The organism is Gordonia paraffinivorans, assembly GCF_900683595.1.
GTDB classification, from domain to species: Bacteria; Actinomycetota; Actinomycetes; order Mycobacteriales; family Mycobacteriaceae; genus Gordonia; species Gordonia paraffinivorans.
Genome location: NZ_CAACYD010000007.1, coordinates 749,266 through 864,000, shown reverse-complemented (window position 1 = coordinate 864,000; position 114,735 = coordinate 749,266). Strand labels below are relative to the sequence as shown.

Annotated in this window: 111 protein-coding genes, 4 tRNA genes and 1 riboswitch (2 of these 116 cut by a window edge); of the genes, 34 read left to right on the top strand and 81 right to left on the bottom strand. The window is 68.9% G+C overall.

Features of this window, described 5'->3' with window-relative positions; genetic code table 11:
* The 13 genes from E1P53_RS16965 to rplJ all read right to left on the bottom strand — a co-directional run.
* Positions 1-401, bottom strand: partial view of a hypothetical protein gene (locus tag E1P53_RS16965; protein WP_371831006.1) — the 5' portion only. The gene continues 247 nt to the left of window position 1, outside the view; the window shows 401 of its 648 coding nt (coding positions 1-401); its start codon is at positions 399-401; its stop codon lies off the left edge, out of view.
* A 90-nt stretch (positions 402-491) separates the two neighbouring features.
* Positions 492-1,733, bottom strand: a complete 1,242-nt coding sequence (locus tag E1P53_RS16960; protein WP_131734979.1) for an MCE family protein — start codon at positions 1,731-1,733, stop codon at positions 492-494.
* Positions 1,730-3,061, bottom strand: a complete 1,332-nt coding sequence (locus E1P53_RS16955; RefSeq protein ID WP_131734978.1) for an MCE family protein — start codon at positions 3,059-3,061, stop codon at positions 1,730-1,732. The genes E1P53_RS16960 and E1P53_RS16955 overlap by 4 nt, the downstream gene beginning before the upstream one ends.
* Positions 3,061-4,434 (bottom strand): MCE family protein, encoded by a 1,374-nt coding sequence (locus tag E1P53_RS16950; protein WP_131734977.1) that lies wholly within the window; start codon positions 4,432-4,434, stop codon positions 3,061-3,063. Before E1P53_RS16950 ends, E1P53_RS16955 begins: the two co-directional genes overlap by 1 nt.
* Complete coding sequence (locus tag E1P53_RS16945; RefSeq protein ID WP_109238327.1) at positions 4,434-5,522, bottom strand: MCE family protein; 1,089 nt, start codon at positions 5,520-5,522, stop codon at positions 4,434-4,436. Before E1P53_RS16945 ends, E1P53_RS16950 begins: the two co-directional genes overlap by 1 nt.
* 6 nt (positions 5,523-5,528) lie before the next feature.
* Complete coding sequence (locus E1P53_RS16940; protein WP_109238326.1) at positions 5,529-6,611, bottom strand: MCE family protein; 1,083 nt, start codon at positions 6,609-6,611, stop codon at positions 5,529-5,531.
* Positions 6,608-7,939 (bottom strand): MCE family protein, encoded by a 1,332-nt coding sequence (locus E1P53_RS16935; protein ID WP_131734976.1) that lies wholly within the window; start codon positions 7,937-7,939, stop codon positions 6,608-6,610. The genes E1P53_RS16940 and E1P53_RS16935 overlap by 4 nt, the downstream gene beginning before the upstream one ends.
* Positions 7,940-7,945: 6 nt before the next feature.
* Entirely contained in the window at positions 7,946-8,773 is an 828-nt protein-coding gene (locus tag E1P53_RS16930) for an MlaE family ABC transporter permease (protein ID WP_109238401.1), read from the bottom strand.
* A gap of 56 nt (positions 8,774-8,829) precedes the next feature.
* Complete coding sequence (locus E1P53_RS16925; RefSeq protein WP_040526872.1) at positions 8,830-9,636, bottom strand: MlaE family ABC transporter permease; 807 nt, start codon at positions 9,634-9,636, stop codon at positions 8,830-8,832.
* A complete protein-coding gene (locus E1P53_RS16920; RefSeq protein ID WP_131735367.1) occupies positions 9,633-10,850 on the bottom strand; it encodes an ABC transporter ATP-binding protein in 1,218 nt (405 codons plus the stop codon). The genes E1P53_RS16925 and E1P53_RS16920 overlap by 4 nt, the downstream gene beginning before the upstream one ends.
* Before the next feature lie 353 nt (positions 10,851-11,203).
* Positions 11,204-12,160, bottom strand: coding sequence for a hypothetical protein (locus tag E1P53_RS16915; RefSeq protein WP_006900767.1), 957 nt, complete (start codon positions 12,158-12,160; stop codon positions 11,204-11,206).
* Between the two features lie 239 nt (positions 12,161-12,399).
* A complete protein-coding gene (gene rplL, locus E1P53_RS16910) occupies positions 12,400-12,792 on the bottom strand; it encodes a 50S ribosomal protein L7/L12 (RefSeq protein WP_006900766.1) in 393 nt (130 codons plus the stop codon).
* A gap of 84 nt (positions 12,793-12,876) precedes the next feature.
* A complete protein-coding gene (gene rplJ, locus E1P53_RS16905; RefSeq protein WP_006900765.1) occupies positions 12,877-13,401 on the bottom strand; it encodes a 50S ribosomal protein L10 in 525 nt (174 codons plus the stop codon).
* A 281-nt stretch (positions 13,402-13,682) separates the two neighbouring features.
* On the opposite strand from rplJ, the gene E1P53_RS16900 reads away from it, so the two are divergent.
* The 3 genes from E1P53_RS16900 (at position 13,683) to E1P53_RS16890 (ending at position 18,564) form a co-directional block, all read left to right on the top strand.
* A complete protein-coding gene (locus tag E1P53_RS16900; protein WP_131734975.1) occupies positions 13,683-14,870 on the top strand; it encodes a glycoside hydrolase family 76 protein in 1,188 nt (395 codons plus the stop codon).
* A gap of 215 nt (positions 14,871-15,085) precedes the next feature.
* Positions 15,086-17,134: a CocE/NonD family hydrolase gene (locus E1P53_RS16895; protein ID WP_131734974.1), complete on the top strand. Its 2,049-nt coding sequence runs from the start codon at positions 15,086-15,088 to the stop codon at positions 17,132-17,134.
* Between the two features lie 161 nt (positions 17,135-17,295).
* Positions 17,296-18,564 carry an oxygenase MpaB family protein gene (locus E1P53_RS16890; protein WP_181954861.1) on the top strand — a complete coding sequence of 423 codons (1,269 nt, stop codon included), beginning with the start codon at positions 17,296-17,298 and terminating at the stop codon, positions 18,562-18,564.
* Positions 18,565-18,575: 11 nt separating this feature from the next.
* Here the strand turns inward: E1P53_RS16890 and E1P53_RS16885 are convergent, their stop codons facing one another.
* Positions 18,576-19,094, bottom strand: coding sequence for a TIGR04338 family metallohydrolase (locus E1P53_RS16885; protein WP_109238091.1), 519 nt, complete (start codon positions 19,092-19,094; stop codon positions 18,576-18,578).
* Positions 19,095-19,142: 48 nt separating this feature from the next.
* On the opposite strand from E1P53_RS16885, the gene E1P53_RS16880 reads away from it, so the two are divergent.
* Complete coding sequence (locus E1P53_RS16880) at positions 19,143-20,060, top strand: YhjD/YihY/BrkB family envelope integrity protein (protein ID WP_131734973.1); 918 nt, start codon at positions 19,143-19,145, stop codon at positions 20,058-20,060.
* 3 nt (positions 20,061-20,063) lie between these two features.
* Here the strand turns inward: E1P53_RS16880 and E1P53_RS16875 are convergent, their stop codons facing one another.
* From E1P53_RS16875 to E1P53_RS16865, 3 genes are all read right to left on the bottom strand, one after another.
* The gene (locus tag E1P53_RS16875) at positions 20,064-20,894 is read right to left on the bottom strand and encodes a DUF2786 domain-containing protein (RefSeq protein WP_131734972.1); all 831 of its coding nucleotides are present in this window, start codon (positions 20,892-20,894) and stop codon (positions 20,064-20,066) included.
* 304 nt (positions 20,895-21,198) lie between these two features.
* Entirely contained in the window at positions 21,199-21,471 is a 273-nt protein-coding gene (locus E1P53_RS16870) for an excalibur calcium-binding domain-containing protein (protein WP_131734971.1), read from the bottom strand.
* Positions 21,472-21,661: 190 nt separating this feature from the next.
* A complete protein-coding gene (locus E1P53_RS16865; protein ID WP_006900753.1) occupies positions 21,662-22,615 on the bottom strand; it encodes an L-lactate dehydrogenase in 954 nt (317 codons plus the stop codon).
* 124 nt (positions 22,616-22,739) lie between these two features.
* A riboswitch (cobalamin riboswitch) is annotated at positions 22,740-22,922 on the top strand.
* Between the two features lie 41 nt (positions 22,923-22,963).
* Here E1P53_RS16865 and E1P53_RS16860 point away from each other — a divergent pair.
* Genes E1P53_RS16860 through E1P53_RS16850 form a run of 3 tightly spaced genes read left to right on the top strand, consistent with a single transcriptional unit; the run spans position 22,964 to position 25,955 of the window.
* Positions 22,964-24,043, top strand: coding sequence for a FecCD family ABC transporter permease (locus E1P53_RS16860; protein ID WP_131734970.1), 1,080 nt, complete (start codon positions 22,964-22,966; stop codon positions 24,041-24,043).
* Complete coding sequence (locus E1P53_RS16855) at positions 24,043-24,888, top strand: ABC transporter ATP-binding protein (protein ID WP_131734969.1); 846 nt, start codon at positions 24,043-24,045, stop codon at positions 24,886-24,888. The genes E1P53_RS16860 and E1P53_RS16855 overlap by 1 nt, the downstream gene beginning before the upstream one ends.
* A complete protein-coding gene (locus E1P53_RS16850; RefSeq protein ID WP_131734968.1) occupies positions 24,885-25,955 on the top strand; it encodes an ABC transporter substrate-binding protein in 1,071 nt (356 codons plus the stop codon). The genes E1P53_RS16855 and E1P53_RS16850 overlap by 4 nt, the downstream gene beginning before the upstream one ends.
* A gap of 92 nt (positions 25,956-26,047) precedes the next feature.
* Here E1P53_RS16850 and E1P53_RS16845 read toward each other — a convergent pair whose 3' ends face one another.
* From E1P53_RS16845 to E1P53_RS16770, 16 genes are all read right to left on the bottom strand, one after another.
* Entirely contained in the window at positions 26,048-27,007 is a 960-nt protein-coding gene (locus E1P53_RS16845; RefSeq protein WP_131734967.1) for a 5-oxoprolinase subunit C family protein, read from the bottom strand.
* Positions 27,004-27,948 (bottom strand): carboxyltransferase domain-containing protein, encoded by a 945-nt coding sequence (locus E1P53_RS16840; protein WP_165484444.1) that lies wholly within the window; start codon positions 27,946-27,948, stop codon positions 27,004-27,006. Before E1P53_RS16840 ends, E1P53_RS16845 begins: the two co-directional genes overlap by 4 nt.
* Positions 27,949-28,181: 233 nt before the next feature.
* Entirely contained in the window at positions 28,182-29,513 is a 1,332-nt protein-coding gene (locus E1P53_RS16835) for a bifunctional adenosylcobinamide kinase/adenosylcobinamide-phosphate guanylyltransferase (protein WP_131734965.1), read from the bottom strand.
* A gap of 13 nt (positions 29,514-29,526) precedes the next feature.
* Positions 29,527-30,342: an ABC transporter ATP-binding protein gene (locus E1P53_RS16830; RefSeq protein WP_131734964.1), complete on the bottom strand. Its 816-nt coding sequence runs from the start codon at positions 30,340-30,342 to the stop codon at positions 29,527-29,529.
* Positions 30,339-31,340: a FecCD family ABC transporter permease gene (locus tag E1P53_RS16825; RefSeq protein ID WP_006900745.1), complete on the bottom strand. Its 1,002-nt coding sequence runs from the start codon at positions 31,338-31,340 to the stop codon at positions 30,339-30,341. Before E1P53_RS16825 ends, E1P53_RS16830 begins: the two co-directional genes overlap by 4 nt.
* Before the next feature lie 101 nt (positions 31,341-31,441).
* Complete coding sequence (locus E1P53_RS16820) at positions 31,442-32,362, bottom strand: ABC transporter substrate-binding protein (RefSeq protein WP_051997210.1); 921 nt, start codon at positions 32,360-32,362, stop codon at positions 31,442-31,444.
* A 108-nt stretch (positions 32,363-32,470) separates the two neighbouring features.
* Positions 32,471-33,190, bottom strand: coding sequence for a 50S ribosomal protein L1 (gene rplA, locus E1P53_RS16815; RefSeq protein ID WP_131734963.1), 720 nt, complete (start codon positions 33,188-33,190; stop codon positions 32,471-32,473).
* A 90-nt stretch (positions 33,191-33,280) separates the two neighbouring features.
* Complete coding sequence (rplK, locus tag E1P53_RS16810) at positions 33,281-33,712, bottom strand: 50S ribosomal protein L11 (RefSeq protein WP_006900742.1); 432 nt, start codon at positions 33,710-33,712, stop codon at positions 33,281-33,283.
* A gap of 83 nt (positions 33,713-33,795) precedes the next feature.
* Entirely contained in the window at positions 33,796-34,629 is an 834-nt protein-coding gene (gene nusG, locus E1P53_RS16805) for a transcription termination/antitermination protein NusG (protein ID WP_131734962.1), read from the bottom strand.
* A gap of 66 nt (positions 34,630-34,695) precedes the next feature.
* A complete protein-coding gene (gene secE, locus E1P53_RS16800) occupies positions 34,696-35,163 on the bottom strand; it encodes a preprotein translocase subunit SecE (RefSeq protein WP_006900740.1) in 468 nt (155 codons plus the stop codon).
* A 39-nt stretch (positions 35,164-35,202) separates the two neighbouring features.
* Positions 35,203-35,275: transfer RNA gene (locus tag E1P53_RS16795), tRNA-Trp, on the bottom strand.
* Between the two features lie 703 nt (positions 35,276-35,978).
* Positions 35,979-37,076, bottom strand: coding sequence for a fused (3R)-hydroxyacyl-ACP dehydratase subunits HadA/HadB (locus tag E1P53_RS16790; RefSeq protein WP_006900739.1), 1,098 nt, complete (start codon positions 37,074-37,076; stop codon positions 35,979-35,981).
* Between the two features lie 330 nt (positions 37,077-37,406).
* Positions 37,407-37,574 carry a 50S ribosomal protein L33 gene (gene rpmG, locus E1P53_RS16785; RefSeq protein ID WP_003929651.1) on the bottom strand — a complete coding sequence of 56 codons (168 nt, stop codon included), beginning with the start codon at positions 37,572-37,574 and terminating at the stop codon, positions 37,407-37,409.
* Between the two features lie 93 nt (positions 37,575-37,667).
* Positions 37,668-37,741: transfer RNA gene (locus tag E1P53_RS16780), tRNA-Met, on the bottom strand.
* Positions 37,742-37,761: 20 nt separating this feature from the next.
* Positions 37,762-37,834: transfer RNA gene (locus tag E1P53_RS16775), tRNA-Thr, on the bottom strand.
* Positions 37,835-37,952: 118 nt separating this feature from the next.
* Positions 37,953-38,033, bottom strand: a tRNA-Tyr gene (locus E1P53_RS16770).
* Between the two features lie 227 nt (positions 38,034-38,260).
* Here E1P53_RS16770 and E1P53_RS16765 point away from each other — a divergent pair.
* Together E1P53_RS16765 and htpX are read left to right on the top strand one after the other, a co-directional pair.
* The gene (locus E1P53_RS16765) at positions 38,261-38,752 is read left to right on the top strand and encodes a YajQ family cyclic di-GMP-binding protein (protein ID WP_006900738.1); all 492 of its coding nucleotides are present in this window, start codon (positions 38,261-38,263) and stop codon (positions 38,750-38,752) included.
* Between the two features lie 294 nt (positions 38,753-39,046).
* Positions 39,047-39,910 carry a zinc metalloprotease HtpX gene (htpX, locus tag E1P53_RS16760; RefSeq protein ID WP_006900737.1) on the top strand — a complete coding sequence of 288 codons (864 nt, stop codon included), beginning with the start codon at positions 39,047-39,049 and terminating at the stop codon, positions 39,908-39,910.
* Between the two features lie 15 nt (positions 39,911-39,925).
* On the opposite strand, the gene E1P53_RS16755 is transcribed toward htpX, so the two are convergent.
* Complete coding sequence (locus E1P53_RS16755; protein WP_006900736.1) at positions 39,926-40,942, bottom strand: polyprenyl synthetase family protein; 1,017 nt, start codon at positions 40,940-40,942, stop codon at positions 39,926-39,928.
* A 120-nt stretch (positions 40,943-41,062) separates the two neighbouring features.
* On the opposite strand from E1P53_RS16755, the gene E1P53_RS16750 reads away from it, so the two are divergent.
* Together E1P53_RS16750 and E1P53_RS16745 are read left to right on the top strand one after the other, a co-directional pair.
* A complete protein-coding gene (locus E1P53_RS16750) occupies positions 41,063-42,361 on the top strand; it encodes a geranylgeranyl reductase family protein (RefSeq protein WP_219930998.1) in 1,299 nt (432 codons plus the stop codon).
* Positions 42,362-42,524: 163 nt separating this feature from the next.
* On the top strand, positions 42,525-43,535 hold the full coding sequence (locus E1P53_RS16745; protein WP_131734961.1) for an oxygenase MpaB family protein: 1,011 nt from the start codon (positions 42,525-42,527) through the stop codon (positions 43,533-43,535).
* A 46-nt stretch (positions 43,536-43,581) separates the two neighbouring features.
* On the opposite strand, the gene E1P53_RS16740 is transcribed toward E1P53_RS16745, so the two are convergent.
* Positions 43,582-44,289, bottom strand: a complete 708-nt coding sequence (locus E1P53_RS16740; protein ID WP_109238108.1) for a demethylmenaquinone methyltransferase — start codon at positions 44,287-44,289, stop codon at positions 43,582-43,584.
* A 43-nt stretch (positions 44,290-44,332) separates the two neighbouring features.
* A complete protein-coding gene (locus E1P53_RS16735; protein WP_131734960.1) occupies positions 44,333-45,487 on the bottom strand; it encodes a glycosyltransferase family 4 protein in 1,155 nt (384 codons plus the stop codon).
* Between the two features lie 128 nt (positions 45,488-45,615).
* On the opposite strand from E1P53_RS16735, the gene E1P53_RS16730 reads away from it, so the two are divergent.
* Positions 45,616-46,236 carry a Type 1 glutamine amidotransferase-like domain-containing protein gene (locus tag E1P53_RS16730; protein WP_131734959.1) on the top strand — a complete coding sequence of 207 codons (621 nt, stop codon included), beginning with the start codon at positions 45,616-45,618 and terminating at the stop codon, positions 46,234-46,236.
* 1 nt (position 46,237) lies between these two features.
* On the opposite strand, the gene E1P53_RS16725 is transcribed toward E1P53_RS16730, so the two are convergent.
* Both E1P53_RS16725 and menD read right to left on the bottom strand, forming a co-directional pair.
* Positions 46,238-46,810, bottom strand: coding sequence for a DUF3592 domain-containing protein (locus E1P53_RS16725; RefSeq protein ID WP_006900730.1), 573 nt, complete (start codon positions 46,808-46,810; stop codon positions 46,238-46,240).
* A gap of 117 nt (positions 46,811-46,927) precedes the next feature.
* The gene (gene menD / locus E1P53_RS16720) at positions 46,928-48,604 is read right to left on the bottom strand and encodes a 2-succinyl-5-enolpyruvyl-6-hydroxy-3-cyclohexene-1-carboxylic-acid synthase (protein ID WP_006900729.1); all 1,677 of its coding nucleotides are present in this window, start codon (positions 48,602-48,604) and stop codon (positions 46,928-46,930) included.
* A 62-nt stretch (positions 48,605-48,666) separates the two neighbouring features.
* Here menD and E1P53_RS16715 point away from each other — a divergent pair, with 62 nt between their 5' ends.
* The 4 genes from E1P53_RS16715 (at position 48,667) to E1P53_RS16700 (ending at position 52,444) form a co-directional block, all read left to right on the top strand.
* Positions 48,667-49,284 (top strand): class I SAM-dependent methyltransferase, encoded by a 618-nt coding sequence (locus tag E1P53_RS16715; protein WP_006900728.1) that lies wholly within the window; start codon positions 48,667-48,669, stop codon positions 49,282-49,284.
* A gap of 86 nt (positions 49,285-49,370) precedes the next feature.
* Positions 49,371-50,495 carry an AbrB family protein gene (locus E1P53_RS16710; RefSeq protein ID WP_006900727.1) on the top strand — a complete coding sequence of 375 codons (1,125 nt, stop codon included), beginning with the start codon at positions 49,371-49,373 and terminating at the stop codon, positions 50,493-50,495.
* A 44-nt stretch (positions 50,496-50,539) separates the two neighbouring features.
* Positions 50,540-51,832: a saccharopine dehydrogenase family protein gene (locus tag E1P53_RS16705; RefSeq protein WP_131734958.1), complete on the top strand. Its 1,293-nt coding sequence runs from the start codon at positions 50,540-50,542 to the stop codon at positions 51,830-51,832.
* 159 nt (positions 51,833-51,991) lie between these two features.
* On the top strand, positions 51,992-52,444 hold the full coding sequence (locus E1P53_RS16700) for an Hsp20/alpha crystallin family protein (protein WP_006900725.1): 453 nt from the start codon (positions 51,992-51,994) through the stop codon (positions 52,442-52,444).
* A gap of 135 nt (positions 52,445-52,579) precedes the next feature.
* Here the strand turns inward: E1P53_RS16700 and E1P53_RS16695 are convergent, their stop codons facing one another.
* On the bottom strand, positions 52,580-53,230 hold the full coding sequence (locus E1P53_RS16695) for a PaaI family thioesterase (RefSeq protein ID WP_006900724.1): 651 nt from the start codon (positions 53,228-53,230) through the stop codon (positions 52,580-52,582).
* Between the two features lie 151 nt (positions 53,231-53,381).
* Between E1P53_RS16695 and E1P53_RS16690 the strand changes: the two genes are divergently transcribed.
* Positions 53,382-54,353: a 1,4-dihydroxy-2-naphthoyl-CoA synthase gene (locus tag E1P53_RS16690; protein WP_131734957.1), complete on the top strand. Its 972-nt coding sequence runs from the start codon at positions 53,382-53,384 to the stop codon at positions 54,351-54,353.
* A gap of 196 nt (positions 54,354-54,549) precedes the next feature.
* Here E1P53_RS16690 and E1P53_RS16685 read toward each other — a convergent pair whose 3' ends face one another.
* Positions 54,550-55,614, bottom strand: a complete 1,065-nt coding sequence (locus E1P53_RS16685) for an LLM class F420-dependent oxidoreductase (RefSeq protein WP_131734956.1) — start codon at positions 55,612-55,614, stop codon at positions 54,550-54,552.
* A 232-nt stretch (positions 55,615-55,846) separates the two neighbouring features.
* Between E1P53_RS16685 and E1P53_RS16680 the strand changes: the two genes are divergently transcribed.
* From E1P53_RS16680 to E1P53_RS16655, 6 genes are all read left to right on the top strand, one after another.
* A complete protein-coding gene (locus tag E1P53_RS16680) occupies positions 55,847-57,124 on the top strand; it encodes an inorganic phosphate transporter (protein ID WP_109238116.1) in 1,278 nt (425 codons plus the stop codon).
* A gap of 30 nt (positions 57,125-57,154) precedes the next feature.
* A complete protein-coding gene (locus tag E1P53_RS16675; RefSeq protein ID WP_006900834.1) occupies positions 57,155-57,439 on the top strand; it encodes a hypothetical protein in 285 nt (94 codons plus the stop codon).
* A 60-nt stretch (positions 57,440-57,499) separates the two neighbouring features.
* On the top strand, positions 57,500-57,805 hold the full coding sequence (locus tag E1P53_RS16670) for a DUF3349 domain-containing protein (RefSeq protein ID WP_040526921.1): 306 nt from the start codon (positions 57,500-57,502) through the stop codon (positions 57,803-57,805).
* Positions 57,806-57,914: 109 nt separating this feature from the next.
* On the top strand, positions 57,915-58,238 hold the full coding sequence (locus tag E1P53_RS16665) for a DUF3349 domain-containing protein (protein ID WP_006900832.1): 324 nt from the start codon (positions 57,915-57,917) through the stop codon (positions 58,236-58,238).
* Positions 58,235-59,392 carry an o-succinylbenzoate--CoA ligase gene (gene menE, locus E1P53_RS16660; RefSeq protein ID WP_181954874.1) on the top strand — a complete coding sequence of 386 codons (1,158 nt, stop codon included), beginning with the start codon at positions 58,235-58,237 and terminating at the stop codon, positions 59,390-59,392. Before E1P53_RS16665 ends, menE begins: the two co-directional genes overlap by 4 nt.
* 382 nt (positions 59,393-59,774) lie before the next feature.
* Positions 59,775-60,653: a 1,4-dihydroxy-2-naphthoate polyprenyltransferase gene (locus tag E1P53_RS16655; protein ID WP_131734954.1), complete on the top strand. Its 879-nt coding sequence runs from the start codon at positions 59,775-59,777 to the stop codon at positions 60,651-60,653.
* Positions 60,654-60,774: 121 nt separating this feature from the next.
* On the opposite strand, the gene E1P53_RS16650 is transcribed toward E1P53_RS16655, so the two are convergent.
* The 6 genes from E1P53_RS16650 to E1P53_RS16625 form a co-directional block, all read right to left on the bottom strand.
* On the bottom strand, positions 60,775-61,632 hold the full coding sequence (locus tag E1P53_RS16650; protein ID WP_131734953.1) for a Clp protease N-terminal domain-containing protein: 858 nt from the start codon (positions 61,630-61,632) through the stop codon (positions 60,775-60,777).
* On the bottom strand, positions 61,625-61,909 hold the full coding sequence (locus tag E1P53_RS16645; protein WP_006900828.1) for a hypothetical protein: 285 nt from the start codon (positions 61,907-61,909) through the stop codon (positions 61,625-61,627). The genes E1P53_RS16650 and E1P53_RS16645 overlap by 8 nt, the downstream gene beginning before the upstream one ends.
* A gap of 170 nt (positions 61,910-62,079) precedes the next feature.
* Positions 62,080-64,629: an ABC transporter permease gene (locus tag E1P53_RS16640; protein ID WP_131734952.1), complete on the bottom strand. Its 2,550-nt coding sequence runs from the start codon at positions 64,627-64,629 to the stop codon at positions 62,080-62,082.
* Complete coding sequence (locus E1P53_RS16635) at positions 64,626-65,258, bottom strand: ABC transporter ATP-binding protein (protein WP_210756493.1); 633 nt, start codon at positions 65,256-65,258, stop codon at positions 64,626-64,628. The genes E1P53_RS16640 and E1P53_RS16635 overlap by 4 nt, the downstream gene beginning before the upstream one ends.
* A gap of 111 nt (positions 65,259-65,369) precedes the next feature.
* Complete coding sequence (gene cds1, locus E1P53_RS16630) at positions 65,370-66,491, bottom strand: L-cysteine desulfhydrase Cds1 (RefSeq protein WP_131734950.1); 1,122 nt, start codon at positions 66,489-66,491, stop codon at positions 65,370-65,372.
* A gap of 22 nt (positions 66,492-66,513) precedes the next feature.
* A complete protein-coding gene (locus tag E1P53_RS16625) occupies positions 66,514-66,858 on the bottom strand; it encodes a DUF4229 domain-containing protein (RefSeq protein ID WP_371831005.1) in 345 nt (114 codons plus the stop codon).
* A 193-nt stretch (positions 66,859-67,051) separates the two neighbouring features.
* Here E1P53_RS16625 and E1P53_RS16620 point away from each other — a divergent pair, with 193 nt between their 5' ends.
* The 3 genes from E1P53_RS16620 (at position 67,052) to E1P53_RS16610 (ending at position 68,366) form a co-directional block, all read left to right on the top strand.
* Complete coding sequence (locus tag E1P53_RS16620) at positions 67,052-67,273, top strand: BldC family transcriptional regulator (RefSeq protein ID WP_006900823.1); 222 nt, start codon at positions 67,052-67,054, stop codon at positions 67,271-67,273.
* Positions 67,274-67,487: 214 nt separating this feature from the next.
* A complete protein-coding gene (locus E1P53_RS16615; protein WP_109238122.1) occupies positions 67,488-67,706 on the top strand; it encodes a hypothetical protein in 219 nt (72 codons plus the stop codon).
* 162 nt (positions 67,707-67,868) lie between these two features.
* Positions 67,869-68,366 (top strand): helix-turn-helix domain-containing protein, encoded by a 498-nt coding sequence (locus E1P53_RS16610; RefSeq protein ID WP_109238123.1) that lies wholly within the window; start codon positions 67,869-67,871, stop codon positions 68,364-68,366.
* 53 nt (positions 68,367-68,419) lie between these two features.
* Here the strand turns inward: E1P53_RS16610 and ccsB are convergent, their stop codons facing one another.
* The 7 genes from ccsB to E1P53_RS16575 form a co-directional block, all read right to left on the bottom strand.
* Complete coding sequence (gene ccsB, locus E1P53_RS16605) at positions 68,420-69,445, bottom strand: c-type cytochrome biogenesis protein CcsB (RefSeq protein ID WP_109238292.1); 1,026 nt, start codon at positions 69,443-69,445, stop codon at positions 68,420-68,422.
* Between the two features lie 24 nt (positions 69,446-69,469).
* Positions 69,470-71,206 (bottom strand): cytochrome c biogenesis protein ResB, encoded by a 1,737-nt coding sequence (resB, locus tag E1P53_RS16600; RefSeq protein WP_131734949.1) that lies wholly within the window; start codon positions 71,204-71,206, stop codon positions 69,470-69,472.
* Positions 71,207-71,220: 14 nt separating this feature from the next.
* Positions 71,221-72,024: a cytochrome c biogenesis CcdA family protein gene (locus E1P53_RS16595; RefSeq protein ID WP_006900819.1), complete on the bottom strand. Its 804-nt coding sequence runs from the start codon at positions 72,022-72,024 to the stop codon at positions 71,221-71,223.
* Positions 72,024-72,620 carry a TlpA family protein disulfide reductase gene (locus E1P53_RS16590; protein WP_109238125.1) on the bottom strand — a complete coding sequence of 199 codons (597 nt, stop codon included), beginning with the start codon at positions 72,618-72,620 and terminating at the stop codon, positions 72,024-72,026. The genes E1P53_RS16595 and E1P53_RS16590 overlap by 1 nt, the downstream gene beginning before the upstream one ends.
* Before the next feature lie 21 nt (positions 72,621-72,641).
* Positions 72,642-73,268 carry a histidine phosphatase family protein gene (locus E1P53_RS16585; RefSeq protein ID WP_109238126.1) on the bottom strand — a complete coding sequence of 209 codons (627 nt, stop codon included), beginning with the start codon at positions 73,266-73,268 and terminating at the stop codon, positions 72,642-72,644.
* Positions 73,268-74,614, bottom strand: coding sequence for a glutamate-1-semialdehyde 2,1-aminomutase (hemL, locus tag E1P53_RS16580; protein ID WP_131734948.1), 1,347 nt, complete (start codon positions 74,612-74,614; stop codon positions 73,268-73,270). The genes E1P53_RS16585 and hemL overlap by 1 nt, the downstream gene beginning before the upstream one ends.
* Before the next feature lie 98 nt (positions 74,615-74,712).
* Positions 74,713-75,585 carry an SGNH/GDSL hydrolase family protein gene (locus E1P53_RS16575; protein ID WP_131734947.1) on the bottom strand — a complete coding sequence of 291 codons (873 nt, stop codon included), beginning with the start codon at positions 75,583-75,585 and terminating at the stop codon, positions 74,713-74,715.
* A gap of 169 nt (positions 75,586-75,754) precedes the next feature.
* Here E1P53_RS16575 and E1P53_RS16570 point away from each other — a divergent pair, with 169 nt between their 5' ends.
* Both E1P53_RS16570 and E1P53_RS16565 read left to right on the top strand, forming a co-directional pair.
* A complete protein-coding gene (locus E1P53_RS16570; RefSeq protein ID WP_131734946.1) occupies positions 75,755-77,239 on the top strand; it encodes an NAD-dependent succinate-semialdehyde dehydrogenase in 1,485 nt (494 codons plus the stop codon).
* Between the two features lie 124 nt (positions 77,240-77,363).
* Entirely contained in the window at positions 77,364-78,026 is a 663-nt protein-coding gene (locus E1P53_RS16565) for a YdcF family protein (protein WP_040526915.1), read from the top strand.
* Between the two features lie 100 nt (positions 78,027-78,126).
* Here E1P53_RS16565 and E1P53_RS20860 read toward each other — a convergent pair whose 3' ends face one another.
* Positions 78,127-78,330, bottom strand: a complete 204-nt coding sequence (locus E1P53_RS20860) for a hypothetical protein (RefSeq protein WP_244941215.1) — start codon at positions 78,328-78,330, stop codon at positions 78,127-78,129.
* Between the two features lie 59 nt (positions 78,331-78,389).
* Complete coding sequence (locus E1P53_RS20855; protein WP_244941214.1) at positions 78,390-78,770, bottom strand: SIR2 family NAD-dependent protein deacylase; 381 nt, start codon at positions 78,768-78,770, stop codon at positions 78,390-78,392.
* On the opposite strand from E1P53_RS20855, the gene E1P53_RS20850 reads away from it, so the two are divergent.
* Complete coding sequence (locus E1P53_RS20850) at positions 78,763-79,332, top strand: hypothetical protein (RefSeq protein WP_244941213.1); 570 nt, start codon at positions 78,763-78,765, stop codon at positions 79,330-79,332. The two genes, E1P53_RS20855 and E1P53_RS20850, sit on opposite strands and share 8 nt — an antisense overlap.
* A gap of 244 nt (positions 79,333-79,576) precedes the next feature.
* On the opposite strand, the gene E1P53_RS16555 is transcribed toward E1P53_RS20850, so the two are convergent.
* From E1P53_RS16555 to E1P53_RS16530, 6 genes are all read right to left on the bottom strand, one after another.
* Positions 79,577-81,706 (bottom strand): 3'-5' exonuclease, encoded by a 2,130-nt coding sequence (locus E1P53_RS16555; RefSeq protein WP_131734945.1) that lies wholly within the window; start codon positions 81,704-81,706, stop codon positions 79,577-79,579.
* Positions 81,703-82,536 carry a hypothetical protein gene (locus E1P53_RS16550; RefSeq protein WP_131734944.1) on the bottom strand — a complete coding sequence of 278 codons (834 nt, stop codon included), beginning with the start codon at positions 82,534-82,536 and terminating at the stop codon, positions 81,703-81,705. Before E1P53_RS16550 ends, E1P53_RS16555 begins: the two co-directional genes overlap by 4 nt.
* An 80-nt stretch (positions 82,537-82,616) precedes the next feature.
* The gene (locus tag E1P53_RS16545) at positions 82,617-84,872 is read right to left on the bottom strand and encodes a DEAD/DEAH box helicase (protein WP_220398986.1); all 2,256 of its coding nucleotides are present in this window, start codon (positions 84,870-84,872) and stop codon (positions 82,617-82,619) included.
* Positions 84,839-85,249: a hypothetical protein gene (locus E1P53_RS16540; protein ID WP_131734943.1), complete on the bottom strand. Its 411-nt coding sequence runs from the start codon at positions 85,247-85,249 to the stop codon at positions 84,839-84,841. Before E1P53_RS16540 ends, E1P53_RS16545 begins: the two co-directional genes overlap by 34 nt.
* Before the next feature lie 665 nt (positions 85,250-85,914).
* Entirely contained in the window at positions 85,915-87,078 is a 1,164-nt protein-coding gene (locus tag E1P53_RS16535) for an acyl-CoA dehydrogenase (RefSeq protein ID WP_006899080.1), read from the bottom strand.
* A gap of 160 nt (positions 87,079-87,238) precedes the next feature.
* On the bottom strand, positions 87,239-87,922 hold the full coding sequence (locus tag E1P53_RS16530) for a TetR family transcriptional regulator (protein ID WP_040526317.1): 684 nt from the start codon (positions 87,920-87,922) through the stop codon (positions 87,239-87,241).
* Between the two features lie 82 nt (positions 87,923-88,004).
* On the opposite strand from E1P53_RS16530, the gene E1P53_RS16525 reads away from it, so the two are divergent.
* A complete protein-coding gene (locus tag E1P53_RS16525; RefSeq protein WP_040526315.1) occupies positions 88,005-88,601 on the top strand; it encodes a hypothetical protein in 597 nt (198 codons plus the stop codon).
* Between the two features lie 294 nt (positions 88,602-88,895).
* Here E1P53_RS16525 and E1P53_RS16520 read toward each other — a convergent pair whose 3' ends face one another.
* Positions 88,896-90,575 carry an AMP-binding protein gene (locus E1P53_RS16520; protein ID WP_006899077.1) on the bottom strand — a complete coding sequence of 560 codons (1,680 nt, stop codon included), beginning with the start codon at positions 90,573-90,575 and terminating at the stop codon, positions 88,896-88,898.
* A gap of 210 nt (positions 90,576-90,785) precedes the next feature.
* On the opposite strand from E1P53_RS16520, the gene E1P53_RS16515 reads away from it, so the two are divergent.
* The 3 genes from E1P53_RS16515 (at position 90,786) to E1P53_RS16505 (ending at position 94,841) form a co-directional block, all read left to right on the top strand.
* The gene (locus E1P53_RS16515; RefSeq protein WP_131734942.1) at positions 90,786-92,873 is read left to right on the top strand and encodes an acyl-CoA dehydrogenase family protein; all 2,088 of its coding nucleotides are present in this window, start codon (positions 90,786-90,788) and stop codon (positions 92,871-92,873) included.
* 243 nt (positions 92,874-93,116) lie between these two features.
* Positions 93,117-94,031, top strand: coding sequence for a manganese catalase (locus E1P53_RS16510; RefSeq protein ID WP_006899075.1), 915 nt, complete (start codon positions 93,117-93,119; stop codon positions 94,029-94,031).
* Between the two features lie 120 nt (positions 94,032-94,151).
* Positions 94,152-94,841, top strand: coding sequence for a hypothetical protein (locus E1P53_RS16505; RefSeq protein WP_006899074.1), 690 nt, complete (start codon positions 94,152-94,154; stop codon positions 94,839-94,841).
* Here the strand turns inward: E1P53_RS16505 and mce1N are convergent.
* From mce1N to E1P53_RS16460, 9 genes are all read right to left on the bottom strand, one after another.
* Positions 94,823-95,413, bottom strand: a complete 591-nt coding sequence (gene mce1N, locus E1P53_RS16500; RefSeq protein WP_131734941.1) for a transport-regulating membrane protein Mce1N — start codon at positions 95,411-95,413, stop codon at positions 94,823-94,825. The genes E1P53_RS16505 and mce1N overlap by 19 nt on opposite strands.
* Entirely contained in the window at positions 95,410-95,856 is a 447-nt protein-coding gene (locus E1P53_RS16495) for a hypothetical protein (RefSeq protein ID WP_131734940.1), read from the bottom strand. The genes mce1N and E1P53_RS16495 overlap by 4 nt, the downstream gene beginning before the upstream one ends.
* Complete coding sequence (locus E1P53_RS16490) at positions 95,853-96,761, bottom strand: hypothetical protein (RefSeq protein WP_131734939.1); 909 nt, start codon at positions 96,759-96,761, stop codon at positions 95,853-95,855. Before E1P53_RS16490 ends, E1P53_RS16495 begins: the two co-directional genes overlap by 4 nt.
* A gap of 74 nt (positions 96,762-96,835) precedes the next feature.
* Entirely contained in the window at positions 96,836-97,813 is a 978-nt protein-coding gene (hemB, locus tag E1P53_RS16485) for a porphobilinogen synthase (RefSeq protein ID WP_131734938.1), read from the bottom strand.
* 14 nt (positions 97,814-97,827) lie between these two features.
* Complete coding sequence (locus E1P53_RS16480) at positions 97,828-99,483, bottom strand: bifunctional uroporphyrinogen-III C-methyltransferase/uroporphyrinogen-III synthase (RefSeq protein ID WP_131734937.1); 1,656 nt, start codon at positions 99,481-99,483, stop codon at positions 97,828-97,830.
* Positions 99,484-99,533: 50 nt separating this feature from the next.
* Positions 99,534-100,478, bottom strand: a complete 945-nt coding sequence (hemC, locus tag E1P53_RS16475) for a hydroxymethylbilane synthase (protein WP_006899068.1) — start codon at positions 100,476-100,478, stop codon at positions 99,534-99,536.
* Positions 100,475-101,848 carry a glutamyl-tRNA reductase gene (locus tag E1P53_RS16470; RefSeq protein ID WP_006899067.1) on the bottom strand — a complete coding sequence of 458 codons (1,374 nt, stop codon included), beginning with the start codon at positions 101,846-101,848 and terminating at the stop codon, positions 100,475-100,477. Before E1P53_RS16470 ends, hemC begins: the two co-directional genes overlap by 4 nt.
* Complete coding sequence (locus E1P53_RS16465; protein ID WP_040526330.1) at positions 101,845-102,678, bottom strand: redox-sensing transcriptional repressor Rex; 834 nt, start codon at positions 102,676-102,678, stop codon at positions 101,845-101,847. Before E1P53_RS16465 ends, E1P53_RS16470 begins: the two co-directional genes overlap by 4 nt.
* Positions 102,679-102,831: 153 nt before the next feature.
* Positions 102,832-103,086: a glutaredoxin family protein gene (locus E1P53_RS16460; RefSeq protein ID WP_006899065.1), complete on the bottom strand. Its 255-nt coding sequence runs from the start codon at positions 103,084-103,086 to the stop codon at positions 102,832-102,834.
* Positions 103,087-103,221: 135 nt separating this feature from the next.
* On the opposite strand from E1P53_RS16460, the gene E1P53_RS16455 reads away from it, so the two are divergent.
* Positions 103,222-104,322 (top strand): HAD family hydrolase, encoded by a 1,101-nt coding sequence (locus E1P53_RS16455; RefSeq protein WP_040526313.1) that lies wholly within the window; start codon positions 103,222-103,224, stop codon positions 104,320-104,322.
* A gap of 13 nt (positions 104,323-104,335) precedes the next feature.
* Here E1P53_RS16455 and E1P53_RS16450 read toward each other — a convergent pair whose 3' ends face one another.
* The 10 genes from E1P53_RS16450 to E1P53_RS16405 form a co-directional block, all read right to left on the bottom strand.
* Positions 104,336-105,499 carry a zinc-binding dehydrogenase gene (locus tag E1P53_RS16450; RefSeq protein ID WP_131734936.1) on the bottom strand — a complete coding sequence of 388 codons (1,164 nt, stop codon included), beginning with the start codon at positions 105,497-105,499 and terminating at the stop codon, positions 104,336-104,338.
* 49 nt (positions 105,500-105,548) lie between these two features.
* A complete protein-coding gene (locus E1P53_RS16445; RefSeq protein ID WP_181954860.1) occupies positions 105,549-106,718 on the bottom strand; it encodes a lysophospholipid acyltransferase family protein in 1,170 nt (389 codons plus the stop codon).
* A gap of 320 nt (positions 106,719-107,038) precedes the next feature.
* Positions 107,039-108,091: an NAD-dependent epimerase/dehydratase family protein gene (locus E1P53_RS16440; RefSeq protein WP_131734934.1), complete on the bottom strand. Its 1,053-nt coding sequence runs from the start codon at positions 108,089-108,091 to the stop codon at positions 107,039-107,041.
* A 132-nt stretch (positions 108,092-108,223) separates the two neighbouring features.
* Entirely contained in the window at positions 108,224-108,325 is a 102-nt protein-coding gene (locus E1P53_RS16435; protein WP_003402602.1) for a 30S ribosomal protein bS22, read from the bottom strand.
* Positions 108,326-108,600: 275 nt separating this feature from the next.
* The gene (locus E1P53_RS16430; protein WP_040526309.1) at positions 108,601-108,834 is read right to left on the bottom strand and encodes a helix-turn-helix domain-containing protein; all 234 of its coding nucleotides are present in this window, start codon (positions 108,832-108,834) and stop codon (positions 108,601-108,603) included.
* A gap of 188 nt (positions 108,835-109,022) precedes the next feature.
* Positions 109,023-109,883, bottom strand: a complete 861-nt coding sequence (gene proC, locus E1P53_RS16425; RefSeq protein WP_006899060.1) for a pyrroline-5-carboxylate reductase — start codon at positions 109,881-109,883, stop codon at positions 109,023-109,025.
* Positions 109,884-109,889: 6 nt separating this feature from the next.
* Complete coding sequence (locus E1P53_RS16420; protein ID WP_006899059.1) at positions 109,890-110,774, bottom strand: thioesterase family protein; 885 nt, start codon at positions 110,772-110,774, stop codon at positions 109,890-109,892.
* A gap of 72 nt (positions 110,775-110,846) precedes the next feature.
* Positions 110,847-111,779, bottom strand: coding sequence for a sugar phosphate isomerase/epimerase family protein (locus tag E1P53_RS16415; protein ID WP_006899058.1), 933 nt, complete (start codon positions 111,777-111,779; stop codon positions 110,847-110,849).
* Between the two features lie 8 nt (positions 111,780-111,787).
* Complete coding sequence (locus tag E1P53_RS16410; protein ID WP_131734933.1) at positions 111,788-113,683, bottom strand: Rv0497 family membrane protein; 1,896 nt, start codon at positions 113,681-113,683, stop codon at positions 111,788-111,790.
* Positions 113,684-113,848: 165 nt separating this feature from the next.
* Positions 113,849-114,735: the 3' portion of a Ppx/GppA family phosphatase gene (locus E1P53_RS16405; protein WP_174320690.1), read on the bottom strand. 91 nt of this gene lie beyond the right edge of the window; the window shows 887 of its 978 coding nt (coding positions 92-978); the start codon falls outside the window, past its right edge; it ends in the stop codon at positions 113,849-113,851.

Below are 114,735 nucleotides of genomic sequence, written 5' to 3'. Positions count from 1 at the left end.
GTCAGCTTCGCCGACGACGGACCGGCCTCCTCGAGCATCTTCAGGACGCCGCCGTCCTTCCCGCCGAGCACCTCTTCTCTGGCCTTGCCGGTCAGCGAGGCGTCGGCCCGCTCCTTGAAGGTGTCGAGATCGGCCGGATCGATCGTGGTGATGTTCAGAACCGCCTGCTCGGCCGCCTGGGTGGCCTGGTCGCGGGTCTGTTGCGCCGGGTACTCGTCGACGTACACGTTCCAGGCCTTCACGCCGAAGACCACCGCGCACACCACGGCGGCGACGAGGGCCACGAAGGACAGGACCAGCGGGACCAGACGCTTCAGCATGCGGCCCGTGTCGGCGTTCGACTTGTCGGACGACTCCGGACCAGGGGTCCCGGGGTCTTCGGATTCAGAGGTGCCAGTCATCGCAGACACTGTATAGATCACTCCTGAGCACAGCCCAAGTCCCGAGCACCGCCGCAAGGGCGGTCTCGGGACCTGATGAGCCGCGAGTCGTTATTTGGGCCGCACGCCGAGCAGCGCTGCGAGCTGGTTGGCGAGCGGGTTCAGGTTCAACTTGTCCGGATCCTTCTTCGGGGTCTTGTCCCACGGCTGCGGATAGGCCGGATTCGCGTACTGCGCTCGATCGGCGCCACGCACACCGGTCGGGTTGCCCTGGGGCACGGTGCACCGGGCGTCGGTGTTGAACGGGAAATCGTCGTAGTGGACGTCGAAGTTCGGGTTCTTGCGCTTGATCGCCGCGATCATCTCCTGGGTGCTCTCGTAACCGCGTGTACAGGCCGCGGGGTTGTTGGTCTCCAGGACGATGCCGAAGTGGGTCTGCCCGTCGCCGGGCGCCGGCGCGTGGCTACCCGCCGACAGTGCCGACAGCATCGCGACGGTGACCGACGAGGTGTAGGTGGCCGGCTCGATCGTGCGCGCCACCTCGGCGAGATCCTTCACGACCTTCGAGATGTCGTTGCCGTTCTTCTGGATCAGCTCCGAGATCTGGGTCGCCGACAACGTTCCCGTGGTCAGCAACCGGCGCAGATCCGGGTCCGCAGTCGCCAGCGTCGCGGTGATCAGGTTCAGGTTGCGCGACCAGGTGAGGATGGCATCCGACTGATCGGCCTGCGTCTCGAGCACGACGTTGGAGTCCTGGATGAGGCCGATCACCTGGCCCAGGTTGTCGACGCCGGCGCGGGAGAGCTTCCCAAGCGAGTCGACGAGCCGGGTCAGGTCGTCGGCGCGGCCGTTGAACGCCTTGCCGAGCTCGGTGACCACGACATGCAGGTCGTCGACGGGGATCGACGAGGTGAAGTCGATGGCCGACTTCACGACGTCCTGCAGCGGCGGCGGCAGCTCGGACTTCGTGATGATGTCGCCGTTCTTCAGGTACGGCCCCGTGGCGGTGGTCGGCTGCAGGTCGACGTACTGCTCGCCGATCGCCGACCGCGACGCGACGACCGCGACCGACGACGCCGGGATCTCGGGTCCGCCCGAGTTCAGTTCGAGCTTGACGTCGACGCCGTCCTTGGTGAGGGACAGGTCGCCGACCCGCCCGACCGGCACACCGAGGTAGGTCACCTCGGCATTGGTGAAGATGCCGCCGGAATCGGGCATCTGGGCGGTCACGGTGTAGACGCCGACGCCCGCGAGCTTGTCGAGTCGCGCGTACTTGGCGCCCACATAGACCAGGGCGACCAGACCGACCACGACGAACACGGCCAACTGGATCTTTACCAACTTGCCGATCATCGGCCTGCTCCTGTCGATCCCTGGGCCGGCGCCTTGGGCGCGAGACCCAGCGCCGAGAGCGGGCCGTCGAGAATCCCCTGCCCCGGGGTCGCCGGGGTGGGCATGCGGCCCGCACCCTCGGCCGGGCGCGAGAACGACGCCGGGTACGTGCCGCCCGACGGCGGGGTGTTCGGTCCCGGTCGCCAGTTCGGGCCCGGCGGCAACAGGGTGATCGTCGGCCAGCCGAGACGCGGCCCGTTGCCGTTGTAGTACGGGTTGCGCGGGTTGACCGGGACGTTCACTCGCACCGGCGGCGAGTACTTGGGTGTCCCCTGCCCCACGCCGAGCGCCTCCAGCTGGTTCAGGATGCGGAGGTCGAGCGTGATGAAGAGGTTCGTCGAGTCACCGTGGACCGCAGGTATGATCCAGTCCGGGTACGGGTGGGTCAGGACCAGCGGGGCCGCGGTGATCGCGTCCGGGGCGGCCTTCGCCAGCTCGGTCAGGATCGGGCGCAGCGCCTTGAGGTCGTTGATCAGCGCCTTGCGGGACTTGCCGAGAACGTCGGTGCCGACCTGGCCGAGCTGATCGAGCTTGGTCAGCAGCTCGACGAACTGCGGACGCTGCTCCTCGAGCACCTCGATGCCCTCGGGCAGCTGCTTGAGGATGCGGTCGATCTGCGCGGTCTGCTTCTCGGTTCGCGCAGAGAGGTCTGCGAGACCGTCGATCGCGGTCAGGATGTCGTCACGCTGGCGGTTGAGGCCGGCGATGAGCTTCTCCGACTGGTCGATGAGGCTGCGCACCTTGTCGGTGCGTCCCTCGAGCGCCTTGTTCAGCTCGGTGACGATCGGCTGCAGCTGATTGATGCCGCCGCCGGTCAGCAGCATCGCCAGCGCACCGAGAACCTGCTCGATGTCGGTGGCGGTACGCGTCCGCGTCACCGGGATCGGGTCCGCGGGATTCTGCCGCGGCGCGTTCTTCGCGTCCTCGGGCTCGCTCAGCGCGACGAACTTCTCGCCGAGAAGCGAGGTCTGCTGGACGCTGGCCTCAGCCTTGTCGGAGAGGTCGACGTCGTTCTTCACCTGGACCGTCACCTGGGCGTACCAGGCGTCCTTCGGCACCTCGACCTTGGTCACGCGGCCGACGGGGATGCCGTTCTGCTTCACCATCGACTGCGGAACCAGGTCGAGCACGTCGTCGAACTGGATCTTGTACGTCCGCGGGTCGGAGCCGGTGTCCACGCCGCCGGGCAGCGGGATCGACTGGATGCCGCCGGACATACAGCCCGACACCATCACGGTCAACGACAGCACCGCGCCGGCCAGCGTCATCCGCATGGAGCGTCGGTTCATCAGTTGCCTCCCCGTGGTTGCGGGGCACTCGAACTCGGCGCCGGGGTCTTGGTGGTGCGCGGCGCGGGCTTGGGCGTCGACTTGGTCGACGGTGCCGGCGTCGGGGTGTTGATCTTCGGATCCGGGTTACCGGGAACCGTGCCCGGGACCGGGTACTTCTGCAGCTTGTTGTTGCTCATGATCCCGAAGGGCAGCACCGGCAGCACCGGTTCGAGCACGCCCTCGGTGATCTGCTTGCCCACCGCCTGGCACTGGTTGACGAACGGGCGCAGCGCGTCGGAGAACTGCTTCGCCTGCGGGTTGCCCGGCAGCAGCGCCCCGAGGTCGAACAGGCCGCACGATGCGCTGAGCGGATCCTGCAGGTCCGGGATGGTCAGGCGCATCGCGAGATTGCCGGACTCCGCGTCGTAGGCGTTGATCAGGTTGCTGATCGCCACCGGCAGCACGGTCAGGATCTCCTTGAGATTGTTCTTGTTGTCGAGCAACGCCTGCGTGGTCGGCTGCAGGTCCTTGACGGTCTCGCCGATCTGCTCGCGGTTGTCGGCGATGAACTCCGCCACGTCGCCGAGGGCGATCGAGAGCTTGTTCAACGACGACGCGAGCTGTTCGCGCTCACCGGCGAGGAACTTGTTGAACGACGCCATCTGGCTGTTGAACTGACGCACCTGGGCGTCGTTCTCGCGCAGCGCGGCCACGAAGGTGTTCAGGTTTTTGACGGTGTCGAACAGGTTCCCGCGCGAATCGCTGAGCGTGGTCGTCGCCTTCGAGAGGTTCTCGATGGCCGCGCCGAGCTTCTCGCCGTTGCCGTTCAGGTTCTCCGCGCTGGTCGTGATGAGCTCGCTCACCGCGCCCTGGCGTCCGGTTCCGTCGGTCTTGTTGGCGCCGTCGGGTCCGAGCGCGTCGGAGAGTTCCTGGACGCTGCGGTACAGCTCGTCCACCTCGACCGGAACCATCGTGCGGTCCTCGGACAGGGTGATGTCGCGTCCGGCCTTCGGGCCACCGGTGTACGCCGGGGTGAGCTGGACGTAACGGTCGGCGACGACCGACGGGATCACCTGCACGGCACGGACGTCCTCGGGCAGGGTTATGCCCCGGTCGACCGTCATGATCACCTTCACCGTCTCACCCTGCGGCGTGACGGAGTCGACCTTTCCCACGTTGACGCCGAGGATGCGGACGTCCGAGCCCTCGTAGATGCCGACCGAGCGCTTGAACGTCGCGGTGATCTTGGTGGTCCCGATGCCGGAGAACACCCACCACAGGGCGCCCGCCACGACGAGCGCGATGATCAGCCCGAGGATGGTCAGCACGATGTGCCGCGGGGTGAACCAGCGACCGGGACCGGCGGTCTGCGTCAGGTCTGGTGCGGTCATCAGCCTGCCTCCGTTCCGCCGTTGTTCTGGTCGACCTTCTTGTTGGGCGGCCGCGTCGTGTTCTGCTGCGGCAGTGCCGGCGGCAGCAGGTTGATCACTGTCGACTCGAACCAGCGGCCGTTGCCGAGCACGTTGGCGTAGAGCCGGTAGAACGGCGCCAGATACTTCAGCGACTCGCGGATGTTCTGGTTCTGTCGCTGCAGCAACTCGTTCACGCCCTTCAGCGCGTCGAGGGCCGGCCCGATCTGCTCCTCGTTGTCCCGGACGATCCCGGTCAGCGAGTCACCGAGGCTGGTCGTCGACGCCAGCAGCGCCGAGATGGCCTGCTGCCGGTTGTTCAGCTCGTCGAGCAGCTGTCCCGCCCCGGCGATCAGGCGCACGAACTCCTCGTTGCGATCGGCGAGGATCTTCGAGGTGTCCTTGGTCGCGGCGAGGAGCTTCTGCACCTCCTGGTCGCGGCTGGCGATCGTGTTCGACAGGCGGGCCAGGCCGTCGAGGGCCGGGCCGGCGTTGCCCGCGGTGCCCGAGAAGGCGTCCGACAGGACCTCCATGGAGTCCGCGATCTGCTTGGTGTCGAAGTCCTCGATCTGCTCGGTCGCCGCGGAGAACGCCTCCATGACGTCGAACGGCGCGACCGTGTCGGTCAACGGCGTGTCGGGATCGGCGGGCTTGCTGCCACGCGGGTTCAATGCCAGGTACTTCTGGCCCAGGATCGTCTTGATCTGGATCGACGCCTGGGTCTGGTCTCCGATCCAGGTGTTCTCGACCTTGAAGCTGACGTCGACGTGGTCGCCGTCGAGCTTCACGCTATCGACCTCGCCGACCTTGACGCCCGCGACGCGCACCTCGTTGCCGGGCTTGAGCCCGGCGGCCTCGCTGAACTGCGCGGTGTAGCGCGCACCGGCGCCCAGCAGGGGCACCTCGGTGAGGTAGAAGGCGCTCAGACCGAGCATCGCCATGATCAGGATGCCGATCGCGCCGATGCTGACCGGGCTGCGGCGCCCACCGAACCGCCGGTGGGGGTGCTGCTGCGGCTGCTGATCGTCGGCCGGTTCGCCGGCCACGTTCGTGGTGTTCTCTTCTGCCATCTCAGGTCACCCCCCAGGCTTCTCGTCGGCCCAGCAGCGGGTGGCCGCGCTGGTGTAGAGCACGTGATTGATCTCGGGCAGCGGTACCAACGGCTTGGTCAGCACCGTGGACTTGCCGGTGCCGGCGACGATGTCGATGCCGCACAGATAGAACTGGAACCACGAGCCGAAGGTCGCGGCGCGGCCGATCTTCTGCAGCTTCACCGGCAGGTTGGTCAGCGTCTCCTCGATGTCCTTGTCCCGCTTGTTGATCTCGTCGGACAGCGCCTTGAGTCCGGCGATGTCGCCCTGGATGGACGGGCGCGTGGCGCCGAGGATGTTCGCCGTGACGGAGGTCAGGCTCGACACCGAGCTGATCGCCGAGCCGACCGAACCGCGCTGGGCGGCCAGACCCGTCACGAGCTTCTCGGTGTTGTCGAGGAGGCTGGTGAACTGCTCGTCGTTCTTGTTGACGGTGTCGAGGACCTTGGTCAGGTTCCCGATCAGCTCGCCGATCACCTTGTCCTTGTCGGCGATCGCGTTGGTCAGGTCCGCGGTGTCGCTGACGAGCCGGGTGATCGAGCCACCCTGCCCGTCGAAGATCTTGATGATCTCGTCGGCGAGCTTGTTGACGTCCTCGGCCGACAGCTGCTGGAACAGCGGACGGAAGCCGTTGAACAACTCGGTCAGGTTCACCGGCGGGTGGGTGCTGTTGTCGTTCTCCTCGACGCCGAAGGTGTGACCCTGCGGCACCGTCTTCGACGGGTCACCGGCCCCGCGCTCGAGGGCGAGGTACCGCAGGCCGGTCAGGTTGCGGTAGCGGATGTAGAGCTGCGTGCCGTCGGGCAGACGGTCGCGGTCGACGTTGAACGAGACCATGGCCTTGTTCCGGTCGTAGACCTCGACCTTCTCGACCTGGCCGACGCGCACACCGGCGATGCGCACGTCGTCGCCGGGGTTGAGCAGCGTCGCGTCGTCGAAGACGGCCTTGAACTTCGCATCACCGTCGCCGCCGGCGTTCGCGATGGTGAGCGCGAGCAGGCTGGTGGTGATGACCGTGATCAGCGCGAAGATGATCAGCTTGGTCAGAGGCGCGGCGATCGATTTCATTTGATGTCGACCTTCGCTCCCTGCAGGGCGCCGCCGGCGATCGTCGTCACCCAGGTCGGCACCTCTTCCGGTGCCTTACCGGAGGTGGCTCCGTAGATCACCTGCAACTGCCTGCGGTAGTCCGGGTCATCGAACGGGTTGGAGGTCACCGTGCCGGCGGGGACGCCGCTGAACTGCGGCTGCGGCAGTTCCTTGACGTTGCGCGGGCCGGCGTTTCGCGACGGCGGCTGGTAGCTGCCGTCGGCGAGGCCGCCGCCGGGGTACTGCGGGAACGGGCGGCCGTTCTTGGCCGGCTCGTAGCAGACTGCGGGAGGATCGAGGTCCATGAATCGCGGTTCGTCCTGGTTCGGTAGATAGCGGCCGCGGGGGTTGACGAACTGCAGGTTCACGCGCACGCCGGGGTTCTTGGTGCCCACGCCCAAGATCTCGCGGGTCCCGGGGATGAGTTCGGCGAAGTTGCGGAACGTGCACGTGAAGACCGGCGACTGCTTGGCGAGGCCGACGAGCAGTTCCTCGGAGTCCACGGCCAGATCGATCAGATCGGTGCGGTTCTGGCGCAGCCATCGGGTGGCGTCGTCGGACGCCACGCCGAGGGTCGCGATCAGGGTGCGCAGGTCGCCCTGGCGCTCGACGATGGTGTTCGACGTGGTCCGGAACGAGTCCAGCGCGTCGATGACGTCGGGAAGGGCCTGCGAGTAGGTCTGCGAGAAGGACGCGAGGCCTTCCAGGGTGCCCTCGAGCTCGGGCAGGTTCTTGTTGACCTCGCCGAAGATCTGGTTGAGCTCCTCGAACGTGGTGCCGAGCTGCTCGCCGCGACCCGACAGCGCCTGCGAGAGCGCGGTCAGCGTGGCGTTGAGATCCTGCGGCGGGATCGCCTCGAGGACCGGGAGCAGCTCGTCGAACAGCTGCTGGACCTCGAGCGCGTTGCCGCTGTTGTCGGTCCGGATCGTCGAGCCGTTGTGCAGCGTCGGCCCCGAGGTGTCCTTGGGGACCTGCAGCGCGACGTATCGCTCGCCGAAGAGGGTCTTCGGCAGGATGCGCGCGGTCGTGTCAGCGGGCAGCTGCTTCGCCTTGTCCGGGTCGAGGCCGAGGATGACCTCGACCGAGCCGTCCGGTGATGGCTTGACCTCACGCACCTCGCCGACGACCATGCCCCGTGCCTTGACGTCGGCATTGGCCGGCAACGCGTTGCCGGTCGAGTCGGTGACGAGGGTGACGTCGGTGAAATCCTGGAACGTCTTGTTGAACTTGGTGATCGTCGCAGCGAAGAAGATCGCGACCACGACGAAGAACACCAGGCCGAGCAGTCGTCGGCGCAGCACCTGCATCTCGGGCTAACCCCCCACTCGCACGGTCGTGGTGGTGCCCCAGATCGCGAGTCCGAGGAAGAAGTCGAGGACCGCGATGAGCACCAGTGCCGATCTGACCGCGTGGCCGACGGCCACGCCCACGCCTGCCGGACCGCCCGACGCGTAGTAGCCGTAGTAGCAGTGCACCAGGATGATCACGAAGGCGAAGACCAGCACCTTGCCGAAGGACCAGAGAACGTCCGCCGGCGGCAGGAACAGATTGAAGTAGTGGTCGTAGGAGCCGCCCGACTGGCCGTTGAACACCGTCGTGACCACGCGGGAGGCGAGGTAGGCCGACAACAGGCCCAGCACGTACAGCGGGATGACGGCGATGAAGCCGGCGATCACGCGGGTGGAGACCAGGAACGGGATCGACGGCACGGCCATCGTCTCGAGGGCGTCGATCTCCTCGGAGATGCGCATGGCGCCGAGTTGGGCGGTGAAACCACAGCCGACGGTCGCCGACAGGGCGAGGCCCGCCACGAGAGGCGCCACCTCACGGGTGTTGACGTAGGCCGACAGGAAGCCGGTGAGGGCCTGCGAACCGATCTGGTCGAGGGCCGCGTAGCCCTGCAGACCGACGACGACGCCGGTGAAACCCGACATCAGCACCATCACGCCGATCGTGCCGCCGATGACCGCGAGGCCGCCCGAGCCGAATGCCACCTCGGCGAGGAGTCGCAGGACCTCACGGGTGTAATGCACCAGCGTCTTCGGCATCCACGCGAGCGTGCGGCCGTAGAACGACATCTGCTCGCCGGCGCCGTCGAGCACCTTCAGCGGCTTGCCCAGTTGCTTGCGGGCCTCGTACATGAAGTACTCGGGCCTGCTCTTGGCGATAGTCACGCCTCCGCCACCATCGGTCACGTCTAGCTTCCCTTCGGCGGGACGACCTGCAGGTAGACCGCAGTGATGATCAGGTTTGCGAGGAAGAGCAGCAGGAACGTGATGACGACGCTCTGGTTGACCGCGTCACCGACGCCCTTCGGGCCGCCCTTCGGGTTGAGGCCCTTGTAAGACGCGACCACACCGGCGAGCACACCGAAGACGGCCGCCTTGAGGGTCGACACGTAGAGGTCGGGCAGCTGCGCGAGCGCACCGAAGGACGCCAGGTAGGCACCCGGGGTACCGCCCTGCACCACGACGTTGAAGAAGTAACCACCGCCGATGCCGATGACGGCGACCAGACCGTTGAGCAGCATCGCGACCAGAACCATCGCCAGCACGCGCGGAACGACCAGGCGCTGGATCGGGTTGATGCCCAGCACCTCCATCGCGTCGATCTCCTCGCGGATCGTGCGCGAACCGAGGTCGGCGGCCACGGCCGACCCGGCCGCGCCCGCGATGAGCAGGGACGTCACCAGAGGCGAGCCCTGCTGGATCACCACCAGCACGCTCGCCGCGCCGGTGTACGACTCGGCGCCGAGCTGCTTGATCAGCGAACCGGTCTGCAACGAGACGATCGCGCCGAACGGGATCGCGATGAGCGCGGTGGGCAGGATCGTCACGCTGGCGATGAACCAGGCCTGCTGGATGAACTCCCGCCACTGGAACGGGCGCACGAAGGTCTGGCGTGCAACGTCGACGAAGAGCTGAACGATGTTGCCGGTCTGGGCGAGAGCACCCGTCCCGGCCTGCGCGATTCGGTCGACGCCACGCATGGTGGCGCTGGTCATTCCTGGGTCGTCCGCCCTTCGTTGCCGTCAGCCGCATGCTGACCGCGCTTGGTCAGCGGGTCTGTCTGCCACTGCTCGGTGGGTGCGTCGCTGCCCCCGTAGTCGATGACGGCGGTCTTGGCGTCCGCGACCGCCACGTTGCCGGCCGGGGCCGCGGTCCACTCGCCACCGGCTGCTGCGTTCCCGCCCGCCATGTTGCTGGCGTGGGCGTCGCTCTCGGCGCGGATGCGGTCTTCCTCTTCCATGCTGCGCAGGATCGCCTCCTGGGCCTGCGGCGGCAGGGTGTGCAGCATCGCCATCACGCGCTCGCGGTGACGCTTGACCGCCTTGCGCTCGGGCATGCCCGGATTCGGCTGCACCTGCGGGATGATCTCGGTGAAGTCCTCCTTGGTGCCGCCACCGGAGATGCCCGCGGCCTGCATCGCCTCTTCCTGCTTCTGGACCGCCTCGTCCTTCTCCTCCGACATGCCGATCGGACCGAAGCGGTCGCCGGCCAGGAACTGCTTGACCACCGGCTGCTCCGAGGTCAGCAGCTGCTCGCGAGGACCGAACATCACCAGCTCCTTGCGGAACAACATGCCGATGTTGTCCGGGATGGTGCGGGCGATGTTGATGTTGTGGGTCACGATCAGGATCGTCGCGTCGATCTGCGCGTTGATGTCGATCAACAGCTGCGAGATGTACGCGGTACGAACGGGATCCAGACCGGAGTCCGGCTCGTCGCACAGGATGATCTGGGGATCGAGCACGAGGGCGCGCGCGAGGCCGGCACGCTTGCGCATACCGCCGGAGATCTCACCGGGGAGCTTGTCCTCCGCACCGGTCAGACCGACCAGGTCGATCTTCTCCATCACGATGTCGCGGATCTCGTGTTCCTTCTTCTTCGTGTGCTCACGAAGCGGGAAAGCGATGTTGTCGTAGAGGCTCATCGAGCCGAACAGCGCGCCGTCCTGGAAGAGGACGCCGAACAGCTTGCGGATCTCGTAGAGCTCCTTGGCCGAGCACTTGGTGATGTCGGTGCCGTCGATGATCACCGAACCCTGCTCCGGGTGCAGCAGACCGATCAAGGTCTTCAGGAACACCGACTTGCCGGTACCCGACGGACCCAGCAGTGCCGAGACCTCGCCCTCCGGCAGGGTCAACGTCACATCACGCCAGATGTTCTGCGAGCCGAACGACTTCGTGAGCCCCTCGACACTGACCTCTACACCCACAACTTCCTCCAGACGATCGCTGCCCCCGAATGCGGCCACGGTGTGTCCGCACACCAACCGGTGGCATTTGTGGTTGGGGTCACTGTATCGGAACCGTGACCAACCACAACGTGACCGGTTGACTCAGCGTTTGGCGGGCGCGAAGCTACCGTTCGGTAACCATCGCTGCGTCCCAGAACAATAGCGGATGATTTCTAGTGAGGAAAGTCGGGCCGGAACCGTCCATGTGACCGCCGACGCAGAGTCCCAGGTCACTCTCGCAGACCTCATTTCGGTTGTGCGGACTCGATCGAGATCGCCCACGGTGAGCAATGTCGCAGGCGACCTCGAACCGGAGAAACCAACCGCACGCGTCACGCTGCGACGAGTCCGATCCGCGCGAGGGACGGACGGAGAATCTGCGCCAGTTCTCGGCGCTCGAGCGTGGACCAGGTCCAGCGGATCACCACGATCCCCTGCTCTGCGAGCGCTCCCTCACGCCGCTTCTCGCGGATCAGGACGTCGCGCACCGTCTCCCCGTCCCTGATGAGCTTGTCGTACTTGTGCATCCCGTCGAACTCGCCGATGACAAGGCCGTCCCAGTCGAAGTCGCTGCGTATGTCTCCGTAGGACGTCTCGAAAGTGTGCTGCAGACGAGGCAGCGGAATCCCCGCCTCGATCATCTGGGCCCGACTCCAGGACTCTCCGACGCTCTCCGAACGGGCGTCGGCCAGTGACAGCGCACGGCGAGCCACGCCGATGTTGGGAGTCCCTGCACGCGCGTCGACCATAGCCGTCATGACAGCGGGATCGGCGCCGAGCCGAAGCGCCGCATCGAGCACGACGATCGCCTGCTCGAAGCTGCCCGCCATGGCAATGTCGACGGCGGTCCGCTCGAGGCGTGTCACGACGACACCGTCGATTTCAACGGTCTCGGCCGGCGTAAGCGGCCCGTTGTGGACGTGTCGTAGCCCGCGTACGAAGCCGCCGCGGGCGGTGGACTTGGTGAGGTGCACCCGTTCACGATCGGGGTGAAGAGTGTCCAGTCCGAGCAGAGCGGCCGCCGAGAAATGACTGAGTGTGGAGACTCCCCGATCTCGGGCCGAGGTCGCCACCGCGATGGACCGGTATCGATACAGACGGTCGACACCGTCGGCATCCTCCAGCCCCGGAAAGGCAGGAACCCACACGCCGGGCGCGAGCCGCAGCAGACGTCCTCGCCTCACCGCAGCGTTGACGACGTCGTCCGCGATGCCGACACGAAGGGTCGCCTCCCGGCGGATCAGGCCGTGTCTGTCGGCCGGAAATCTGTCTATCGGGAATTCGATCACGGAACTTGGACGCAGAAACTCGTCTATGGGTTTCACATCTATTCCGCGACACAGGGACCGAAGCCGGCCAGATCGATTTCGCCCGCGACACCGCTCTGACACGGCGACACCGATCGAAGTCGCCGTACCGGAACGATGTCGCGGGCGACATCGTCACTGCCCAGGTGAGTCAGCCCCGGATACCACCGAACCCGGGACAGCGAACGCTGCCCCGGGCCCGTGGGAAGTAAGAGAGAGTCTTACTTGAGGGTGATCTTGGCGCCGGCCTCTTCGAGCTTGGCCTTGGCAGCCTCGGCGTCTTCCTTGCTGACCTTCTCCAGGATCGGCTTCGGAGCCGACTCGACGAGGTCCTTGGCCTCCTTCAGGCCCAGGCCCGAGACGACCTCGCGGACGACCTTGATGACCTGGATCTTCTTGTCGCCGGCCGACTCGAGCACGACGTCGAACTCGTCCTGCTCGGCAGCGGCGTCGGCGCCACCGGCGGCAGCCGGGGCACCGGCAGCGGCAACGGCAACCGGAGCGGCCGCGGTGACCTCGAAGACCTCTTCGAACTTCTTCACGAACTCGCTGAGCTCCAGCAGGGTCAGTTCCTTGAACTGCTCGATGAGCTCGTCAGCGGTGAGCTTCGCCATGATCGGCGTCCTTCCTGTCAGTCCCCGTACGGGGGTTGGTTTCACATCCCCGTACGGTTCGGGGATAGCTGTGGGTGCGGCGAATTACTCGCCGGCTTCGTTCTTCTTGTCCTGCAGGGCCGCAGCGAGACGCGCGACCTGCGATGCCGGCTGGTTGAACAGGCCGGCGGCCTTTGCCAAGTTGCCCTTCATGGCACCGGCGAGCTTGGCCAGCAAGACCTCACGGGTCTCAAGGTCGGCGATCTGCTCGATCTCGGACACGGACAGCGGCTTGCCGTCCATGTACCCGCCCTTGATGACCAGAGCCTTGTTGTCCTTGGCGAAGTTCTTGATCGCCTTTGCGGCCACAACCGGCTCACCCTCGATGAAGGCGATGGCGGTGGGACCGGTGAACAGCTCGTCGAGCCCTTCCACGCCCGCCTCAGCAGCGGCACGCTTCACCAGGGTGTTCTTGGCGACGGAGTAGGTTGCACCCTCACCGAGGGAACGTCGCAGCTGCGAGATCTGCGGAACGGTCAGACCACGGTATTCCGTGATGACTGCCGCCGTGGAGCCCTTGAACTGCTCCGCGATCTCCGCAACAGCGGTGACCTTTTCGGGCTTGGCCATACTTCGCCTCCTCTCCTCGTCACTATGAGTTGGTCGGGTTCAACCGAGCGACGGGCCGAGGAGGCGATCGGAGGCTCATACGACAAACGCCCCGGCACACAGGCACGGGGCGTCAAGATGCGCACGCCGCGAGGCGTGGGACTCTCAAATCCTCGTTCATCCTGCGTGGGCCGGCGACTGCTGTCGCGCCTTCGTTCGGGAGGTCCCGACGACCGACGGTCTCTGGTTGAACCGATACGACACACGGTTGTGCATCACATCGAGGACTAGGCTACGTGGTCGTGGGGGAACATTCCAAATCGCCGGCCGTACACGACCCCAACGAGCGCGCGCAGGTCGCCATGTACGCGATCACAGCGCGCCACCTGCAACGCGCCTTCTGGTTGCCGGCGACACGCGCCGCCGCGGTGGCGTGGCCGATCGGACTTCTCCGGGCGCAGTTCGGATCCTGGCATTACTGGTGGCACGCGCACCTCGTCGACCTGCTCGTCGACGCGGCGATCCACCGACCGGGCGGGACCGCATACGGCGAACGCTCGTTCGACCCCGAGGTAGCCGACGACGCCAATCGCCTGCTGCGGGGCATCCGGGTACGCAATCTGGGCCGCTGGACGAACAACTACTACGACGACATGGCGTGGCTCGGGCTGGCCATCGAACGGGCCGACCGTCACCTCCAGCTCGATCACCGACGCGGGCTGCGGGTCCTCACCCGCCGCATGCTCGACGCCTGGGTGCCCGAGGAGGGCGGCGGAATCCCCTGGCGCACGATGGACCGCTTCTTCAACGCGCCGGCCAACGGCCCGGCCGCGATCCTGTTGGCCCGCACCGGCCACGTCGAGCGCGCCGTCGCGATGTGCGACTGGATGGACGCCCAGCTCATCGACCCGAAGACGCATCTCGTCATCGACGGACTCCGTCGGCAGCCCGACGGTTCACTGACGCCGGAGACCGGCACCTACACCTATTGCCAGGGCGTCGTGCTGGGCGCCGAACTCGAGGCGTTCCGAGCGACCCGGGACCAACGCCACCTCGACCGCCTCGCCCGACTGTTGGGCGCCGTCGAGAAACACTCCTGCGTCGACGGGGTCATCAAAGGCGGGGGCGGTGGCGACGGCGGCCTGTTCCACGGGATCCTCGCCCGGTATCTCGCCCTGATCGCAACCGACCTCCCCGACGTCGACGGCGCGGGCGATCTACGGTCCCGGGCCGCACGGATCGTCATGACCAGCGCCGATGCCGCGTGGTCGAACCGCACCGAGACCCCACGGTCGACGCTGTTCTCCAGCGACTGGCGCGCCAAGGCCGTCGTCCCCGACAAGAAGGGCGAAACGGCCCGGTTCGTGGCGGGCGCGGTGAACCCGTCGGAGATCCCGGAGCGGGACCTGTCGGTCCAACTGTCGGCGTGGATGGTGCTGGAGGCCGCCGCCGCCGTCGATCTGGCGCTACCGGAACGTGACCTTCCCTAGACCTTCGCACCCGAACCGACGCCGCCCGGTTAGCCATCCGATATGCCGGCTGAGTTATTCTTCATCGACGATGGGTGACGTGGACCACATCGGAGTGCTTCGCGCTGTGGCCCACGGCAACTCACGACCGACACGACGGGGTGTCGGTGTCCACCCGGCCATCACGACCAACCCTTCCGCGGTGCGGCATCACACCCCAGGCAGGGGTATGCACCATGACGTACCAGCTGGATCCGGCGGAGCGGCGCTCGCGCCCGCTCACCGCCCCCTCGCGGCGCCCGTTCGCCTCACCGCACTTCGGCACGCTCCCCCTCGGCGACCCCACGGGCGGCGCCGACGGCATCCGCTGGCGCGAGCAGGTCGACGGCAAGCAGCTGTATCCCCGCGTGGTCGTCGATCGGGACGTGTCGATCCGGATGAGCGACGGGGTCATCCTCAAGGCCACCGTCGTGCGCCCGGCCAACCGGTTCGGCCAGACGGTCCTCACTCCGTATCCGGCGATCATCAACATCAATCCCTACAACCGGGCCGCGATCGACTTCATCGACCAGGCCCTGCATGCGCCCGTCCTCGGCAAGGCGCTGCACACGGCGTCGCGGTCGGTCGACGCGTCGGGCACGGCGCTCGAGGGCCTGACCAACCTCACGAAGACGCTCTCCGGCGGGGTCTTCGACGTCTTCGGGATCAACCGGAACCTGGTGCGCAGCGGTTACGTCCAGGTCGTCGTCGACGTCCGCGGCACCGGTTCGAGCCACGGCCGGTGGGAGATCCTGGGCCCGCGCGAGCAGCAGGACTCGGTCGAGATCATCGACTGGGTCAGCGAGCAGGAGTGGTGCGACGGAACGGTGGGCCTGGCGGGCTGGTCGTATTCGGCGATCAACTCGCTGCAGGCCGCCGACAAGCGCCCGCCGCAGCTGAAGGCGGTCTTCGCGGTCGAGGGGTGCGACGACATCGTCCGCGACATCTACATCACCGGCGGCATGCCGTCGGCGTTCATCCCGGTGTGGCTGAGCGCGGTGAACGCGCTCAAATGGGTGCCGAACCCCTCCCACGTCCTGCGTGACATCCTGCGCGGCGACGCACTGCGCTGGGCGATCGACCGGATCAAGTCGCCGGCCACCGAAATCCCTTCCCTGCTCTGGGGTTTCCTCACCGCACGCGATCCGCGCATCTTCGACGACCCGTACTTCGACGTACGCGACCCGGTCGTGTCCCGGATCGAGGCCCCGACCTTCACCGTCGGCGCATGGCACGACCTGTTCGGCCGCAGCGCGACCGGCGTCTACGAGCGCCTGCAGATGGAGCCCGGCCGCAAGCAGATGATCGTCGGCGACGGTTATCACCTCGACGTCGGCTCGGGGTTCGGCGGCCCGGCGGCGCCGCCGCGTCTCGACGTCCTCGAGCGCGCCTGGTTCGACCGCTGGCTCAAGGGGCACCGCAACGGGATCGAGTACTACGGCCCGGTGACCATGCTGCAACAGGGCGGGGTCTGGACCTCGGGACAGAGCTTCCCCCGCCCCGGGGTCGAGCCGACGCGGCTGTACCTGAGCCCGGAGTCCTCGTCGACCGCCGACCACGCCGTCCACGACGGCTCGCTGGGACCGCGCCCGGCACGAGAGGTCTCGTCGCTGCACATCCGCCCGGACGGTCGCGGCCTGCGGTCCCGGGACATGACCCAGGTGACCGCCGGCGCGACGATGGTCCTCGGTCCCGACTGGTTCAGGGACGCGCGGTTCCAGGAGCGCGGCGGCCTGTCGTTCACCACTCCCCCGGTGACCGTGGCGACACCGATCAGCGGCGCGATGAACCTGCGCCTCAACGTGGCGACCACCGCGCACGAGGCGATCTGGGCGGTGACCGTCAACGACGTCGCACCCGACGGCACCTCGACGGTGCTGACCAACGGCGCGTTGTCGGCGTCGAACCGGGCACTCGACCGCAGCAAGTCGGTGTATGCCTCCGACGGCAGCCTGCTCTCGGCGCACCACTATCTGTCGCGCAAGCGCAAGCTGCCGGTGCCCGTGGACGAGCCGATCCGCATCGACGTGGACCTGGTCCCGACCGATGCGGTGCTGCAGCCGGGCCACCGGCTGCGGGTGGACATCTACGCGGCGAGCACTCCCCGGTACCTGACCGTGGTGCCCGACCTGATCAAGGCCCGCGGCCGTCACCAGCGCCTGGTCCTCGACCCCGAGCACCCGAGCTATCTCACACTGCTCGCCGGTGACGGCCTGAGCTTCGCGGTGGAGCAGGTCGGCGTCTGAGCGCACCCGGGCGGTGTCAGGCGGCGCCCCGACCTGCCCATTGGGACACTGCGGTTTGATCGTCTCATTGACACGACCCCTCCGCCGGGCCTACGTTTTCTGGTAACAGCCGTGACCAAACTGCCCCGGCATACCAGAACGCACCGATCGGAGTCCGTCCGATGACGACCTCACCACTCGCCGCGTCGGCACGCCCGGCGAATCCGTCCGCGCAGGACGCCCCCGCCCCGAGAATCCCGGCCCGCCATCCGGACCGCCTGTGCTCGATCCCCATAGGGCTGCGTGTGGTGGGCCCACTGCTCGGCCTGCGCAAGCCCAACCGGGAACTGTTCACCCATCTCGGCGAGCTGCTGAACGTCGGCGATCCGGACGCCGACCGCCTGGTCGACTGGATGTACTCGGTCGGCATGAGCGCGGCCCGCCCGCTGTTCGAGGCCGCCCTCGAGGTCGGCATCGACTCGGTCCCCGACGCGCCCGCTCCCCTGCGGGAGTTCTTCGAGATCTACGAGAAGGTCCCGGGCTGGGTCAACCGCGAGATCATCGAGGAGGGCGCCCGCGTGATGCGCAGCGGCGGCGCCGACGGCCTGTACATCGCACGCGACGTCGCACTGCTCGGCGGCTATCAGTTCTCCGGTTTCAACCAGACGCTGTTGCGGACCGGCGCGCTGGAGAAGGGCTCCAACCGACGGTTCGCCGAGACGACCCAGTGGGCCACCGACGTCATCACCGAAAATGGTTTGCGCCCACAGGGAGTCGGCTACAAGTCGACGCTGCGCGTGCGGCTCATCCACGCCATCGTCCGACGCCACGTCGCCCGGATGGACGACTGGGACCCCGCCGAATGGGGTCTGCCGATCAATCAGACCGACATGGCCGCCACGCTCGTGGGCGCCCTGGTGTCGCCGAGTGTGGGCGCGATCATGATGGGAATCGTCTACCGCCCCAGCGAATACGACGCCGTCGCGCACCTCACCAGGTACACGGGCTGGCTTCTCGGGGTCGACGACGAGTTCCTGCCACGCGACTTCCGCGACGCGATCCGCGTGCTGTACCACACGTCGTACGTGCTCTCCACGCCCGACGAGACGACGCGGCAACTCTCGGTCCCGATGGGCGACGACCCGGACCAGTGGAACTACCGGCGCTTCCCGAAACTGCGTCGCAAGATCGCGCGGTCGCAACACCTTTCGATCACCAGCGGCTTCCTCGGGCCGTCGGCGATGCGCACCCTCGGGCTGCCGTTCGTGTTCCCGTGGTATCCGCTGATCCGGGTGCCGGTCAACCTCGTCCGCTCGACCGCCGCCCTCCGCCCCGGCGGACGCGAACGCGCCGCGATCCGCGGGATGGCCGAGCAGCGCGAGTTCATGCGCATCATGTGCGGTGACGACGTCACCATCGGGCATTCGGCGAAGCAGATCACCGGGCACTAGTTCCGACGCGCCTACCCGATCCCGGAATCGGCCAGCACGACCCGGTACACGAATGCGGCCTCGGGTCCGAGGACCAGGCCGACCAGTTCGATGAGCGTGAGCACGAACCCCCGCCCGTGGCCGGGTCCCTCCGAGTCGTCGAGGTGATGGGCGACCTCGTGCAGGACGACGAGTTCGCGAAGCGCCCACCTCCCGTCCGACGACGACGGGATGGCGATCTCCGCCTCCACCGCCCCGTCTCCCGACGCCGGGGCCCTGCGCTCGTAGTGCGCCGCGCGCCGCCCCCGCCGCTCACGGACCGACACCGGCTCGGCGGCGCGGGCGAACCGATCGCGCACCGCGGGTAGGTCGAGGACCCGGCGCACGTAGTCGCCGACGGCGTCGGCCGAGGCGAACCGGGCCTCGGCGGGCAGCGTTATCTGGGTGCCGGCGAGTTGGACCGTTCGCGACGACGGCGCGTTGTCGAAGAGCCGGTGGACGAGACGCTCGGCCTCGTAGAATTTCGCGCGCCCGGTGTCCCGCGGGCTCACCGGATCCCCAATGATGGTGGAAGCCCGCCGGACCCGATGGGAGTGTCGATGCCTCGTCCCGACCTGCACGCGATGACCGATCGTGTGCTGCGTCTGCCCGGCGCGTCACCGGCCCTGCGTATTCTCGCCGACATCGCGCGCGGCGACGTGACCGACCGGTCGATGACCCTGGCCGCGCAGGCGTTCACCTCGATCCTTCCCCTCGTCATCCTCATGCTCTCGCTTCCCGGCAGCGACGTCGTCGACAGCGCGCTCACCGAGCTCGGCATCCCGGTGAGCGCCCTGGACCACGCATCGGTCGACACCCCGAGGTCATTCGCGACATTCGGGATCGTCGGCGCGCTCATGACCATCGCCGGCGCCACCTCCCTCTCGCGCGCCCTCGGCCGAATGTATGTCGCGGTCTGGGGCGTCACCAAACTCCCCTGGCGTGCGTTCTGGCGTTGGGTCGTGGTCCTGTTCTTCATCCCGGCAGCCGTCGTCGCCCAGGGGCTGTCGACGGGCCTGCAGGCCGAGACGCTCTTCGGTTTCCGCATCGGCGACCGCGGATTGCTCGGGATCGCGCTGATGCTCCTGGTCACGATCGTCATCTGGTCGGTCACCTTCACGCTCGTCCCGAGGTTGCTGGTGTCGGCTCAGGTGCCGATGCGGCTGCTGTTGCTCAACGGCATCGGCACCGGGCTGCTGATCACGGCGCTGCTGGCCGGCAGCCGGGTCGCGCTGCCGACTCTGGCGTCGGAGACCATCCGCTACTTCGGCACCCTCGGGATGGTCTTCGTCGCGATCAGCTGGCTGTTCGTGTTCGCCGCGATCCTCGTCGTGACCGCCATCGTCGTGCACGGGATCGCCACCGATCCCGGCCGGGTGGGGGCGTGGGTGCGAGGCTGGGCCGGCACTCCCGCGCCCTTCGCCCGGGACGCGTCTTTCTCCCCGGAGGCGTCCGTCGACCGCGACGACGCCCGCTGATCGTCAGGCCTCGAGCGCGCCTCGGGGAGCGCCGAACTCGCGGTCGGCGCCGATCTTGGCACGTCGCCCCGCCCGGTCGCCTGCGCGCCGCGCGGCCTCGGAATACCCGGCCGACGCACTCGACGGGCGCCAGGTGCCGCGGGCCGTCGACTCGGTCCGATAGAAGTCGCGGACCTCGAGTTCCTTGTTGCGCAGCGCCACTGCCGTCGATCGTTCCGGCGCTCCCGACTCCCGCTCGGCGTCGAGCGCCTCTTCGCGGGCGGCGTCGCGGGCCTCGGCGAGCCGCTTTCCGATCCGTTCGGCGAAGGCCGACTGGAAGTTGAGCCGCGCGGTGATCGGCGACAGCGGTTTCTCCTCGATGACGCGGCGTGCGCGCCAGCCGGTGCCCTTGGTGACGACCCGGGCGAACGTCTCGCCCTTGTAGGCCCCGGAACGCAGATACGCGTCAGAGGCGGCGACCATCTGCACGATGAGCGACGTGTACAGCGCCTCGCACGCGTCGATGTCGGCCTCGTACCCGTAGGCGAGGACGAAGGTCGAGTTCGACGCGACGTCGACGGTCACGTCGTTGGCCGCCGCGATGGCGACGAACAGCTGCACGTAGGTGCGCAGACCGCGCTTGCCCGGCTCCCCGATCTTGATCTGACGGGTGATCGGCGTGACCTTCTTGCGGGCGTCGGGGTCGTGTGCGCGGGCCACCGCCAGATCGATCGCGGACGCGGTCGCCAGGCGCTGCGCGGCCTGCATGAAGGCCTCGGCCTCGTGCTCGTTGTCGGTGTTCTCCGCCTTGCGGAGCAGAGCCGAGATCCGGGAGAGCAGCTTGTCGTCGCGCATGAAGTTCAGACTATCTGCGCGCCGAATCGGTTCCCTCGGCCGCGCAGATGGTCGAAAACCTCAGGTCGAGGCGCCCGGAGGGGTGACCGAGCCCGGAGCGTCCCCGGGCAGTGCCCAGCGGGCGATGGCGTCGTCGCCGACCGGCCGTTGCTGCCGGTGCCGCTGGTTCGCGACGATCGTCGGCGATCGGACAGAGACGGCGGACAGAGACGAAGTCGCCCGCGACTTCGATCAGCCCCGGCGATTTCGATCGCTGTCGCCGATCCGGACCGATGTCGTGGGCGACGTCGTTTCGACGCCGGGGTCAGTGCTGCTCGCAGGCGATGCCGTCGCCGTCGCGGTCGCTCTCCGAGTTGGCGTTGTAGAGGTCGGCGTCGACGGTGAAGTTCGTGACCGGGGTGCCCGAGGTCGAGTCGACCGCACCCGGCCTGCCGACACCGTGCGGGTAGTCCTCACGGAGAGCGGTGCAGTTCGGGTAGTCGGTCGCGGCCTGCGCCGGGGCGGCCACCGTCGGCGGCGCGATCATCAGCGCTCCCGCCGCCATAAAACCCAGCACCGTCTTCCGCACAACGCTCATCGTCGACCCTCTTCCACACCGATGCGATCAGGTAAAACCTACCGGCACGCGGCGGGCGGACCAGCATCGGAAGCGAGGATTGGTCCGGTCGAGTGACAGGCACCCGAGCCCACCCGAAGTCGAGGGTCGAGCCCACGATCGCGATGTCCAACCCGCGCGAGCGCACCAACCCGCGATCCTGTCGCCATCCCTACAACCCGAACCTCGCCTGCATCCGGCGCAGCGTCTCCGCCGACGCGAGCAGCCCCTCTCGCTCCTCGTCCGACAGCGGCACCTCGAGCCTGTTACGCGCACCGCCGCGATCGATCACGGTCGGCAGCGACAGGCACACGTCCTCGAGGCCGGGGAACCCGTCGGCGACCGTCGAGACGGGCATGACCCGGTGTTCGTCGCCGAGGACCGCCTCGACGATGCGCGTGGCCGCGAGTCCGATGGCGTAGTTGGTGGCGCCCTTGCCCTCGATGATCTTGTACGCGGCGTGCACCACCTCGTCTCGAATGGCCTCGCGCGCAGCGAAATCCATCGGCGGTCGACCGGGCAGCGGAGTCCACTGCGTCAGCGGGACCCCGCCGATCGTCGCCGACGACCACAGCGCGATCTCGGTGTCGCCGTGCTCGCCGACGATGTAGGCGTGCACGCTCTGCACGGCGACCCCGCAGTGGTCGGCGATCAGGAACCGCAGCCGCGACGAGTCGAGCACCGTTCCCGAACCGAACACCCGATTCGGCGGCAGCCCGCTGACCTCCAACGCCGCGCGCGTGACGACGTCGACGGGGTTGGTGACCATGAGATAGATCGCGTCTGGCGCAACCTCCAGGACCCGGGGCAGGATCGATCGCGTCAGGCCGATTGTGGCCTCGGCCAATTCGAGCCGCGACTGTCCCGGTTTCTGTTTGGCGCCGGCGGTCATCACGACGACGTCGGCACCTGCGCACACCGACATGTCGTCGGAGCCGACGACATCGGCGCGGGGCACGAACTCCAGACCGTGCGAGAGATCGAGGACCTCCGCGGCGACCTTCGCCGCGTTGACGTCCATGAGCGCGATGCTGCGCGCGACGCCACGGATCAGCGCGGAGTACGCGATCGCGGTGCCCACCGCACCCGCGCCGATGATCGCCAGCTTCGTCGGTCGTCCATTCATCGGGTCACCGTCCGCCTCGGTTCGCTTCGGGTCACATCGCCTCGTGGACACAAGGATAGGTGTCGTCGTCGTCCCGCGCCCGACGACCGCCTCGCCGGCGACGCCGCCCGGCGCCGGGGTTGGTACCCTCACCCTCGAGAGCGGTCGCACCCGCACCACGCGGAGGCAAGGGAACCTGGTGGGAATCCAGGACTGGCGCGCAGCGGTATGGGGGACGAACCCGACACACGGCCACTGGGGCAACCCGGGAAGGCGTCGGGTCCGGTCGAACCCGAGTCCGAATACCTGCCGCTCTCGACGAGTCCATCAGCGTCTCGCGCACAGACGCTCAGACCGAGGTGAGAACACGTGTCCCGTCCTCCCGACGGCACGACGCCGGTCGCCACCGCATTGTCGGTGCGGCGACTCCCGTCCGTGCCGCTTGCCCTGATCCTGTTGGCGCTCACGCTGGTGAGCATCACCCTGGCCACCGCGTTCGGCGCGGAGACCATCCCGATCGGAGAGGTCTGGCGCACCGTCGCCGGGCGTCTCCGCGGCGCCGAGGTCGACGCCGCGCATGCGGTCATCGTCTTCGATCTCCGGTTGCCACGGTCGATTCTCGCCGCGATCGTCGGCGGCGGCCTCGCACTCGCCGGTGCGCTGATGCAGGCACTGGTCCGCAACCCACTCGCCGAGCCTTACCTGTTGGGTGTGTCCGCCGGCGCCGCAGTCGGCGCGACCGTGGTCATCACGCTGGGTTCCCTTGCTGTGCTGGGAGTTTGGGCGCTCTCCGGCGGCGCGCTGCTCGGCTCGCTCGCGGCCTCGGTCGCGGTGTACGTCGTCGCCCGTGCGCAGGGAGGGCTGACACCGCTCCGGCTGATCCTGTCCGGGGTGGTGCTGTCGTCGGCGTTCATGGCGCTGTCGTCGCTGCTGGTCTTCACCGCCGCCGACCCGCACGCTGCCGACAACGTCATGTTCTGGATGCTCGGCAGCGTCGCCGGCGCGACCTGGGCAAAGGTGCAGATCGCGGGAGTGGTCGTCGTGGTCGCCGTGGTCGCGATGCTCGCGATCCACTCGTGGCTCGACGCCTACGCCGCGGGCACCGACACCGCGTCGTCCCTGGGGGTTCCGGTTCGCGGCGTCCGCAGCGCACTGTTCGCCGTCCAGGGAGTTCTGGTCGGGGTGATGGTCGCCGTTGCCGGCGGTATCGGCTTCGTCGGCCTCATCGTCCCCCACGCCGCACGCCTGCTCGCCGGCGCGACCCACCGGGCGATGCTCCCGGTCGCGGTCTGCGGTGGGGCACTGTTCCTGGTCTGGGTCGACGTGATCTCCCGGGTCGTGGCGTCACCCCGAGAGATGCCGCTCGGCATCGTGACCGGACTGATCGGCGCCCCGGTCTTCCTGTTCCTGATGGGTCGCCGCCAATACGTGTTCGGCGGGAGCGCCTGATGCCCCCGACCCGATTATCCGCGACCCGACCACCAGCACTGTCGCTTCACGCCCGGGCGGTCGGATGCAGACGCGGGTCCCGGATGATCCTGCGCGACGTGAACATCGACGTCCCGGCCCGCACCCGACTCGCGATCGTCGGCCCCAACGGCGCCGGTAAGTCCACCCTGCTCCGAACGCTGTGCGGGCTCGCATCGCCGGCGAGCGGACGGGTACTCGTCGACGACGACGACCTCGGCAGGCTTCCGGCGCGGCGGCGGGCCCGCTCGATCGCCGTCGTCGGGCAGGACGAGTTCCCCTCCGCGGAGCTGACCGTCGAGGAGGCCGTCGGGCTCGGGCGCACGCCCTACCGATCATCTTGGGCCACGGGCGATTCCGACGATGTCGCAGCCGTGCGCGACGCCCTGCGGGCGGTGGGTCTGGCCGGCTGGGAGCACAGGCCGTGCACCCAGTTGTCCGGTGGTGAACGGCACCGCGTCGTGCTGGCCCGTGCCCTCGCGCAGCAGACCCCGATCATCGTTCTCGACGAACCGACGAATCATCTCGACGCCGCGTGGCGCCTGCGCCTGATGCAGGTGCTCGACGACCTCGAGGCAACGGTGGTCGCGGCGATGCACGACCTCGACCTCGTACTCCGCCACTTCGACGCGGTCGCGGTCGTCGCCGACGGCGGGATCATCGCGCACGGACCACCGCTCGAGGTGCTCACATCCGAGTTGCTGGCCGCGGTCTTCGACGTGGCCGGCAGCGTCGTGCCCCATCCCGAGACGGGGCAGCCCCACCTACTCCTGAACTCGCCCATCGCGTCTGCCCGGCAGATGCTCGACATCGAGGAATCCCTGTGAAACCCACACTCCCCAGCACACTCATCACCGTCTCCGCTCTCACCGCGGCTCTCCTCGCCGGCTGCGGAACCGACAGCACCACAACATCGGCGAACACCGTCACGGTCACCAATTGCGGCGAACAGGTCAGCTTTCCGCAACCCCTCGAGCGCTTCTTCGTCAACGACGGCGGGATGATCGCGATCGCACTGGCCGCCGGCGCCCGCGACAAGATGGTGGCCGTCAGCTCGCTCGCCCGCGACAAGGACGTCCTGCGGCTCGTCTACGGCCCGGAGCAGGTCGACACCCTCAACGAGGTGTCCACGCAACCGCCTACCCTGGAGAACATCGTCGGCGCCCGGCCCCAGGTCCTCTACGCCGGATACAACTACGGCATGAGCGAATCCCGCGGGATCACCCCCGAAATCCTCGCCTCACACGGCATCGACGTGTACCAACTGTCAGAGGCCTGTCGGCAGGTCGACGGACATGCGCAGCGCGGCACGATGGACCCGTGGGTCGCTCTCGACACCGACCTGCGCAACATCGGCACGATCACGGGCAACCCGGAGCAGGGCGCGAAGGTGGCCGATGACATCGCCGCACGACTCGAAACGCTCCGCGCCGCACCTCAACCGGACACCAAGCCGACGGTTTTCGTGTTCGACAGCGTCTCCGACACCATCTTCACGTCGGGATCGTTCGGCGGCCCCCAGGGCATCATCGACGCCGCGGGGGCGCGCAACGCCACCGAGGATGTCCGGGACACCTGGACGGCAGTCAACTGGGAGCGGATCACCGTCGCCGATCCCGACCTGATCGTGTTCGTCGACTACCCCGGCCAGAGCGTCGAGCAAAAGATCGAGGCGCTGCGGTCGAATCCCGCGAGCCGCAACCTGAAAGCGGTGCGGGAGAGCCGCTTCGTCAACCTTCCGTATGCCATGTGGGTGTCGAGCCCGCTCAACATCGATGCCGCCGAGACCCTCCGGGCGGTCCTGGAGGCGCACGATCTCGCACCCGCGTCGGGCATCAGGCCGTCGCTCGACGTCGCCGCGCTCGGGCTGGCCGGTAACGACTGGCTGAACTAGCCACTGCCACAACAAGAACTCGCTACTTCCCCTCAGGATCGCGAGATCCACGCGATCCCGAGGGCGAAGTAGCGATCTTGCGGGTGTTCGGGTTAGGCGATGGCCCTGATCGCGGAGCGCACGAAGTCGTTGTGCTCGGTGCGGAGCTTCAACGCGGAGTCGATGTCGACGGCGGTGAACCGCACCGAGTCGAGCTCCTTGACCTGCGCCAGGAGATCCAGGTCGGGTGTGATCACGGTGCCCACCGCCAGCGCGCCGCGATCCGGGACCGCGTCTCGCAGCCGGCAGGACAACGAACCGTCGGCCACGCACAGTGCGCCGAACGGATACGCCACCGGCACCTCGTCGGCGCGGCGGGTGTCCTCGGGATCCTCCGGCTCGACGATCCGCAGCGGTTCCCCGACAAACCGGCACGTCATGCGGTCGGCCTCCGCCGCCACCTGGAACTCGCGTTCGGTCAAGGCGCGCAACGACTCCGGGGCCAAACGATGGGCCCCGACGCCCAGCACGATACGGACCTCCTCCGACGCCGACAGCGCCGGGCGCAGACGCATCGGGAGGTGACGCCCCTCCTCGACCGCGCGCGTGCGCTGGCCGATGCGCAGCATGTCCTTCGACCGCAGCGCTCGACCACCGAGGCCGCCCACCCCGGAGCGCAGATCGGTTGCACGACTTCCCATCACGACGGGGACGTCGATGCCGCCGGCGAATGCGATGTAGGAGTGTGCGCCGCCGCGGATCTCGCCGATCCGCAGCTCCGACCCGGCCGGGAGCCACAGTGCGGTCCAGGTCGGGTGGGTGACCCCGTCGACGAGGACGTCGACGTCGGCACCGGTGACCGCGACGGTGCAGTCCGTGTCGGTGGTCAGCGTCAGGCCGGTGAGTGCGGTCTCGAGTGTCGCCGCCTTGGGTCCGTTGCCCACCAGGGCATTCGCGATGCGGTTCGCAAACTGGTCGAGCGCGCCCGCGGGCGGCATGGCCATCGCCATGGTGCCCGCTCGCCCGAGGTCCTGGACGGTGGTGCGCACCCCGGGGTCGACGATCGTGATCACTGCAGCTCTCCCACCAGGGCACGGGCGTATGCGAGGCGATCCGCGGCGAACGCCTGCAGGTCGAATTCGATGTCGGCACGGTTGATCTCGTAGGTGCCCGCCGCACAAGCAGCCGCGATCTCGTCGAAACCCGACGCGTCGATCGGGGTGAACTTCATCACGGTGGGCGCGGGCAGCAACAGCGGCGACCCGTCGGTGCCGAGGCCGTTGCCGAAGTCGACGACCGGCACCGGCGCCCGACCGAGCAGCTGGGCGTCGGAGGGAGCGTCGGCCGGCGCGATCGTGGTCGTGTTGCCGCCGTGCCCGACCGCACCGGCCGGGGTCTCGGTGCGTGGACTCAGGTACCTGGGAACGCGGAGCTGCATCTCCCGCGGGACGAGCTGCAGGCTCTCGGCGTTGCCGGGCACGCCGCCGCTGAACGTCACGATGAACGGATGCGCGGAGTGTGCGTCGACCAGTTCGCCGACGGTGTCGAAACCGTTGACACGAGCGACGAATTCGAGGTCGGACTCCGCGGGCGAGGGATGCCGGTCGCGGAAGCGCGCGCCGACCTCCTCGGTGACCGGGTCGCCGTAGAAGACCGGGATCTCGATGATCGACGTCTCGAACGTCGGCGCGAACTCGCCGCGTCCGGCGATCGCCTTCTGATGCGCCGCGATGAGCACCGGGATGAGGTCGCGCGGGTCGAGGTCCTCCGGCCGGACCCGGATGGTGTAGCCGGTGTGGGTGGAGGCGACGTCGGCGATGCCGTCCATGTCCAGCGAGGCGAGCGCGGCCACGATCGCCTGGACCTGTAGCGCGGCCTTCACGTCGAAGCCGACCGCGGGGTCGATCACCTCGCGCAGCTGCACGACGACGAACTCGTCGCCGCCGAAGGACAGCCGCGCCTTGCCGGGGAGCATGAAGTACTGGGGTTCCACGGTGGCCACCGCCTGGGTCATCGCAGCTGTCCCGTCCGTCGGTCGTGTCCTCGAATACCTCTGATCGCCAATGCTTTCCTCACACCTCGTCTTGCCGTACCGCGGATCGTCGTCGGTGTTCGCCGGCGGGCGGAGCCCCCACATCGACGCCCGATGGCGAACAAACTCGGCAAGCTTATCGGCAGGGTCGACGTAGGCTGCGTCACGCTCCGCCACCGGCCCCGGCCCGTCCCCCCGTCGGGCCCCGAGGCGTCTCAGCCGATGGTCATCGGCCGCCCGGCGACCATCAGCACGACCTCGTCCGACAGCGCCGCGATCTGCGCGTTCAGCCGTCCGAGCTCGTCTCGGAACAACCGGCCCGACGCGGTGTCCGGCACGATGCCGCTGCCCACCTCGTTGCTGACGGCGACCACGGGCACGTCGCAGGTCCGCCAGGCGTCCAGGAGGTCGGCGACATCGGCCCGCACGGCGTCGAGATCACCGGTCTCCCAGGCGCCGTGGTGATCGATCCGGGCCGCGAGCCAGGTGCCCAGGCAGTCGACGAGGACCGGGCGGGACGCGGTGCGCAGCACTGCGGCGACGTCGGTGTCCTCCACCGTGGTCCACGACGCGGGCCGGCGTCTGGTGTGTTCGGCGACCCGGACCTCCCAGTCGGGATCCCCGTGGCGTGGTCCGCCGGCCGCGACGTAGACGACCTCGGCGTTCCCGGCGAGCATCTCCTCGGCGTGACGCGACTTCCCCGACCTCGCACCACCGGTGACGAACACCCGCCGGGCCGGAGACCGCCCCGCCTCGATGATCTCCCCGTCGCGTCCCGGACGTGCTCCGAACTGCGCGAGCCGTTGCCGTAGACGGGCGATCGGCGGGTTGTGGTGGCCGAGGTGCACCGCGATCACCTCCGTGCGCCCGACGATCGCCCCCGCACGGCGCATCGCCGCGACCATCTCCTCGAAGCCGGCCAGGCCGAGATGGCCGTCGGACAGGTCCCCGCGGTCGCCGAAGGTCTCCTCGAGGAACACCGCGTCGTAGGCCGCATCGGCGACCGCGGAGAACCACGACTGCGGCCACGCCCCCGTGTCGGTCGCCCACAACAGACGCCGCCCGTCGGGACCGGTCACGTCGTACAGCACCGCGTCGCCCGGGCGGAAGACCCGGTGCCGGGCGGGTAGGACGCGGACCTCGTACCCGCCCAGCGACAGCGCCTCACCCGCCTCGACGGTCCGGAACCGCACCGGATCGTCGGGACCGACCCATGGGCGGCAGGCCTCGATCACATTCGCCGGCCCGATGATCTCCAACCCTCTCGAACCGGGTATCCACGACCGATACAGCAGCGCCGCCGGCGCGAGATGATCGGAGTGCGCGTGGGTGACGAGGACATGCCGCACCGCGGCGAGCGAAACGCCGTGCCGCACCGCGGAACCCATCACGTCGGCGCCGAGGTCGAGGAGGATCGCATCGTCGACGAGCGCCGCGGTCTGTCCCCGATGCTCCCCGCGCCGGCGCGCATCCTCGCAGGAGTCACAGTGGCAGAACGGATTCGGCCAGCCGTCGGCCGCACCGGCGCCCAGCAGGGTGATCTTCATCGTCGCGCAGGCCTCATCGTCGCGCAGGCCTCGACGATCGGACGGCCGTGACCGGCCCGTCGCCGCGAACGGGCAGGACCGCGGGGCCGTCGCGTCGTTCGAGCACCTCGACATTGGCTGCGTACACGTCCCGCAGCCTCTCGGCGGTGAGCACCTCGGCGGGCGGACCATCGGCGACGATACGCCCGCGATCGAGCAGCACCAGGCGCTGTCCGTACTGCGCCGCAGACGTCAGGTCGTGCATCGCCGCGATCACGGTCAGTTCGTTGGCCCGGCGCATCGAGTCGACCAGGTCGAGCACCTGCTGCTGGTGCCCGATGTCGAGGGCGCTGGTCGGCTCGTCGAGCAGGAGCACGCGCGGCTGCTGGGCGAGCGCGCGGGCCAGCACCACACGCTGCAACTCGCCGCCGGAGAGGGCCGAGGCGTACCGGCCGGCGAAGTCGTGGAGATCCAGTTGGGCGATCACCTCGTCGACCACCTCGCGGTCGGCGCGGGTCGACGGCCCGAAGCGCGACAGGTGCGGTGTGCGTCCGAGCGCGACCAGTTCGCGGACCGTCGTCCCCTCCGGGACCACCGGGCGCTGCGGCATCAGCGCGACGGCCCGCGCGATCTCGCGCCGACGCGCCCGCCCGGGGTCCACCCCGGCGACGTCGATGCGCCCCGTCGCCGGGACGAGCCCGGCCAGCGCGTGCAGGAGCGTCGTCTTGCCCGACCCGTTGGGCCCGACCAGCGACACCCAGGTGCCGGCCCGGATCTCCAGGTCGACGTCGTGCAGGACCTCGACCCCGCCGCGCGAGGCCCCCACTCCACGACAGACGACGGCGGTCACTGCGCCTCCCGCCCGCTGCGTCGGAGCACGACCAGGAAGAACGGCGCGCCGATGGCCGCGGTGACCACGCCGATCGGCAGCTCGGCCGGAGACATGGCGGTGCGCGCCACCACGTCCGCCAGTACCAGGAAGGCCGCCCCCACCAGCAGTGACAGCGGCACCAGCAGCCGGTGTCCGGGGCCGACCAGCAATCGCACCGCGTGCGGGATCACGATGCCGACGAACCCGATGAGGCCGCTCACCGACACCACCGCGGCGGTTCCGAGGGTGGCGATGCAGACGAGGAAGAGCCGGACCCGCTCCGGCCGGATGCCCAGACTCGACGCCTCGATGTCCCCCACGGCCATGACGTCCAGTGTGCGCGCGAACAGCAGGACCACGACGATGCACACGACGACATACGGCAGGACCGCGAGGACCTCCGACCAGCCGTCGGTGGCGAGGCGACCGAGCATCCAGCTGTAGACCTGCCGCAACGTCTCGTCGTGCTGTTGCATCAGGAACGTCTGGATGGCGTTGGCGAAGGCGGCGACGGCCACCCCCGCCAGGATGATGACGACCTCGGTGCGCGCTCCCCCGACGGTGCGACCGAGCGCATAGGTGGCGGCGACGGCCACGAGCCCGCCGACGAAGGCGGCCGGCGGCAGCGCGGCCGTTCCGAGGGCCCCGCCGATCACGATCGCGGTCGTCGCACCGAGACCGGCACCGCTGGAGACACCGAGCAGGTAGGGGTCGGCGAGCGGATTGCGGAAGACACCCTGATACGCCGCGCCGGCGACCGCGAGCATGGCTCCCACCAGCGCGCCGAGCACGATGCGCGGGACGCGGACCTCCCAGAGGATCGTCTGCTGGCGCGTGCTCAGGCCGGAATCGGCGTCGACGAAGGGAATCCGGTCGGCGAGTTCGATCAGGACGCCTTTCGCGGTGAGACCCGCGGGTCCCACCAGCACGGCGAGGAGGCAGACGCCGAAGAGCACGAGGATCGCCGCGGCGACCACTCCTACGCGACGCCCCGTCGTCGTCCCGGCGCTCTCGAAGCCCGGCCGGCCACGGCCCCTCTCGAAGCCCGGCCGACCACGGCGACCATCGACGCCGCGGCTCACGGTGTCGCCTGCACCCCGATACCCGAGACGATGCGCGCCACGTCGCGGACCAGATCGACGACGCGGGGTCCCCACCGGCTCGCGATGTCCTCGTCGAGCACGTGGATCTGCTTGTCGGTGACCGCGCGGAGGTCGCCCCACCCGGCGCGCGCGGCGACCTTCTGCGGCGTCACCCCGCAGCACTGCGAGTCGGCGAGGAAGATGACCTCGGGGTCGCTCTCGATGATGAACTCCGCCGACAGCTGCGGGTAGCCGTCCTGACCGGATGCGATCGAACGCAGCCCGAGCAGGCGGTAGATCTGGCCGATGTAGGTGTCGTCGGTGACGGTGTAGTACGCGTCGTCGAGCTCGTGGTAGTACGTCAGCGGCACCTCGCGCGCCGGGACGGTGGCGACGATCTCGTCGATCTGCGCGCGCATCGACGAGACGAGCTCGGACGCCTCGCGGGTGTGGCCGGTGGCCTCACCCACCATCTCGATCTGTGAGTACGTCTCGTCGAGGTTCTTCGCCGCCGGGAGTTCGAGCACCTCGACTCCGACACGCTGGAGGTTGGCGATGATGTCGTTGTTGTCGTCGGTGAGGACGACGAGATCGGGGTCGTAGCCGAGGATCGCCTCGAGGTTCGGGGTGTAGCCGGACAGACTCGTCCGCGGTGCGTCGGCGGGGTGATCCGACTGGTCGTCGACCGCGACCACCTGATCTCCGGCGCCGACGGCGAAAAGCATCTCGGTGCCGGTCGGGCTCAGCGAGACGATCTTCGACACCTCTCCCGCGTTGTCGGCGGAACCGGAATCCGACGAGTCGGCGCACGCAGCGAGTGCGGCGACGACCGAGACGACAACCGCGACGATCGCGAACCGCCACCACCCGGAACCCGACCGATGACCTGCACCGTGCCCGGACGATCGACTGGACATCTGCACTACCCACCTCCAGGGAGACACCGCGACAAGCATGCACGAGGGGCCCGGCATCTGCGATGCCGGGCCCCTCGTGGGTCTAGGTCGATCTGCGACGAAGCGCGATCACGCCTGGGCGGGCGCTTCGGCGAAGTTCCGACTGACCTGCGGGTCGACCGGGATGCCCGGGCCCGAGGTGGTCGAGATGGTGACCTTCTTGATGTAGCGCCCCTTGGCGGCCGACGGCTTGGCGCGCAGGATCTCCTCGTACGCGGCGCCGTAGTTCTCGGCCAGCTTGGTGGCGTCGAAGGAGGCCTTGCCGATGACGAAGTGCAGGTTCGCTGCCTTGTCGACGCGGAAGTTGATCTTGCCGCCCTTGATGTCGCTGATCGCCTTGGTGACATCGGTGGTGACGGTGCCGGTCTTCGGGTTCGGCATCAGGCCGCGCGGGCCGAGGATGCGGGCGATGCGACCGACCTTGGCCATCTGGTCCGGGGTGGCGATCGCGGCGTCGAACTCCAGCCAGCCGCCCTGGATCTTCTCGATCAGGTCTTCCGAACCGACCTCGTCGGCGCCTGCGGCGGTGGCCTCGGCGACCTTGTCGCCGGCGGCGAACACGATCACGCGGGCGGTCTTACCGGTGCCGTGCGGCAGGTTGACGGTGCCTCGAACCATCTGGTCTGCCTTGCGGGGGTCGACGCCCAGCCGGATCGCGACCTCGACGGTCGCGTCGGTGTTCTTCGACGAGGTCTCCTTGGCGAGCTCCACAGCCTCCAGCGGACTGTACAGCTTGGTGCGGTCGACCTTCTCGGCCGCGGCCTTGTAGGCCTTGCTCTTCTTGCTCATTGCTCTGTTCCTTCTCCGCACTCACTCGGCGGGGTTTGTGGTGCGGGCCGAGCCGGCCCTCCCACGTCGTCTTTCAGTTGGAGGGCAAGCTCACTCGACGGTGATACCCATCGAACGCGCGGTGCCGGCGATGATCTTCGCGGCGGCGTCGATGTCGTTGGCGTTGAGGTCCTCGGCCTTGGTCTTCGCGATCTCGCGGACCTGGTCCATGGTGACCTTGCCGACCTTCTTCGAGTGGGGCTCGCCCGAACCCTTCTGCAGACCTGCGGCCTTCAGCAGCAGCTTCGCGGCCGGCGGGGTCTTCAGCTTGAAGTCGAACGAGCGGTCTTCGTACACGAAGATCTCGACGGGCACGACGTTGCCACGCTGCGACTCGGTCGCGGCGTTGTACGCCTTGCAGAACTCCATGATGTTCACGCCGTGCTGACCGAGCGCCGGACCGACGGGCGGAGCCGGGTTGGCCTGGCCTGCCTGGATCTGGAGCTTGATGATCCCGGCGATCTTCTTCTTCTTGGGAGGCATCCTTGTTCCTTGATTGTTTTCTTGCGAATCCACGCCCGCTGGAGACGTGAAAGTCTTGGACTGCGCGGTCTACCCGCGCGGCGTCAGATCTTCTCGACCTGGTTGAACCCGAGCTCGACCGGGGTCTCACGACCGAAGATCGAGACGAGCACCTTGACCTTGCGCTGCTCCGCGTTGACCTCGCTGATGGAGGCGGGCAGCGTCGCGAACGGACCGTCCATGACGGTGACCGACTCGCCGACCTCGAAGTCGACCTCGATGTTGCTCGACGCCGCGGCGGCCGCAGCGGCCTCGACGCCCTCGGCGGCCGAGCCGCGCTGGGCTGCGGCCTTCTTCGACTCGGTGCGCGGCATGAGGAACTGCAGGACCTCGTCGAGCGACAGCGGCGACGGCTTGCTGGTCATGCCCACGAAGCCGGTGACGCCCGGGGTGTTGCGCACGGCGCCCCACGACTCGTCGTTGAGCTCCATTCGGACCAGGATGTAGCCCGGCAGCACCTTGCGGTTGACCTTCTTGGGCTGGCCGTTCTTGATCTCGGTGACCTCTTCGGTCGGAACCTCGACCTGGAAGATGTAGTCGCCGACGTCGAGGTTCTGGACGCGGGTCTCGAGGTTGGCCTTGACCTTGTTCTCGTAGCCGGCGTAGCTGTGGATCACGTACCAGTCGCCGGGAGCGCGGCGGAGCTGCTTGCGCAGTTCCTCGCGGGGGTCGAGTTCCTCCTCGGCGGGCGCCTCGTCGGCAGGGGCCTCATCGGCGGCGTCCGCGGCTTCGGGGGCCTCGGAATCGGAAGCGGTGGCCTCGTCGCCCGCCTCGTCGACGGCGGCCTCGGCGGCGTCGTCGGTCACGGCCGCGTCGACGTCGGTGTCAGGCACCTCGACGGCGTCGGTCGATGCGAGTTCGTTCTCCGGGGTGCTCACTGCAGCCCACGCTCCTTATGGTTCATTCCGGTCGGCTCCCGCTCGCCCGGCCACCCACCGCGTGGGTCAGCCGAACAACCAGAGGACGCCCTTGGCGAAGGCCAGGTCGAGGCCGGCGATGAACGCGGTCATCACGATGACGAACACGAGCACGACGATCGTGTACGTGATCATCTCGCGCCGCGTCGGCCAGATGACCTTCTTCAGCTCGGCGACGACCTGCGTGAGGAACACCCAGATCCGAACGAACGGATTCCGGCTCTCCTCGGCGGACGCCTTCTTCTTTTTCTTGCGGTCCTTGACGGCCACCGATCCCTTGCCGGAATCGGCGTCTCCGTCGGTGCCGGACACCGTGGACGAGCGACGGCCACGAGCTGAGCGCTTGCCGGACGGACGCAGCTCCTTGGCGGCGCCGGTCGACTGCTCGTCGGCCCCTTCACCGCCAGCGGCAGCGTCGAGCTCAGCCGCAGCCGAATCGGCCGCAGAACCCTCCGCGGCTTCTTTCGCGCGGGCAGCCCGGTCTCGCTTGCTCAACTTCGCGGTCCTCTCGTCAACGTGTGCCCTTCACCAGGGCAGGGGCGACAGGACTTGAACCTGCAACCTGCGGTTTTGGAGACCGCTGCTCTGCCAATTGAGCTACGCCCCTTTGCGACTTCCCCACCGTGGTGGTTCGGTTGCCATCCGACGGATTCCCGGCCTCTCGGCCGATACCGGCGATTCTTCGCCGACAAAACCAACGCGCCACCCTATGGGCAGCGCGCAAGTCCGAATCAATCAGACACTTCAGTGTAGATCACCGGAGCTGCGGACCCAAAATGCACTCCCAGACCCGGTGCCCTCGACCGTACACGACGAGGGCACCGACGCCGCATCCCCTCCGCCCACCAGCGAGTTCGTTGCGCGATCACACGCCGGGATCGCGCGACAGGGCGTGTGCGTCGGTGCCGACGGAGGCCACGCAGCGGGCGGTCCGGCGCCTCGGTGAGCTCGTCGACGAGGGTCGCCGGCAGGTGATCGCTCGGTTCGCCGAGGATCGGCGGGCAGCCACCGCCGTGGGCTCGCGGGGCGCCCGCCCGTCGCGGCTGGGGTCGAGATCCACGAGAGTCGTTGCGTCACCGGTCGGGAACGCGCGGTCGTGACCGTCACGACCCCGCAGCGCCACTCGCGCAGGCGCGCCGTGCGCAGCGCCGGCGCCGCCGCATCGAGATGGTTGGCCGGCTCGTCGAGCAGGAGCAGATCGGCGTCGGGCGCCGGCAACCCGGCGAGCACGTGAACGAGGGTCACCGACGAAGAAGAAGACGGGCGGCGGCGACCGCAATGGTCGCCGCCGCCCGTCACTGTGAGGAGGTTCAGTTGAACTGGATGACCGCCTGGGCGCGGCCGAAGATGCGGCGGTCGCCCTGCTTCGCGGTGATCGCGATGGTGCCGCGGCGCGTCTCCGGATCGAGGGACTTGACCTTGCCGCTGAAGTCCACGGCCGCGCTGTCGTCGGCCGGTACGTACACCGGGCTGGTGAAGCGCACGTTGTACTCGCAGAAAGCGGCCGGGTCGCCGATGAACTCGGAGATGAAGCTGGCTCCGAGGCCCATGGTCTGCATGCCGTGTGCGACGACGTCGTCCATGCCGGCCGCGCTCACGACGTGGTCGGAGAAGTGGATCGGGTTGGGGTCCCCGGCGACGCCGGCGTAGTTCGCCAGGTTGCCGCGGGTCAGCAGGTAGCGCTTGGGCTCCAGCTCCTGCCCGACCGACAGGGTGTCGAAGTCGATCGCGCCGTAGGCCTTCGGCGTCTGTGTGGGATCGGGGAGCTCATAGCGTCCGGCCGGGGCCGTCACGGTGTGGCCGGGGTCGCCGATCTTGTCGATCTTCATCATCACGTGGTCGAGCGAGGCCTCGAGCTCGGGATCGACCTCCAGGCCGGGACGCGCCGCCAGCGACGTCCAGGTGGTCATCACCGGCTCGTCGTACTGGTTCCAGATGACGTTCTTGGTGACCATGAGATCGATCACCTCGGGGCTGGTGACGTGCCGGAACGACTCGAGCGACACGTCGCAGATGAGGCGGTCGCCGACCTTCATCGGCTGGTGGTAGACGAGCCGCTGGTCGGTCTGCATGATCTGCCACATGTCATAGCCGGTGACGAAGTCCTCGAACAGCTTGCGCTGCGCGATGATGCCCAGCACGGAGACATAGGTCGGGGCGGCGATCAGCGTGTCGTGGCCGTACGCCTTGGCGCCTTCCTCGCTCCAGTGGGTGGGATGGGCGTCTTGCACGGCCATGGCGTGCTTGCGGATCTCCTCACGGCCGATCTCGTAGTAGTCGTCGACGGTGTAGTGGAATCCGACCAGCGACGCGGTGTGCGCGGCGATCTCCTCCGGGCTGGGTTTGCGGCCGCCGTTCTTCGCCTCCACGACCCGTTCCCGGAGGTCGGTTCCGCTCGCGTCTGCCATTGACCAGTTGCTCCCTTCGCATGACCGGCCCGTGGCTGTCGGACCGGACTTCGGTGGATCGTCTCGCGACGTCCCACCCGCGCCGCGCTGCGCGTGTCTTCTCGGTGTCATCGGCGTGCGTCGCGGACCTCGTCCGCGGACGTCCGCATGTATCCGGCCGTCCGCGGCCCCGGCGAGGGCATGACCCACTCCGATGTCTCGTTCGTTGTTCGGTTGTGCGGCCCGACTGCGGAGGCGCAAATGTCCCCCAACAGCAAGACGGGCCGCCTCGTGAATGAGGCAGCCCGTTCGCTGGGTCCTTCTACCGGAACCGTCCAGACCGGCGAGGGCCTAGCGGGATTCCTTGTGCGCCTGATGCTTGCCGCAGTTCGGACAGAACTTCTTGATCTCGAGACGATCGGGATCGTTGCGGCGATTCTTCTTCGTGATGTAGTTACGGTGCTTGCACACCTCGCATGCCAAGGTGATCTTGGGGCGAACATCTGTTGAGGAGGCCACTTGGTTGCCTTCTTTCGGGTGGTACGTGGTCGGGTTCGGCAGTTCCCTCAGGGCTTGCGACCCTTGCGCTCGGTTCCGGTCGGACCCGATGTGTAGCGGTGGGGGGACTCGATCCCCCGACCTCACGATTATGAGTCGTGCGCTCTAACCAGCTGAGCTACACCGCCCCGCGGACTGTCGTCCAGCGAGCCCCCTGACGGAATCGAACCGTCGACCTTTTCCTTACCATGGAAACGCTCTGCCGACTGAGCTAAGGGGGCGTGCCCCGGGCATTTCTGCTCGAGAGCCTCAACGAGGTTACACACTCATGTGCTTGCTAGACAAATCGCTGGTCAGAGACCGTCTGTCATGCAGTTTTCATGAACGTTCACCACGTCGTGGCAGGTATAGGATTCGAACCTATGTAGCTTGCGCGACGGATTTACAATCCGCTCCCTTTGGCCGCTCGGGCAACCTGCCGTGCTGTTCTGCCGGCCGCCGTGACGGCCGTTCGAACAACGCCGTGAAGAATACAACGAACCCTACGCACCCGCGCAAACCGGCTGGTCAGAGGCTTGATTTCGGCACCGTGAGGCACCCTCGACAACGCGTCGCATCCCCTGGGGACGCCGTCGGACCGGTCCGAACCCCCGCGCCCGGCGCGTGGGCCGCCTCGGGTCGGCCGGCGATGACATAACCTGTCCGGCATGGCTGATTCATCGTTCGACGTGGTGAGCAAGGTCGACCGCCAGGAGGTCGACAACGCCCTCAACCAGGCCGCCAAGGAACTCTCCCAGCGCTACGACTTCCGTGGCACCAACACCGGCATCGAGTGGTCGGGCGAGGAGACGATCGTCATCACCTCCGACTCCGAGGAGCGCGCCAAGGCCGGCCTCGAGGTCTTCAAGGAGAAGCTGATCCGTCGCGACATCTCGCTCAAGGCCTTCGACGCCGGCGACCCCGTCGCCTCGGGCAAGACGTTCAAGATCACCGGCAAGCTGGTCCAGGGCATCGACTCCGAGCACGCCAAGAAGATCTCCAAGAAGATCCGCGACGAGGGCCCGAAGGGCGTCAAGGCGCAGATCCAGGGCGACGAGCTGCGCGTCTCGAGCAAGAAGCGCGACGACCTGCAGGCCGTCATCGCGCTGCTCAAGAACGAGGACTTCGGGATCGCCCTGCAGTTCGTCAACTACCGCTAGACCTTCCCGAGGCGACCGCTGTCCCCGCTCGGCCCACCCGCCGGGCGGGGACTTGCTCACCGGCAAGGCCCTGCGTCGAGTCCGGCGGCGCGACCGCACCGGATGCGCGCGCCGATCGTGGGCAACGTCGCACCGCGGGAGAAGATGTGATCACGACCGTCCGGAAACCCGGACGGGCGCTGCGTCGTTTGACCGGATGAAGCGTCTCTCGCCCGCCACCGGGGCGAACGGGTCCCCCAGCCCGCCCGGTGCCCGGGCATCCGGTTGAAGGCGCCGCACACACGAGGACCCCCGATGAACCTGAACGGCTTGAAGACCGCGGCCCTGCTCGGCCTGATGTCGGCGATCATCGTCGGCATCGGCGCGATGTTCCGCAGCCCCATGATCCTGTGGGGCTCGGTCATCCTCGCCGTCGGCATGAACGCCTTCGTCTACTTCAACAGCGCGAAGATGTCGCTGAAGGCCATGCACGCGCAGCCGGTCACCGAGCTGCAGGCGCCGGTCATGTACCGGATCGTGCGCGAACTGGCGACCGCGGCGCATCAGCCGATGCCGGCGCTCTACATCTCCCCGACAGAGTCCCCGAACGCCTTCGCGACGGGACGCAACCCGAAGAACGCGGCGGTCTGCTGCACGACCGGCATCCTGCAGATCCTCGACGAGCGCGAGTTGCGGGCGGTGCTCGGGCACGAACTGTCGCACGTGTACAACCGCGACATCCTGATCAGCTCGATCGCGGGCGCGATGGCGTCGATCATCAGCGGCCTGGCGAACTTCGCGATGTTCGCCGGCGCGTTCGGCGGGAACCGGGACGGCAACGGCCCGAATCCGCTCGCCATGCTGCTGGTGGCCCTCCTGGGGCCCATCGCGGCCACCCTGGTGAAGCTCGCGGTGTCGCGGTCGAGGGAATTCCAGGCCGACGAGTCCGGCGCCGAACTTACCGGCGACCCCCTGGCCCTCGCATCGGCGCTGGCGAAGATCTCCGGCGGCGTGCAGGCGGCGCCGCTGCCGCCGAACCCGGACATCGCGGCCCAGTCGCACATGATGATCGAGAGCCCGTTCCGGGCGAGCGACCGCATGGCGAAGCTGTTCTCCACGCACCCGCCGACCGCCGAACGCATCCGGCGGCTCCAGGAGATGGCGCGCGGGCAGCGCTGACGGCGGCGTGCCGGGTCAGCCGACCCGTTCGATCGTGTAATCGACCAGCGACGACAACGCCTGGTGCGCCGGGGTCTCGGGGAGCCCGGAGAGCATTCCGTGCGCCTCGTCGGCGAAGCTCTTCAACTTGGCGCGCGCAGCGGCCATGCCCTCCGAATCGGCCAGCAGCGCGAGGGCCTCGGAGACCTCGGCGTCGTCGGTCAGCGGGCGCGGGGTGCCGTCCGGACGGACCAGCAGCTCGCGGATGCGCGCCGACGTGGCGTCGGTCCCGGCGAGCGCGTACAGCACCGGCAGGGTGTGGACGCCCTCGCGCAGGTCGGTCCCCGGCGTCTTGCCCGATTCCACCGACCCCGAGCTGATGTCGATGATGTCGTCGGATACCTGGAAGGCCACTCCGACGATGTCGCCGATGCGCGAGAGCCGCTCGATGTCGTCGGTGGTCGCGCCGGAGGCCATCGCGCCGAAGCGCGCCGCGGCGGCGATCAACGAGCCGGTCTTCTCCCAGACGACCTGCAGGTAGTGCTCGATCGGGTCGGCACCGGGCTTGGCGCCCACTGTCTCGCGCATCTGCCCGGTGACGAGCTCGGCGAAGGTCTCGGCGATGATCCGGACCGCCTCGGGGCCCAGCGTCGACACCAGGCGCGAGGCGCGCGCGAACAGGAAGTCGCCCGACAGGATGGCGATGCTGTTGGTCCAACGCGCGTTGGCGCTCGGGGCGCCGCGACGCATGGAGGCCTCGTCCATCACGTCGTCGTGGTAGAGCGTCGCGAGGTGGATCATCTCGACCACGGTCGCCGAGGTGATCACGTCGTCGTGGTCGGGGCGCGGGCCGAACTGGGCGGCGAGGATCGCGAACATCGGGCGGAACCGCTTGCCGCCGGCCTTGGCCAGGTGGGTGGCGGCCTCGGTCATCACGTCGTCCCCGGACGAGAGCTCACCGAGCAGCAGGTCCTCGACCTTCTGCAGTGAGGAGCGCACCGTCTCGGCGAACTCATCCGATACCAGGTCCAACCCGGCGAATGTGGACTTCACAGCTGCGCCGCTCCATCTCGTCTGATCCGGAATACAAGTCTGCGCGGAGAGCCGGAGTCTGGCCGTCTCCCCGCCTGCCTGCCGAGCCTATCGGGTCTGGCGTACGGACATACTGTTCGGGTGAGCACCGCATCGTCGAGCAGCCCCGCACCCCGCGACGCCGACTCGTCTCCCGAGGTCGCCTTCCCCGACTCCGCCGACGTGCTGGTGGTCGGCGCGGGCCCCGGCGGCTCGGCGGCCGCGGCCCACGCCGCCGACGCCGGACGCGACGTGGTGCTCGTCGACGCCGCGGTGTTCCCCCGGGACAAGACGTGCGGCGACGGGCTGACCCCGCGCGCCATCGCCGAGCTCGACGCGCTCGGCCTCCGGCCGCTGGTCGCCGACCGCCCGCGCATCGACGGCCTGCATCTCCACGGCTGGGGCGCCGAGCAACTGGTGCGCTGGCCGTCGGGGCGCTTCCCCGCCCACGGCAGCGCGATCGCCCGCACCGAGTTCGACGACGCGATCCGCACCCACGCGGTCGGCAAGGGCGTCACGATGGTCCAGGGTGCCAAGGCCGTCGGCGTGGAGATGGACGGCGACCGCGTCGGCGCGGTCACCTTCTCCACCGCGACCGGCGCCCACACGATCCGGGTGACCGACCTCGTCGTCGCCGACGGCGTGCGATCCGGTCTCGGCAAAACCCTTGGGCGGCAGTGGCATCGGGATACCGCCTACGGGGTGGCCGCCCGCGCCTACGCCCCGTCGGGCCGGGCCGACGCGAACTGGATGGGCTCGCATCTCGAATTGCGCGGCCCCGACGGCGATCTGCTTCCCGGTTACGGCTGGGTCTTTCCGCTCGGCGCCGCCGGCGGCGGCCTGGTCAACGTCGGGGTGGGTGCGCTCGCCACGTCGAAGCGCCCGGCGCACATGGCACTTCGCCCGATCCTCGAGCACTACGCGACGATGGTCGGCGACGAGTGGGAGCTCGACGGCCCGCCGGTCCGCATCGCCTCCGCACTGCTGCCGATGGGCGGCGCGGTCACCGGCGTGGCCGGACGCAACTGGATGTTGATCGGCGACGCCGCCGCGTGCGTCAACCCGCTCAACGGCGAGGGCATCGACTACGCGCTGGAGACCGCCCGCCTCGCCGTCGAGCTCCTCGGCGCCGACGACTACACCACCCGGTGGCGCGACACCCTCGTCGAGCACTACGGGCTCGCGTTCTCCGCGGCGCGGCGTCTCGCCGGCCTGCTGACCATGCCCCGGACCGTCCCGACGCTCGGCCGGCCCGGGATCCGGTCGGCGCGTCTGATGTCGATGGTCGTGCGGGTGATGGGCAACCTGATCACCCCCGAGGACGCCGACCTGGTGGCCCGCGCCTGGCGGACGGCAGGCCGCGTGTCGACCCGCGTCGACCCGCGGCCGCCGTTCAGCTGAGGGGCCGACCTTTCCACGCTCCCCTCGCGCTACATAACTCGACTTATGTAGATTGGTGCCGTGTGACACACAGCACTATCCGAAGAGACGTTCTGAGGCTATCGTTTCATTGCTGTGTGGCACCGACCACATCGTGAGACCACCGTCGACCCAGGAGATGCCGATGTCCGCCGCATCCACGCTCGTCACGCGCGCCATGCGCGCCGTCCAGGACCGGATCGGGGAGCGCTACCGGCTGCGTGGCGAGATCGCCCGGATGGACTCCACCAAGAATCCGACCGAGATCGCCCACGCACTCGCCACCAAGGAGTTCCCGTGGGGCATCAACCAGGCACTGAGCTTCGCGCTGTTCCGCACGTACGCGGTGCCGTCGATCGGCGACCTGCTGTACAAGACCGGCGGCTTCACCAAGGAGACCCAGAAGCGCTACGACGACACCGTCCTGCTCCTCGAGGCCCCGCTCGAATACGGCATCGACAGCCCGCTCGGCCGGGCCGGCATCCGGCGCATCAACCAGATGCACGGCATGTACGACATCTCCAACGACGACTTCCTGTACGTGCTGTCGACCTTCGTGGTCTGCCCGGTCGAGTGGGTCGAGGCGTACGAGTGGCGCCCGCTGACCGATCACGAGGTCCGCGGCATGACCAACTACTACCGCCGCCTCGGGCAGCTCATGGGCATCAAGGGCATCCCGGAGACATACGAGGAGTTCAAGCAGTTCTACGAGGACTACGAGACGGCCAACTTCGCGTTCAGCGCCGACGCCCTGGCCGTCGCCGACGCCACGCTCGACCTGCTGGGCACCTTCCGGCCCTACTCGTTCCTGCCGCGCGCGGTGGTGCGCCGGATGTCGTTCGCGCTCATGGACGATCGGCTCCTGAAGGCCTTCCGCTACCCCAAGCCGACCCTCCCCGAACGCATCCTGGTCCGCGGCGGCCTCAAGCTGCGCGGCCTGGCGATCCGGTTCGTCTTCCCGCCGCGCACCGAGCCGAAGTACAGCCGCCACACCGGCCAGGTCCGCAGCTACCCGAACGGCTACCGCCTCGAGGAACTCGGCACCTTCGCCCCGGGCTGCCCGGTGCCGAGGCCCGCGAAGCGCAGTGCCGCCACGGAATCCGCCGGATGCCCGGTGCCGCACGAGGTCTCGGAGACCGACGCGGTCAGTTCGTAGACGGGGCATGCGGGTGGCCGCCCTCGGCCACCCGCGACCCGACCGATCAGGCGCGCGCCGAGTGGATGGCCGCGATGCCGCCGGTCATGTTCTGCCAGCGCACCTTCGTGAACCCGGCCTCCCGGATGAGGTCGCCGAGCGCGAACTGATCGGGCCACGCCCGGATCGACTCGGCGAGATACACATACGCCGCCGGGCTGCTCGACACCTTCGTCGCCACCGCGGGGAGCGCCTTCATGAGGTACTCCATGTAGACGGTGCGGAACGGTTTGAAGGTCGGGGTGGAGAACTCGCAGATCACCAGCCGCCCACCGGGTTTGAGAACGCGACGCAGTTCCGCGAGCGCCGTGGGCACGTCATGGACGTTGCGCAGGCCGAAGGAGATGGTCGCGGCGTCGAAGGAGTCGTCGGCGAACGGCAGGTGGAGCGCGTCGGCCGCGACCTTGGGCACGTCCCGGTGCGCGCCGGCCTTCAGCATGCCGAGGGAGAAATCCGCGGCGATGCAGTGCGCTCCCGATCGCGCGAGCTCGACGGTGGAGACCGCCGTGCCCGCCGCGAGGTCGAGCACCACCTCGCCAGGACGGAGGTCGAGCGCCTTGCGGGTCTTCTTCCGCCACCCGCGGTCCTGCCCGAACGACAGCACAGTGTTGGTGATGTCGTAGCGCTTGGCGACGCGGTCGAACATGGCCGCGACCTCGGCCGGATCCTTGTCCAGACTTGCCCGCTGCGGAGGGTTCGTGCCCGTCGATGCCATGCCGATCAACCTACCGGGCGGCGTCGGCCGGAACGAGGCGAGGTCAGGCGGGACGCCGGAGTCCGTCCCGGCCGGACGGCGGGGCGACCGAGCGATAGTGCCCGACGAGCTCGGCGCACACCGCGGTCCAGGTCCTCGCCCGCACCGCCTGCAGCGCCGCGCGGCCGAACGCCGCCCGCACCGCGTCGTCGCGCAGGTACCCGACGATCCCCGGCAGCTTCTCCTCGAAGTCCTCGACCCCGAGGAGGTAGCCGGTCCGCAGCGGCGCGACCAGGTCGCGCGGGCCGCCGGCGTCGGGGGCGACGACCGGCAGCCCGCAGGCCATCGCCTCCTGGACGGTCTGGCAGAACGTCTCGTGTTCCCCGGGATGGACGAAGACGTCCAGTGACGCGAACGCTCGCGCCAGGGCCGGGCCCCGCAGTTCGCCGGTGAACGCCGCGTCGGGGAGCAGACGCTCCAGTCGGCGGCGTTCAGGCCCGTCCCCGACGATCACCAGACGTAGCCGTGGATCGCCGGACAGCACCGCGAGCCGCTCGACGTGTTTCTCCGGCGCCAGCCTGCCGACGAATCCGCAGAGCAGGGCATCGGCGCGCTCGCCCCGCCAGGCCGCGCGCACCGACTCGTCCCGATGTCCCGGCGAGAAGGTCTCCGCGTCGACGCCACGGCCCCACCTCCGCAGACGCGGCACCCCATGGGCCGCCAGCGCCGCGATCGTGGCCGACGACGGGGCCAGCGTCAGGTCGCACATCTCGTGGAGTCGCCGGGTGTGCCGCCATGCCGCCCGTTCGGCCATCCCGAGCCGGTACGCGGACGCGAATCCCGCGACGTCGGTCTGGAACACCGCCACCACCGGCACGCCCAGGCGTCGTGCCGCGATCGCCCCGGCCGCGCCGATCACGAACGGCGACGCCAGGTGGACGACGTCGGGCGCGAAGTCGCGCAGCACCCGGTACAGCAGCGGAACCGGCACTCCGACCGGCAGCGACGTCACCCGCGGCACGCGAATGGACGGAACGAGGTGCACCGGTGTCCGCCGCCCCACGATCCGCGGACCGGGCGCATGGTCGCGGGCCGCGTCGGGAGCGACGACGACCACGTCGTGGCCGGTGGACTCGAGGTACTCGACGACCCGCAGCACGGAGTTCACGACCCCGTTCATCTGCGGCAGGAAACTCTCGGCGACGATCGCTACTCGCATGTCCCGAGCCTCGCCGCCCCGGACGACCTGCACGTGGTCGGCGGGTGGCGCGCCGGCCGACTCCCGGTGAACATCTCGGCGAGTCGCCCGGCAGCGGCGTCGGCCCCGGCATCGGGCACAGTGGACCTGTGGCCGACTCCCCAGACCTGTTGCTGCTCAGCCGGTGGCTCACCCCGGTACCCGGCTTCCTCGTCCCCCTCGTGGGCGCGGGTGCCCGGATCGGCTACGTCCCCACCGCGTCGTCGATCTATCCCGACCAGACGTGGCTCGATCTCGACCGCGCCACGCTCGAGGCGCAGGGTTTCGAGGTCGTCGACGTCGACCCCGAACTCGTCTCCACGGCGACCTTCACGCGGGCGCTCGGCGAGATCGACGCGATCTTCGTCGCCGGCGGCAACGTCTTCCACCTGCTCGGGGCGTTACGACAGACCGGAGCGGACCGGCCGCTCGTCCACGCGGTGAGGCACGGCCTGCCCTACATCGGGGCCAGCGCGGGCGCCGCGGTAACCGGACCGGACATCGCTCCGCTCCACCTCCTCGACGACCCGTCGGAGGCGGCGCCGCTGGAATCCACCGCGGGCCTCGGACTCATCGACGTGACGATCATCCCGCACGCGGAGGGCACGGTCGGCGGCCGCGAACGGATCGACCGGACGCTCGCGCAGTACCCCGACCATCCCCTGCAGCTCCTGCGCGACGACGAGGCGCTGGTGTTCTCCGGCGGCCGGCGCAGGATCATCCCGGGTTAGCTCACCGCGAGCTGAGGGACTCCTCGCCGCTCTCGGCGCCGGCCGGTCCGGTGCTCTCGCCGTCGATCGCCGGAGCATCCCCGCCGGCGGCCGCCGGGACGTTCTCACCGTCACCCGCCGGGGCGTCGTCACCGTCCTGAGCCGCCGACTCGGCCCCGCGACTACGCCGGCCGAACTCGGCGACGACGACCATGAGCAGCCCGACGACCGCCCAGCCGGCGAATGCGACGGAGAGTCCCGGGATGATCGCGAGCATCGCGGTGCGGCCGGTGGGGCGTGCGAGATCCGGGTTGTAGGCGGCGTATTCGACGCTGATGCGCTGGCCCTCGCTGAGCTCGGTGGGATACAGCAGGCCGAAGCGCGGACTGTGGAACGACCCGTCCGGGGTCTGGAACGCGACCGCCGCGTGCAGGGGGTCGACGGAGACGACCTCGGCCATCACGGTCGCCTTGCTGGACTCGATGGCCGCGTCGTCCTTGAAGCACCCGACGATGAGCGAGAACGCCATGGCGGTGATGGTCAGGCCGACGACGAGCAGGCCGAGCTGCACGCGTCGCTGGATCACCGGGGTCATGGAGTTCAGCCTAACCGGCCGGCGCCTCCGCGGTCACCGGAGCCATTCCGTCGGCGCCGTACCCCCGGCGGCCATCTACCGGCGGCAGGACGTCGGGGCGGACGGCGGTGCCGGGCGTCAGCGCAGCCGGGCGGCGATCGCCGCGTGTACCGACCGCAGGCGCTCCCGATCGGTGGCCACCTCGATCACCTCGATGCCACCGGCCGCCGGTTCCTCGGCGAGAACGGCCCGCAGGTCGTCGACCCCGACCCGGCGATGCGGGATGTGGAATCCGGCGCACATCGACGCGATGTCGGTGCGGTGCGGGGTCCCGAAGACCCGTTCGTAGGCACCGGCGAAACGGCCCGTGTTGTAGCGCGGGTCGCCCTGCTCGAGCAGTCCGAAGATCCCGCCCCCGTCGTCGTTGGCGACGACGATCCGCAGTGACTCCGGACGTGGCTCGCCGGGCCCGATGATCAGCCCCGTCGCGTCGTGGATGAAGGTGAGGTCACCCATGAGCGCCACGGTCCGCGCACCCGGACGTTCGCGGTCGAGGGCCAGCGCCGCCCCGATCGCGGTCGAGTTGGTGCCGTCGATGCCGGCGACGCCCCGGTTGGACAGCACTCGCACGCCCTCGGCGACCCGGCCGGCGAGTGCAACGTCGCGGATCGGGTTCGACGCCCCGACCACGAGCTGGTCCCCCGGCTCCATCGCCGCGGAGACGGCACGGGCCACGTGCAGGCCGGTCGTGGTGCCGGACTCGTCGAGTTCCGCGGCGACCGCCCCGACGACCTTCTCCTGCACCGCGGCGCATTCCTTGAGCCAGTCCTCGCGCGGCTCGCCGACGGCCTCGATGCGGGTGCCGGTGGCGTAGACGTTGCCCGAGACGTCGGGCCACCGCGGGCCGGTGGTCAGGGCGTAGACGCGCACCTCGGGGTCGGCGAGCAGCCGCGAGACCCCGCGGTGCAGGGTCGGGCGCCCGCAGATGATCGCCTGCTGCGGCCTGATCGAGTCGAGGGCGAGCGGGTGCAGCGGCGTCGCCGGATGCGGGGCGGTCGGCTCGGCCACCGTCGGCACCCCGGCGAGCGCCGGATGCGCGCCGGACCCGTGACCGGACACGACGACGGTGTCGAGCGAGAGGTCGATGGGCAGCGGGACGTCGAGGCGGCCGACCGGCGCCTGCGTCCACGGCAGGCCGCCGGGCCGGCCGGCGAACGAGCCGAGGTCCTCGTCGCCGACCTCGTCCGGGTCCGGGACGAGCGGTTCGCGCAGCGGGATGTCGAACTGGACCGGTCCCGCGTTGCCCGTGCGGGCGCCGCGGGCAGCGGCCAGCACGCGCCCGACCGCCGAGCGCCACTGGCTGTTGGTGTCGAGGTCCTTCTCGGCGAGTCCCAGGCTGATGGCGGCGCGCACCTGGGTCCCGAAGATCCCGAATTGCTCGACCGTCTGGTTCGCGCCCGATCCGAGCAGTTCGTACGGGCGGTTGGCGCTGACCACCACGAGCGGCACCCGGGCGTAGTTGGCCTCGAAGACCGCCGGACCCATGTTCGCGACGGCGGTTCCGCTGGTCATCACGATCGGGACCGGCACCCCCGAGGACACCGCGAGACCGAGCGCGAGATAACCGGCGGAGCGCTCGTCGATGCGGACGTGCAGTCGCAGTCGACCCGCGGCGTCGGCCGCGTGCAGGGCGAACGCCAGTGGCGCATTGCGGGAACCCGGGCACAACACGGCCTCCCGGACCCCGCCGCGGATCATCTCGTCGACGATGACCCGCGCCTGCAGGGTCGAGGGGTTGGAGACCGGTCGTTTCATTCCTCAAGCCTAGGGACTCGAACTGCGGACGTATCGCCTGGGCGCGGCGATACGCTGGCCGCGTGGGATTCTACGGCGACCGCATCCTCCCGCATCTGATCGAGCTCACCTGCGGGATGAGCGCGCTGACGCCGCTGCGTGAACGGGCCTGCGCGCCGCTCGCCGGTCGGGTCGTGGAGATCGGCTTCGGCTCGGGGCTCAACGTCGGGCTCTACCCCTCCGCGGTCGCCTCGGTCGCGGCGGTCGAACCGTCCGACGTGGGGTGGCGGATGGCCGCCGAACGGGTCGCCGCGTCGCCGGTGCCGATCGAACGCGCCGGGCTCGACGGGGAGAGCCTGCCGTTCGACGACGACTCGTTCGACTCGGCGTTGTCGACGTTCACGCTCTGCACCATCCCGGATCTCCCGGCCGCGCTCGCCGAGATCCGGCGGGTCCTGCGGCCGGGCGGCACCTTCGCGTTCCTCGAACACGGCCTCGCTCCCGACGAGAAGGTGCGCAGGTGGCAGCGGCGACTCGAACCGCTGCAGAAACGCGTCGCCGGCGGATGTCACCTGACCCGCGACGTGCGTGCCGAACTCACCGCGGCCGGCTTCATCCTCGGCGCCGTCGACGCCTTCTACGAGCCCGGCACCCCCAGGCCCTACGGCGCACTGACACTGGGCGCCGCGCAGGCGGCCTGATCACGCACACCTACCGGTGTCGCCCGCGTCACCGGTGTTCACACCCCGACCGGCGACACCCGATCCGCTGTCCTAACGTGAGGCCAATGCGTCGCTGGTTGCTGCTGGGTGTGCTCACCGCGGTCGCGACGCTCGCCCTCGAGATCGTCGACGTCGACGCCGCCGCCCTGTTCGCGGGCCTCGTCGTCGCGGCAATCCTCGCGATCGCCGGACTCGCGCCGCTCCCCCGACACCGGCGTCGCGACCCCGCGGACGCGGCCGGCGGCGAGGTCACCGTCGACCCCGCCCCCGACACACCCCCGATCGTGCCGCGGCCGGTGTTCGTCGCCTCCCAGGGCGTGCTGGGCGTCTTCATCGGCACGATGGCCGACAGCCAGACGCTGAGCGGCCTCGGTTCGTCCTGGTTTCCGGTCCTGGTCATCGGCGTCGCGACACTGCTGCTCTCGGTCGCCTGCGGCGCACTGCTCGGCCTGCACCGCGACGTCGACCCGCTGACCGGCTCCCTGGCCCTCGTGGCCGGCGGCGCCTCTGGGCTCGTCGCGCTGACGCGGGAGTTCGGGGGCGACGAACGCATGGTCGCCGTCATCCAGTACCTGCGGGTCGCCCTGGTCACGGTCACCATCCCGGTCGTCGCGTCGGGCGTGTTCGGCGCCACCTCGTCTGCGGTCGAGGAGGTTCCGCCCTCCTGGGCCGACCAGGGCCTCGGCCTTCTGCTGCTGGCGGTGTGCCTGGGTGCCGGCATCCCGGCGGGCCGGCTCCTCCGGCTGCCGGCCGGGGGCCTGCTCGGCCCGCTCGCCCTGTCGACGGTCGCCGAACTCACGGGCATCGCCGGCGACGCCGCGGTGTCGCCGATCCTGCTCACCGTCGCCTACGCGGTCATCGGCTGGCAGGCCGGACTCGGGTTCACGGTGGACCGGCTGCGGGCGATCGGCCGGGTGCTGCCCTTCGCCCTGCTGTTGATCCTCGTCATCGGCGTCGTGAGCGCACTGCTCGGAGTCGCGCTCTCGGCATGGACCGGCGAGTCGATGCTCGACTGCTATCTCGCGACCACCCCGGGCGGGATCTACGCCGTGCTCGCGGCCGCTGTCGGGGCGGGCGGGAACGTCGCCTTCGTCGTCGCCGCGCAGATCCTGAGGGTCTTGCTGATGCTCTTCGTCGCGCCGTTCGCGGCCCGGGCCGCGTCACGACGGCGGGGTGCCGCGCCCAACTGACTCCACGGTCACATGTGAGGTGCGTCCCACGTAAGGTCGAACACATGAGTGGGGAAGACATCACCGAGACCACAGCAGCCACCGGGTCGGGGGACCGCGAGTTCGACGTCGTCGTGTTCGGGGCATCGGGCTTCGTCGGTGAGATCACCGCGCGCTACCTCGCCGACCACGCGCCGATCGGCACGAAGATCGCGCTCGCCGGTCGCAACGAGACCAAACTCGCCGAGGTGCGCCGCAGCCTGCCGCTGCGGGCGCACGAGTGGCCGCTCATCGTCGCCGACTCGAACTCGCCCGCCTCGCTGGACGCGATGGTCGCCCGCACACGCGTGGTGTGCACCACCGTGGGCCCCTACCTCAGGTACGGCGAGGCCCTCGTGGTCGCGGCGGCGAACGCGGGCACCGACTACGTCGACCTCACCGGCGAGGTCCCCTTCGTCCGCTACTCCATCGACAAGGCGCACGAGACCGCCGAGTCGACCGGGGCCCGCATCGTGCACTCATGCGGCTTCGACTCGATCCCCTCCGACCTCAGCGTCTACGCGCTCTACAAGAAGGTCACCGAGGACGGTGCCGGGGAACTCACCGACACCACCTTCGTGCTGAAGTCGATGCGCGGCGGCGTGTCCGGCGGCACGATCGACTCGATGCGGGTCATCGCCGAGCAGGCCCGCGACTCCGCGACCCGTCGCCTGCTGCTCAATCCGCAGGCCCTGTCCGGCGGTCCGGGCGAGGTTCCGCGGGTCAGCCTCTCCGCCGAGCCGAGCGACCTGAACCTCGTCAACGCGAAGAAGGTCGATCCATCGTTGCGCGGCACCCTCGCCCCGTTCTTCATGTCGTCGTACAACACCCGCATCGTGCGTCGTTCGAATGCACTGCTGGACAACGCGTATGGGCCGGACTTCCACTACGCCGAGACGATGAGCGTGGGCGGCATCCCCGCCCTGTCGACGCTGGCGGCGGGTGTCGTCGCGGTCGGGACGGGCGCGTTCCTGGGGGCGATGAGCTTCGGCCCGACGCGGCGACTGCTCGACCGCGTGCTCCCCGCGCCCGGCGAGGGGCCGAGCGAAAAGGCCCGCAACAACGGCTATTTCGTGGTCGAGACCTACACCAGGACCGCCACCGGCCGGCGGTACCGCTCGCGCATGCGCGCACAGGGCGACCCCGGTTACAAGGCCACCGCGGTGATGCTCGCCGAGAGCGCCCTCGCGCTCGCGGTCGATCGCAACCGACTGCCGTCGCGAACCGGCGTGCTGACGCCCGCCGCGGCGATGGGCGACGTCCTCGTCGAACGCCTGCAGGACGCTGGATTCACCATCGAGGCAACGGAACTCACCTGACCCGACCACCAGGGACCGGCACCGGAACGGATTAGCACTCTCCACCAGAGAGTGCTAGACGAGTCGCGGATCCGGAGCTAACCTGGTGTCGGTACAGCTTGTGTGCTGCTCGTCTGAACGGGTGGCGGGCAGCCTGTGAGATACAGGAGGTGAACTGCTGTGCTGCGATTCGACCCCTTCTCCGACTTCGACGCCATGACCCGGAGCATGTTGAACGCCGCATCCGGGACGGCGCGTGCACCTCGGTTCATGCCCATGGATCTCTACAAGGTCGACGACCACTACATGCTGATCGCGGACCTTCCCGGGGCCGACCCGGGTTCGATCGACGTCCGGGTCGACAACGGCGTTCTCACCTTGTCGGCCGAGCGCACCGCCCCGTCCGACGAGGGCGTCGAGTGGCTGGCCAGTGAGCGGTTCTCCGGCACCTTCCGTCGTCAGTTGACCCTCGGCGACTCCATCGACGCCGCGGGCATCACCGCGCGCTATGACAACGGCGTGCTGACGGTGACGATCCCCGTCGCAGAGAAGGCCAAGCCGCGCCGCATCCAGGTGGAGAGCGTCGGCAGCGGCCATACGCAGCAGGCCATCGAGACCGGGGCCAAGAGCTGAGGCGAGCAGACGGCCGGCACACCGGAGCCGGTGTGCCGGCCGTCGTCGGTCATCTCCATCCGAACACGCGATCCCCCGACGAGATCGGGGGATTCGCCGACTCGCCCCCTGCTCGACGAGAACCGGGGCGCGGCGTCAGGCCTGTCCGGGCTTGAGCTTGATGAACAGGGCGTCCATCTCCGCGCACAGACGATCACCGTCGTGCATGGTGCCCTTGATGAAGACCTTGCGGCCCTCGATCCGGTCGGCCCAGGCGCGCACGCGCAGCGTCGTGTTGAGCGGGGTGATCGAGCGGTACTGGACGTTGAGGTAGGCGGTCCGGCTGACGGCCTGGATGGCGACCGCCGAGGCGTAGCCGCCGAGGTCGTCGAACGCCACCGCGATGTGTCCGCCGTGCGCGGCGTTGTTGCCGCCGAGGTGGAAGTCCCGGAACACGAGGTCGGCGACGACACCGGTCTCGGAGGCCTCGACGACCTCGTACGGGGGCAGGGTGATGTTGCCGCGCGAGGGCAGGTCGATGCGGGTGCCCGCGGGCGAGTGCCACTCGTCGATGCGCACCTTCGCCAGCTTCTCGTTGACCACCGCGAGATGCTCGATCAGCTCGTCGACCTGATCACCTTCGGGGCACGCGTACCGGGCGTTGTCCATGAGCAGCCGGACCTGCTCGCTGAACTCCGCATAGCGAGGACCGCCGCGTTCGGTCGTGATCGCGGCGTGGGGGCGGAAACCGCCCTCGTGCGGATCCTCCGCCACGGTCTCGGCTGCACGATCGTTTGCTTCACTCACCGGTCAACCGTATAAGAAGACCCGCAGGCGCACCCGAGCCGCCTCGTCGGTGACCGATCGCGCGCTCGGTCCGACGGCGCCCGAGGCGCCGCGACGGCACGAGGTGTCGCCGGTGGCAGGCGCGAACCCCGCCGGTCACTAGTCTGAGCGCATGACCGCGACCGACGACAGACGCACCGCCGACCAGCCGTTCGACCCGTCCCAGTGGGCCGAGGTCCCGGGATTCTCCGACCTCACCGACATCACGTACCACCGTCATGTCGGCAGGGGACGCGAGTACGGCATCGTGCGCATCGCCTTCGACCGCCCCGAGGTCCGCAACGCCTTCCGGCCCCACACCGTCGACGAGCTCTACCGGGTGCTCGACCACGCCCGCCGCTCCCCCGACATCGGCACGGTCCTGCTGACCGGGAACGGGCCCAGCCCCAAGGACGGCGGCTGGGCGTTCTGCAGCGGCGGCGACCAGCGCATCCGCGGACGCTCCGGATACCAGTACGCCACCACCCACGACTCCGACGTCGAGTCCGCGGGCGCCGACACCGTCGACGAGGCGCGGGTGAAGGCCGAGGGCGGCCGCCTCCACATCCTCGAGGTGCAGCGCCTCATCCGGACCATGCCCAAGGTCGTCATCGCGGTCGTGAACGGATGGGCCGCGGGCGGCGGGCACTCCCTCCACGTGGTGTGCGACCTGACCCTCGCCTCGGCCGAGCACGCACGGTTCAAGCAGACCGACGCCGACGTGGGCTCGTTCGACGCCGGTTACGGCTCGGCCTACCTGGCCAAGCAGGTCGGACAGAAGTTCGCCCGCGAGATCTTCTTCCTCGGCGAGGCCTACGACGCCGAGACCATGCACCGCATGGGTGCGGTGAACCGCGTCGCGCCGCACGCCGAACTCGAGGCCACCGCCATCGAGTGGGCTCGCCGGATCAACAGCAAGTCCCCCACCGCGCAGCGGATGCTCAAGTTCGCGTTCAACCTGACCGACGACGGCCTCATGGGGCAGCAGGTGTTCGCCGGCGAGGCGACCCGCCTGGCCTACATGACCGACGAGGCCGTCGAGGGCCGCGACGCGTTCCTGGAGAAGCGCCCGCCGCGCTGGGACGACTTCCCGTACTACTACTGACGGACCAGGCCGCCGACGGTCGCATCACTCACGTGGCCACCAGTGCCCGTGTGACGCAACGGTTCTCGCCATCACCCGGCGATACGCGCCGCACGACCCGGCGGCCGGTCGACATACAGGAAACGGCGGCCTCCTCGAGGCCGCCGTTTCCTTGTGTTCTCGGTTGTCGGTGTTCCGGCCGCGAGCCGGCCCGGGATCAGCCGTTGAAGATGTCCCGCAACGCCTCGACCTCGGCGACGCGCTCGGCATGGGTCGGGGCCGTCGGCGACGCCAGGATGCAGGTGACGCCGGCCTCCTTGAACGCCGCGACGCGCTCGGCGACATGCGACTTCGGACCGATCAGCGACATGCCGTCGACGAGATCGTCCGGCACCGCCGCGGCGGCCTCGACCTTCTTGCCGTCCAGGTAGAGGTCCTGGATGAGCTTGGCCTCTTTCTCGTAGCCGTAACGGATCGCGAGCTGGTTGTAGAAGTTCTTGCCGCGTGCACCCATGCCGCCGATGTAGAGCGCGGCGTGGTGGCGGACGAGCTCCTTGGTGTTGTTGATCTGCTCGGCATCCTCGGTGACACGGGCGGTCGACTGCACGACGATGCCCAGCTCGCCCAACTTCGGGTCGCGCTTGGCCTTACCGGCCGCCAGCGACTCGCCGAACGCCGCGTCGATGTGCTCGGGGTGGAACAGGATCGGCTGCAGCTCGTCGAACAGCTCGGCGGCGAGCTCGACGTTCTTCGGGCCGATCGCCGCGAGCAGCAGCGGGATGTTCTCGCGGACCGGGTGGTTGATGATCTTCAGCGACTTGCCCAGACCGGAGCCGCCGTGCTCCTTGTCCAGCGGCAACGTGTAGTGCTTGCCCTGGTAGTCGAGCTTCTCGCGACGCCACACCATTCGGCAGATCTCCGCGTGCTCGCGGGCGCGCCCCAGCGGGAAGTCGTACTTCACCCCGTGGAAGCCCTCGATGACCTGCGGACCCGACGCGCCGATGCCGAGGACGGCACGGCCGCCGCTGATGTAGTCGAGTCCGGCCGCGGTCATCGCCAGGTTCGTCGGGGTGCGGGAGTACATCGGCAGGATGCCGGTCTGCAGCTCCATCTTCTCGGTCTTCGCGGCGATGTAGCCGAGCTGGGAGACCGCGTCGAAGCTGTACGCCTCGGGCACCGCGATGCGCTCCACACCCGCAGCCTCGTAATCGGCGAGGTTGTCGATGGTCTCGCGGAAGTCACCCGCGTAGTTGATGGGCATCCCCAGCTTGATCGATGTCATGGCGTCGGATTCTTCCACAGCGACGGGCGGTTCCACCATGGGTTGGCCGAGCGTTCGTTCGCCCGATTTCGACCGCTGCCGGACTCGGCCGACATCGGCTTCGATTGCGACGCACGACACATCGACAGGCAGCAAACGTGACGAACGTGACACGCCGCGACACCGGCAAATCCCCACGAAACCGTGCCCAGGCGTTTAGGAAATCCGAACCCCAGCCCTCATGATGAAAGATATGAGCGGCGAGACGCTGATCCTGGTGCTGTTGGTGATCACGGCCCTCGGCTTCGATTTCACCAACGGTTTCCACGACACCGGCAACGCCATGGCGACATCGATCGCCACCGGGGCACTGAAACCCAAGGTCGCCGTCGCCCTCTCCGCCACCCTGAATCTCGTGGGCGCCTTCCTCTCCGTCGAGGTCGCCGCCACCATCACCAAAGAAGTCCTCAACATCCAGCAGACCAGCGGAGACGACGCCGGACAGATCGTCGCCGGCCTGACCCCCACCACCGCGCTGCTCATCATCTTCGCCGGTCTCATCGGCGGCATCCTCTGGAATCTCTTCACCTGGCTCTTCGGCCTTCCGTCGAGTTCCTCGCACGCGCTCTTCGGCGGGCTCATCGGCTCCGGCATCGCGGCCATAGGCCTGTCCGGGGTGAATTGGCACGGAGTGTTCGCCAAGATCATCGTCCCCGCGCTGCTCGCTCCGGTGATCGCATGCGTCGTCGCCGCCTGCGGGACCTGGCTCGTCTTCGCGATCACCCGCCGGATCGCCGAGGGCCGCAAGGAACAGGGTTTCCGCTACGGACAGATCGCCAGCGCCTCGCTCGTCTCGCTGGCCCACGGCACCGGTGACGCCCAGAAGACCATGGGCGTGATCGCGATGGCCCTGATCGTGACGGGCCACCTCGACGCGTCGACGGTGAGTCACGGCCTGCCGCTGTGGGTCGTCGCCAGCTGCGCGGCGGCGATCGCGATCGGCACGTACCTGGGCGGGTGGCGCATCATCCGCACCCTGGGCAAGGGACTCGTGGAGATCAGCTCGCCGCAGGGCATGGCGGCCGAGGCCTCCTCCGCCGCGATCATCCTGACCTCGAGCGCGGCCGGCATGGCGCTGTCCACCACCCAGGTCGCGACCGGCTCGATCCTCGGCTCCGGCGTCGGCAAGCGCGGCGCACAGGTGCGCTGGGCAGTCGCCGGACGTATGGCCGTCGCCTGGCTCACCACCCTCCCGGCCGCCGGCCTCGTCGGCGCCGCGTCGTTCTACATCGCCCACCTGCTCGGCAACGTCGCAGGTGGCATCGCCATCTTCGTCCTGCTGGTCGCGGCGTCGGCCTACATGTACTGGCGCGCCCAGCAGAACAAGATCGACGCCGGCAACGTCAACGACGACTGGGACGAGACCACGGGGTCGATCGTCCCGGCCGACCTGGGCACCATCGTCCCCACCGCCGTCGCCGGCGAGTCCGCCTCCGGCACCACCGCGGGACCGACCGCGCGTTCGGTCTGAGAAGACGCGCGAGACACGAGAGGAGAGCGGATGGACATCGTCGAGGCGATCGGCAAGGTGCTGCTCGTCGGGCTGGTCTTCGGCGCCGGACTGCCCGCACTGTTCGCCGTCGGGATGCGCGTCCACTCCCTCGGTTCCGATCAGGTCGCCGACGAGGGGACGATCGTGTCCCACGGCAATCCGGCGATGCGGATGCTCGCCTATGCGATCTTCGGTCTGGTCGCGCTGGTCATCCTCGTCGCACTGCTCTGGATCACCCGCCAGACGATCTACTACTACACCGACATCAAGCTCTTTCCGTTCGGTTACAAGTGACCTGCGGGTGGGTATGCGGTGAGTCCGTCGGAATCGAATCGGTCAGAGGCGCGCATCGCCATGAACAACCGGACACCGTTCTTCGAGTCGGTGATCAACTGGATACGCAAGGGGTATCCGGAGGGTGTCTCGCGCACCGACTTCCCGCCGCTCGTGGCGCTGCTGAGACGAGAGCTCACCGCGGAGGAGGTCACCGACGTGGCCATGGAGCTGGTCAAGCTCTACGGACCGCGGGAGCCGGTGACGAGACAGCAGATCGCCGACGCCATCGAACGTGTCACCAGCGCCCCGCCCACTGCCGAGGACGTCGGCCGGGTCGCCGACCGTCTCACCGCGGTGGGTTGGCCGTTGCGGTCGCGGAACTGACTCCCCGGCGCCGGCCGACCCGTCCGGGCACGTCGGCCCCGAAATCTACAATCACGTCGTGTGCGGTGTGCGATCACCGCGAATTCCGCCCGGAAAGGGGGTGAGGAGTGTGGATCGTCCGCAGTTGCTGTATCGCATCATCGAGTGGCTGCGTGCCGGCTATCCCGACGGCGTGCCGCAGGGTGACTACATCCCGCTCGTCGCCCTGCTCCGCCGCCAGCTGAGCGAGGACGAGGTCCGAGAGGTGTCCTCTCGGCTGATCCGGCAGTCGCCTCCCCCGCCGGAGCCGATCACCAAGATCGACGCGGCGGTCGCGATCACCAAGGTGACCAACGAGCTCGCCCACGAGGACGACATCGACCGGGTGCGCCGGCGCCTCGAATCGTCGGGCTGGCCTTTCGATGCCCCCGATCAGGACCGGGACGAGCCCTGAAAACCCTGCGCACACTCGAGCTCCCGGCCCGCCCCGAAGTCGCCGGCCGACACGACGACCTGCTCGCGATCCTCGGCGGGTCGTGTGCCGTGGTCCCGACATCCGGTGCGGCACAGGAGATCTCCCTGCTGACCGAGGCACTCGGGGTCGGCGGGGCCATCGACGACGCGATCAGTCTGGTGATCTCCACGTCGGGGTCGACCGGAACCCCCAAGGGCGCACAGCACACGCCCGCGACGCTGTCCGCGTCCGCGCAGGCGACGCAGGAGCGGCTCGGCGGCCCGGGCAACTGGCTGCTGGCCCTGGCGCCGCACCACATCGCAGGCCTTCAGGTCCTGCTGCGCGCCGTGGCCGCGGGGTTCACACCGGTCGCGCTGAACCTCGACGACGGATTCGACGCCGACGTCTTCGCCGACGCGCTCGAGCGCCTCGACGGACCGCGACGCTACACCTCGCTGGTGCCCACGCAGCTCGTCAAGGTGCTCGACTCGCCGCGTGCGACCGCCGCCCTGGCCGCGGCCGACGCGCTCCTCGTGGGCGGCGCGGCGACTCCCGCACCGTTGCTGAACCGGGCCGTCGACGCGGGGATTCCCATCGTGTGCACGTACGGGATGAGCGAGACCGCGGGCGGATGCGTGTACGACGGCGTCCCGCTCGCGGGCGTCGAGGTGCGCATCGACGACCCGAACCCGGAAGGTGTGGGCCGCGTCGTGCTCGGCGGTCCGATGGTGGCGAAGGGCTACCGCAACCTGCCCGACCATCCGGCGTTCGCCGAGCCGGGTTGGTTCCGCACCGACGACCTGGGGCGGCTGGACGACGGCGTGCTCTCGATCGTCGGGCGCGCCGACGAGGCGATCTCCACCGGCGGGCTGACCGTGGTGCCGCAGGTCGTCGAGGCCGTGATCGCCGACGACCCGGCGGTCGCCGAATGTGTGGTGATCGGCCTGCCCGACGACCGGCTCGGCGAGAAGGTGGTCGCCGTCGTCGTGACGAGGACCGGAGAACGGCTCGATGCCTCCCGGATTCGGGGCCTGGTCGCCGAGCGCCTGGACCGCTACGCCGCTCCCCGGGAGGTCTTCGAGGTGGATCACTTGCCGCTGCGCGGTCCCGGCAAACCGGACCGGCGAACGTTGCGGGAGCGCTTCTCGTCGTAGGTGTCGCGGATCGCGGTGGCCTGCACAGCGTTTCGCGAAACACCTGCGGTCGCGCGGCGCGTCGTCGACACCGTCGACGATCAGGGAGTGCGATTCGCCGCCTAGACCTGCACCCGCTCGCCCGCGGCCACCCGCCGTGCACCGCCGACCGGTCCGGGCCGGGTACTCGCGCGTCGGCACCGGTGAGGACGCCGTCGTGCTCGAGGGCAAAGCATCGCAATTCCGGGGTTCACACCCGGATCGGACGTATTCCCAGGTCGACGCAGTTCCTCCGGCGTGTGAGACGAGCTCGGATGTCGCCCATCGCATCGCGTGCCGCGACGATCCGCGACATCTGATGCGGCGGTCGGAGGCGATGCCGGGGCGTGGCAGGATCGAACCCGTGGCAACCGCATCGCAGTGGATTCAGGGCGCTCGCCCGCGGACTCTTCCCAACGCCGTGGCACCGGTGGTGGCAGGCGTCGGAGCGGCGCTGCACGGGTCGTCGTGGGACGACTTCTCGTGGTGGAAGGCCGTACTGGCGCTGGCGGTCTCGGTGTCGCTGATCATCGGCGTGAACTTCGCCAACGACTACTCCGACGGCGTGCGCGGCACCGACGACGAACGCGTCGGACCGCTGCGCCTGGTCGGTTCGGGCCTGGCGTCGCCGGGGTCGGTGAAGGCCGCGGCGTTCATCTGCTTCGGCATCGGCGCGGTGTGCGGTCTGGTGCTGGCGATCGCGACCGCATGGTGGCTGGTGCTGATCGGCGCGGTCTGCATCGCGGGGGCCTGGTTCTACACCGGCGGCAAGCGCCCCTACGGCTACGCCGGCTGGGGCGAGGTCGCGGTGTTCACGTTCTTCGGACTGGTGGCCGTCCTCGGCACACAGTTCGTGACGACGGGACGGATCGATTGGGTCGGCCTGGCCTGCGCGGTGGGCGTGGGCGCCGTGTCCAGTGCCGTTCTGGTGGTGAACAATCTGCGCGACATCCCGACCGACGCCGAGAGCGGCAAGATCACCCTCGCGGTCCGCCTCGGTGACGCACGGACCCGTCTCCTGTTCGCCGCGCTGCTCGCCACACCGCTGGTGATGAGCCTGATGCTGGCGATCGCGACACCATGGGCGCTGGTCGGCCTGATCGCCGCTCCCCTGCTGTGGCAGGCGTACACGCCGGTCCGCACGGGTGCTCAGGGCCCGGGACTGATCCCGTCGATCGGATCGACCGGCAAGGCGATGCTCGGCTGGGCCGTCGTGACGGCGGTGGCGCTGGCGCTCGGATAGAGCGCGGCGCACGAGCAAAGCGACCAGAACAGCGCCCCGAGGACAGAGCAGGATGCCGCCCCGGCGACCCTCCGGGGCGGCACGTCTCTATGTCCGGCGCTCGCGTGGACGTCCGTGTCGGTCAGACCGCGGCGTCGATCTCCGGCAGGTTCGCCAGGAGCGCTGCCTTCAGTTCGTCGCGGGTGGTCGCCGACTCGATCAGCGTGCGTGACGCCTCGTCGTCGGCGTCGATGATCGCGAGGAGCAGGTACTCGGCGCGCAACTGACGATCCCCGCGGTCACGGGCGATCTCCACTGCGCGGCCGAAGACCTCACGGGCGTCCGACGCGAAGCGGGGTCGGCCCCCTCGTCCTCGCGGACCCCGCCGACCGCGTCCGGGCTCCCAGGGGCCGTCGCCGGCGAAGGGGCCGCCCGGCCCGAATCCGCCCTGCCCGAAGGGACCGGGACCGAAGCCCTCCGCTCCTTCACGACCCCACGGTCCGGGACCCCAGGGGCCCGGACGGAATCCCCTCGGGTCGCAGTCGGGACGCGGGCCGCGGCCGCGGTGCGGACCGTGACGGTGTCCTCGGTGTCCGCGACCTCCCCCGGGCCGGCCACGGCGGCCGGGACGCTCGCCCCAGCCGTCGGTGAGATCGTCACCGAACCGGCCGCGGACGGCCTCACGGACCTTGTCGAGGTCGATACCGATGGAGCGCAGCGCCTCTCGGTCCTCCTCGTAGCGTCGCCGCGCCGACTCGTCGTCGGGATCGGCGTCCTCGGCCTGTTCGGCCTTCTCGTCGTGGTGCTTGCGGACCACGTCCCGGGCCGTCGCCAGGGTGAGCCCCTGCTCGGCGAGGATCGTGAACAGCGGACTCCGGGCGTTGCAGAGCATGCCCAAGATCAGGTGATCGTTGCCGACACGGCGGTGCCCGAGGTCGGCGGCCTCCTGGGCGGCGAAGGCCAGGAGCATCTTGTCGTCTCGAGTGATTCGTTCAAACATCGGTTGTTTCCCCTCCGGGTCCGCGGGGGCGGACCTCGCGTTGTGAGTGCTTCTGATGCACGGCCTGGCGGCTGATCTGCAGGACCTCTGCGATCGACTGCCAGCTCCAGCCGTGTGCACGGGCGTTGGCGACCTGTACCTCTTCGAGTCGGTCGGCCAGTGTCCGCAGCGCGCGTACCGCAGCCAGCCCCTTCGCGGGATCGTCGCTCGCGGCGGCTCCCGCCAGATCGGCGCCGGTGGCGTCGGGCTGCTGTTCGGTGTTCTGGTCGTCGTGCATGCCTGTCAGGTTATGTTGACACCACTGCGTTGTCAAGAATTATTGACAGCAATGGGTTGGATAGGCCAGTTCGCCGAGCCAGGCTCCGCAATACGTCTCGCTCAGCGATACCTGTTGCTGAACCTCCCGAGCGTCACGTTCCCGCGTCGTCGAGACACGGGAGCCGCGGCTCATTCCGACTGGATCGACTCGCTGATGTTCATCCGCGAGGCGCGCACCGCGGGGATGAACGCGCCCACCAGACACAAGGCGACCGCGATGGCCACGAACATCGCCGCCGACGGTCTCGGCGAGTAGACGACGTCGAGCGACGTCGTCACCGAGAGGATCTCGTCGCTCAGAAGATGCATCGCCCCACCGAGGAGGACGCCCACCAGCGCGCCGACGATCGCGACCGCACCCGCCTCGGCGAGCACCATGCGGGAGACGAACCTGTGCGAGGCACCCATCGCGCGCAGCACGCCCAGTTCCCGACGGCGCTCGATCACCGACAGCAACAGGGTGTTCAGCAGCGCGATCGCGGCCGCACCGGCGACGATCCACTGGATGGCCACGGTGAACGAACCCGCCTGCTGCACCACCGCCTGCGTCGCGGCGAGCGCGGCCGCTCCGGTGTACACGTTGATCGGTTTGTTGCCAGCGGTCGGGACGTCGGCCACGAGCGCCTCCAGGGCGCCCTGCACCGCGGCGGGATCGGCGTCGGGCGCGGTGATCACCTGCAGATAGGTGTCCCCGTCACGGTCGAACCACTTTCCCAACAGTTCCTGCGACATCGCGGCGACGCCGGAGTCGACCGAGACGTAATCGACGGTGTCGCGCACCACCACGTCGTGCGGCCCGGTCGGCGTCGCCAGCGTCACGGTGTCGCCGGTCTTCGCATCCAGCACGCGCGCGAGCACATTCGACAGCAGGATGCCGTCCCCGGCCAGAACCCGCGCGACCGCCTCGGGGGACGCCTTGCGCATGAACGGCGCCCGCGAACCCGGTTCCAGCCCTTGGAGATTGGCGCGACTCTCCCCGATGTTCACCGCGGCCCACTGGCCGCCGACGACCTCGGTGACGCCCGGGACCGCGGCCACCTCGTCCCGCAACGACGCCGGCAGGATCGGGCCCAGCGGGAGGCTCGCCTCGGAGGACGACGACACGTAGAAGTCGGGATCGCCTAGGCCGTCCAACGATCGCGACATCGACGACACCAGGTTGTCCAGGGCGCCCGAGGTCCCCATGCCCACCGCGATCGCCACCGCGACCGTCATCAGCGTCGCCCAGGCACGACGCGGCGCGCGCTCGGTGTTCACCGACGCCAGCGCGCCGGGTCCGCCGAACCAGCGCGCGACCCGTACCACCAGCCACGACAACGGCCTCGACAGTGCGAAACACACCAGCAGCGCGGCGATCAGATAGACGACGCCGGCAAGGATCGCGGGCCGTCCCGGCACCGTCGCCACGATCACCCACGACGCGATGAGCCCGGCGACGCCGACCACGGCGGCGACCGCGACCAGCGGGCCCCGCCGCACCGTCGAGTCCGACACCTCGACCGGTGCCATCGCCTCCACGGGCGACACCGAGAACACCGCCCGCGCGGCCAGCGCCGTCGCAGCGACACAGGCGACGACGCAGGCGATCACCGCGACGATCGGCGCGTACCAGGGCAGGTGGTAGTCGACGACCGTGCCGACGGTGTCGGCCGGTGGGTCGGGCAGGCTCGCGATCACCGCACGTCCGGCGACGATGCCGATCGGGATGCCGATCACGCCGCCGACGAGCCCCATGATCGCGGCCTCACCGAGCATGTCCCCGACCAGATGGGATCGCCTGCCGCCCAACGCGCGGATCATCGCGAGCGATCCACGCCGCGACGCCACCGCCATGTTCATCGTGTTGAAGACGAGGAAGGCGGCGATCACCAGCGACACCAGGGAGACCAGCAGGGTCGCGTCGCGGGTCACCGAACTCGACACCTCGGCCTGCTTGGCCCGGAAGTCCGGGTTCACGACCACCGCGCGGCCGTCGACGATCCGCTCCACCTCCGAACGCACGTCGCCCGGGTCCACGTCCGGTTCGGTGACGATGAGGATCGAGTCCACCCGGCCCTCGAGTCCGACGAGTCGTTGCGCGAGGTCGAGGTAGGCGAACACGAAGCGGCCCCTGTTGAGGTCGGCTGCCTGCCGATCGTCGACCACCTCGAGGACCTCGACGTCGACGCCGCCGACCGTCAGCCTGTCCCCGGCCTCCAGGCCCAGGCCCGGTCCGACGAGGACACCGGTCCGCAACCGGTCGAGGTCGATGGCGGCCGAACCCTGTTGCACCGCGGCCCGCAGACTGCCCGACAGCGCCGTCACCCGCTGGTCGGACCCGATCAGCGGGACCGCCGAGTCGTCGATGACGACCGAACCGCGGATCATCGGCACCACGGCTTTCGCGCCTTCGACGTCGCGGCGGATGGCCCCGGCCAGGGACGCGTCGATGCCGGTGTCGGTGATCGCGGCGACCTCGAGGTCCGCGCTGCCCGACACCGCGTTGCCGAACTGACGCACCGACTCCGTCGTCGACCCGAATGTGCCGAGAACCGCGATCAGCAGCGCGGAGGACACGACCACGACGGCCAGCGACGTGAACAACCGCAGCCGGTGGGTGCGGATCTCCCGCAGGTTGAGCAGACGAATCCGGGTGAGGCCGGCGAGGAGGGACTCGGCCCACCGCGGAGTGCGGCTCACTCCGCGATCTTCCCGTCGCGCACCGTGATCGTGGTGTCGGCGAACGCCGCGGCCTTCGGGTCGTGGGTGACCATGACGACCAGTCGGTCCTCGGCCGCGTGCGCCACGTCGGCGAGCAGTTGCAGCACGGATTCACCGGTCTTGGAGTCGAGGTTGCCGGTGGGCTCGTCGGCGAGCAGGATCGTCGGGTCCATGATCAGCGACCGGGCGATGGCGACACGCTGCATCTGGCCGCCGGAAAGTTCGTTCGGGCGGTGGTTCACCCGGTCGCCGAGGCCCACCTGTTCGAGCAGTTCGACCGCGCGCGGTTTGGCCTTGCGCAGCGACCGGTTGTCGAGCAGACGCGGCAGCGCGACGTTCTCCCATGCCGACATCGTCGGCACCAGGTTGAAGAACTGGAAGACGAAACCGACACGGTGGCGCCGGAATTCGGAGGCGGCCGCGTCGTCGAGCCGGCCGAGATCGACGCCGCCGACGGTGATCCGGCCGGACGTGGGCGTGTCGAGCGCCCCGAGGATGTGCAGCAGCGTCGACTTGCCCGCGCCCGACGGACCGACGACGGAGGCGAACTGCCCGCCGTCGATGGTCAGGTTCAGTCCGTCGAGAGCGCGGACCCGCTCCTGCCCCATCTGGTACTCGCGCACCAGGTCGACGGCTTCGACGAGTGGACGCTCGGTTTCGGTCGGCACCCGATGGATCGTAGCCCAGCGGTCATCGGCGCCCGCCGGCTCGAACGCCGGTCAGGCGGTCCAGCGACCGGTCGCGAGGAACTCGTCGAGGACCGCGTTCGCCGCGTCGAGGTCGAAGGACTGTGCGGCGATCCAGGATTCGTCGAAGTAGGTGTTGGAGTAGCGGTCGCCGGGATCGCAGAGCAGGGTGACGACGCTGCCGGCGCGACGCTCCGCCACCATCTCGGCGACCAGCCCGAACGCACCCCACATGTTGGTGCCGGTGGACCCGCCGACGCGGCGTCCCAGCATGTCCGAGACGCGATGGGTGGTCGCGATCGAGGCCTCGTCGGGCACGCCGATCATGCGGTCGACGACCTGCGAGACGAACGACGGCTCCACCCGCGGACGGCCGATGCCCTCGATGAGCGAGCCGGTGTCGGAGGTGAGCGATCCGTCGGCGGCCTCGTAGGCGGGCAGGAACACCGAGTTCTCCGGGTCGACGACGGCCAGCCAGGTGTCATGGCGCTGGTAGCGCAGGTAGCGCCCGAGCGTCGCCGACGTTCCGCCGGTTCCGGCGCCCACCACGATCCACGTGGGGATCGGGTGTGCCTCCTCGGCGAGCTGCGCGAAGATCGACTCGGCGATGTTGTTGTTGCCGCGCCAGTCGGTGGCGCGCTCGGCCATCGTGAACTGATCGATGAAGTGCCCGCCGAGTTCCTTCTCCAGGCGCAACGCCTCGGCGTAGACCTCGCTCGGATGCTCGACGAAATGGCAACGGCCGCCGTGCCGTTCGATCAGCGCGGTCTTCGCCGGCGACGTGCTCGACGTCATCACCGCGATGAACGGGACGCCGATCAGCTCGGCGAAATAGGCCTCGCTCACCGCGGTCGAACCGGAGGACGCCTCGATGACCGGCGTCCCCTCGGTGACCCAGCCGTTGCACAGCGCGTACAGGAACAGCGACCGGGCGAGGCGGTGCTTGAGCGATCCGGTCGGGTGGGTCGACTCGTCCTTGAGATACAGGTCGACCCCGATCTCCCCGTTCGGCCCCTGCCACCGGGACCACTCCGGGAGGGGCACCCGCAGCAGATGGGTGTCGGCGCTGCGTCGTGCGTCGGCCTCGATCAACCGGACCGCGTTCTGCACCCAGGCGCGATCGGCGCGGCGGTCGACGACCCGTGTCGGCTTCACTCGGCTCGCCCCTGTCCCTCGGTCACTTGCCGCCGCGGAGCCTGGCCTGCAGGTCTTCGTGGCGGGCGCGGCGCTGCGCCTCGATGGCGGCGATCTGCGTGTTGACGTTCAGCCGGAGGGACTTGAACAGGAACATGCCGAGCGGCAGCGCGATCAGGACGCCGAAGACGGCGGCGACGATGAACGGCACGTCGACGCCGACGGCGCGTCCGCCGAAGAGGATCACCGCGGCGACCACGACGACGAGCAGCATGCGTGCGACGGTGTAGCCGAACAGCGCGAGGGCGAGCTTCGCCGGGCTGGCCGCCGGCAGATCCTCCGGCGTCTCGTCGTTGCGTCCACGTGCGTTGTTCTGCGCTCTGCTCACGCTGCCAGGGTACTCACCGCCCGCAGACGACCTGCAGGTCACGGGTCTTTGCACGTTCTTTACCTACGGCTGAAGGTTCGAGTACCTGGGCGATTTGCGTGTATTCATGGAGTTACGCGTTCTACGACGCGTCCCGGCACATAACGCCGACCAGCGGCCTTCCGACAGGGCACAATCCGTTTCAGGGGGAAACGTGACCACTACAGAAGAATCCACGAACACTTACATCACCCCGGGAATCGCGAGCCAGCACACCCTGACACCCGGACAGGTGGCAGCGATGTTCAACGTCAATCCCAAGACCGTGGCCCGCTGGGCCAGCTCGGGCATCCTCGGCTCCATCCGCACCCCGGGCGGCCATCGACGCTTCCGCGAAGAGGACGTGGTGGCGCTGCTGAACCGTCGTACGCACTAGACGCGTACACGACTCGGGAGACGACCAGTCGCTCACCGACCACGCCGGCGTCGAGACCTCCTGCGCCGCCTCGGTCCGCGACCGACGATCTCGTCTGCGGAGCAAGTCCTCCACGGATCCCGGGGCGGCGACGCCTGCGCGGGAGTCCACCACCCCGATCGACGGCGCACCCTAGGCGGATCGGGTTCACGTACCCTTGGGCAGGGAGGTTGTCATGACATATCTGTTCGCGGTTGTCGGTCTGCTCGCCATCGGTTTCCTGCTCTGGCGCGCGTTCGGCCCCCGGCCCGACGACGCCGGCAACTCGCCGTCCCATGTCGACATGCGCAACCGCAAGCCCCGTCCCCTGGGCCCCGACGACGATCCGGACTTCCTCCGCGACCTCGACAACCGCACCCGGGACACCAACGGCGGCGACACCGAGGAACCCTGAGCGACAACGCTCGCGCGATCGCTTCTCGAGCCCAGAACCTGTTCCACCCGGCGCGTATTCGCAAGGTCGAGACCTGTTCGCCCGGGCGGCATAACATACCTCACGGTAGGGTAACGTCTCCCATCGTCGATCCCACGCAGACTGACCTGAGAGAGGGCGCCGTTGAACCCGGGACGATCTCCGCAAGGGGCGTCGACCGATGACGACCTGAGTTTCGCCGACAAGATCGGCCATCTCTTCGAGCACAGCCGTGACGAGAACGGCGTCCGGTACACGGGGAAGAAGATCGCCGAGAAGGCGAACCGCCTCGGATACTCGCTGTCGGACGCCTACATCTCCCAGTTGCGTACCGGCAAGGCGCGCACCCCGTCGTTCCGCACGGTCGAGGCGATCGCACGGGCCTTCGACGTCAGCGTCACGTACTTCCTGTCGAATCCCGAGGAGGACCTCGAGCGGGTCCGACAGCAGCAGAACTACGTCGAGATGCTCGAGGCCACCGGCAGCCACCTCGCGGGGACCGACCTCGGGTCGCTGTGCCCGGAGACCATCGACACCCTCATCGACCTGCTCAAGCTCGTCAAGTCCCAGGCGCTGGCGAAGCAGGCCGAGGGTTCGGGCGCCGACCCGGGATCATCGTCGTCGGCCGCCTCCGGCTCTTAGCAGCGCGATTCGTCCGGCGTCCCGGCCTCTGCAGAGGACCCGGCCGGAGGCGATCAGAGGCCCGCGTACGAGTGCAGACCCGAGACCACCAGGTTGATGATGAACAGGTTGAACAGCATCGCCACGAAGCCGGCGACGTTGATCCATGCCGCAGACGTGTTGCGCCAGCCGGCGGTCGCGCGCGCGTGCAAATAGGCCGCGTAGATCACCCACGCGATGAAGGACACCGTCTCCTTCGGGTCCCAGCCCCAGAATCGGCCCCAGGCCGCCTCGGCCCAGATGGCGCCGCAGATGACGCCGAGACCGAAGAGCGGGAACCCGACGACCACCGTCCGGTAGGCGAGGCGGTCGAGGTTCTCCGCGGACGGGACGTGGTCGATGATCCGGCGCATCGCACCGCCGAAACCGGAGCGCGTCGTCGACGACGTGTCGTCGGCGGGGTTGGCGGCGAATCGCAGCTTCAGCAGGTACAGGATGCTGGCGACGCCCGAGACCATGAGGATGCCCGACGACACCGAGATGATCGAGACGTGGACGGCCAGCCAGTACGACTTGAGTGCCGGGACCACCGGCGCGGCCTGCGTGTAGAGCCAGCGGCCGGCGATGAACATCAGCAGGACGACGGGCAACAGGACGAACGACAGCAGCGGCCGGTGCTCGGGCTTGCGCAGGATGACCAGTGCCGCGATGACGCCGGCGGCGCAGGTCATCGAGACGAACTCGTACATGTTGCCCCACGGCACGCGCTCGGTGGCCATGGCGCGCAGCACGATCGACGCGAGGTGCGCGATGAGGCCGACGATCACGACCGGCAGGCCCATGTTGCCGAGCTTGTCGCCCAGGGTCCGGCGCTGCGGCCCCTCGACGCGACCGGGCACCCGGTCCTCGGTCGTCGTGCCGTTGCCCGACGCCCCTGCCCCGGCGCGGACGAGCTCGCGCTCCTCGAGCTTGCGACCGCGAACCGCAGCCAGCGCACCGAAGAACAGGAAGGCCGCGACCACGTACACGGCCATCGCCGTGCCGAAGAGCAGATCGGAGTACCGCGCGAGCGTCTCGTCGACCTGAATGCTTCCGTTCATCACAGATTCCTTTCGCCGACGGCCCTACAGCCGCCGCGTCGTGCGCCGTGAGGAGGACGGGTCCGCGTCATCGGCCACCAGTGCGGCCGCCTGCTCGTCGAAGCCCTCGCCCCAGCCGGCCTGGTCGGTGCGCGCCAGCCCGGCGATCTCTACTACAGTACGTCGTTTCTCTTCGGCGGAGTCGGGGCCGCCCGCCTGACCGGCCGATTCCCCGGCAGGCGCCGGCACCAGTCGCGCCCAGATGCGGCGGCGGCGGACCAGCAGGGACACCAACAGGCCGCCGAGCATCACGACCGCGCTGACCAGCACCCAGATCTGCGCCGGGTCGTGCGAGACCTGCACCGACACCCAGCGCTGGTAGCCGTCGAAGGTGACCGTGGTGCCGTCGGCGAGGGTGTGGCTCTGCCCCACCGCGAGGTTCACCTGCGCCTGCCGCTGGAGCCGGCCCTGTTCGATGAGGTCCTGGTCGAGCGAGTAGGCGTTCTGCGGCTTGCCGGTGTCGAGCCCGGTGTCGCCCTTGAAGATCCGGATCGCGACCGCCGGGTCCCTCGGTTCCGGCGACGCGGAGGTCAGCAGGGTCCCGTGGTAGAGCGCGTCCGGGGCGAACAGGCCCTCGAGCGCGATCTGGTTCTTGCGGCGCTCGTCTGCGTCGGGGTAGAGACCGGCCGGGGTGTCGAAGCGCATCGCACCCGACGACAGCATCGTCTGCAGCTCGTCGGGCACGAAGGGCGTGGTCTGCGTGCGCTTCTCGCCATTGGGGAAGGTCACGGTGAACGTCGGCGCGAAACCGTTGCCCAGCACGTACACGCGGTCGCCCGCCACGCGCAGCGGCTCGTTGACCTTCACCGACGTCGTGGTCCACGCGGCCGGGTCGCGCACCGCGTCGCCTTCGGCATAGCTGATGGTCGCGTCGTACATGTCCGGCTGTCCGCTCGGCAGGAACGTCGCCGAGAAGTCGTCGACGCGGAAGCAGAATTTCGACAGGTCGGTGCCGTCGACGAGGTTGCCGGCCCGGAAGGAGTCGTAGACCGCGGTCGAGGTGTTGCACATGCCCTGCTCGCCGTCGGCGACGAGGCTGCGGGTTCCCTCGTAGCCGTACAGCTTGCCGACCGCGATGGACACCAGCAGCGCCAGCAACGCGAAGTGGAAGACCAGGTTGCCGAACTCGCGCAGGTAGCCCTTCTCCGCCGACACCTCGACGCAGCCGTCCGGATAGGCCTTGCTCGGTTCGCGCGCGACGACCTCGCTGCGCCATCCGCGCAGGCGGGAGTCGATGCGCTCGGCGATCTCCTCGGGCGTGCCGTCGACGGTCCGCGTGATGTGCCGTGGCAGGCGCGAGAGGTTGCGCGGGGCCGCGACCGGCCTGGCGCGCAGGCTCTTGAAGTGCTCCACCATGCGGGGCGTGAGGCAGCCGACGAGCGAGACGAACAACAGCACGTAGATCGCGGTGAACCAGGCGCTGGAGAAGACGTCGAACAGCTGCAGCCTGTCCATCAGCGTGCCGAGCTTGCCGCGTGCGGCGATGTACTCGAGCGTCTTCTGCTCGTTCAGGTCCCGCTGCGGCAGCAGGGCACCGGGGATGGCGGCGAGCGCCAGCAGGAACAGCAGCAGCAGCGCGGTGCGCATCGAGGTGAGCGAACGCCACAGGTTGCGCAGCGGCCAGAGGATCCGGCGCCGAGCCCAGTGCGCCTTGCGCGGCGAGGGGCTCTCGGCCTCCGACCGCGGTCGGTCGGCGACGTCGGTGTCGGTCACATCTGCCATGGGTTCTCGCACACTCAGATCGGTAGTTCGGTGTCGGTGACGAAGTGCACCTGGATCCAGACGATGAACTGGTCCCACCAGCCGGTCACCAGGGCGACGCCGACCGCGATGAGCAGGACACCGCCGATGACCTGGATGGTCCGGGCGTTGCGACGCAGCCAGCCGAGGCTGCGCAGGGCCCACGCGGAGGAGAACGCGAGGATCACGAACGGCAGGCCCAGACCCAGGCAGTACGCGACGATGAGGGTCACGCCCTTGGCCGCGGTCGCGCCCTCGGTGCCGCTGACGGTCGCGATGACCGACGCCAGCGTCGGCCCGAGGCACGGCGTCCACCCGAGCGCGAACACCGCGCCGAGCAGGGGCGCCCCGACCAGATTGGACACCCGCACCGGCTCGAACCGCACCTCCCGCTGCAGGGGCCGGACGAGACCGATGAACACCAGGCCCATCGCGATGGTGACCACTCCGCCGATGCGCTGCAGCAGTTCGCGGTTCACCACGAAGGTGCTGGTGACCCCGAGCACGGTGGCGGTGGCCGCGACGAAGACGACGGTGAAGCCGAGCACGAAGAGGCCGGCCGCGAACGCGACCCGGCTGCGGCCCTTCTTTGCCCCCTCCCCCGGCGTCACGGCCGGGGCCTCGGCGCCGACCAGCCCGGCCAGGTACGACAGGTACCCGGGCACGAGCGGCACGACGCACGGCGAGGCGAACGAGACCAGGCCGGCGAGCAGGCACGCCGCGAGCGCGAGCAGCAGCGGGCCGCTGGTCACGGTGTCGGCGAAGGTGTCGCCGATCGAGGCGGCGAGGACGGTCTCCATCAGGATTGCCCCGCCGGTTCCGCGGCGACCCGCTTGACGACCGCGTCGAGTTCGGAGTCCGAGACGGCCTTGAGGAAGACCGCGGCCGGACGGTGGCGGCGATCCAGGACGATCGTCGTCGGGACCACCGAGGTCGGGGTGGTCAGCGCGGCCAGCGACAGCCCGGAGAAGTCGTAGATCGACGGGAACCCGACGTTGCGGTCGATGACGAAGTCCTTGGCGGAATTGCGGTCATCGCGCAGGTTGATGCCGAGGAACTCCACGCCGTCGTCGCGGTTGCCCTCGTAGACGCGCTCGAGGTCGTCGGCCTCGCCGCGGCACGGCCCGCACCAGGACCCCCACACGTTGAGCACGACGACCTTGTCGTCGAACCTCTCGTCGGACAGCGACAGCGGCTGCCCACTCACCAGATCCTCACCCGAGAGTTCGGCGATGGGCTTGCGATCGGCGGGGTCGTAGGTGATCACGGTCTGTCCGCCGGGCGAGACGAACTGGAAGGTGTTCCCCTGCGCGACCGCGTCGTCGCCGGTGCTGCAGCCGCCGACGAGCAGGATGAGGGCGGCCGACAGCACTGCCGGCAGGAGGAACCTTCGCACTTTTCTTCTCAGACCTTCGGATCAGGCACCGGTGGCCAGCGGGTCGGATGCGCCGGCCGGCTCGGAGTAGATGATGTCGACGAGCGCGTCGTCGTCGTAGATCAGGCTGGTCAGCGAGGCGAGCGAGCACTGGCGACGACGCGGGTCGTGCCACAGCCGCTGGCCCTCGAGGAACCGGCGCAGCGTGTAGACGGGCAGCTGGTGGCTGACGCACACCGCCTCGTGTCCGCGCGCGGCGTCGCGGGCCTTGTTGGCCGCGGCCAGCATGCGGTGCGCGAGCTGGATGTAGGGCTCGCCCCACGACGGCGTGAACGGGTCGCGCAGCTTGGGCCAGTGTCGCGGCTTGCTCAGCGCGCCGTCGCCGACCGAGACCTTGAGGCCCTCGAAGACGTTGTCGGCCTCGATGAGGTCGTCGTTGGTCTGGATCTCGAGCCCGTGGGCCGCGGCGATCGGGGTCGCGGTCTCCTGCGCACGCTGCAGCGGCGACGCGAAGACGGCCTTGATGTCGTGGTCGGCGAGGGCGTCGGCCACCTTCTGGGCCTGTGCCCGGCCGTCGGCGGAGAGATGAAAGCCGGGCAGGCGACCGTAGAGGATGCCCTCCGGGTTGTGAACCTCTCCGTGGCGCATCATGTGGACGATCGTGTGCATCAGGCGTTGTCCCCCGGGGTGGCTGTGGCGGCTGCACGCGCTGCGGCGGGCAGCGCGTCGGCGATCTGCGAGAAAGCATCCTCGTCGAGTGCTGCGGACACAAACCAGGCCTCGAAGGCACTCGGCGGCGGATAGACGCCGCGCTCGAGCAGCGCGTGGAAGAACGGGGCGAATCTCCAGGTCTCGGTCGCGCTGACGCCCGCGTAGTCGAAGACCGGGATCTCCGGGTCGGTCGTGAAGAACACACTGAGCAGGTTTCCCGCCTTCTGCACGCGGTGGCCGACACCGGCGGCGGTGAGGGCCTCGGTGAGCAGCGTCGCGAGACGGTCGGCATTGGCGTCGAGCTTGGCGTAGACGTCGTGGTCGGCGTGGCGCAGGGTGGCGAGTCCGGCGGCCACCGCGACGGGGTTACCGGACAGGGTGCCGGCCTGGTAGACGGGGCCGGTGGGCGCGAGGCGCTCCATGATGTCGGCACGACCGCCGAACGCCGCGGCAGGAAGGCCGCCGCTCATCACCTTGCCGAAGGTGTAGAGGTCGCCGGCGACGCCCTCGAGTCCGTACCAGCCGCTCGGGCTGACGCGGAAGCCCGTCATCACCTCGTCCATGATGAGCAGCGCGCCGTGGCGGCTGGTCAGTTCACGCAGGCCCGCGTTGAAGCCGTCGACCGGGGCGATGGCGCCCATGTTGCCGGCGGCCGCCTCGGTGATGACCGCGGCGATGTCGTCGCCGTGCTTCTCGAAGGCCTTCGCGACGGCCTCGAGGTCGTTGTAGGGCAGCACCAGGGTGTCGTGCGCCGACGCCCCGGTGACGCCCGGGCTGGTCGGCAGGCCGAGCGTCGCGACGCCGGACCCGGCGGAGGCGAGCAGGGCGTCGACGTGGCCGTGGTAGCAGCCGGCGAACTTGATGATCTTGGAACGGCCGGTGTAACCGCGGGCGAGGCGGATGGCCGACATGGTGGCCTCGGTGCCCGAGTTGACCAGGCGGACGCGCTGCACCGGGTCGACGCGGCCGATGATCTCCTCGGCGAGTTCGATCTCGGCCTCGGTGGGAGCGCCGAACGACAGCCCTCCCGACGCGGCGCGCTGCACGGCCTCGACGACGGCCGGATGGGCGTGGCCCAGGATCATCGGGCCCCACGACGCGACGAGGTCGACGTAGGTGTTGCCGTCGGCGTCGCGCAGACGGCAACCCTCGGCGCTCGAGATGAAGCGCGGGGTTCCGCCGACCGCGGAGAACGCGCGGACCGGAGAGTTGACGCCGCCCGGGATCGCCTCGGCCGCACGGGCGAAGAGCGCGGCGGAGGTGTCGGTGTGTTCGACCTTGGGGGCGTCAGCGGTACCAGTCACGGCCTACAGTCTTCCAAACGGCACCCGGTGACCCAAATCGCCGCTGGTCAAAGGTGTGACCGGTCACTGGTCGGTGTGCAGGGACGCCTCCCCGGGCGTCATCCGGCGAGGGCCTTTCGGACCTGTTCGGCGATCGCCTCCTGCCCCGCGGCGTTGGGGTGCAGCCTGCCCGGACCCGATGCGGTCATCGGCTCGATCCACCGCTGCGGACCGGCGCAGGCGTCGTGCCCGGCGCTCGGCGGGAGCATGTCGACGAACCGCACGCCCTCCTCGTCGGCCGCGCGACGTCCGGCGTCGTTGACCGCGACCTGCAACCGGCGCAGCAGCGCGAGGTCGCCTGCCGCGACCTTCATCTCCGGGTAGCAGCCCCCGTCCTCGGGCACCAGCCACGGATAGCCGATCAGCAGCACCTCCGCGCTCGGCGCCTTCGATCTCACCTGACGCAATGCCTCGCGCACGGCCGGGTAGATGTCGCGGTCCACGGGGTCGATCAGGTCACGGCCATGACGTTCGGTGCACGGCGCCCCGAGCGGATCGGCCTCGGCGGCCTGCCCGCACAGATCGATGGCGCGACCGTAGGTGCCCTCGTTGTTGCCGCCGATCATCACGGTGACGACGTCGGCGTCCCCGTCGAGCGCGTCGAGTTGCGGCGGGACCCCTTCGTACTGTGCTTCGGTGAGGTCGCCGGTGTCGGCGCCGGCGCAGCTGACGTCGACGAGGTCGTAGTCGTCCTCCGCGGCGACGATGTGGGCGAAGTTCCGGCTCGACCGCAGGCAGAAGATCGGCGAGTCCTCGACCAGCGGCCGCACGCCTGTCCCCGAGGCGAAGCTGTCGCCGAGGTTCACCAGGCGCACGCGGCCGGGTTCGCGCGCGCTGCTCTCCGCGGCCGAGGACGTGACGGTGTCGTCGGTCTCGGACCGCCCGTCGTCGGCCGAGCATCCGACCGCGAGGGCCGCAACCGCCGCGAGCATTGCGAACCCGCGTAGGGCAGCTCTCCTGCGACCGACTCGGGCGGTTCGTCGTTCGTCCACACCGCCATCGTGCGTGTGCGCGAAGCCGGTCGGCAACCACACCCGGCGCCGGTAGCGTGGGAAAGGCGTCAACCGCAGGCGACAACCGACGACGAGGATGTGAGGCCGCATGAGCTCCAGCGAAGCCGACAGCAAGGACGTGCTCGGTCCGCAGGCGATTCTCGACGGCGTGCCGACCGGCCTGTGGATCGACGGGCGGTCGACGCCGGCCGCCTCGGGCAAGACGTTCGAGGTGTTCGATCCGGCCACCGAAGAAGTCCTGACGTCGGTGGCCGACGCGGGGGCCGACGACGCGATCGCCGCGCTGGACTCCGCCGCCGGTGCGGCCGACGACTGGGCCGCGACACCGGCGCGCGAGCGCAGCGAGATCCTGCGCCGCACCTTCGAGTTGCTCACCGACCGTGCCGACGACATCGCCATGCTGATGACGCTCGAACTCGGCCGCGCACTGCCGGACAGTCGTGCAGAGACCAAGTACGGCAACGAGTTCCTGCGTTGGTTCGCCGAGGAGGCGGTGCGCATCGGCGGCCGGTTCACGCAGGCCCCGGCGGGCAACGGCCGAATCCTGGTGACACATCAGCCCGTCGGCCCGTGCCTGGCGATCACGCCGTGGAACTTCCCGCTCGCCATGGGGACGCGCAAGATCGCCCCGGCCCTCGCGGCGGGCAACGTGATGCTCGTGAAGCCGGCCGGGGAGACCCCGCTGACCATGCTGGCGCTGGCCGAGGCGTTCGCGGAGGCCGGCCTGCCGCCCGGCGTCCTCTCGGTGCTCCCGACCAGCTCGAGCAGCACGATGTCGTCGGCGCTGATCTCCGACGACCGGATCAAGAAGATCAGCTTCACCGGCTCGACCCCGGTCGGCCGAACCCTGCTGGGACAGGCCGCCGAACGCGTGCAGCGCACCTCGATGGAGCTCGGCGGCAACGCCCCGTTCCTGGTGTTCGACGACGCCGACGTCGACGCCGCCGTGGAGGGCGCGTATCTGGCGAAGATGCGCAACGGGGGCGAGGCCTGCACCGCCGGCAACCGCTTCCTGGTCCAGTCCGGCGTCGCCGAGGAGTTCACGACGAAGCTCGTGGACAAGATGTCGCAGGTCGTGATGGGTCCGGGTTACCGGGACGGCGTGACGCTCGGCCCGCTGGTGAACGCCAAGCAGCGGGACAAGGTCGCCGAGCTCGTCGAACAGGCGGTGAGCGACGGCACCCGCGTGCGGCTGGGCGGAGAGCGGCCCGAAGGGCGCGGATTCTTCTACCCCGCGACGGTTCTCGACGACGTCGACCCGTACGCGCCGATCACCCGCGAGGAGATCTTCGGACCGGTCGCCGTCATCAGCACCTTCGACGCCGAGGACGACGGCATCGCCGCCGCCAACTCCACCGAGTACGGCCTGGCGTCGTACTTCTACAGCCGGGACCTGGAGCGGTGCATGCGCGTCGCGTCCCGCCTCGAGTCGGGCATGGTCGGGGTGAACCGCGGTGTGATCTCCGATGCCGCAGCGCCTTTCGGCGGCATAAAGCAGTCCGGCATCGGCCGGGAGGGCGGCACCGAGGGCATCGACGAGTACCTGAACGTGAAGTACATCGCGCTGACCTGAGCGGCTCATGGGGCGGCGATCCCCTCAGGCATCCGCCACTCACCGTTGTTACGTAAGTGACTGGTGATACAGATGTTATTGCATCGAAACCTGTACGGCCGTACTTCTACGTACCGTCGAGAACATGCGACTGAGAAGAATCGTGCCCACGGTCGCGGCGACCGTGGCAGTGATCGCCGGTGGCATGACCGTCTCCGGAATCGGTGACCCCGGCGTGGCGAACATCGAATCGACAGCTGCCAGTGCCGATCTCGGCAGCTCCGACCTCGGCAGCGGCAACACCGGCAGCGCCGACATCAGCCGGGGCGACTTCGGCAGCGTCGACTTCGGCAGCTCCGAGTTCGGCACCCGGAACAGCCTCTTCCTCTGGGAAAGCCCGCCGACCCGCTACATCGTCGTGCTCGGGGCCAAGTTCGGCGTCCTCGGCCAGACCCCCGAGATCATGAAGCGCCGACTCAACCACGCCGCGAAGCTGGCCAAGCAGCATCCTTTCAACCGCGTCATCGTCTCCGGCGGCGACACCCACTGGCTCCCGATCACCGAGGCCCAGTTCATGAACGTCGGCCTCATCCGCCGCGGAATCCCGGTGTGGCAGATGGTCAACGAGGGCAAGTCGACGTCGACGGTCCAGAACGCCGAGAACACCGTGCGCATGCTCAAGCGCATGGGCGCGACCGGCGCGGTGATCGTCACCAACGACTTCCACATGGACCGCGCGCTGAAGAACTTCCGCGACGCCGCGAAGGCCCAGGGCGCGCGGCTGGTGTTCCGGCCGGCGTACGCGTAGGGGCGGGCGCCGCCTGAGTCGAGGTGCGAGGAGCGCAGGCGCCGAGCCACGAAGGCCACGCGACATCCCCTCCCGCGCAACCACTTCGGCTCACGTGACGTCAGGAACCGGCGCCTAGTGTTCCCAGGGCCCGCTTGAGCGGGTCCAACAGACCCGACGCGCCGTTCACCGCGGGTGCGAGCTCCCTGACTCGACGCACGACCTCGCGGTCCCGGTCGTCGAGAAGGCCGTCGAAACGCGGATCGAGCAGCCACGGCGCGTCCGTCGCCGCATAGGCCGCGACGGCGTCGAGGAAGATCTCCATGCTGCGGACCCGCTCAGGTCGATCCTCACCGCTGCAGACGAACCACCGGAACTGGTCCTTCACAAGCCCTTTCGCGCCTCGACGCCGGACACGTCGACAAAGGCACCCTGCTCCGATCGCCCGATACTCGGGCGCAGGAACTCGTCGACCTCCATCGCCAGACGAATGACGTTTCCGTCGGACAGGGAAGCTCCGACGATGAGCACGTGCCTGGTCAGCAACAACACCTGGAGAAGCGAACCCGCCGGGCGCGACTTGGCGTCGAACAGTACGAAGTCCCGCCGGGTGAGGACGATGCCCTCCGTCCGGTCGATGTCGCCATGCAACTTGAGCAGCCATGGGCGGGAGCCGTCGACCGCGTGCCACTGGAGGATGGTCGGGCGCGGACGGCCGGCCGCCTCGACAGCCTTCTTGTACAGATCGTCGTAGTTGGTGGTCATCGCTTCCGGCACCGAGGAACAGTGCGAGATACCCTTCTGCGGCGAGGGTGCCGAGTCGCTTCGCTTCCTCCGTCTCCGCGTCGTCGAGTTCCCAGAAGCTCACCCCGGCCGCCTGCAGGTTCCGCCTGGCGTGCTGCGCTGCACTGAAGACCGCGTCGTCGGGTGTGACCAGCAGGATGTCGAGGCCCAGCCCGGAGGCCTCCTCGCGGAGTGCGGCCAGCAATGCACGGAGGATGGCCCCTCGACGACCGCCGAGCCCACCCGCACCGATGCCGAGCACCGGCAGCGCGACGCGTCGGAGCACCCTGTCCCCGGGCCCCACGACATCCGAATCCGCGATCTGCCGCAATGTCTCCCGCAGACGGCGGACGAGTTCCTCGTCGGTCAACTGCGCATCGGCGACGCTGATGAACCAGACCGGCTCACCCGTCGCACTCCGACCGAGAAGCCGGCTCGACCAGTCGGCGGGGCGGGCCCAGTCCACGTCTCCGGCGACGGGTTTCCAATGCGGCTCGATGACGAACGCGGAGTCGGTCGGCACGATCACCGCATCGTGATCTAAGTTCTCGATCTTGCCGTGCAGGACGAACAGATGGCCGTGCTCAGAAACACTTTCGGTCACGACGAGAGCCTAAGATGCAGCCCTCCGACCCGGTCATTCCCCGTTCTCCACACTGGACAACTCCACTCCCACCCAAACCCTTGTGCGAAGGATTGATTGATGAACAGCCCACACGTGGCGATCCGAACTCAGAGTGTCGTTCGGTTCGCGAATCGAACGGCAACGGCATTACTGAACCCCAATCTCAGATGCCCGGTTTTATGAAGAGGCTCGGCTGCCCCGTCCAAGTGACCAACAGGTCTTCGCGCGCTCGTGTACAGGCTACGAACAGTAGTTTCCTCTCCCTCTCCATGTCCGCTCGGTGCGTGACGGCATCGTCTGTCTTCGGCGTGACCGAGCCCGCTGGTGGGACTTGGTCCTCGCTGACACCCACGACCACAACGCAACGGAACTCTAGCCCCTTGGCACTGTGCATGGTCCCGACCGCCACTCCCCTGCGACGCAGGTCATCCAGTGCCCGACAGGCAATTCCGCGGTCCTTCAGTACCTCACGCACCGTTTTGACTTGTTCGTGGCTTCGGGCCAACACTCCGATCTCGTCGGCGGAGTACCCCATGTCCTCAGTCCATCCTCGGATTGTCTCGACGACGTAGTCGAGTTCCTCTGAGGAGTCATCAAATCCGCGTGTGACGGGTACAAATCCGGAGAAGCTGGCGGTGTCAGGTGCCCCCTCATCCGCAATCTCGCCTTCAGAGTCCGACTCTGGCGGGCTCTCGTCTCCCACGGCACGGAGGAAGTCGTGTGCCCACCGAAGGATTTCAGCAGACACACGATGATTCTTGTGAAGTCTGGTCGACCGGCCCACAACATTGATCCCGAAGGAGCGCATGGATGTCTGGCGACGATAGATCGTTTGCTGGGCGTCACCGGAGATGAACAACCCATTGGTCTGATCCGACATGGCCGCCGCAAGAAGTCGCCAATGGTCTGGGGTGAGGTCCTGCGCTTCGTCGACGATGATGTAACGGTAACCGGGGTCCTTCTGCGCGATCTCAGGCATCACCCGGGCCGCCTCGTGAAGGATCGTCTCGAAGGTCCACCACCCCCGAGTGGCCATCAGTTCGTTGAACCGGGTCACTGCACGCCATATCGTCTTCCGCTGGCTCGCCCCGATCGGTTTCCCGCGACCGGACCTGCGCGCGCGAAGATACTCTTCCTCCGATGTGATCGTCTGGGCGAGAATTACTTCAACGTGCTCTTCGTGGAGAAACCTGCCGGTGAAATCGAGCTCGAGTTCGTTGGCGATCTTCTGCCAGAGGTTTGCGGGGCGAGCCATGAATCTATCGCTCGCGAGCGTGCCGTGGTAGTGCTCGAACACGCTTCGCGCAAAGCTGTCGACAGTTCTCACCCTTATGCGCCTGCGGATTTCGGGATCGTCGACGAGCAGATCCACGTTGCGTTCCATCTGCCTGGCAAGTGTCTTGTTGTATGTGGTCAGCAAGACGTATCCGTCTCGACGCTGAGCCAACCGGTGCGCCCGGTGGACAGATACAACAGTCTTGCCCGTGCCGGGGCCTCCCGTGATCCGGGCTGGACCGTCATAGTCGGCATTGACAAGGGCAAGCTGACTGGGATGGAGATAGTTGCGCCAGACGTCGAACGGATAGTCGAGGATCCGGTTGAAGTCTTCTTCGTCGGAGACCACGTGGAACTGATCGACGCTTCGCGCGATCGCTGCATCCAAGTCGTCCTGAGCGGCTTCAGATTCTGGCAATGACGCCGCGTCGGCTACCAGACGCAACCGCACCTCGTCGACCCTCTGCCCCATAGCGAGACTGTTGAGGACCTGCCACTGGCTGGGCGGCATCCACTTCTGAGCGCGGTCGAGATCCTCGGTCGACCGTAGGGTACGGGCGAATCCAACGATCTCTGCTGTGATGCCGAGATAGATCAGATCTTCATCAGCAATGGAGCCAAAGAGCGCCTCTGCTCGCGCAACCTTCTTCGAACCGCTTCCGGAGACCGGGGGCTCCCAGAAATCGACGCTTCCGTCGATTCTGGAGACGTCCATTCTGGTGCGTTCTACCCACTTGTAGGCGTCATCGTGTGGCAGGACTTTGATCAGTGTGTAGGTGTTGCCTCGCTCCGGCGCCAAGACCACAGCCCTGACCGAACGATCCACGCGGACTGTCCGAAACCGCGGGTGCGCGGCATTGTTCACCGGTTCGACGTGTGTGCCGATGAGTTCGGGAGTGGCAAACTTTCGGGGGAGCTCCCGTACCTTGTCCTGAACAGTCTTCTCTAGTCGTGCGAAATCCTTCTGGAACTCCTTGGAGATGATCAACCGACGGGCCTCGACCTGTCTCGCACTCATCGATCACTCCGTGCGATCTGCACGGCCGCGCAGATCGCCGGCGCGACCACCCCCTGGAAGTAGAAGTCGTCTGAGGCCTGCCAGCGGTACTGCTCCGAGCGCGGGTGGGACAGGGCAGCAACGAGAGTGGAAACCGGCGAAGCGACGCGGCGGAGTGCCACCCGGCCATCACCGATGTCTTCACCTGGCAACAACGGCCCGAGTTCGCGCCACAAACCCTTGCCCTGGATCACCACGAGCGTCGGCTCGAGGATCTCCATCACGGCTTGGAGATGGCGAAAGCATCTCCTGGTCATCTCGTCGGTGCCGGCAGAGGCGTTGCTGTACGGTTTCTCGGTAGCAGAGCACAAACGTGCGTTCATCAGGGCGTAGCAGTCGAGAACGTGCGCGCGTTCTCCTGTGCCGTCGAACTCGACCCATTCAGCGTCTCCGTACGCGCCGAGACCGAGGGCGTAACGGATGCCGAGCACGACCCCTTTCATGTGCGGATTTCGATTCGCGGGAACATACGCCCGAGTGTGGTCAGCGGAGCGAGTCACGCGATCGATCCGCGAGTAGGGTGCGATCGTTCCGCCCAGTTCCATGCCGACGAACAGCATTCGCCACGGTGTGCCATCCACCGACAGGTCGTAATGGCTTCCGATGTAGCCGAGTTGTCCTTCGTAATATGAGCATCCCGGGTTCGCCGCCCGAGCCGAGTCGAGGCATTCGCGCGCCGACGCACACACGAAATGGCCCGCAGGGTCGAGCACCTCGCGCCGCATGTACTCGTCGTAGCGACGGATGCGTCGCGCCGTTAGCTGTTGATTCGACCGGTATCGGTGTTTCATGCTTGTTCATCCGCGCAGAGCCGGTGGCCGGGTCACCGCGTGCTCGAGTACCGGTGAATACAACACACCCGCGTAGTCATTCACGCGTCAGAGTCTGCCAGATCCGGTGTTGTGCTGTCCGCGTTTGATTGTCGAGATAGCAGACGCTCTCGCTCCTGCGCAACGACCTCACGGGCCAACTCCGCTTCGGAAATGTCCACCGCCTCGGGAGCGCTGTCTGCGATATCGCTGACGCGCGCGAAGTCCTGGAAGAGCATGCTCTTGTTCGCAAGGATCTCGGTGATACGCATGTCGACACCTTCCTCACTAAGGAGTCGATGGACCTGCACCGATTCGAGCTGGCCCATCCGGCGTGCGCGAGCGATGGCCTGCCACTCTGTTGTCGGCTTGAGTTGTGGTTCGCAGATCACCACCATGGACGCCGACTGGATGTTGAGGCCGACACCACCTGCGACGATCTGGGCGACGAGCACTGCGCCGTGCGGAGCCGCCGAGAACTCATCGACCATCTCCTGACGACGTGCGGCCGGTACGGAGCCGGTCAACGGACCGAATACCTGGCCGGGAAGCGCACTCACGATGCCGTCGAGGACTTGCCGGAAGTGAGAGAACACAATGACACGCCGTTCGTTCTCTTTTGCCTCCGCAACGAGCTCCAGGAGCCGCGCAACCTTGACCGACCTGGCACCTTGCGTCATCGCCGCCTGGCGCATCGCCATGAAGTTGCCATCCGAGACCGCTGAACGATAGGCGGCAAAGTCCTCCGGGGACATCGGGAGCCACTCGTTCACTTCCACCAGTTCGGGCAACTCGGTCAGCACGTCCTCTTGATTTCGCCGGAGGTATGCAGGTGCGACCTGCTGCCGAAACCGACGCGAAGAGAGTTCTGAGTCATCGACCGTGAGGTCTGGACGCAGGTATTCGACGAGGTTTCGGAATTCGCCGATCCGGTTTTCCAGTGGTGTGCCGGTGAGAAGAATTGCCCGCGGCACCGAGTCGATGAGTGCCGCGACCCTGCGAGATCTTTGGGCGCCTGGGTTCTTGATGTAGTGAGCCTCGTCAACGACGATGCATGCGAGGTCGTCGGGTCGGACGGCCTCTGCTTCCAGCCACGCGAGGGTCTCGAACGTCGTGACTGCGATGCCGCCCTTTCTCATCCACTGCGCCGCTGCTGTCTTGCGGAACGATCCGTGGATTCGATGAGGCGTCAGGGTTGTCTTGGTCGCGATCTCGCGCATCCAGTTCGTCACGACCGCCGCTGGACAGATCACCAGGAAGTGGTGTGCCCCGGCGGCCCTCAGGTGAGCGAGAACAGCGAGGGCCTCGACCGTCTTTCCGAGGCCCATCTCATCGCCGATGATCACCTTCTTCTGGGTGATCGCAAATCTGGCGCCGAAGCTCTGGTAACCACGCAGCGATGCGTTCAAGTACTGGGTGTCAAGCTTCTGCTCTCGGACTGCCGCAATGATCTCATCCGAGAGGTCGCCGTGCATCTTCGCCTCGTCTTCGACGAACAAGCCCAGTTCGGAGAGCATGGCGAAGTAATCAGCCGGCCGGGAGAGGAAGTCGTTCCACGGGTCGGTGTCAGCGACATCGGCTCCCACCAGCAACCGGCGGCGGGCACACACCGACTCGATGTCTGCGATCAGTGCTCGTGCCCGAGCTTTGTCGTGTGCGAACACCACGTAGCCTTCGGGGTTGACCGCAGTCTTGGGGATGATGGCATCCAGTGCTCGCGCTACTTCGACCTGGCTCTCGGACGGCAGGGATTTCCGTGCTGTATCCCAGCGCCGCAGCGCCACCAGCAGTGCTGTGGTGTGCGATTCGCGCTTGGCGATGTCGATGCGTACCGGCGTCTCGTCGTAGATGGTTTGCCATAACGTCTGCGCTGCACCACGCATGCGGTTCGCGGTGGTCGGACCCACTCCCGGCAGTTCTTCCAGGATGTCCCCGTGGCGAAGGACCTCTGCGACCGTCTGAATGCCGGCGTCTGTCAGTGCCGACACGCGGAGCCGGTCTCGGGTGGCGTCCTTCAACCGTTCTACGGGCATTTCCCGAATGAGCTTCTCTGTCTCGATCCTGCGAATCGCAGAACCCGCGTCGACTGCAGCCTTCCTGGCTGCAGCCTCATGATCCGCGGCACGCGTCACCACCGAGATCGCGGTGGGCAGATCGACCGTTGTCGCCGGGTCGATGAGGTCTGCCTCGCCGAGGTCCGGTATGTGTGCGGTCAACCCGACTGCACTGCTGGTTACGGACCGCAGGTCGTCGATGTCTGTCGCATCGGACGGTAACAACTCGCTCAGCCGCGGCTCGACTCGAGAATCCTCGACCACGATCCGAAGCGGGTGAGTGCATCGACGGCCGCGACAGCAGTGGCTCGTCGTGCGGATCCGAGAAACCACCGACGCGCGCCGAGCAGAACCCTCGCATCCCGAAGTGCTGCGGCAGCGTCACCGGTCAGCGCTGCGATGGCACGCTCGTCTGCTGCGGTCATCGGTGGCAGGTTCGTGTGGCGCGCAAGCGCCGTGAGCTTTGCCGTGTCCCGCGCATACAGCGGCAAGACATGCACACTGTCGGCTACGTCACTCCCGACCAGGACGAGGCGCGCACGGAACGCCGCGACTGCATCGGCACTCTCCTTGGCCGCCTCTTCGCGTGCTGCGGTGACAGCCTCTGCACGCCGGATGGTGTTGCTGACCAGGTCGGACACCGCTTTGACGCGCTCGCGTTCGACTCGTCTCAATTCGATTGATACCTCGCTCTGCGTTGGTGCGAGGATATCGAAACACCCTGACGAGGAGGTTCCGTGGATGTCACACCCCGGGACTACGGTGAGGAGCGATCGATACGGAGGAGGACAAGGGCGTGAGGAACGGATGGGTGACAGCTGATCGTTAGTGCCGGGAGGCGCTGGCGGGGAGGATGTCATCATGCCCGGGCATTGTCAAGATGTCTGTGTAAGAACGTGACTCGCCCTCAGGCGACGGCAATAAGCTGCCGCACTTGCGCACCAGTGCGCAATGGAGGACGCAAAAAGGACAGGGTTGCGACGCGTGAAATGTCTCTTGCCTCAGGTCTACGAGGCTCGACTCCAGACGTTCAATGGACTGCCTCCTAGCGTTGTCCGCTACCGCTTCTTTGGGAGTCTCGAGACGAGATGGGACGGACGCTCCGCCGAATCACTCTTGTCCCAAAACGACCCAAGGCGCTCCCGCCTGATTTCGTGTCCGATGTCAGGGCCTTTCCTGCCCATTGGATCTGATCAGCCGATCGGAAACAGCGTCACGCGAAACCCACCCCCAAGAATGAAATCCGCCCCGCCGACCGAAGTCGGCGGGGCGAACACCCTTGGTGAGCTGGTGAGCTAGACCGTGCTCATCGGAGCAGCGCGCGGCTCATGACGACGCGCTGGATCTGGTTGGTGCCCTCGTAGATCTGGGTGATCTTGGCATCGCGCATCATGCGCTCGACCGGGAAGTCGCGAGTGTAGCCGGCGCCACCGAAGAGCTGGACGGCGTCGGTGGTGACCTCCATGGCCACGTCCGAGGCGAGGCACTTCGAGGCCGACGAGATGAAGCCGAGGTTCTTCTCGCCACGCTCTGCGCGGGCGGCGGCGCTGTAGACCATGAGGCGCGCGGCCTCGACCTTCATCGCCATGTCGGCGATCATGAACTCGACGCCCTGGAACGAGGCGATCGGCTTGCCGAACTGCTTGCGGTCCTTGACGTACTCGATGGCCTTGTCGAGCGCACCCTGCGCGATACCGACAGCCTGGGCGCCGATGGTCGGGCGGGTGTGGTCGAGGGTCTGCAGGGCGGTCTTGAAGCCGGTGCCCTCGTCGCCGATGATGCGGTCGAGCGGGATGGTGCAGTCCTCGAAGTACAGCTCGGCGGTGGGCGAGCCCTTGATGCCGAGCTTCTTCTCCAGCGGGCCGACCGTGAAGCCGGGATCGTCCTTGTGGACCATGAAGGCCGAGATGCCGTTGGCGCGCTTCTCCGGATCGGTGACGGCCATGACGGTGTACCAGGTCGACTTGCCGCCGTTGGTGATCCAGCACTTGGAGCCGTTGAGGACCCAGTTGTTGCCGTCGCGGCGGGCGCGGGTCTTCATGCCGGCGGCGTCGGAGCCGGCCTCGCGCTCGGACAGCGCGTAGGAGGCCATGGCCTCACCGGAGGCGATCGACGGCAGCACTTTCTGCTTCAGCTCTTCCGAGCCGTTGAGGATCAGGCCCATGGTGCCGAGCTTGTTCACGGCCGGGATCAGCGACGACGAGGCGCACACACGGGCAACCTCTTCGATGACGATGCAGGCCGCGATCGAGTCGCCGCCCTGGCCGCCGTACTCCTCGGGGACGTGGATGGCGTTGAAGCCCGAGGCGTTCAGCGCGTTGAGCGCCTCCTCCGGGAAGCGCGACTTCTCGTCGACGTCGGCGGCGTGGGGCTCGATCTCCTTCTCGGCGAGCGAGCGGATCGCGTCACGCAGTGCGACGTGCTCCTCCGGGAGCTGGAAGACGTCGAAGTCGGGATTTCCGTAACCCATGTCAACTCCTCACGGCACGGGGTGCCAGTTTCTGTGGTCGATCACCAGTGCAACACGGCACTGAGTGCCATGTCAATGTGCCACACCACCAGGGAGCGGCCACCCACGCCCCCGATTGTCCTCGCTTGCCCCCACCGTGTCCGGGACCTGCGAAAACCCGTCAAGAATTCCGGAGCTGCTCGGCCACCCGGCGCGCGACCTCCTCGGCCGACGTCCCGGCCGGATACGTCACCACCGTCACCTGCTGTTCGGCCGCGTCGGCGCTCGGCTCGCGTACGGCACCGAGTGCCGTCCGGACTCGCGCCAGCTCCCGCCGGAGCCGGTCGACGCTCGCCTCGGCGTCTCCGCGGATCATCTGTCGGAGCAGGTAGTTGTGGGTGCCGGTGATCGCCGCGACGTAGGCGACGATGTGCACCGGCGGCTCGCCGGGCAGCTCCCGACGGAGGAACTCCTCGAAGGCGCCCTGGTAGCGGTAGGTCGTCACCAGCTCGCGGTCGCGCAGCGCCGGAACCTCCTGGACCACCTGCGCACGACGCACCGCCAGGTCGCGGTCCCGCTCGAAGTGACTGAACACCACCTCCGCCGCTGCGCACACCGCCGACCACGGGTCGCCGTCGTACGATGCCAGGGCCTCGCCGACCTGCGCGAGCAGCGTCTCGTGGTCGGCGAAGATGACGTCTTCCTTGGACCCGAACTGCCGGAAGAACGTCCGGCGCGACATCCCGGCCGCCGACGCGATCTGCTCGACCGTCGTCGACTCGTACCCGTGCTCGCTGAACAGCCGGATCGACTCGGCGACGACGTGCATGCGAAAGCCCGCACCATCGACATCGGCAACTGACATGCGTCAAGTATCACCACAGGTTCGCGGGTCATTCGCGTGGACCTCGCGCTCGATTCGACCCACCGCGTACCGTTTCACGGCGATGAATCAGTGGCCACCCGGCGATCCCGCGCGCTTCGGACACCCGCCGCATCGGCCGAATCCGTGGCCGGCACCGCCACCACCTCAGACCTACGGCCCGGTCGTCCGGACCCATGTGATCGCCGACGAGGGCATGGCGAAACGGATACAGCGCGAGAACGGACGCGGGTCGCTGCTCGCGACCGTCATCCCGATCTGGCTGTCTCAGGCGATCGGCTTGGGCGCGATGTGGTTCGGCATGACCGACGAGCGGAAGGTGACGCTGGTCCTCACCGCCGCCTTCGCCCTCATCACCGTCATCTCGATCCTGATGATGACGGCGTGGACGCCGTACATGATCCGCCGGTACTACGGCGCCGGGATCCCGCTCTCCGCCGAGTTCGGACCCGACCACATCGCGTTCACGTCGGGCACGCACACCCAGGTCGTCCGGCTGTCGCAGATCGGCCGGATCATCGTGGGCCGCAATGTGATCCGCATCAGGGCCCACGGCGCGTACGGCGAGCGCATCGTCATCCCGAGGGAGCTCGTGCCGACGAACATCGCCGCGTCGCTGGGCGAGCGCTTCGACAATCCGGGGTTCCGGCACTGGGTGTGACCGGACCCGTACCGACGACGGAAGGCCACCCCCGAGAAGCACCCTCGGCGGACACGTGGATGACACCTCGTCGTCGACGATCCGCAGGAGGCCGCTTTCGGGGGACGCTCTCAGTCCGTGCGGGACTCGGGACCCGGACAACCACAACCGCGGCCGAACACCCCTGTGGAGCGCCGGGGCGCACGCGCGTCCGCGGTCGCCGGGAGTCCTCGGCGCTCACCCATCCGGACGCGGCGCACGACGTTCTCGACGTCGCGCCCCGCCGCGCCGTGGAGGCTCAGAGGTCTCGCGGCGTCACTCCGCGCGGGCACGCTCACGCAACTCACCCTTGAGGACCTTGCCGGTGGGAGTGCGCGGCAGGTCGCCGGCGAAGACGATGTCGCGCGGCACCTTGTACCCGGCCAGCAGACGACGACCGTGCTCGATGAGCTCCTCGGCGGTCAGCGTCGCGCCCGGGTTGAGCAGCACGTAGGCACGCGGGCGCTCACCCCACTTCTCGTCGGCGACGCCGATGACCGCGACGTCGAGCACCGCGTCGTGGCTAACCAGCGCCTGCTCGACCTCGATGGTGGAGATGTTCTCGCCGCCGGAGATGATGATGTCCTTGGCGCGGTCGCGCAGCTGGATGTAGCCGTCGGGATGCATCACGCCGAGGTCGCCGGTGTGGAACCACCCGCCCGCGAACGCCTTTCGCGTCTCTTCCTCGTCGCGGAAGTAACCGGCCATCACGTTGTTGCCGCGCAGCACGATCTCGCCCATCGTCTCGCCGTCGGCGGGGACGTCGACCAGCGGCAGCGAGTCCGGGACGACGACGCGGGCGTTCTCCGCCTGCACCATGCCGACGCCCTGACGCGACAGCTTCGCCGCGCGCTCGTCGGGCGCGAGGTCGCTCCAGGAGTCCTGGTACTCGCAGATGGTGTACGGCCCGTAGACCTCGGTGAGCCCGTACACGTGGACGACGGTCACGCCGATCGCCTCGAGCGACCCGATGACCGTCGGCGACGGCGGGGCGCCCGCGGTCGTGATGCGCAGCGGCCGGTCGAGCCGGTGCGCCCGCGGCGAGCCGACGATGGTGGTGCACACGGTCGGCGCGCCGCACATGTGGGTGACACCGAGGTTGTCGATGGCGTCCCAGATGGCCTCTGCCCGCACCGCGCGCAGGCAGATGTGGGTGCCGCCGGCGTGGGTGACCGCCCACGGGGTGCACCAGCCGTTGCAGTGGAACATCGGCAGCGTCCACAGGTACTTGGTCTGGCCGGTGAACTGGTTGTGGAAGGTCTCGCCGAAGGAGTTCAGGTACGCGCCGCGATGGGTGTACATGACGCCCTTGGGCTTGCCGGTGGTGCCGGAGGTGTAGTTGATCGCGATGATCGTGTTCTCGTCGTCGACGGTCCACGGGATCGGCGACGGGTCGAGGTCGCCGGCGGCGGCGAGGTGGTCCTCGTAGGAGACGAGGCCGGGGACGCCGGACTCCCCGACGGGTCCGCCGGTGACGCCGAACTCGGGGTCGGTGATCTCGACGACGGTCTCCACCTGCGGGACGTCGGCGATGATGTCGGCGACGGTGCCGCGGAACTCGGCGTCGAAGTAGAGGGCCCTGGCGCCGGAGTGCTCGAGGATGTAGACCAGCTCGGGCCCGGCCAGTCGCGAGTTCAGGGCGACGAGGACGCCCCCGGCGAGCGGGACGGCGAAGTGCGCGATCAGCATCTCGGGGATGTTCGGGGCCAGGTAGGCGACGCGATCGCCCGGCGCGATCTTCGACCGCAGCACCCGGGCCAGGCGCTGCACGTGGTCGGCGAACTCGGCGTAGCTGTGGCTGCGGCGGCCGTAGACGATGGCCTCGCGGTCGGGGAAGACCGCGGCGGAGCGTTCCAGGAACCGGAGCGGGCTCAGTTCGGAGCGGTTGGCCCCGCCCCACTCGGTGGTCGACGAACCCAGGCCCGTCGCAGGTGCATCCGGGGTGGACACCGACATCTTTCCTCCAGAGAATCTCTCGATCACGCCACTCGACAGGGGGCGGTGTGACGGGCCATACGTAGACGGCGGGTCAGGGTAGGCGATCACATCACAACCCCGTCACCCCCCGAAGAGGGGGCTCGTCGCCGAAGTCGTGACCGGATCGGTGCATTGGGCAAGCCCCACAAAAGCTGGGGCGCACGTCACGGACTTACGTACGGTGGATTCATGTCGACTCCCACCGAGAGCCCCTCACCGTCATCGCCGGACGAGACCACTCCGGACACCACCGGCCCGGGTCACACCCCGATCGCGACGAAACCCACGTCCGACGATCCGGTCGCCCCGGCCGACGTCTCCGCCGACGACGACCTGTCCGCCGACGAGCGCGCGCTCCTGGTCGACAACCTCCGCTTCGTCCTCGACGGCCGCTGGCGCAGCGTCCGCGACACCGTCCGGGAGAATTCCAACCGGGCCGACCTGCTGCCCGACCCCTCCCTGACGCTGGACGAGGCCCGCGAGCGGATTCTCGGGATCATGCGGGAGCTGGCCTCGCAGGGATTCGCGGCGGCCGGGTTCGCCGCCGACCACGGCGGCACCGGCGACATCGGCGCCTCGATCACCGCGATCGAGATGCTCGGCTACGCCGACCTGTCGCTCATGGTGAAGGCCGGCGTCCAGTGGGGCCTGTTCGGCGGGGCCGTGGAGAACCTGGGCACCGAGCGCCATCACCAGAAGTACGTGCCGGGCATCATCGACCTCGACATCCTCGGTTGCTTCGCGATGACCGAGACCGGACACGGCTCGAACGTGCAGGCCCTCGAGACCACCGCCACCTACGACCGCGACACCCGCGAGTTCGTGATCCACTCCCCGACCCCGTCGTCGCGCAAGGACTACATCGGCGGCGCGGCGAAGCATGCCCGGTACGCCGCGGTGTTCGCCCAGCTGATCACCGGCGGCCCCGACGAGGAGCCGACGGGCCGCGGCGTGCACTGCTTCGTGGTGCCGATCCGCGACGAGGACGGCAACGACCTGCCCGGCATCACCACCAGCGACTGCGGATACAAGGGCGGACTCGCCGGCGTCGACAACGGCCGCATCATGTTCGATCAGGTGCGCGTCCCGGCCGAGAACCTGCTGAACCGCTACGCCGACGTCGCCGAGGACGGCACGTACAGCTCGCCCATCGAGAACGAGAACCGCCGGTTCTTCACCATGCTCGGCACCCTCATCCGCGGACGCGTCAGCGTCGCCGCGACCGCCGGCGCCGCCGGCCGCAAGGCGCTGACCCTGGCCACCCGCTACGGCCTGATCCGCAAGCAGTTCGAGGCGCCGGAGGGCACCGACGAGATCACCGTCATGGACTACCTGGGCCATCAGCGCAAGCTCCTCCCGCTGATCGCCAAGTCGTATGCCATCGCGTTCGCCCAGAACGAGATCACCGCAGAACTGCACGAGGTCCAGTCCGGGGCGGCCGACGACTCCGACGCCGGACGGCAGCGCCAGCTCGAAGGCCAGGCGGCCGGGCTCAAGGCGTACGCCACCTGGCACGCCTCGCACGCGATCAACGTCAGTCGCGAGGCCTGTGGCGGCGCCGGCTATCTCGACGAGAACCAGCTCTCCATCATCCGCGGCGACATCGACGTGTTCACCACGTTCGAGGGCGACAACACGGTCATGACCCAGCTCATCGCCAAGGAGCTGCTGTCGGCGTATTCCGAAGACGTGCAGGGTCTCTCGGCGGGCGGATGGGTCAAGTTCATCGCCGGGATGGCGCGCGACATGGTGGCGGAGAAGACCGCCGTCCGACAGGTGGTCCAGACCCTGCTCGACAGCTCCGACGAGGACACCGAGAAGTCCGCGCTGACCAACCGCGGCACCCAGATCCGGCTCTTCCGCAACCGCGAGGACCACCTGGTGCGGACCTGCGCGCAACGCCTGCGCCGCGCACTCGACGACGACAACGACGCCTTCGACGTGTTCAACAACGCGCAGGACCACCTGCTCAAGGTCGGGCACGCGCACATCGAGCGCGTGGTCCTCGAGGCCTTCATCGAGGCGATCGAGAACTGCGATTCCCGCTCTGCCGCAGAACTTCTGGGCAAGGTGTGCGACCTGTTCGTGTACTCCGCCCTCGAGGCCGACCTGTCCTGGTTCATGATGCACCGCCACATCTCGGTCGAGCGCGCCAAGGCGGTTCGGCGGGGCGTCAACGAGCTCTGCCAGGAACTGCGTCCGCACGCCCGCACTCTCGTCGACGCCTTCGGCGTCCCAGAGGAGCTGCTGCGCGCGCCGATGCTCGTCAACGGCTGAGCGGCGACGACCCGAGCACGACACACCAGCGACAGGCGCCCGGCCCACGTGGTCGGGCGCCTGTCGTCGTCGGTGCCCGTCTCACCACGCTGTTCGCGACCTCGGTGTTTCGACTCGCGACATCGAGGGCAACACTGCCCAGGACGCCGCCGTGTAGTAGCCGCAGCGACGCATCGACGATCTCGGCACCCGTCCTCCCCATGGCCTGCGACGGGCGAATCAACACGACAGTCAGGGGAATCCATGTTCCGCCATACCGACTACATGCAATTCGACGTCAAGCCCGAAAAGCCCGACCCCGTCTATGCGCGCAAGCTCCAAGAGCTGCTGGGCGGCGCGTTCGGCGAGATGACGGTCACGATGCAGTACCTCATGCAGGGCTGGAACTGTCGCATGAAGGGCAAGTACAAGGACCTCATCATGGACATCGCGACCGAGGAGATCGGTCACGTCGAGATGATCGCCACGATGGTGGCCCGGCTCCTCGAGGGCGCGCCGGTCACCGACTCCACCGCCAACGCCCTCGGCGACCCGGTGGTGGCCGCGGTCCTCGGCGGCTCCGATCCCACCCAGGCCGTCTTCTCCGGCGGCGGGCCGCGCCTGGCCGACTCCAACGGCGTGCCGTGGAACGCCGGCTACATCGTCCACAGCGGCAACCTGCTCGCCGACTTCCACGCCAACGTCACCGCGGAGGCCCAGGGTCGCGTGCAGACCGCCCGCCTGTGGCACATGACCGACGACCCGGGCGTCAAGGACATGCTGCGGTTCAACCTGGCGCGCGACACCCTCCACCAGAACCTCTGGCTCAAGGCCATCGAGGAGCTCAAGGAGGACGGGCTCGAGGGCACCATCGCCCCCGACGACCTGTTCGACGAGGAGTACAGCGAGCACGCGAGCACGATCTGGCATCTGTCCGACGGCGAGGACTCCGACAAGGGCGGCTGGGCGAGCGGCCCGACGCCCGACGGCCGGCACGAGTTCACGTTCCTGGCCGACCCGCAGCCGCTGGGTGAGCGCCAATCGGGTCCGCCGCCGGATCCGAAGCTCTATGCGACGTACGACGGCGCCATGGGGACGCCCCAGAAGCCGAAGTTCGGCACGGAGAAGGGCGTCATCGGCAAGATCAAGGACGCCGTCGATCCCGATCCGACCGGCTAGATCCGCCCGACGCGCGGCGTCCGCGGCCCCGGACCCGGGGTCGCGGCGTCGCGCGTTCACGGGCGACCCGAACCGGGCCATAACCGTCCCGCGACGGACCATCCGACACGGAGGTGTCACATGACCGCTCTACCCGACCTGCTGACCACGCCGTTCCGGTGGCTGGCGGCGCTGCGGCACGCCCGGGTGTTCCACCCCGACGGACTGCTGTGCGGCGGTGTCGCATCGGTGGCCGGCGATCACCCGTTGCCGTTCCGTTCCGGGCCGGTAACCGTGCGTCTGTCCAAGGGGATCGGCACGCCCGGCGGGCTGCCCGACATCGTGGGGGTCGCCATCCGGTTCCCCGGTGCGACCGACCCCGTCTCGCCCGTGCCCACCGCCGCCGGCACCTGGGATCTCCTGCTCGCCGGACCTGCGCCGCTGTCGGGACGCCTGCCGATCCCGCTGCCGTCGACGCACTGGGCGCCGACGGCGGTCTCGAGCCTCACGCCCTACCGTCACGACGGCGAGCTCTACTGGATTCGCGCCCGCATCGTCGAGCCCACCGGGCCGACGGGACTGTCGATCGAGGACCTCGCCGCGTGCCTGAGGACGAACCGGAAGATCGTGCTCATCCTCGAGGCCGGGTTCGGTCGCTTCGTGCCCATCGCCCGGATCGAACTCGACCACGCGCTGACCGGCCTCGATGTGGACTTCGACCCCATCCTCAACCGCCCCGAAGGCGTCGAGTTCGCGCCGTCGTGGCTGGGCGACCTACGCCGACGCGCCTACCGCGACAGCCGGCAGGGGCGTCACTCGGCGGTGTCCTGACCCTTCTCGGGTTCGGACCCCTTGCCGGAATCGGGGTTCTTCCCGGACTCGGTTCGGCGCGACGGCCCCAGCCCCATCCGGACGGCAGTGTGGGCCTGGGTGAGTTCGCTGCGGAATCGCGCGACGTCGCGCGCCCACGCCTGGGCCAGCTTCCCCGACTTCAGCCGGACGCCGACGCCCTTGCGCCGGCGCGGCACCCCGTGGAGCTCGCCGAGTGCCGGGGCGCTCTCCCAGTCCTCCGGGGTCGGCGAGTTGTTCGGCGGGAAGATCTTCTCGATGTCGGCCAGGTCGGTGGTCACCGCGCCCTGGCGCAGGGTCGTCTCGGTCAGTTCGACGCTGACGTGCCTGCGGGCCGCCGACACCTGCACCAGCGAGAAGCCGACGAGCAGGACCAGGAACACGATGAGGACCGGCCAGTGCACCGGACCGGGCGAGAAGATCTCGAGTGCGAGCACCGCGCCGACGAGCACCGGGCCGATGAGGATCACCCACCAACTCCCGCCCGGCTCGTAGAACAGGACCTCGCCCGACTCCCGGTCGGGCCCGCCTGCCTTGCGGGTGTCGTCGGTCACGGCTTGGTGCTGCGCCCGAGGTTCCGCTTCTTGCGCGGTTCGGGTTCCTTGCCGGTGAACCAGAACTCCGACTCGGGCCGGTACGCCAGCAGCGAGCCGAACAGGCCGATGACGCCGGCGAGCAGCGTGAGGGCGAAGAGCGGCGATCCCAGGCCCACGCTCAAGAACAGCAGCATGGCGACCACGACGAGCGTCAGCGCCGACAACGACGAACGCCAGCGGACGTCACCGGTGAAGGCCTTGCTGCCCAGCAGGATGTAGGCGAGACCCACGATAAGGACCAGGACGCCCAGCGCGCCGAAGGCCACCGTGCCGGAGTCGTCGAACACCGACACGACCACCACCAGTGCGCCGAGCAACGCCATCAGCACACCCGAGGCGAGCCAGCATCGATAGGCCCAGACGACGAGTTTCGGACGCTGCGCCGGGTCGGGACTTGTCACTGCTTGTTCGGTCCTTCGGTGTCGGTGTTCTCGGTTCCGGTGGGCTGGGACCCGGGCCCCTGTGCCGGGCTCTGCGTCGGGTCCGCACTGGTCGCGTCACCGGATCGACTGCCACCATACGGTGTACCACCATGCTCCGGCGGGGTCTGTGACGCAGATCCGTGGGGGCGTCCCGGATCGTTCCCGGCCGGGTTCGGGGTATGGGGATTCTGGCCGTAGGGGTTCTCGTGGTACGGGTTCTGCTCGTACGCGCCCCGCCCGTACGGACTCTGCCCGTACGGATTCTGGGCGTACGGATTCTGGGCGTACGGGTTCGGGCCGTGGACCGCCGGTGCGGGCTGCGGCGTCTTGGCGGCCTTGCGGACCTGCGCCATGCGCCGGCAGTACTTCTCCGAATCGCCCTTCATGAGCAGCACCGTCGCACCGAGCGCGGCGACGCCGCCGATGACCAGCGGCACCATGGCCCACGCCGGGGAGATGTCGGCGAAGAACGAGAAGACCATGTCCACGACGATGTAGACGCCCATCGCGCCGAGCACGATGCGCGCCCAGTTGTAGCCCTTGCGGGTGAGCCAGACGATCAGGGCGGTGACCGCCGTGAGCGCCACGGTCATCGCGACGAGGATACCGATGATGACGCCCGCCGAGGTCGCGGTCTCCAGCTGCTCGGGTGTCAGGCCCTCCGGCGGGTTCTTGCGGACCTGCTCGCGCAGGGAATCGATCATGCTGCCGGTCTGCGCGAACCGCCCGATGATCTGGCCGAGGACGGCCACGACCCACAACTCGACGGCGATCGCGATCGAGTCCGGGATCGACGGGCGCAGTTGCGGTTCGTCGGGCGCGGTCCCAGGGGACGACGCCCCGGAGGACTGCGGCCCGGAGGACGGGTCGAACGGTGCGGACATGGATTCCAGCCTAGTGAATCCGCCACTGCGACCGTCGGGCCGATGAGCGGCCTCGCGCCGCGGCGGCGGTGCGGTCAGGACAGCAGTTCGGCGACCTCGGCGGCCCAGTAGGTCAGGATGATCGACGCTCCGGCACGCCGGATCGAGGTCAGCGACTCGAGGATCGCCGCGTCCCGGTCGATCCAGCCGCGCTCGGCGGCCGCGGTGATCATCGAGTACTCGCCGCTGATCTGGTAGGCGGCCACCGGCACGTCGCTCATCTCGGCGACGTCGCGGACGATGTCGAGATAGCTCATCGCCGGCTTGACCATCACGATGTCGGCGCCCTCCTCGAGGTCCAGCCGGACCTCGCGCAAGGCCTCGATGCGATTGGCCGCATCCTGCTGGTAGGTGCGGCGGTCGCCCTGCAGCGACGAGCCGACGGCCTCGCGGAACGGGCCGTAGAACGCCGAGGCGTACTTGGCGGCGTAGGCCAGGATGCCGGTGTCGGCGAAGCCCTCGGCGTCGAGTGCGGCGCGGATGGCGGCGACCTGGCCGTCCATCATCCCGCTCGGTCCCAACAGGTGGGCGCCGGCGCGCGCCTGTGCGAGCGCCATCGACACGTAGCGGTCGAGGGTCACGTCGTTGTCGACGCGGCCCCGGCCGTCGAGGACGCCGCAGTGGCCGTGGTCGGTGAACTCGTCGAGGCAGGTGTCGGCCATCAGAACCGTCGAGTCGCCGAGATCATCGGTCAGCGCGCGCAGGGCGCGGTTGAGGACGCCGTCGTCGGCATCCGCGGCCGATCCGGCCGCGTCCTTGTCCTCGGCCCGGGGAACGCCGAACAGCATCAGCCCGCCGACCCCGGCCTCCACGGCCGATGCCGCGGCGGCGCGCAGCGAGTCCATCGTGTGCTGCACGACGCCGGGCATCGAGGAGATGGGCTTGGGCTCGTCGATGCCGTCGGCGACGAACATCGGCAGCACGAGTTGCCGTGGCGCGAGCGTGGTCTCGGCGACCAGACGCCGCATCGCGGCGGTGGTGCGCAGCCGGCGGGGCCGGATGAGGGGTGCCATGTCCGACGCCCCGCTCACGAACGCGACCGGCGGGACTTCTTGCGCGGCGGGGGCAGTGCGCCCTCGGCACGAAGCCGTGCGGCGTGTTCGGCGAGCGCGTCGACCAGTTCGATGACCGAGGCGTTCTCCGGCTGCACGTCCACGCGCAGGCCGAACTCCGTTGCGGTCTCGGCGGTCTTGGGGCCGATGCACGCGACGATGGTGCGCGCGTGCGGCTTCCCGGCGATGCCGACGAGGTTGCGGACCGTCGAGCTGGAGGTGAAGCAGACCGCGTCGAAGCCGCCGGTCTTGATCATCTCGCGGGTCTCGGCGGGCGGCGGAGCGGCGCGCACGGTGCGGTACGCGGTGACGTCGTCGATCTCCCAGCCGCGGTCGCGCAGGCCCTCCGACAGGGTCTCGGTGGCGATGTCGGCGCGCGGCAACAGGACCCGGTTCACCGGGTCGAAGACGTCGTCGTAGGGCGGGAAGTCCTCGAGGAGACCCAGCGAGCTCTGCTCACCCGACGGCACGAGTTCGGGGTTGATGCCGAAGGAACGCACCTTGTCCGCGGTGGCCTCGCCGACACAGGCGATCTTGACGCCCGAGAACGCGCGGGCGTCGAGGCCGAACTCGGCGAACTTCTCCCACACGGCGCGCACCGAGTTGGTCGAGGTGAACACGACCCACTGGTAGCGGCCGTCGACGAGTCCCTTGACCGCCCGCTCCATCTGCGCGGGGCTGCGCGGCGGCTCGACGGCGATCGTCGGCACCTCCTTGGGGATGGCGCCGTGGCTGATGAGTCGCTCGCTCATGTCGGCGGCCTGGTCCTTGGTGCGCGGCACCAGCACCGTCCAGCCGTAGAGGGAACGCGACTCCCACCAGGAGAGCTTGTTGCGGGCGCCGACGACCTTGCCGACGGTGACGACCAGCGGGCCGGTGAGCGCGTTGCCCTGCTCGTTGAGCGTGGCGAGCGTCGCCTCGATGGTGCGCTGGGCGCAGGTGGTGCCGTTGATGGTGATCGCAGCGGGGGTCTGCGGGGCCATGCCGTGCTCGGTCAGGGCGCTGGCGGTCTCGGCCAGGTGGCCGGAGGTCGCGTGCAGGACCAGCGGGCCCGGGGCCGCGGCCAGGGCGGCCCAGTCGACCTCGCCGCGGACGTCGGCCTCGGTGTGGGTGGAGCCCAGCGGCATGCCCGCGTAGCTCGGCACCACCGACGCGGCGGGCAGGCCCGGCAGCACCTCGAAGGTGACCGACGTGCGGGCCACGGCGTTGACCTCCGCGAGCACCGAGTCGGTGGTCAGCGGGTCGCCGGCCACGATGCGGACCACGTCCTCACCGTTCTTGGCGGCGGCGACCAGGGTCTTGGCGACCTCGGACGGATCGCCGAGCGCGGGCCGGACCACCGACTCCTCCTCGGCCTTGCCGGCCTCGGCGGTCGCGGTCTCGTCCTTGGCGGCGTCGGCTTCGGCGGCCTTGTCGGCCTTCTTGGTCGAACGGCGAGTGTTCGGTGCGGGGTCTTCGCGATGCGCACTGCCGATCAGCGAGACCACGGTCGACGGCACATCGGGGTCGATGTAGGCCGTGGTCGCATTGACGATCACGGTGCGTGCCCGCACGGTGAGCAGGTCAGGATCACCTGGACCCGACCCCACGAACAGGATCCGTCCGGGATTTGCCTTCTTCGTACGGCTCATGGGTTCGCACTCTCCTGCCCTCTGCGCCGAGGGCTGCAGTTCGTTCTCTGCTAGGGAGAGTTGACGAGTTCGCCCGCTCCCAGCTCCAGCAGTTCGGCGGCGAGGTCCTTGCCCAGCTCGACGGCCCGATCGACCGGGCCCACCACCGATGCACGGATCACGTCGGAACCGTCCTCGGCCGCCACCGCCGCGCGAAGCGACAGTTCGGCGAAGATGCGCCCGTCCTCGTCGATCGACTCGACCACCTCGGCGATCGCACCGACCGGCGCGGTGCACCCGGCCTCGAGGGCCGCGAGCACCGACCGTTCGGCCTCGATGGCCGCACGGGTGGACGGATCGTCCAACTCGGCGAGTATTCTCACCAGTTCGGCATCGTCTGAGCGGCACTCGACTGCCAGAGCGCCCTGCGCCGGAGCCGGCAGCATGACCACCGGATCGAGCGCCTCGGTGACCACTTCGGTCCGTCCGATCCGCACGAGCCCGGCCCGGGCGACCACGACCGCGTCGAGTTCGCCGCTGGCGACTTTGCCCAACCGAGAATCTAGGTTGCCTCTTAGGGGGCGGATTTCCAAACCGAGACCCAATGCTCTAAGCTGTGCGGCCCTGCGCGGCGCGGAGGTCCCCACCACCGAACCCGGCGGCAGTTCTCCCAGCACCAGACCGTCCCGGCTGACCAGCGCATCCCGGGGGTCGACGCGGGTGGGGACCGCCGCGATGGTGAGGTCGTCCTCGGGGGCTGTCGGCAGGTCCTTGTAGGAGTGGACGGCGACGTCGACCTCGTTGTTGCGCAGCGCCACGCGGATCGCCGTGGTGAAGACGCCGACGCCGATCTCGGCGACCGGCCGGGCCGAGGCGTCGCCCTCGGTCTTGATGATGACCAGTTCGGCGGGGTGACCGGCGGCGGTCAGCGCGTCGGCGATGGTCTGGGCCTGGGTGGTGGCCAGCAGCGAACCCCTGGTGCCGACGCGGATCGGCGCGGATGCGGATGAGCTCATCGGTCGCCCTGCTGTTCCGCGGCGTCGGTGGTGAACCGATCCGGTGCCGACACCGATTCGGCCGCACCGGGTTTGAGTTCGAAGAGCTCGCGCAGGGCCTCGGCATAGTGATCGCCGTTCGGGGTCGAGGCGAGCTGCTTGACGCGCACGGTCGGGGCGTGCAGCAGCTTGTCGACGACGCGGCGGACCGTCTTGGCGATCTCGTCGCGCTGCGAGCTCTCGAGGTCCGGCAGGCGGGTCTCGAGGCGCAGGATCTCGGCCTCGACGACGTCGGCGGCGCGCTGGCGCAGCGCGGCGACGGTCGGCGTGACCTCGGCCTGGCGCTGGTGGGTCAGGTAGTCGGCGAGCTCGGCCGCGACGATCGAGCGGGCCGCGAGGGTGTCGTTCTCGGCGGCCTGGGTCGCGGAGTCGCCGCGCAATCCCTCGATGTCGACGACGTGCACGCCGGGCAGCCGCGCGGCGGCCGGGTCGACGTTGCGCGGGAGACCGAGATCACAGATGACCAGGGGCGAGGAGTCGTTCTTGCGGGTGCGCTCGGCGAGGGCCGAGTGGACCGCGCCCACGGTCACCACGTTCCCCACCGCGCCGGTGCAGCTGACGACCACGTCGGCGTCGGCCATCGCCGACGGCAGGTCGTCGAGGCCGACCCCGTGCACGGCGATGCCGTGGTTGGCGGCGATGTTGTCGGCCAGGTGGCGGGCGTTGTCGACGGTGCGGTTGACGACGTACATCTCGGTGACGCCGTCGCGCGCGAGGTGGGCCGTGGCCAGACCGCCCATCGCCCCGGCGCCGACCACGACGGCCCGCCGCAGCCGGTGCGCGCCGGTGGCGGGATCGGTGAGCAATGCCTTGGCGCGGCGCAGCGCGACGGAGACGACGGATGCGCCGGCGCGGTCGATGCCGGTCTCGGTGTGGACGCGCTTGCCGACCCGCAGCGCCTGCTGCGCGAGTTCGTGCAGGACGCGGCCGGCGGAGTCGTTGGCGTCCGCGCTCAGGTAGGCGTTGCGGATCTGCCCGAGGATCTGCTGCTCGCCGACGACCAGCGAGTCCAGCCCCGCGGCAACGGTGAACAGGTGCTCGACGGCGGCTTCGGAGTAGCGCACGTAGGCGTATCGGGTCATGTCGTTGACGGTCATGCCCGAGTGGTCGCCGAGGACCTCCCCGACCGCCTCGAGGGCCGGGTGGAAGGCGTCGACGACCGCGTAGATCTCCACGCGGTTGCAGGTCGAGACGACCATGGCCTCGGAGATCGAGCGCGATGACAGGAGCTGGTCGACCAGCTTCGGACGGTCGTGGTCGGAGACCGCCAACCGCTCCAGCACCTCCACCGGAGCACTGCGGTGCGATACCCCGAACAACAGAACACTCACGCTGTCACCGTTTCTTCACCCATTGCGTTTTCCTGGCGCCCGTCGGCCGCCTTCACCTCGCGAGGCGGCGCGCTGACGTCGTCGCGTGAGGAGATCTCGAGGTGGTCGCGTGCGGCCTGCGCTGCGGCCTGAGTGGCGCCGCGCGAGGCCTGGAACGACAACACCTGCAACTCCAAGGCTAGATCAACCTGTCTGACGACGACATCCGCCTCCGTCGTCAGCGACACGGGAGTGACGTTGAGCACCTGGCGGACGCCGGCGGCGACGAAGGCGTCGAACGCCTCCTGCGCGTGCTCGTCGGAGGTCGCCACCACCCCGATCTCCACCGCCGGGCGCATGCGCCGGCAGGCCTCGGTGATGTCGGACAGCGGCGCGATGGCCGGGCCGCCGGCCTCGAGAGACGTCCCGGTCAGCGACGGATCGGCGTCGAACATGGCGGCCACCCGGAAACCGCGGCCGAAGCCGGTGTGGGCGAGCAGCGCGCGCCCGAGCTGCCCGGCGCCGGCGAGCGCGACCGTGTGGACGCTGTCGGTGTGCAACGCCATCGAGATGCGCGCGGTGAGGCGTCCGACGTCATAGCCGACGCCGCGCACGCCGTTGGCGCCGATGTAGGACAGGTCCTTGCGCAGGATCGCGGGGTTCACCCCGGCCGCGGTGGCGAGCTCGCCGCTCGAGGCGATCAGGGTGCCGCGCCGGCTGAACGACCGCAGCACGTGGAGATAGGTGGCCAGTCGCGCGACGGTGGGCGCGGGGATGTCCTGCCGGGACGGCGACGGCGTCTCGGACGCGGGAGGGTCGGCGTCGCCCGACTTCCGACGATCGGCGCCCACGTTCACCCCCAGACATCCGGCTCACAGGTCGTGTCGAGGATATAACCCCCGTGTGAATCTCTTCACACGGGGTCTCACGATCGGCGCACCTGTGTTAAACGCAATCCCCGCTACGCGATGCCGTAGACCGGACGGCCGCGGCCGGGCCCGGGGTCAGGCGCGGCCGGCGAGATCCGCACGAAGACGGGGCTCGTCGACCTCCCAGTAGCTGTGCTCGATACCGTCGAGCAGGACCACCGGCAACCGGTCGCCGTACTCGGCGCGGACCTCCGGGTTCCCGTCGGCGGCGGCGCGATCGACGTCGACCTCGGTGAACCCGATCCCGAAGTCGCCACAGATCCGGGCGAGCTCGGTGCGAGCCGTGGCGCACATGTGGCATCCCTCGCGAGTGAGAAGTTCCACCTTCATGGCGTCCATCCTCGCAGCGTGGCGGACGGCCGCCGCCACGGGGCTCGCGGCACGCGTCGGCGGCGCGAGCGGCGTCGTGTGCGGCGGCTAGTCTGGACGAGCAGGCAGTGCAGACGCGACGCGTGGAGGTGGGTAGTGGGCAAGACCCCGGGCCCGGGAGACGAACGACCCGACACCGGCACCACCCCCCTGGACTCCGGCGACGACTGGGAGACCCAGGCGGCCAGGATCGAGTTCGACGACGACCTCGACGAAAGCGACGAACCTGTCGGCCACTCCGACGAGGACGAGGAGACCCGGCGGGTCACGACGTGGATCTCCCAGCGCGCGAGTGCCGCCACCGGCCGGTTCCGCCAGACCGCCCACGAGCTGCGCCAGACCCTCGCCGGCGAGGCCAGCGCGAAGGCCGCCGTCGACTCCCTGCGCCTGCGCGAGCCGTCGGAGACCCCGCCCGAGCAGGCACCGCGCGACCTGACCGCCGCCGCGTTCTTCGACGTCGACAACACCCTGGTCCAGGGCGCCTCGATCGTGCACTTCGCGCGCGGGCTCGCCTCGCGCAAGTACTTCACCTACGGCGACATCCTCGATTTCGCCTGGACGCAGGCGAAGTTCCGGATCACCGGCAAGGAGAACGCCCGCGACGTCGCCGAGGGCCGCGACAAGGCCCTGTCGTTCATCGCCGGGCGCCGCACCTCCGAGCTCGTCGAGCTCGGCGAGGAGATCTTCGACGACTACATCGCGGACAAGATCTGGCCCGGCACGCGAGCGCTCGCCCAGCGCCATCTCGACGCCGGACAGCAGGTGTGGCTGGTCACCGCGACCCCGGTGGAACTCGCCCAGACCATTGCCAACCGGCTCGGGCTGACCGGGGCGCTCGGCACGGTCGCCGAGAGCGTCGACGGCGTGTTCACCGGTCGCCTCGTCGGCGACATCCTGCACGGCCAGGGCAAGGCCCACGCGGTGCGGGCGCTGGCCATCCGCGAGGGCCTCAACCTCAAGCGCTGCACCGCGTATTCCGACTCGCACAACGACGTGCCGATGCTCTCGCTCGTCGGCAAGGCGGTCGCGATCAACCCCGACCCCGACCTGCGTGACGTCGCGAAGGTCCGCGGGTGGGAGATGTACGACTTCCGCACCGCCCGCAAGGCGGCCAAGTACGGCGCCGGCACCGCCCTCGTGCTCGGCGCGGCGGGCGGTGGCGCGGCAGCCGCGGCACGCCTGTTGCGGCGCCACTGAGCGCGAAACCGTTTCAGAGCGAATCGATCTCGCTCATCGGATCGACGAGCACCTTGGCGTGATGCTCGGCCGAGCCGAGGGCGTCGAAGGCCGTCGCCACCCCGTCGAGGCCGATCGTCGCGGTGATCATCGGCGCGACGTCGACGTCCCCGTCGGCGATCATGTGCAGGGTCTCCTCGTATTCGGCGGGGTCGTAACAGAAGACGAACCGCAGTTCGTGTTCCTTGTTGATGGCCATCGCCGGGCGGAAGGTGTCCGGCTCCATGCACACGCCCACCACCACGATGCGCGAACGGAACGGCGCATCGGACACGACGTACTCGATCATCCCCGGGGTTCCCACGCACTCGAAGACCACCGGCCCCTTGGGTGTGGCGCCCAGCCTGTCGGCGACCCGGAACAGAGATGACCACGGCACCAACGGGATCCGACGCAACGTGCGCATGGCGTCGAACGCGGCGCCGAGGAGGTCCTGCGCCTCGGTGACGTACTTGCCCTCTGCAGCACACCGCGCGAAGGGGGACTCGACGGCGGGGTCGACGACGATGTCGGCGCCGACGCGTTCGGCAAACGCGCGACGCCCCGCGGACAGGTCACTGGCGATCACGGTGCGCACCCCGGACGCCTTCAGCATGGCGATCACGGCGAGACCGATGGGTCCGCAGCCGATCACCACCGCGACGTCGCGGCGCCCGACCTCGCCGCGGCGGACCGCGTGGTGTGCGACCGCGAGCGGCTCGGTGAGTGCGGCGTGCTCGATCGGCAGACCGTCGGGGATCTCGAAGGTCATGTCCTCGGACACAAGCGTGAACTGGGCGTAGGCACCGCCCGCCGAGGCGCTGAGGCCGGTCAGGTGCGCCTTCTCGCCGTGCCGGATCATCGGCACCGCGACGACCCGGGTGCCCGGCGCCCACTTCTTCCGGCAGCGCGGGCCGTAGGAGACGACCTCGCCGGCGAACTCGTGGCCCATGATCACCGACTGATCCGAGCGCATGAACGCGTCGTAGCCGACCTCGTCGGACACCTCGGCGGTGGCGTCGCAGTGAACCCGCGCGTGGAGATCGGAACCGCAGATGCCCGCCCGCAGGACGCGGATCAGGACCTGGCCCGGGCCGGGCTCGGGGGTGGGGACGTCTTCGACCGTGAGCTCACCGGCTCGGCACACGACTGCACGCATGCCTCAATGGGTAGCAGCCGCCGCGGTCCGTGTCAGGAAAAGCGACGTGTCAGCCGAAGTAGACGCTGCCGCGCCGGCTGAGCATGCGGAAGAGCGTCTGCTGGATCTCCTCGCGCACGTGGTCGGTGGGGTCGAAGACCACCATCGGGTCGTCGGCCGACGACTCGTCGTATCCCCCGGTCTCGATGGGCCGGCCGAAGTGGATGTGCCACTTCGACGGCAGCGGGACCATGCCGAGCGGTCCCAGCCACGGGAACAACGGCGTGATCGGGAAGTACGGCAGCCCGAGGATCTTGGCGAGCGGCTTGAGATCGGCGAGCATCGGGTAGATCTCCTCCGAGCCCACGATCGAGACCGGCACGATCGGCGCCGCGTTGCGCAGGGCCGTCGTCACGAAGCCGCCGCGGCCGAACCGCTGCAGCTTGTAGCGGTCCTTGTAGAGCTTGCCGATGCCCTTGAAGCCTTCCGGCCACACCGCGGTGAGCTCACCCTGGCGGAGCAACCGGTCGGCGTCGTTGGTGCACGCCAGGGTCGCGCCGATGCGCCGGGCGACCTCGCTGATCCCCGGCGTGTCGAACGCCATGTCGGCGGCGAGGAGCCGCAGGTGACGGTGGTCGGGGTGGTTGTCGTGGACCGCGAGCGAGGTGATGATCGCGTCGACCGGGATGGTGCCCGCGTGGTTCGCCACGAGCAGGGCGCCTCCCTCGCGCGGCAGGTTCTCGATGCCGGTGACCTCGACGCGGAACCACTTCTCGTAGACCTGGCGGACCGCCGGGAACCAGACGGCCTCGGTGAAGTGCGGGTCGAAGCCGAACTCGTCGACCTCGTACTCGCCGGCCATGCGTTCCCGGATGAAGCCGGCGGTCGCGGTCAGCGTGTCGGCGACCGCGCTGCGGATGCCGCCGAGGCTGAACAGCGGCGACGACGTCGACGGGCCGCGATGCTCGACGCCGAGCGCCTCGTCGGACAGCGCGATGTCGCTGCTGATCGGGGTGACCTGAGCGGGCGGCTGACCGAAACCGTCGGTGTTCGGGTGCCCGAGATTCTCCGAATCCCGTTGCTTCACAGATGTTTTCGGCCCGCGGCCGACGCCCTGCTGACTCGGGTGCCGACGGCGACCGGAGTCGCGTGCGGCGTCGGGCCCCGACGGTGAGGCATAGAGCTGGATGACCTTCGCGGTACGTGCATCTGTCGCTCCGCCACCTGTCAAGGCGCTCACCCCTCGTCTACCTCTGGGTTTCGTCCGTCGGCCCCGTCCCCGGCTCGATGTGTGAACCGAAGGGGCCCCGGGTACTGCCGGCATATCGTTCCGTCACAGGCCATGCCCCCCGGATCCACTGGCGCAACGGCGCGCGGTCGATGACTTGAACGGTGCACCACGGAGCGTCGATCGTCGGAGACCACCGCCACCCGGGACCTTACCCGTCGTCCACGGCCGCGGCCCTGCGGTCGTGCCACTCTGGGTCTGGCGTCCAAGTCTACGGGTTGCAGTGACGTTGCGCACCTCGACCCGGAACCTCGGTGCCAGATCTCATGCACTCACTGCAACTGATGTGCTGCGGCCACGACCCGCTGCTCGAGTCCCCGCCACGCGTCCGCCCCGAGCACCGGGGTGACGCCGCTGCGTTCGATGAAGTCGTCGAGCGTCTCGAGTGTCGTGTACTTGGGCACGAAGCCGAGCTCGGTGCGCATGCGCGTGGTGTCCAGCACGCGGCCGTAGGTCAGGAACTCCGTCTGCGAACTGCGCAGCTTCGCCGACCGCAGGTCCTGGAAGACGCCCGAGATGGGCGCGAGCAGGCCGGCCGGGACCGGCAGCTCGATGTGCCCGATCCGCCGGATCGCCTGGGTCAGCGTCACCACTCCCTCGCCGGCGATGTTGAAGGTGCCCGCCTTCCCGGCCAGGGTCGCATGCTCCATCGCGGCGAGCGCGTCCTCCTCGTGCAGGAACTGCAGCCGCGGCTGGTAGCCGATCACCGTCGGCACCACCGGCAGAGACAGATAGGAGCTCATCCGCGTGTTGATCCGGGGACCGAGCATCGCCTGCGGACGCACGATCGTGATCTCGATGTCCGGCCGGCGGCGCCCGAGGCCTCGGACATATCCCTCCACGTCCAGCAGGTCGCGCCCGTAGCCGTGCTTCGGCTCGCGTCGCGCGCGGGTCTCCTCGGAGAAATGCGACGGGTCGTGCGCGCTCGCACCGTAGACCATCGCCGTCGAGCGCAGCACGAGCCGCTTCACCGAGGGCGTGCGCTGACAGGCCGCGCAGACCTGCATGGCGCTGACGACGTTGAACTCCTTGATCGCCGACGAGTGCGGGGCGGTGTCGACGATGGACGTCGCCGCATGCACCACGGTGTCGACGTCGTAGGTCGCGAGGGCCTTGGCGATCGTGGGGCGACGGATGTCCAGCCGCAGGAACTCCGCGCGGCCCATACGACGCAGCAGGTCCTTGCGCGGGACGCGCGAGTCCACTGCCAGCACCCGCTCGATGTCCGGGTTGGCCGCCAGTCGGGCCACGAGGTAACCGCCGATGAAGGTCGAGGCTCCCGTGACCAGGACGACGCGAGGCGACTCTGCGGAGGATTCGGCCATGTCGTCGAGGCTAACCGCATCTCCGCGATCCGTCCCGACGAGGCGGGGCCGAGACGGCACCGGGCCGCTGCGGGGCGGCGACGAGAAAAGCAAAAGGCCCCGCCGCGGGCGGGGCCTGTGCCAAAGGAGTGCTTATTTGCCGAGCTTACGGCGCTGCACCCGGGTCCGACGCAGCAGCTTGCGGTGCTTCTTCTTCGACATGCGCTTGCGGCGCTTCTTGATCACTGAACCCATCGGGGCGCTTCCTCACGATTGACACTGATGTACTTGACCGACCCTGGCCTGCACACGATCGGCTTCGTCGGTCGTCGACTGGTGTGTCGACACCGGAGGGAGCTACCGGTACATCCAGGTACGCGACCTCTGAGACTACCGGTCGGTCCTCCGGTTACGGAAATCGGGTACCCCGTCGGAATACCCGGGGCCCGGAACCACAAACGCCCCCGCGGGTGGCCGGGGCCATCCACGGGAGCGTTCGGTTCCAGATCGCAGCTGTGCGCGAAGAAGACCTAGCCGGCGTCGAAGTACGACGTCTCCAGGTAGTCGTGCACCGCCTTGGCGTGCACGCGGAACGAGCGTCCGACCCGAACCGCAGGCAGTTCGCCGTTGTGGACGAGACGGTAGACGGTCATCTTCGAAACGCGCATCAGCGACGCAACCTCGGCGACGGTGAGGAACTGCGACGCAGAGGTCGCGTTGCTCACCGAACCGGTCCTGTCACCAGGAGTGTCTGCAGGTGCCATGGATCACTCATACCTCCGGTGCACGCGTCGCGGCCGCAGGCTTCCCCTCCTGCGGACATCAGACACGCACGTGCTTGAAGCAGCTTAGCGTGGCTGATGTGAAAAAAGCGACGAGAGGGACCAGAATCTCCGGCTTTTTCACCGTGAAACCCCAACATGCTGGGGTTTCACGGCTCATCGACCACAAGTCATGGGGTGCCGGACCCGGCGTGGCCCTGCCCCAAACCCTCGACTTCCACTCGACGTCCGCCCCGCGCGCTGGCGGCCGCGCAGGCGCGTGTGGCCTGGTAGACGGCGTGCCGGAGGCCGTTGGCCTCGAACTCCCGGATCGCCTCGGCGGTGGTGCCGCCGGGAGAGGTCACCGCTGCCCTCAGATCGACCGGCGACAGGCCCGAGTCGCTGAGCAGGATGCCGGCACCGCGGATGGTCTGCACCGCCATCTCCGACGCCTGGGCGCGCGTGAGGCCCAGGCCGACGCCGGCGTCGATCATGGCCTCGGCAAGCAGGAAGACGTAGGCGGGACCGGAGCCGGACACCGCGGTCACCGCGTCCATCTGCTTTTCCGGGACGACTGCCACCCGACCCACGGTCTTGAGGATCCGCACGACGGCGTCGAGCTGCTCCTCGCCGACGTATCGTCCGGCGGCGACCGCGGACATGGCCTCGTTGACCAGCATCGGGGTGTTGGGCATGACGCGGATGACCGGGGACCCGGCCTGCAGGGCGCTCTCGTAGCGGGCCAGCGGGATGCCGGCGACCAGGGTGACCGTCACCCGCTCGGTCTCGGCGTTGTCCTCGGCCGCCGCCAGCTCCCGCAGGACCGAGTCGACGTCGTCGGGCTTGATCGCGAGGAACACGTACTGGGCGGACTCCGCGGCCGACTTCACGTCGGTGACGAGCACCCCGTACTCATCGGCGATCTCGGCCGCTCGTGCCTCGACCTTCTCCGCGACGACGAGATCCCTCGTCGGGGTGCCGGCGCCGATCAGACCGGCGAGCAGGGCCTCGCCGATCTTGCCTCCGCCGATGATGGCGATGCGTTCGCTCACGGATGTCTACCTTCCTGCGGGGATGAGTGCCAATTGCCGGGACTGCGCGACCACCGTCCCGGTCGAGTCCACCACCAGATGATCCTCCTCGAACATTCCGGGTCCGACCTCGGTACTGGTCGCGGCGAATCGCAGCCACCCCGGGGCCGGGTGACGGCGGACGTAGGTGGTCAGCTGGACCGTCGGCGCCCAGCCGAAGAGGGCCAGGTTCATCACGACGGGCGGCGAGATGTCGCAGACGAGCACCGAGAAGTACTCGTCGGGGTCGAGACCCTTGGGCCGGATCCAGCCGCGGACGAGCGGTTCGCCGGTCTCGCCGCGCACCACCGGGAAGGTCTCGGAGTCGAGGACCAGGTCGACGGCCGAGCCCAGGTGGTTCACCTCGGCGACCGGTGAACCGTCCAGCGTGATGCCGGTCGCCGGCGGCTCGACGGGAGTCCCGTCGAGCACGGTGGGGCCGGAGTGGTGGGACGGGTCGGTGTCGGGACGGGCCATGGTCACCGACGACGTCACCATGGTGCGACCGCCCTGCACCGCGTCGACCCGCAGGACCGTGACCGTGCGCCCGCGCTTGAGCACCTTCACGACGAGGTCGATGTCGTCGGCGTCCGGAGCGGTGAGGTAGTCGCTGGAGATCGCCACCGGGATCATCGCCGCCGTGGCGTCGGCGAACTTCTGCGCGGCCGGGTCTGCGGCCAAGTCGGCGGGGGACGGGGTGAGCGCGGTCAGCGCCTCACGCGCCGCCTTGGCCACCACCATCTGCAGGCTGCCGCCGTGCACCTTGGGCCCGATCGTGAAGGTCGGGTCGATATGGGCGGAGTAGGTGACGGCGTCCGGTCCGCCGCGATCGACCTCGGTCAGGGTCAGCAGCTCGGTGAGCTTTGCAGTCATGTGCGCGCTTTCGTCGTGCGAACCCCGACAGCGGGCGGCGACGACCGAGATGGGTGGGAGACGGACCGACGACTACCGGTCCGCGGCCCCTGGTCGACCAGTGTGTTCGGGGTGCAGCTCCCGTTTCAGGTGCTGCCGCGCAAAATCTAGCGAACGCGCCAGCAGGGCACTGCGTTCGGGCTTGGTCCGGGCGCTGCCCGTGCTGATCTCGAGGACCACCGCCCCGTTGAAGTCGCTCTCCGCGATCCGCCGGCACACCTCGGCGCAGGGCTGCCCGCCGTCGCCGGGGATGAGATGCTCGTCGGTCGCCGCCCCATGGCCGTCGGCGAGGTGCAGATGGTTCAGGTTGGACCCCATGCGGTCGAGGAGGTCGAGCGCGTCGACCCCGGCGGTCGCGGTGTGCGAGAGATCGAGCGTGTAGTTCGAGTAGCCGTCGTCGGTGGGATCGATGGACTTGCCGAAGGCCGAGGCGGCCAGGCCCGGGCCGCCCCCGCGCTTCTGGAGGCGTCGCACCGACGGCTCCCCCGCGCCGAACAGCCGGTCGGCACGCATCGGGAACATGTTCTCCACGGCCACCGCGACCCCGCTGTCGTCCTCGAGTTCGGCGACGAGGTCGTCGAACGCCGAGACGTAGCGCCGCTGCCAGCGGAACGGCGGATGGACGACCACCGTCGGGGCGCCGAGATCCTCGGCGGCCTCGACCGAACGCGCCAGCTTCACGATCGGGTCGCGGCCCCACACGCGCTGCGAGATCAGCAGGCACGGCGCATGCACCGACAGCACCGGCACCTGGTAGTGGTCCGACAGGTAGCTCACGCGCCCGATGTCCTGACTGACCGGGTCGCCCCACACCATCAACTCGACACCGTCGAAACCGAGTTCGGCGGCGTAGGCGAACGCCGCCTCGGTGTTCTGCGGGTAGACCGACGCGGTCGACAACCCGATCGGGATCTCGGTGCGGGCGATGGGCGGCAATCCGGACGACGGCACCTGCGGATTCGACATGTCGGGCGTCACGTGGCCAGCAAGACCAGAGGGCCGATGGTGACGAGCAGGCCGACGCCGAGCGAGAGCAGCGTCGTCGGCAGGTCCTTGGTGCGGCGCACGACATGGGACAGCGTGACGATGCCGAAGATCACCACCACCGCGAGCACCAGTGCGAAGTACGGGTTCCAGCGCCACAGTTCGGTGAAGCCCCAGAACAGGCCGACACCGACGGCGAGACCGAGGACCGCCTGACCGATCACCGACAGCCAGGCCATCGCGGGCGACGGCTCGTGCTCGTCGTTGGTCTCGGCGGCGTCGGGTGCCGCGGTGTCCTCGTCACCGGTCTCCGCCTCGGCCGAGACCGTGCGCTCGGGCTCGAGGTCCTTCTCGAGCCGGACGGCCGGCGCCCCGGCCTCCGCCGGGGACTCGTGGACGTCGGCGGCAGCGGCCGGCGCGGCGGTGTCCGACGAGTCCGCACCGACCTCGGCCGGCGTCTCGTCGGCCGGTTGCACTCCGTCGGCGTCGTCGGCCGGCTGCGGCTCGTCCTCGTCGACGACCGGGGCCGCCCACGCCTCGGTGTCGTACCACTGGGCCGAGGCCTGCCAGGCCTGTGTCTCGTCGGTCTCGGACGGTTCCGGGGCACCGACCTCGTCGGTGGCGACCGGCTCGATGATCTCGGTCGGGTTGTCGCCGCGCTCCGCGGTCTCGCCGGCCGCCTGCGCGGTGCTCGTCGACGACGGGACCTCCGCGCCGGGGGCGGACGCCGCTGCCTTCGCCGAGGCGGCACGGCTCACCGTCGAGCCGGCCTCGTCGGCCTTCGGTCCGGTTTTCTTGCGGCCGAACAGCTTCCGCGCCAGTCCCCCGAGCCCGCGCGAGCTCTTGCCGGCGGCTTCGGCCGCCGGGTCCCCCTCGGCCTCGACATCGGCGAAGTTGCGGTAGTCGTCGAAGTCCATGACCTCGGAGAAGCCGGTGTCCGAGCGCTCGCGGACATCCGTCTCGGTCCCCTCGACCTCGGCGAGGGCGTAGGTGTCGACGTCGTCGGACTCGACGACGGTGAGGTCGGTGTCCGCCTCGGGGCCGTCGACGACCGGGATGATGCCGGTGACCGCGTTGGCCGATTCCTCGTCGACGGTCTCGGCCCGGGCCGAACCCGCGTCACGCGACTGCCCCGCGAGTCGACGGGCCACGGCGTCGGCGCTGAAGTCGCGCGTCGCGAGCGGTACGTCGCCGAAGCCGGGCATGCCGCTCGCGGTGTGGCCGCCCGTGGACCGGCGGCCGGCCCCCGAACCCCAGAAGTCGGGAATCGGACGATCGTCGGCGGCACGCCGCGGGGTCGGGTCCGACGACCTGGGGAACGGGACTCCGGACGCATCCGCGCGCGACCGCTCGTCCGCGGTCGGCTCGGCAGGTGCCTCGGTCTCGGGCGCCGTCGAGGGCGCAGCGTCGGTGGGCGTCTCCGGTTCTGCAGCCGCCTGCGCCTCGGCCTCCGTCGGCTCCGTGACACCGGTCGCCTCCGGGGCGGTGACACCGGGCTCCGGGGCCTCGGACGCCTTCGCCTCCGGCGCACCAGACGCCTTCGGTGCGCGAGCACCAGACGCCTTCGGTGCGGGAGCACCAGACGCCTTCGGTGCGGGAGCACCAGACGTCTTCGGCGCGGGAGCAGGCGTGGTCGTCGGGGCCTCGGGAACCGGCCCGGACTCTGCCGGGGACGGACGCGTGCGGCTCGACCGCGAGGCCGGGGCGTCGGTGATCTTCGGGATCTCGCCGGTCAGCTCGGACACCGAGAGCGAGCCGTCGCGGCCCGCACGCCGGCGTCCGCGGCCGTCACGCCGGGTCGTCGGGGTGGCGCCGTCCGCCTGCGATCGGGCCAGCAGCTCCGAAACCGAGATGGGTCGAGATTCGGGTTCCGAATCCTTCGACATGAAGTGGCTCTCCGTCCTCGAACGTCACCGGATGCCGGTCGAGCACATCCGCTTGGGTACCTCTCGGCGCCGAGGACCGCTCGGCCGGACCGTGTGGTCCACCGATCGTCTCGACGCCGGCACTCCCCCACCCGCGCGACGGATCGAGCAGCGTCGCAGGTCGGATCAGCCGACGCCGCCCCGGGCGCCAGTCGTCTGTGAGGGCTCGAAGGAGTCGGCCGGTTCCGCGTCGAGTCGACGCAAAATGACCCCCTCCCGCAGCGCCCACGGACAGATCTCCAGTGTATCGACTCTCAGGGCTCGCATCGCCGCCTCCGCGACCAGCGCGCCCGCGACCAACTGCCCGGCCCGGTCGGAGCTGACGCCCTCCAGTTCTGCCCGGTCGGCGTTGGTCATCCTGGAGATGAACGAGATCAGCTGCCGCAGGCCGCTCGCGGTGAGCACCCGCCGCACCCGCGGGCCGGCACTCGACGGGGCCGCCCCGGTCAGCCGCGCCAGGCTACGGAACGTCTTCGACGTGCCGACGCACAGGTCGGGCTCGCCAGGTGCCAGGAGTTCCTTGGCCGGTCCGCGCAGCTCGGCGTCGAGCCAGTCACGCAGCACCGCCACGCGACGGCGGTCGGGCGGGTCTCCGGGCAGCCACTCCCGGGTCAGCCGACCGGCTCCGAGCGGCAGCGAGAGCGCGACGTCGGGCTCCTCGTCGACGCCGTTGGACATCTCCAGCGACCCGCCGCCGATGTCGAGGGCGAGGATGCGACCGGCGCTCCAGCCCCGCCACCGCCGCACCGCGAGCGAGGTCAGCCGGGCCTCGTCCCGTCCGGCCAGCACTGCGATACGGACGCCGGTCCGCCGCTCGACCTCGTCGAGGAGTTCGTCGGAGTTGGTCGCGTCGCGCACGGCAGAGGTGGCGAAGGCCATCATCTGCTCGCACCCGGAGGTCTCCGCGATGTGGGTGAACTCGTCGACCGACTCGACGAGTCGCTCGATCGCCTTCTCGCTCATCCGCCCGTCGGCGTCGATGTGTTCGGCGAGACGCAGGACCGCCTTCGTCG

Coding starts and splice junctions, on each gene's coding strand:
- E1P53_RS16690 (WP_131734957.1), top strand. CDS start 53,382: ATGACCGCGACCGACGACAGACGCACCGCCGACCAGCCGTTCGACCCG.
- E1P53_RS16645 (WP_006900828.1), bottom strand. CDS start 61,909: ATGCACGACGACCAGAACACCGAACAGCAGCCCGACGCCACCGGCGCC.
- E1P53_RS20860 (WP_244941215.1), bottom strand. CDS start 78,330: ATGGAGATCTTCCTCGACGCCGTCGCGGCCTATGCGGCGACGGACGCG.
- E1P53_RS16430 (WP_040526309.1), bottom strand. CDS start 108,834: ATGGCACCTGCAGACACTCCTGGTGACAGGACCGGTTCGGTGAGCAAC.
- E1P53_RS16510 (WP_006899075.1), top strand. CDS start 93,117: ATGTTCCGCCATACCGACTACATGCAATTCGACGTCAAGCCCGAAAAG.
- E1P53_RS16840 (WP_165484444.1), bottom strand. CDS start 27,948: ATGACCCAGGCGGTGGCCACCGTGGAACCCCAGTACTTCATGCTCCCC.
- menD (WP_006900729.1), bottom strand. CDS start 48,604: ATGAAACGACCGGTCTCCAACCCCTCGACCCTGCAGGCGCGGGTCATC.
- E1P53_RS16930 (WP_109238401.1), bottom strand. CDS start 8,773: ATGTACGAGGCCCGCAAGCAACTGGGCAAGCCGCTGAAGGTGCTCGAC.
- E1P53_RS16675 (WP_006900834.1), top strand. CDS start 57,155: ATGGACATCGTCGAGGCGATCGGCAAGGTGCTGCTCGTCGGGCTGGTC.
- E1P53_RS16585 (WP_109238126.1), bottom strand. CDS start 73,268: ATGCACACGATCGTCCACATGATGCGCCACGGAGAGGTTCACAACCCG.
- E1P53_RS16460 (WP_006899065.1), bottom strand. CDS start 103,086: ATGAAGGTGGAACTTCTCACTCGCGAGGGATGCCACATGTGCGCCACG.
- rplK (WP_006900742.1), bottom strand. CDS start 33,712: ATGCCTCCCAAGAAGAAGAAGATCGCCGGGATCATCAAGCTCCAGATC.
- E1P53_RS16570 (WP_131734946.1), top strand. CDS start 75,755: ATGAGCTCCAGCGAAGCCGACAGCAAGGACGTGCTCGGTCCGCAGGCG.
- E1P53_RS16895 (WP_131734974.1), top strand. CDS start 15,086: ATGACGTACCAGCTGGATCCGGCGGAGCGGCGCTCGCGCCCGCTCACC.
- E1P53_RS16875 (WP_131734972.1), bottom strand. CDS start 20,894: ATGCGCGACGACAAGCTGCTCTCCCGGATCTCGGCTCTGCTCCGCAAG.
- E1P53_RS16515 (WP_131734942.1), top strand. CDS start 90,786: ATGTCGACTCCCACCGAGAGCCCCTCACCGTCATCGCCGGACGAGACC.
- E1P53_RS16550 (WP_131734944.1), bottom strand. CDS start 82,536: ATGAAACACCGATACCGGTCGAATCAACAGCTAACGGCGCGACGCATC.
- E1P53_RS16670 (WP_040526921.1), top strand. CDS start 57,500: ATGAACAACCGGACACCGTTCTTCGAGTCGGTGATCAACTGGATACGC.
- E1P53_RS16440 (WP_131734934.1), bottom strand. CDS start 108,091: ATGGCCGAATCCTCCGCAGAGTCGCCTCGCGTCGTCCTGGTCACGGGA.
- E1P53_RS16635 (WP_210756493.1), bottom strand. CDS start 65,258: ATGGGGCAGGAGCGGGTCCGCGCTCTCGACGGACTGAACCTGACCATC.
- E1P53_RS16710 (WP_006900727.1), top strand. CDS start 49,371: ATGCGTCGCTGGTTGCTGCTGGGTGTGCTCACCGCGGTCGCGACGCTC.
- E1P53_RS16865 (WP_006900753.1), bottom strand. CDS start 22,615: ATGAATGGACGACCGACGAAGCTGGCGATCATCGGCGCGGGTGCGGTG.
- E1P53_RS16490 (WP_131734939.1), bottom strand. CDS start 96,761: ATGTCCGCACCGTTCGACCCGTCCTCCGGGCCGCAGTCCTCCGGGGCG.
- E1P53_RS20855 (WP_244941214.1), bottom strand. CDS start 78,770: ATGACCACCAACTACGACGATCTGTACAAGAAGGCTGTCGAGGCGGCC.
- E1P53_RS16740 (WP_109238108.1), bottom strand. CDS start 44,289: ATGGCATCGACGGGCACGAACCCTCCGCAGCGGGCAAGTCTGGACAAG.
- rplL (WP_006900766.1), bottom strand. CDS start 12,792: ATGGCGAAGCTCACCGCTGACGAGCTCATCGAGCAGTTCAAGGAACTG.
- E1P53_RS16435 (WP_003402602.1), bottom strand. CDS start 108,325: ATGGGTTCAGTGATCAAGAAGCGCCGCAAGCGCATGTCGAAGAAGAAG.
- E1P53_RS16575 (WP_131734947.1), bottom strand. CDS start 75,585: ATGCTCGCGGCGGTTGCGGCCCTCGCGGTCGGATGCTCGGCCGACGAC.
- rplJ (WP_006900765.1), bottom strand. CDS start 13,401: ATGGCCAAGCCCGAAAAGGTCACCGCTGTTGCGGAGATCGCGGAGCAG.
- E1P53_RS16615 (WP_109238122.1), top strand. CDS start 67,488: ATGACATATCTGTTCGCGGTTGTCGGTCTGCTCGCCATCGGTTTCCTG.
- E1P53_RS16415 (WP_006899058.1), bottom strand. CDS start 111,779: ATGTCGAATCCGCAGGTGCCGTCGTCCGGATTGCCGCCCATCGCCCGC.
- E1P53_RS16450 (WP_131734936.1), bottom strand. CDS start 105,499: ATGCGTGCAGTCGTGTGCCGAGCCGGTGAGCTCACGGTCGAAGACGTC.
- E1P53_RS16565 (WP_040526915.1), top strand. CDS start 77,364: ATGCGACTGAGAAGAATCGTGCCCACGGTCGCGGCGACCGTGGCAGTG.
- E1P53_RS16955 (WP_131734978.1), bottom strand. CDS start 3,061: ATGAACCGACGCTCCATGCGGATGACGCTGGCCGGCGCGGTGCTGTCG.
- E1P53_RS16420 (WP_006899059.1), bottom strand. CDS start 110,774: ATGACTGCAAAGCTCACCGAGCTGCTGACCCTGACCGAGGTCGATCGC.
- E1P53_RS16650 (WP_131734953.1), bottom strand. CDS start 61,632: ATGTTTGAACGAATCACTCGAGACGACAAGATGCTCCTGGCCTTCGCC.
- E1P53_RS16935 (WP_131734976.1), bottom strand. CDS start 7,939: ATGCAGGTGCTGCGCCGACGACTGCTCGGCCTGGTGTTCTTCGTCGTG.
- E1P53_RS16950 (WP_131734977.1), bottom strand. CDS start 4,434: ATGACCGCACCAGACCTGACGCAGACCGCCGGTCCCGGTCGCTGGTTC.
- E1P53_RS16765 (WP_006900738.1), top strand. CDS start 38,261: ATGGCTGATTCATCGTTCGACGTGGTGAGCAAGGTCGACCGCCAGGAG.
- rplA (WP_131734963.1), bottom strand. CDS start 33,190: ATGAGCAAGAAGAGCAAGGCCTACAAGGCCGCGGCCGAGAAGGTCGAC.
- E1P53_RS16555 (WP_131734945.1), bottom strand. CDS start 81,706: ATGAGTGCGAGACAGGTCGAGGCCCGTCGGTTGATCATCTCCAAGGAG.
- E1P53_RS16505 (WP_006899074.1), top strand. CDS start 94,152: ATGACCGCTCTACCCGACCTGCTGACCACGCCGTTCCGGTGGCTGGCG.
- E1P53_RS16945 (WP_109238327.1), bottom strand. CDS start 5,522: ATGGCAGAAGAGAACACCACGAACGTGGCCGGCGAACCGGCCGACGAT.
- ccsB (WP_109238292.1), bottom strand. CDS start 69,445: ATGAACGGAAGCATTCAGGTCGACGAGACGCTCGCGCGGTACTCCGAT.
- E1P53_RS16870 (WP_131734971.1), bottom strand. CDS start 21,471: ATGAGCGTTGTGCGGAAGACGGTGCTGGGTTTTATGGCGGCGGGAGCG.
- hemC (WP_006899068.1), bottom strand. CDS start 100,478: ATGAGCTCATCCGCATCCGCGCCGATCCGCGTCGGCACCAGGGGTTCG.
- E1P53_RS16790 (WP_006900739.1), bottom strand. CDS start 37,076: ATGGCAGACGCGAGCGGAACCGACCTCCGGGAACGGGTCGTGGAGGCG.
- E1P53_RS16530 (WP_040526317.1), bottom strand. CDS start 87,922: ATGTCAGTTGCCGATGTCGATGGTGCGGGCTTTCGCATGCACGTCGTC.
- E1P53_RS16745 (WP_131734961.1), top strand. CDS start 42,525: ATGTCCGCCGCATCCACGCTCGTCACGCGCGCCATGCGCGCCGTCCAG.
- E1P53_RS16680 (WP_109238116.1), top strand. CDS start 55,847: ATGAGCGGCGAGACGCTGATCCTGGTGCTGTTGGTGATCACGGCCCTC.
- E1P53_RS16525 (WP_040526315.1), top strand. CDS start 88,005: ATGAATCAGTGGCCACCCGGCGATCCCGCGCGCTTCGGACACCCGCCG.
- E1P53_RS16940 (WP_109238326.1), bottom strand. CDS start 6,611: ATGAAATCGATCGCCGCGCCTCTGACCAAGCTGATCATCTTCGCGCTG.
- E1P53_RS16960 (WP_131734979.1), bottom strand. CDS start 1,733: ATGATCGGCAAGTTGGTAAAGATCCAGTTGGCCGTGTTCGTCGTGGTC.
- E1P53_RS16535 (WP_006899080.1), bottom strand. CDS start 87,078: ATGGGTTACGGAAATCCCGACTTCGACGTCTTCCAGCTCCCGGAGGAG.
- htpX (WP_006900737.1), top strand. CDS start 39,047: ATGAACCTGAACGGCTTGAAGACCGCGGCCCTGCTCGGCCTGATGTCG.
- E1P53_RS16820 (WP_051997210.1), bottom strand. CDS start 32,362: ATGTCCAGTCGATCGTCCGGGCACGGTGCAGGTCATCGGTCGGGTTCC.
- E1P53_RS16595 (WP_006900819.1), bottom strand. CDS start 72,024: ATGGAGACCGTCCTCGCCGCCTCGATCGGCGACACCTTCGCCGACACC.
- E1P53_RS16835 (WP_131734965.1), bottom strand. CDS start 29,513: ATGAAGATCACCCTGCTGGGCGCCGGTGCGGCCGACGGCTGGCCGAAT.
- resB (WP_131734949.1), bottom strand. CDS start 71,206: ATGGCAGATGTGACCGACACCGACGTCGCCGACCGACCGCGGTCGGAG.
- E1P53_RS16890 (WP_181954861.1), top strand. CDS start 17,296: ATGACGACCTCACCACTCGCCGCGTCGGCACGCCCGGCGAATCCGTCC.
- E1P53_RS16480 (WP_131734937.1), bottom strand. CDS start 99,483: ATGAGCCGTACGAAGAAGGCAAATCCCGGACGGATCCTGTTCGTGGGG.
- E1P53_RS16735 (WP_131734960.1), bottom strand. CDS start 45,487: ATGCGAGTAGCGATCGTCGCCGAGAGTTTCCTGCCGCAGATGAACGGG.
- E1P53_RS16925 (WP_040526872.1), bottom strand. CDS start 9,636: ATGACCAGCGCCACCATGCGTGGCGTCGACCGAATCGCGCAGGCCGGG.
- E1P53_RS16705 (WP_131734958.1), top strand. CDS start 50,540: ATGAGTGGGGAAGACATCACCGAGACCACAGCAGCCACCGGGTCGGGG.
- E1P53_RS16520 (WP_006899077.1), bottom strand. CDS start 90,575: ATGTCGGTGTCCACCCCGGATGCACCTGCGACGGGCCTGGGTTCGTCG.
- hemB (WP_131734938.1), bottom strand. CDS start 97,813: ATGGCACCCCTCATCCGGCCCCGCCGGCTGCGCACCACCGCCGCGATG.
- E1P53_RS16880 (WP_131734973.1), top strand. CDS start 19,143: ATGCCTCGTCCCGACCTGCACGCGATGACCGATCGTGTGCTGCGTCTG.
- E1P53_RS16855 (WP_131734969.1), top strand. CDS start 24,043: ATGCCCCCGACCCGATTATCCGCGACCCGACCACCAGCACTGTCGCTT.
- E1P53_RS16725 (WP_006900730.1), bottom strand. CDS start 46,810: ATGACCCCGGTGATCCAGCGACGCGTGCAGCTCGGCCTGCTCGTCGTC.
- E1P53_RS16410 (WP_131734933.1), bottom strand. CDS start 113,683: ATGTCGAAGGATTCGGAACCCGAATCTCGACCCATCTCGGTTTCGGAG.
- E1P53_RS16685 (WP_131734956.1), bottom strand. CDS start 55,614: ATGACATCGATCAAGCTGGGGATGCCCATCAACTACGCGGGTGACTTC.